The organism is Flavobacterium sp., assembly GCF_031381455.1.
Lineage (GTDB): Bacteria > Bacteroidota > Bacteroidia > Flavobacteriales > Flavobacteriaceae > Flavobacterium.
The window spans coordinates 1-105261 of the sequence record NZ_JANMXZ010000032.1 but is presented as its reverse complement, the minus strand read 5'-3'; the positions used below and the strand labels follow the sequence as shown (position 1 = coordinate 105261).

Sequence of the window (105261 nt, the reverse complement as noted above, 5' to 3'; positions counted from 1 at the left end):
ACTACCCCTCGACTTGCATGTGTTAAGCCTGCCGCTAGCGTTCATCCTGAGCCAGGATCAAACTCTTCATCGTATATTGTTATGCTGATTGAGTTCCTGAAATAAATTCAGGATAAATCTGCATCGTAATTTAGACAAAGGCTAGTCTTTTATTCAAAATCTTCCGATTCTCTTACTCTCTTTTTGTTGTCTCGTCTTGTGGACGAGACGGCTGTCAATTCAATATGTCTATGAACGTATTCTTCTTTTTTTTATGAACGACCTGAAGGCCATTCCTATTCAAAGCGGGTGCAAAAGTAACTATTCTTTTTTAACCAACAAGCAATTTTAAAATTATTTTTGAATTTATTTTAAATCCCTCATTTTTCCGGTTTTTCAAACAACAATATCCCTCTTGCGGGGTGCAAATATAAAAACTAAATCGCAATCATTCCAAATAAAACTTTACCTTTTTTTGCCTTTTTTTTAAGGTGTTGATAACTCGGGTTTTACAACACCATTTAAACGAGGCTACCCATATGGGCTACCTACGGCAGCACTCATTACTCCCTGATGAAAGCTGAAAGGCCTCTTTAGCCCCGATAGAAGCGGCATACTTTTTAGTTTGTACTTGGACAGGCTCAGCATGACAAACTAAAAGGGTAGAGCGGATAGCGGGACGACGCGTCCTGAAGATAGGAATTACTGTGCTCCTAAAATTTAAAAAGAAATGTTTACTTTTTGAGTTCTTTGGCTTTCTTCTCCCAGTAATCATAGAGTTCGTCTATATCTAATGGGTTTGCAGGTTTCTGATTGACCAATCTTCCTCTGACGAAAGCTTGATCTAGAATGGATTCTATTAAAAAATCTTCGTTCACCTGATATGGTGCATATTTTGTTTTGAGATTTATATCGAATAATCTGGCGGTGTTGTTTGACCAGAATGCTTTCCAGCCGCTTTTATAATCTTTAATGAGTTCGAAAGTGGTATAGCCCGTTTGGCGATGGATTAGCTTAACTAATATTTGACCTTGCTTTCTTGAGAGTTTTTTTAGTTGCCCTGTGAATTCGTTTTCCATATAATTCTCAACTATTTTGAAGTATTTCTTTTTCTCTCTATTGGTTTTCATTTTGTCCATATTCTTATTCATGACCGTCAATCTTTCGGCGGCAATTTTAGCAATTGGATATACTTTATAGACTCTGTTTTGAAGTAATTGGAATTCCTTTTTTTCTGCTGCGCTCCACTTATGTCTGTAGACTACAACTTCTTCAAGGGGTACTATAGTGTCGTTCGCTTCAATAATGGAGTCTCTTTTTGCCTGGGAATCGTTTGTGATTTGGGCGTTTGAAATAAAAGAGACGGAAAGAAATAAAAAGAAATAAATTAACTTTTGCATCGATACTATTTATTAGGGTAAAAATATGGAATATCTCTAACAACTGTAATGCCAAATTTATATTTTAGCAAAAAAAATATTTATGGCAGCAAAATCTATACTTACCAAATCATCACTTTCCTTTTTAGAAACCTATTTAAATAATGCCTCTCCAACAGGTTATGAATCAAATGGTCAAAAGCTATGGATGGACTATTTGAAACCTTATGTAGATACTTTTATAACGGATACTTATGGTTCGGCTGTGGGAGTAATAAATCCGGATGCTAAATATAAAGTGGTTATTGAAGGACATTCGGATGAAATTTCCTGGTATGTAAATTATATTACTGCTGAAGGATTGATATATGTTATACGAAATGGTGGCTCAGATCATCAAATCGCGCCTTCTAAAAGAGTTAACATTCACACTAAAAAAGGCATTGTAAAAGGTGTTTTTGGTTGGCCAGCAATTCACACTCGAAATCGCGGGAAAGAAGAATCAGCAACCTTACACAATATATTTATAGATTGTGGTTGTTCTACTAAAGACGAAGTTGAAAAACTAGGCGTTCATGTTGGTTGCGTTATAACCTATCCTGATGAATTTATGATTTTGAATGGCAATAAATTTGTTTGCCGTGCTATCGACAATAGAATGGGTGGTTTTATGATTGCCGAAGTCGCCCGCCTTTTGAAAGAAAATAAAAAGAAATTGCCTTTTGGATTATACGTTACCAATTCTGTTCAAGAGGAAATTGGACTTCGTGGTGCCGAAATGATTACCAATACTATAAAACCTAATGTTGCCATAGTAACCGATGTTTGCCATGACACGACAACTCCAATGATTGAAAAGAAAATCGAAGGCGATTTACAAATGGGTAAAGGTCCGGTAATTGCTTATGCTCCGGCTGTTCATAATACTTTGAGAGATTTGATTGTAAATACAGCGGAAACTAATAAAATTCCATTTCAGCGTCATGCTACTTCAAGAGCTACCGGAACTGATACTGATGCTTTTGCTTATAGTAACGGTGGCGTTGCTTCGGCTTTGATTTCTTTACCGTTGCGTTATATGCATACTACAGTTGAAATGGTTCATCGTGAAGACGTGGAAAACGTTATCAAACTGATTTATGAAAGTTTGCTGAAAATAGAAAACAATGATACTTTTTCTTATTTCAAATAATACAAAAACAAAAAGCATCCCGATAAATCGGAATGCTTTTATCTTTCGCATGGCTGCAAAAGTTATCAGCCTAAACTTATAATTTTAAATCTACTGTAATAGTAGGATTGTTATTGTACACTTTAACACATTGAATTTTACGATTTATTTTTTCAAAATCTAAAGGGAAAAATTCATTTGAAATTGTGCTTTCAATAATTTGATTGTCCTCAGAAATTCGGTCTTCAATAGTTGTTTCTATAGAAAGATGTTGAACAGTTTCATCTTGACTTTCTGTAATTAACTTGTTTTCTGCTATCACATCTTCGATTGTTTTTACATAAGTAGTTTCAACAACTGAAGCTGGATTAAAAATTGCTGTGTCAGTTTCATTTGATACTTCATTGTTGCTTGAAGTTTCTATAATTAATGTAGCTGATTCTTGTTGGTCTAAAACCTGAGTTTCAAACTCTGTAGTTGCATTTGCGTTAGTAAAGCTTAAAGCAACTAGTCCTAAAAAAATGATTGTTGATTTCATGATGATTGATTTTTTATGATGATTGATTTTATTTAGATTAATATCCTATGCAAATATATGGCTAAAAACAGATACCTTGTTTTGCATAGTACTTAAATTTAACAAATTTTTAACATTTAAACCCTTTTTACTGATTGTTTTAAATAAAAAAAACACCGCTTATAAATAAACGGTGCTTTGAGTTTTGATTTTAAGCTTGTTTTAAAAACTCCAAAGCTTCTTGTGCTTTTGAAAACTCAGCATATTTTAATGCTGTATTTCCTCTTTCGTCTTTGATTTTCTTGTCTGCTCCTTTTTCCAATAGATATTTAAGAATCTCTACTTTGTTGTAACGAGCAGCTAACATTAATGGTGTTATACCATTTGATAATTCATTTACATCGCTGCCATATTCAACGAATTTTTTAACTGTTGCTATATCTCCTTTAACAATAGCGCTACATAATGGAGTATTGGTGTAATCTACAATTTCTTTTGAAGTTGTAAAAGTTGAAGTTGAAACAGTACTTGCAATTGCAACATCTGTAAAAGCTACAAGAGCTAAACCTAGGATAATGATTGTTTTCTTCATGATTGATGATTTAAATGTTAATGATTAAAGGGTAAGACTATCGTGTTTGTAATTCGTTACAGAAAAAAAATAGTATAACATATTTTTAACAAATGAGTTAATTATTAGTTCATTACGTCTATACAAAGAAAAACCATCCGCAGTAGAGGATGGTTAGTTAATCTTTATTTCATTATTATTTTGTTAGTCGAGAAAACTCAAGACATTCTTTTCTATTCTTTCATTGATATTCGATATATCGGCTTTGATAAATTTTTCACCTAGTATATTTTCATACAATTCGATGTAGCGTTCAGAAACCGTTTCAATATATTCATCAGTCATATTTGGAATTTGCTGCCCTTCTTTTCCCTGAAAACCATTTTCTATCAACCAACGACGAACAAACTCTTTTGATAATTGTTTTTGCTCTTCACCTTTATCTTGTCTTTCCTGATAACCATCAGCATAAAAATAACGGGAGGAATCCGGCGTATGAATTTCATCAATTAAGACAATCTTTCCGTCTTTGGTTTTACCGAATTCATATTTAGTGTCTACCAAAATTAAACCTCTGCTTGCCGCAATTTCAGTTCCGCGTTGGTATAAAGCTCTAGTATACTTTTCTAAAACCAAATAATCTTCTTCAGAAACAATTCCGCTTGCCAAAATAGCTTCACGCGAAATGTCTTCGTCATGTGAACCATTATCTGCTTTTGTTGTTGGCGTAATAATAGGTGTCGGAAATTGGTCATTCTCTTTTAAACCTTCTGCCATAGTTACACCGCAGATTGTTCTTTTTCCAAGAGCATATTCACGAGCTGCATGACCAGAAAGATAACCACGTATTACCATTTCCACCTTAAAAGGCTCACATAAATGACCAACAGCTACGTTTGGATCGGGAGTTGCAATAAGCCAATTCGGAACAATATCTTGTGTCAAATGCATAAACTTAGTTGCGATTTGATTTAGAATTTGTCCTTTATAAGGAATTCCTTTAGGCATTACGACATCAAAGGCAGACAATCTATCAGTGGCAATCATCACCAACAAGTCATCGTTGATGTTATAGACTTCACGGACTTTGCCGCGGTAAACTGATTTTTGATTCGGAAAATTGAAATGGGTTGTAGTTATAGTGTTCATTATGTTGTGTTGTTGTGGATGCAAAAATAGGAATTTGAAGGAACTTTTTAGTCATCAATTTAAATTAAAAAAAACCCTGTCAAGTTAAAGATTGATAGGGTTTGTTTTTAAAATTACAACTATTGATTAATCGTTATTCTCAATACTCTTATACGCATCAATCACTTTTTTCACTAATCGGTGACGAACAATATCTTTGTCATCAAGATAGATGATTCCAATTCCTTCAACATCTTTTAAAACAAGTATCGCTTCTTTCAATCCCGAAATGGTTCTGCGTGGCAAATCAACTTGTCCCGGATCACCCGTGATGATAAACTTTGCACTTTTACCCATACGGGTTAAGAACATTTTCATTTGTGAATGCGTTGTATTCTGAGCTTCATCCAAAATTACGAAAGCATTATCCAAGGTTCTTCCACGCATAAAAGCCAATGGTGCAATTTGTATAATTCCTTTTAAGATGTAGTCTTCCAAAGTTTGTGGCGGCAACATATCGCGCAACGCATCATACAAAGGTTGCATGTACGGATCAAGTTTTTCTTTCATATCACCAGGCAGGAAACCAAGATTTTCACCAGCTTCAACCGCAGGACGTGTTAGAATAATTCTTTTTACTTGCTTTTCTTTTAATGCTTTCACGGCCAAGGCAACTCCAGTATACGTTTTACCCGTTCCGGCTGGACCAACAGCAAAAACCATATCGTTTTTGGCTACATAATCTACCAGCTTTTGTTGGTTAGGCGTCATTGCTTTAATAAGCTTTCCTCCTATACCGTGCACTAAAATTTTATCACTGTCAGGCATACGTTGCTCTTCCTGCGAATTACTATGTATGACTCGATCAATTACATTATCATCAATATTGTTATAACGCGTGAAATGCAACATCAGGCGATTGAAACGTTTTTCGAACTCATCGAGTTCTTCTTTTTCGCCAAATGCCTTGAGGGTTGTGCCACGAGCGACAATTTTGAGTTTAGGATAATACCTTTTGATGGTTTCAAGATGAGTATCTTGAGCGCCCCAAAATTCTTTCGGAGCAATGTCGTGTAATTCAATGATACGTTCGTTCAAAAGCAGGAGTATTAAATTAGAATAATTAGCTATATAATTGTTAGCTTTGTATCCAAATTTAATCAAATAAAAGAATAGGTTTTACTATTTTTGGAACCGATTTCAACCAAGTTATAAACAATTTATGTCAATAATCACCTTAACGACCGATTACGGATTAAAAGACCACTTTGTTGGTGCTTTAAAAGCTAAGTTGTTATCCGAATTTCGCGAAGCCACGATTATTGATATTTCCCACAATATTGACGCTTTCAACGTTGCCGAAGCTTCTTATATAGTCGGTGCGGCTTATAGCAGTTTTCCAAAAGGCACTGTACATTTAATTGGTGTTGACATCGAATTGAATGCCGAAAACCAACACATTGCGATGCAATGGAACGACCAGTATTTTGTTTGTGCCGATAATGGTATTTTGAGTATGTTGATTCAAAAAATTGTTCCGCAGAAATTGGTTGCTATTAATATCCACGACCGTTTGCCAAATGATGCCACCGACCTTGATGTGTTTGTAAAAGTAGCCTGTCATTTAGCCAAAGGCGGTTTGCTCAACGTAATTGGTAAAGAAATTAAAACCATCAAAGAAGTAACCGAATTACAAGCCGTTGTTCAGGAAAACCAAATTAAAGGCTATGTGATTTACAGCGATCATTTAGGAAATGCGGTGACCAATATTTCTAAAAAAATGTTTTTGGAAATGGGCAAAGCGAGACCTTATGAAATCCAGTTTAAGAATAAGACCATCAAAACCATTTTGCCAAAATACTCCGATATCGGTATTTCAGAAAAATATCCGTTAAAGTATTATGAAGGACAAAAACTGGCGATTTTTAACGAAGCTGGTTTTTTGGAAATTGCTATTTTTAGAAGTAATCCCGATACTGTTGGTTCGGCTTCAAGTTTATTAGGATTGAGTTATAGAGATGTGGTGACAATTGAGTTTAGGAATTAGTGTTCAGTATTCAGAAAATAGTTGGCAGAAAAAGATAATAGAACAAAGAATATAGAGAATAGACAAATGTTCAAATTGAAAAAAACAACATTTTACATTTTAGTAATACTTTCAATTTTAGGTGTTATTTTATTTGGATTTGGAATTTTAAATACGATGGTAAGTTTCAAATATGAAACAGAAAATGGAGAATGTATTTCAAATTGTGATGGAACCAATTTATGCTTTCAAATGAGCTATTATATAGCAATCGCCATTTTGAGTTTTGTATTGTTTATTCTTTTATTAATGTTTAGAAGAAAATTATGTTCATCAGAATAGTAAAAATGAGTTTTCACGAAGAGCATATTCAAAAATTTTTGGAAAACTTTGACGTGATGAAAGACAAGATACGCGGCGCAGAAGGCAATCGTTTTTTGGAGTTGTATCAGGATAAAAATAATCCGTGTGTTTTCTTTACCTATAGCTTTTGGGAAACTGAAGATGATTTGGAAAATTACCGTCAATCGGAATTGTTTTATGATGTTTGGACATTTACCAAAAAACTATTCAATGAAAAACCGGAAGCTTGGAGCGTGGATAAATTAGTAAGTTTAGAATAACATTTAAAAATGAGGATGAGATTGCCTTACGGCCTGTTCGCAAGCTCGGGTGCTTCGTTCCTCGCAATGACAATATGAAATCAATAGCGTTACGCGAAATAAAATCCTTCTTTGGTTCACCAATTGGTTACCTCGTGATTGGATTGTTTCTATTGCTCAACGGATTGTTCCTTTGGGTTTTTGATGGCGAATACAACATACTGCAAAGTGGTTTCGCCGATTTGAGTCCGTTTTTTACATTGGCACCATGGATTTTCATTTTCCTGATTCCGGCCGTGACAATGCGCAGCTTTTCGGATGAAAAAAAACAAGGCACAATTGAATTGTTATTGACCAAACCGTTATCGCTTTGGCAAATTGTAAACGGCAAATTTCTTGGTTCGTTTTTACTGATTGTCATTGCGCTGTTACCAACATTGGTTTACGTTTATGTTATCAATAGTTTAGGAATGCCCGAAGGCAATGTTGATATGGGAAGTACATTGGGTTCTTATTTCGGATTATTATTTCTAGTTGCTGCTTATACTTCTATCGGAATTTTTACATCTACACTTTCTGAAAATCAGATTGTGGCCTTTTTACTTTCGGTGTTTTTATGTTTCCTTTTTTACTTTGGTTTTGAAGGCATTTCAACGTATGCCATAGGTTTTGAAGATGCTGTTTCCCGAATCGGAATGGATTATCATTTCAAAAGTATGTCACGCGGTGTTTTGGACACCAGAGATATTTTATATTTTGTGAGTGTGTCGTTTCTGTTTTTATCGTTTACTGTTTTTAAACTTAAATCTTTGAAATCGTAATGAAAACAGCAAACAGTAACTTTAAAAAAATGGCGCTCACTATAGGTTTTATAGTGATATTGAACTTAGCTGGTCATTTTCTTTACAAACGTTTTGACTTAACTGCCGACAAACGCTATACACTTTCGCAAACGTCTTTAAACATTGTTGCCGAAGTTAAAGAACCTTTATATATAGACGTTTTTCTGGAAGGAGATTTTCCGGGAGAATTCAAAAAATTACAAACGGAAACCCAACAATTATTAGAAGAATTTAAATCGAATAATTCTAATATTATCTTCCAATTTGTAAATCCTTTAGAAAAAGAAGAAGAGAAAGACAGCATAATGCAATCTTTTATACAACGTGGTTTGACTCCCGTAAATGTTACTGTAAACGACAAATCACAACAAACCCAGGAAGTAGTTTTTCCATGGGCAGTTGCAACTTGTGGCAATCGTTCGGTAAAAGTGCCATTGCTAAAAAACATGATGGGCGCATCAACAGCCGAAAAAGTGGTGAGTTCGGTGCAACATTTAGAATATGCATTTGCTAATGCAATCAATACCGTTTCAAAAGCCAAACAGAAAAAAGTAGTGATAATTAATGGTAATGGTGAGCTTGAAGACCGATACATTGCGGATTTTATCAAATCAGTTAGGGACAATTATTTTATTGCACCATTTACTTTAGATTCGGTTGCTAAAACTCCGGTTCAGACTTTAGAACATTTAAAAAAGTACGATTTAGCAATTATTGCCAAACCAACTGAAGCCTTCACAGATGAAGAAAAACAAGTATTAGATCAATATATAATCAACGGCGGAAAAACGATTTGGTTAGTTGATCAGGTCAATATGGAAATAGACAGTTTGTATAATGAAACTGGAGCAAATCTGGCATTTCCAAGAGATTTGAATCTGAATGATATGTTCTTTAAGTATGGAATAAGACTGCATCCTGATTTGATAAAAGATTTATTGGCTACACCAATTATATTGGAAACAGGCCAACCGGGAAGTTCGACTCAAAAAGTTAAATTGCCTTGGTATCTTTCTCCGATGATTTATCCTTCGCAAGATGCAAATAATCCAATTGTAACTAATTTAGACGGAATCAAATTTCAATTTGCGAGCCCTATTGAACCATTGAAAAATGACATCAATAAAACAATTTTACTGCAATCGTCCCAATATTCAAAACTGATTGGCGCACCAACTGAAGTGAGTTTAAGAATGGCATCTGAAGAACTGGGACCAAAGGACTTTACCGGCTCAGGAAATTATCCGGTAGCAGTTCTTCTCGAAGGAAAGTTTCATTCCGTATACGAAAACAGGGTTTTACCGTTTAAAGATGCTAGTTTCAAAAACACCGGAAAAGAAAGCAAAATGATTGTTATTTCCGATGGTGATGTGATTAAAAACCAATTGGACAAAAATGGCAAAGAGGTTGAATTAGGATTGGATCAACGAACTGGAGTTCTTTACGCCAACAAAGATTTTATGATGAATTGCGTCAATTATTTATTGGACGACAACGGACTTATTAACATTAGAAGCAAGGAAGTGAATTTACCTATTTTGGATAAAGAAAAAGTCTATGCTTCCTATACCCAATCGCAAGTCATAACTGTAGCAGTGCCAATCGTTATTCTCTTGTTATTTGGAGTAGTGTTTACCTTTTTACGCAAGCGAAAATATAGCAAGTAATGTTAATAAAAAACTTTTTGAAATCTATTAGTTTAAGATATATTTGTAAAAAATAAATAAAATGAAGTTTATAGTATCGAGTTCATACTTATTAAAACAACTACAAGTTTAGGTAGTGTTATTAACAGTAGTAATACTTTGCCTATTCTAGATAATTTTCTTTTCGAATTAGACCATAAAAACTTAAGTGTTTCCGCTTCCGATTTAGAGACAACCATGTCGGCTACTTTAGAAATTGATTCCACCAGCAAAGGAAGCGTTGCTGTTCCGGCGAAATTGTTATTAGACATTCTAAAAACATTTCCGGAGCAACCATTGACTTTCACTGTAGAAGAAAACAGCACTATCGAAATCAGTTCAAATTCCGGAAAATATGCAATTGCTTATGCGCCTGGAGAAGAATTTCCAAAATCGGTAAGTTTAGACAATCCATCATCAACGGTGGTTCCTTCAGAAGTTTTAGCCACAGCAATTAGCAAAACTATTTTTGCTGCCGGAAACGATGATTTACGTCCGGTAATGAGCGGTGTATTTTTCCAATTCTCTCCTGAAGGTTTGATTTTTGTAGCAACTGATGCTCATAAATTAGTGAAATATGCACGTGCCGATGTGAAAGCTTCGCAAGTAGCCGATTTCATTATGCCAAAGAAACCTTTGAATATTCTGAAAAGCATACTTGGAACTTCTGATGCTGATGTAACTATTGAATACAATGATTCGAATGCCACTTTCTCTTTTGAAAGTTATGTGTTAACTTGTCGTTTAATTGATGGAAAATATCCAAACTATGAAGCGGTAATTCCAAAGGAAAATCCAAATAAATTAATGATTAACCGAGTTTTATTATTGAATTCTGTTCGTCGTGTTGCGATTTTCTCAAACAAAACTACTCACCAAATTCGTTTGAAAATTGCTGGTGCCGAATTGAACATTTCTGCTGAAGATATTGATTACTCAAACAAAGCAGAAGAAAGATTGACTTGTGATTATCAAGGCGACGATATGCAAATTGGATTTAATTCCCGTTTCTTATCTGAAATGTTGACCAATTTAACATCTGACGAAATCATGTTGGAAATGTCAATGCCAAATCGAGCCGGAATTCTAACACCAATTGATGGCTTAGATGAAGGCGAAACCGTTACCATGCTTGTAATGCCGGTAATGTTGAATAACTAAATATAAACTAACCTTTATACCGAGAAACCGTAATTTCGAAAGAGATTGCGGTTTTTTATTTTATAATACATCTGCAAAATTTAACAATTTAAAATTGATGTATTGTAGTCGGATATTGGATTCACAGCATGCAAAATTATCCATGATAATGTGAAACCCATGGTCAGTTAGAATCTTCAAAACTATAACGGAAATTTATAACAAATAAAAACATCGTTTCTCTAACTACATTTAAACTGAAAATCAAACAAAGCCATTAGTCAAAAAAAAAGACCCTCGATTTCTCGAAGGTCTTTTTGCTTTATTAAAATTGCTATTATCGTTTAATCACACGAAGTGTTTTCACTTCCTCTCCTTGTGTTACAACAACGTTGTAAACTCCGCTTGGATAATGATCTCCGATTTGTTGTTCAACAATATCGGTAGCTCTAACTTCTCTTCTTTCGATAAGTCTTCCCGTCATATCATAAACCACAATACCTACATATTCTTCACTTGCAGTATTCAAACTCAAGTTAAAATTCTCAGTATATGGGTTTGGATAAGCTTTCACTGTAAATGGTGCTCTAGTTGGAAGTAACGTAACTTCTGGTGTAGCTTGTTTTGATACTGGACAATCCATAATACCATCCCATGATAAAGTTATAGATTTTTCTGTACTAGATACTCCACATGCATTAAGTGCTTTAACTTTAATAATGTTTTTAGTTCCAGTAATTAATGGAGAAACCCCTGAAAAGTTAACAACAATTAAGGTTGTTGTTGAAGTTCCAGTTGCCCCGTTTTGTAATGTCCAAACATATGAAGTTGCAAACGGAACCGCAGGTACTGTAATAGTTTGTGTTGCACATTTTCCAAATAAAGTAGCATTTGCAATTAATGTACTAGGATTAACATATGAATTAGTGTTAGTGCCTATAGCTCCTAATGCAGTAGCTAAAGTTAAAACTTTATTTGTAGCACTATTTCCAACTCCATTTACAGAAGTAATCACAATTGATTTATTTGCAGTAAGAGTTGTAGTTCCAACTACAAAACCAGCAGGATAGGTAACACTGAATGTTAAATCACTTGTTGATAAAACATTTAAAGTATTACCAGTATTACTAGCAGAGGTAACAACAGCATTTGTTGGAGCAGTAATTACATATGAATTAGCTAATGCTGAAGCGGTCATGGTATATGAATATGTAGAATCACCACAAAGCGCTACTATTTGACCTGTAACTGTAGCAACAGCAGCAGGTAAAGAAGTAGTTACTTTTAACAATTTAGCAGTTGATCCTCCTGCAGAAGGAATTAAAGCTGAGTTATTAGTAACTGAATAACCAATACCATTCTTAGCTTTTGCACCTATATAGTATGAAGTAACTCCAGAAGGAATACCAGCAAAATTAACTGTAATAACTCTATCAGTAGAAGCATTTCCTGACACAACATTAACTCCAGCTGGTAATTCCCACTCATAGGAAGAAGCCAGTGCAGAAACTGCAGCAGTTAGTGTCAAAGGTGTGTTTGTACCAACATATTTACTAATTATTGTAATAGCTGTTGTTGGAGTTGCTGAAGAAGGATTTGTTAAAGTTACACTTGCAGGTGCAGTAGGTGCAACAGCTGTTAATGTTAACAATTTAGCAGTTGAATCAGTTGATGGATTTAGAAGAGCAGCATTGTTTGTAATTGAATCACCAACACCATTTCTAGACTTAACTCCTATTCTTAATACGTTAGTGGAAACTGCAGTCAAAGTATTTGAACTAGTAACTCCTAAGAAATTAACAGTAATTACATTGGTATTACCACCACTTAATTGAGTAACTCCTGTAGGCAATTCCCAAACATAGGAAGTTGCTGTTAAAGATACAGTAGCTGTTAAAGTTAAAACAGTGTTTGTTCCAATGTAAGGAGCAAAAGATGTAATAGCTGTAGTAGAGGAACCTAAGGTCATTTTTATTGCAGCAGGCGCAGTAGGTAAAACTTTACTAAGCGCTACAGATTTTGCAGCAGTTCTACAACCATTCGCATTTTCTGCCTGAACAGTGATACTTCCAACTGCTCCAACACCTCCAGGAACATTTAGGAAATTAACCGTTAAAGTATTAGCTGTTTGACTAACAACATTTACACCTGTTGGTGTAGTCCAATAGTAACTTAGAGTAGTATCAGCAAAAGCTGGTACTCTATAAGATACTTGTGTAGTAGTTCCAACATATTGTCCAACGGCAGTTGTTGCTGCAAGATAAGTTCCTGGGGTCGTAGTCTCTGTATTACTTGTAATTACGCCTATAACCTCAGTTGGCAATGCCAATACAGTAAGGGTGGCCGTATCTGAAGTAGCAAATGTAGATATACATGCACCACTGCTAACTAATACTCTGTACTGAGTACCTGCTGCCGGTAATGTGGAAGTTCTTGTTACTCCTAAAGTAGCCGAAGTATAATTCGTATATACCAATCCCGCATTAGTACTACTGATTGTTATCCAAGTCGGATTAGGAGCGGTTGAAGTAACCACTCTGTACTGCCAGATAAACGAAGTACCGCTGCTAACCACACTAAAACTAGTGGTTGAACCAGCAGTAGCACAAATAGTAGCAGATGATGGCTGAGTAGTTATGGATTGACCAATTGTCAAATTCAATATATTAGTATGTGTACAACTTGCAGCATTGGTGCTTGTCGAGGTATACGTACCAGTTGTTGAATACGTTTGCCCGTTTACTAGCCAAGTATAGCTACCACAAGCTGTCATTGACTCCGAACTTGAAGTACTGTTATTGATGGTCAAATCTAATTTCTGAGTAACACAATTCGCAGTAGTTCCAGTATATAAGCCTGAAGCATTGTATGTAGTTCCATTCCATGTATAACTATGACATGCACTAATAACGGTTACATTATCAGAACTTGGCGTGATGGTCAAATATATATTATGAGACACACAATTAGCAGTAGTTCCATTATATAATCAAGAAGCATTGTATGTACTTCAATTCAATGTATAACTATTCCATTCACTAATAACGGTTAAATTATCAGAACTTGGCGTGATGGTCAAATCTAATTTCTGAGTCACACAATTCGAAGTAGTTCCAGTATACAAGCCTGAAGCATTGTATGTAGTTCCATTCCATGTATAACTATCACAAACACTAACAACGGTTACATTATCAGAACTTGGCGTGATGATCAAATCTAATTTCTGAGTCACACAATTCGCAGTAGTTCCAGTATACAAGCCTGAAGCATTGTATGTAGTTCCATTCCATGTATAACTATCACATGCACTAATAACGGTTACATTATCAGAACTTGGCGTGATGGTCAAATCTAATTTCTGAGTCACACAATTCGCAGTAGTTCCAGTATACAAGCCTGAAGCATTGTATGTAGCGCCATTCCATGTATAACTATCACAAGCCGAGGCTGTAGTAGTGTTTGTTGAACTTGGTGTAATGGTTAAATGTAATATAGTTGTATTACAATTTACAGTACTGGTATAATCACCACTGGTAGTATATGTCTGACCATTAAATGACCAAGTATAGGTATCACAAGCTGAAATGGTAACATCAGGTGAAATTGAACTTGGTGTAATAGTTAAGTCTAACACTTCTGTATGACATCCTGTAACTACTGAACGTGTTCCTGATGTAGTATAGGTTTGTTCGTTTACTGACCATGTATAGGTATCACAAGCCGAAACCGTAGTAGTATTAGTTGTATTTGGAGTAACTGTAACTACTGTAGCTGCTGATGTTGCAGTACAACCATTAGCATTCGTTACCGCTACAGAATAACTTCCTGACACACTAACTGTGATAGCTTGCGTAGTAGCACCGTTTGACCATAAATAACTTGCTCCTGCGCTAGCTGTTAACGTTACACTACCTCCATCACAAAATGTAGTAGCTCCTCCAGCTGAAATACTAGGTGTTGGTAATGGATTTACTGTTAATGCTACTGTATTTGTAGTTGTACATGTATTGGCTGTAGCTGTAGCTATATAAGAAGTACTAGCTGATGGTTTAGCATAAACTGTAGCAGCTGCATTACCTAAAGTATAACCCGTATTTGTTCCAGAATCAGTATATAAATCAGCTGCTGGTGACCAAGAAATCGTTGCTGGTTTTGTAAAACTAAATTTAAAATTGTTACGAGTTGAATAAGTATATGATGGTGCAGCAGCATAGGCATCCATAGTGGCAGCTGCTATGTTGTCAGCCACATAAATAGCTGAACTCACAAAAGAAGTTGTACTATAATAAGCGGTATTGGTTGCTGTGGTGGTAGATCCTGTATTTGCATTAGTATAACTAATTTCAATTAACAAGTTAGTACCATTCCAAGTGAAATTACTACTAAATGGAATATTCGTATATCCAGCAGTTGGTGTATACGAAGCTGGAGAATAAACTGTTGACCAACCTGTAGTTACCATTGCAGTTGTAGAAACACTTGTAGCTGTTGTGTTTTGCAATTTAACTTTCAAGTTGCTTAACGCATAAGTATTGTCAGCAACGGCCATTTGCAACTGCAAAGCTGAAATTGTTGAACCGTTTGCTAATCCTAATGTGTTTAGTGTCGAAGCTAAAACTAACATCTGTTGTTTTACGCCACCATAATAGTTTTGGAATGGGTTTGGCCCAATTGCCGATGTAGTAACTGCTGCACTGGTTGTTGCTGTACCTGCTCCTAAACTGTTAATGGCAACATAAGTACTGCTAGCAGTAAGCTGTTGTATCGTTCCATTACAGAAAGTTGCAGATGAAGGAGTAATTGTTACCGCTGTTGGTGATTCGTTAACAGTAACAACAGCAGGATTAGAAGTTGTTAATGCACATCCTGTGCTTCCTGTAATAATTACATCATAACTCGCTGAATCAATTGAAGTTGCAGAAGCTATAGTATAGGTTGAAGAAGTAGCACCCGAAATAGGTGTACTGTTTTTTCTCCATTGATAGGCTGCAGCAGGACTAGCAGTAACACTTAAATTTATTGCATTCCCTGTACAAACTGATTGTGTTGCAGGTTGCGAAGATATAGAAGGCACAGTTCCTGAACATAAGGCCGCATAACCATTAATAGTAACATTATTAAATTTGAAGTTACCAGTACTTGTTGCTGCATATCCAAAAACTCTGAATTTAACAGTACCTAATAAATCCCCGGTCGGAAGAGTAGTTAATGTAAAAGTTGATATCCCACTTGTATTAGCATTACTTGCCCCTGAAAGTGCATTTACGTTTGAACTTACAAATCCATCTGTGCTATAATACACATCTATTTTTTGTGGCCCGGCAGTGGTTCTTCCTGCATCAAAAGTCACAGAGCTTAAATTCATAGTGTAACCGGAAGTTGGTGTTATTGAAAATTCCCAGTATTTACCAGCAGCAGAATATGTTGAAGATGTAGACCATGTAGTGGCAACTAAACTTGGACTTGAATAAGTGATTGAACCACTACTTACAGTAATAGCCGTATTTGTTACACCTGTGGCCGTAGTAGTTGCAGTTGTAGTGGTGCTTGTTAAAGCCCATTTACTTAACACAACAATAGCCTGCGTTACCGTTAATGTTTGTATTGCCGTAGCAGCATTATAATTAGTATTTCCTGCTTGAGAAGCAGTAATAGTAGAAGTACCAGCTCCAACAATGGTTACCGTACTGCCACTAATAGTAGCTACATTAGTATTAGAACTTGTGTAAGTAACTGTTCCTCCCGGAGCAGTAGCTGTTAAACTATAGTTTGCGGCACCAGTAGCTCTTGTATCATTAGAGGCCAAACCTGTAATAGTTTGATTTGCTTTACCTACTGTTAGAAACTGTGTAACAGAAGTAGCTGCATTATAGTTTGCATTTCCTGCTTGTGATGCAGTAATAGTTGCTGTTCCAGCTCCTATAACAGTAACTAAACCAGCCCCTGAAACGGTGGCTACTAAAGTATTATCACTTGAATAACTAACGGTTAACCCAGAACTTGCCGTTGAAGCAGCGCTGTATGCTGCATCTCCAAAAGTTTTCGATACCGTAGCCGTTATCGCTGACAAGGTTTGATTCGCTTTATTAACGGTTAAACTTTGTGTAACATCTGGTGCTGCATTAAAATTTGTATTACCTGCTTGAGACGCAGTAATAATTGTTGACCCCCCCCCTGCAATAGTTACAGTTCCATTGAGAGCAACTGAAGCAACACCGGAAACAGAATTGGAATAAGTAACCGTTAAACCAGAACTTGCAGTTGTAGCCACACTATAGGTTCCATCTCCAAAAGTTCTGGTTTCTGAACTAGAAATAGCAGCTATTGTTTGATTTGCTTTGCTGATTGTTGCTGTTAATGCTGGCTGTGATAAAGAATAATTACCGGCAGCCCCACCATTTAAAGTATATCCTAAAACAGTTATTGGTTTACTTACCCCTGCATTCGCATCAAGGAAACTGTAAGTAGGTGTTGAACCTATTAAATTCACATCATCCAAACCTACAATACCATCTAGGATAGCTGTTCCTGATACGGTTGCTATTGTCGTTCCGTCATAGACTCTATCAACACCTGTTAAACCAGATATTGTTAATCCTTTTTTAGCTACTGTACTACTATTAGTTGCTACAGTAGCATTAGTAGCCCCTGCACTGCTTAAAACAAAATCTCCTGTATAAGGAGATCCTGCAAACGAAGCAGCAGCTGAAAGTCTAACATAAACAGTAGTAGTTGAAACCACTCCACTGGTTTGTGTCAATACTTGAGAAGCACCAAAACCTGAAGTATTTGATGTAGTAGACACTTCAAAACCTGAAGGTGCCGTTATCGTAATATTATCGGTTAACGCAGCACCAGATACTGTAAAATTATCTGTGCTTGATGCTGTTCCATAAATTGTTGAAAAAGCAGTAACCGAACTTTTATTGGTTGTGATTGTTGCTGTCGATGCTGCTACTGGAGTTCCTTGTACAGTAGCCGATGGTGCTCCGTCTCCGGCAGCATTCACCGCTAACAATTGAACATCATAGGTTGTACCATTAGTCAAACCAGAAATCCCAATAGGGCTTGTTGTTGAACCAGCAGATATAAAAGATGATCCACCATTGATAGAATATTTATAATCCGTAATTGCCGCACCTCCATTAGAAGATGGAGCTGTAAAAGCCACACTCAATGAAGAGTCACCCGGAGTTATAGTTGTAATACTTGGTGCAGAAGCCGTAGTTCTTGGTGTAGCACTTACCGTTGATGACGCTGTTCCGTTACCGGCAGCATTTACCGCTTTTACTACAAAAGAATAACTTGTTCCGTTAGTTAACCCCGTCACTACAATAGGACTGGTCGTTGTCCCTGCTGACGTAAATGAACCTCCGTTTAAAGAATATACATAATCAGTGATGGCAGAACCTCCATTAGAACCCGCTGTAAAAGCTAAAGTAACTTGAGAATTACCAGCCGTAGCTGTAAGACCCGTTACTGCTGAAGGCGAAGTACGTGGTGTTCCTGCACTAGCTCCTGATGCGGTACCATCTCCGGCAACATTCACTGCCAAAAGTTGCACATTATAGGATGTCCCATTAGTTAAACCTGTAATAACTATAGGACTAGAAGTTGAACCGGCTGACACAAAACTTCCGCCGTTCAATGAATATTTATAATTAGTAATGGCAGAGCCACCATCTGATCCGGCTGTAAAAGCTACACTTAACTGACCAATACCAGGAGTAATAGTACCAATAGTTGGTGCCGAAGGCGTAGTTCTCGGAGTAGCCACAGTACTAACTGTAGCTGTTCCATCGCCAATAGCATTAACTGCTTTAATTTGTACATTATATGAAGTTCCGTTAGTTAATCCCGTGATTACAATTGGACTTGTAGTTTGAGTTGGAGAACAAGCTGTAAAATTTGTTCCTCCATCGGTTGAATATTTATAATTGGTAATCGCTGAACCACCGTTTCCACCTGCAGTAAAAGCCACACTTAACTGACCATTTCCAGGAGTAATTGCTGTAATAGTTGGAGCAAGTGGTGCGGTTGTAGTAGCCGTAACCGTACCGTTAAGAATAATGTTATCTAATCTTTCTGTACTTCCCGATGCTCCACCTGTCAAAGCTAGAGTTAAAGTTATATTACCAGTTAAATTTTGAGTAGTAGAAGCAAAATTTGTTGCTGCGGTAGTGGTAAAAGCTCCTGTACGTGATGGTGTAGGTGAACAACTTGTAGAACCTCCAGTTCCACTTATGGTTATTGTTAAAGCATTTGGTCCCGTACCTGAACCTCTGTTATCAAAACCAACACTTGTTGGGGTTAATTGAAAACCACTGGCTACTGTAAATGTACAGGTAACTGTATAAGTAGTTCCCGTTAATGATGCACTCATAGCACCAAGAGTATTACCCCCAAAATTTGCACTTGTCAAACTTTGAGTCCAAACAGGATTTGTTAAATTTGTGTTTTTTATCACACCACCGGTAGCATTGGTACCTGACGTATATGGCACAGCAACTGTTGCACTATTACCAAAATCCTCCTTGTAAGCCTGCCCATATCCCTTCCCAGAGATTAACAAAAATAACAAAGCAAAACCCCAAAACAAAAGCGAAGATGCTTTTCTGATAAGTAAAAAGTTTTTCATAAAATACAAATTAAATTAGGTTGTAAAAATATATATAAAAATTTCATTAACACTAAAAAGATATTAACTAATTGTTATACAACAGTTAATAAACGTTTAGTCGTATTTATTAACACTTCATCGATGGAATTGGTAATCTTAACGAATATAAAAACAAGCTTTTACTTACAATAATGGGAACGAAAACGATATCGCTAACGAACTTTAAAAATTATAGTTGTATAACTATGTTAGGATTTATTAATTAATCTGTATAGTTATTTCAGGACGAGTCAACTCCATAGATACTCCATAGATACTCCATAGATGAAGCATGGATAAAGCATACATAGTGCGTGGTAGTGCATTAGTAGTTGTGTTTTAGTATCTTTGCCACTCGAGACCGAAGGTCGAACTGTATGAAATAAAAAAAAATTAGTAATGATTTCACAAGAAACAATTGTTGCCTTAGCGTCGCCTTCGGGTGCGGGCGCCATTGCAATTATCCGCCTTTCCGGAACGGAAGCGGTACCTATTGCCGAACAGGTATTCCAATCGGTTTCCGGGAAATTATTATCAAATCAAAAAACACATACTATTTATCTTGGTCATATAGTGGATGAAGGAAAAGTGTATGATCAAGTACTAGTTTCAATATTCAAAAATCCGCATTCCTATACCGGCGAAGATGTTGTTGAGATTTCGTGTCACGGCTCGACTTATATCCAACAACAAATTATTCAATTGTTATTGCGAAAAGGTTGCCGTATGGCGCAAGCAGGAGAATTTACATTGCGAGCTTTCCTAAACGGCAAACTGGATCTATCACAGGCCGAGGCGGTTGCCGATTTAATTTCCTCCGATAATGCCGCCAGCCATCAAATTGCTATGCAGCAAATGCGTGGTGGTTTTTCAAACGAAATAGCCAAACTAAGAGAAGAACTTTTGAATTTTGCATCGCTTATCGAACTCGAATTAGACTTTGCCGAAGAAGATGTAGAATTTGCCGACAGAACTCAGTTTAATGATTTATTAAACAGAATTGAATTTGTTTTAAAACGCTTAATCGATTCATTTGCTGTTGGTAATGTCATTAAAAACGGAATTCCGGTAGCGATTGTTGGTGAACCAAATGTTGGAAAATCGACACTTTTGAATGCTTTATTAAACGAAGAAAGAGCCATCGTTTCTGAAATAGCAGGAACAACACGTGATACGATTGAAGACGAGTTAGTTATTGGCGGAATTGGTTTTCGATTTATTGATACAGCCGGAATTCGGGAAACAAAAGATATAGTGGAAAGTATTGGTATCAAAAAAACTTTTGAAAAGATTGAACAAGCACAGGTTGTTATTTATATAGTTGATAGTTCTCAGTTATCCGTTCTCAGTTTAAATACCGAATTGGAGAAAATTAAAAATAAATTTCCTTTAAAACCTTTGATTGTTGTTCTGAATAAAGTTGATAAATTATCTGAAGAAAAACTGAAAACCATTGTAAATCAACTCAAAACCGATAACAGACAACTGATAACCATATCGGCCAAAAACAATATCGGCATTGAAGATTTAAAAAACCAATTGCTTTCCTTTATAAATACAGGTGCTTTGCGCAATAACGAAACGATAGTAACCAATACGCGTCATTACGATTCGCTTTTGAAAGCACTGGAAGAAATCCAAAAAGTGAAGTTTGGCTTGCAATCCAATCTTTCTTCTGATTTAATGGCAATCGACATCAAACAAGCCTTGTATTACTTTGGCGAAATCACTGGCGAAGTTACTAATGATGAACTTTTGGGGAATATTTTTGCGAATTTTTGTATCGGAAAGTAACCTACCTCAACAATAGGAAGCCAAAAGAAACAATAAAAAAATATAACCCTTACCCACTCACGGCTCCCGTATCTTTATATTTTCCTTTCGTTTCCTATTGTATACCTTTTAATCCAAAAGTTGTATTGAGTATTTATTGATTTTATATTTATCCTGTTAAACTCAATAAAACTCAATAAAAATGACAGTCACAATTCGCAAAAGACAATTGAAAGAAAAAGGTAAATATGCACTTTATTTAGACCTTTATGCAAACGGTAAACAATCACAAGAAAATCTGAAAATGTATTTGGAAAATGACAAAGGCAATCCAGTCATAAAACAAATGAACAAACAAACTTTGGCTATCGCAGAAAAAATAAAAGTTGAAAGATTACACGAAATTCAAAATGAAGGTTTCGGATTTAAAAAACCTGAAAAAAAATACAATACTTATAATCAATTTTTTCTTGAATTATTAGAAGAAAGAAGACGAACAGGTATTAATCAATGCACTTGGGAAAGCATCTATAAACATCTTAATAATTATAATAAATCAATTCTATTTACCCAATTAAGTGAACGATATCTAGAGGAGTTTAAATCTTATCTTTCAACCAAACTAAGTATTAACTCTGCTTCTTCATATTTTAATATCATTAAACATACAATTCATGAAGCATATAGACGTAGGTTAATCAAAGACGATTATGCGCTGAGAGTAAAATGTATCAAAATGGTAGACACAAACAGAGAGTATTTAACTTTTGAAGAAGTTAAAGATTTAATAAAAACAGAGTGTAGATATGAGGTACTAAAAAGAGCATTTTTGTTTTCTTGTCTAACTGGTTTAAGGTGGAGCGACGTCCATAATCTGAAATGGAAAGACATTAGAGATAGAGACGGTGTTCCACACATTGTTTTTACTCAAAAGAAAACAAAAAACGCAGAAGTTTTACCTATATCATCAAACGCCATTGAGTTAATAGGAGATAAAGGAGATGATAATGACAGAGTTTTTATAGGACTACGCTATAGTGCATATTTCAATACTGCACTTTTAGTATGGGTAACTAATGCAGGAATTAAAAAACATATAACTTTTCATTGTGCAAGACATACCAATGCTGTTTTGCTTTTAAATAATGGAGTTGATATTTATGTTGTTTCAAAAATGTTAGGGCACAAGGAAATAAAAACAACAGCTATTTATGCAAAAGTGATGCACAAGACTAAAATTGATGCAGTAGAAAAGTTGCCTACATTTACTTTTTAGTTTTTGAATATATAACTCTCTATTAAAGTGCTTTCATAAAAAATGTTAGCACTTTTTTATTTATTTTTACTAAAATAGTTTTTATAAAAATGACGCCATATAATTTTTCAATTTCTGAAGAACAGTTAGAAATTCTTCTACAACAATATTCGAATGTTGGGAAAAACAGTCATGTTGGAAATTTAGCAGTTGAAATAGCAAAGTTATTTTTGCTATCTCTTAATCCAAATACAACATTTTTAACTACGAGAGGCATAGACCTAACCGCAAATATTGATGGAAATATTGAGAATTTTGAAATTAAAGGAACTAGTTCTAATGATATTTCATGGGACAAGCTTAAAGTTTCGAGTCAGTTTTGCCACGATAATTTAGTAAATGGAATGAAAATAATTAGGGTAACTAATATTGGACAAATAAATATGACAATATATTATTTAACCCATGATGAAGATTATACTTTAGCTCCCGAACTTCGTTGGACAATTCGTAAAGTCCGAAATAATTAATTTTTTTATTAATATATTTTTCCAATTCAAAAAATTTTACTACTTTAGTAATGAAGTATAAAAAGTCATTCCGTCCATAGTAGACATTCCCCGACAATAGTAGCATACTTTATTCAACTTCATTTTTGAAGTACCTTAGGATTAAATTCCAGATCGAAAAACTTTACTTTTAAGTAAAATGGAAAACATTTTAACTTCTATCGAAAAATTACTCGATAGTAAATTCTCCAATATTCAAAGCGAATATCTGGACATTCAAGGTGCGTGCTTTTTTTTAGGTCTTCGTAAAAGCACAGTACACAAATTAAACCACAGGAAAATAATACCTTATTTTAAACCACTAGGTTCAAAAAAGTGCTATTATCTAAAGTCAGACTTGGTCGAATACATGACTAAGAACAGGTTGAAATCCCGACAAGAAATCAATGATGAAGCGCAACGTTATCTATCTGAAAGAAAAGGAGGTAGTTATGTTCGATAATTTTTCTATAGTCATAAATGATTATAAAAAAGAGGAATTCAAAAATTTTCTTGATAATTATGTCAAAAAATCTCCAACAATAAGAGGAGGTTGGTTTCAAGTTGACTGGAGGAATTTTAGAATCAAATATTTTCCTAATCAGGAAAAGATAAAAGTTAGTAATTCTTTACACAAGTGGTACAATTCAGAGGTTATTGGAATAGGAGAAATCAATTATAATGATTTTACTCTATTACACGTAAAGGAAGCTATTTCTTATCTTGAAGTTTCATTGGGAAGAAATGCTTCTGAGATGAAATTATTGGGTCTATTCGAGTATGGAATTAATATTAATACCAACTCTATCAAACCTTATGACATTATCGATAGGTACACTTCAATTGTTACAACTTCTGTAAATCCATTCTATGCTTTTTACGAGAAGTATAACAAACCATCTTCTAAGTTTTGTTCTTTCTCTAATTATAAGATTAAAGCTTATGATAAAAGCAAAGAAGCTGGGCTTACAACCTCGAACATTTTCAGATTTGAAATTGTTCATCATAATTCTATTAAGACTAGGCAAATCTTTGGAAAGAAAGTTGTAACCCTTAAAGATTTGGGAGATGTGGAAATTTGGGATAAGTGCTTTAATTCTTTAATCAATTCGTACAATTCTATCAGGATGTTAGGATTTCCCCAAAGTGGTGTAAATGATTATGCCAAAATGCTTTGTTATAGTCACCCAATAATAAGGAAAGACTACAAGAGTGATTTAAGGAAAATCAAAAAAGACTTAAAAGACACACACGATTCTTTTAGGGATTCTGAGAATAGTCCTCATTTCCTTATTAAGAAAGGCTTGGTAGACAACTATCAAAAACTTATAACAAATTGAAACGAAAAAATCGAACTGTACTACTTGTAAAATAGTAGTGCAATTCGATTAAAATATTAACACTTAAAACAAACATAATGATGTTTAAAACAAATATTAATTACGCACATGATAAAAACGCTATAGAAGCTTTTAAAACTATCATGAATACAACAAGTTCTATTTTGTTAGCTGGAAAAGTGAGAACTGGAAAAACAACATTAATAAAGTCCTATTTAGATTTAACATCTAAAAACTTTATTGTTTTAGCTCCTAATCAATCGGAAGCTATTAAATCAAACGTAGCAAGTCTACAAGCTTTTTTTAAGTTGCCACAAAACATTTATGAGAGTGAGGACTTTGATTTTTTAGTTGATATTGAATACACTTCTGAACATATTAAGTTTATAAAATGTCTAGAGCTATTAGTAATCGATGATATAATATTATTAAGTTCCGCAATGTTAGACTGTATAAATATGTTACTTCAATATGTTAGAGGAAATTTAGAACCTTTTGGAGGAATTCAATTAATATTAATTGGTGATTTATTTGAGCCTATTCCATTTTTAAATGAAGAAGAAAAGAAAGCCATAAATAAGTATTGGAAAAGCGAATTCTTTTTTGATGCAAAATGCTATGATTCTCTTAGTCTAAAATGTTATGAACTACTTTACACTTATATAGATGATATATACTACGACTTTGAAATGCTTTATTATTTTCTTGGACAGGATAATATAAACGATAGGTACTTTGATTGGTTAAATCGCGCTTTCGCAGATTTTGAGGGAGCAAGAAAAGATAAATTAATTTTGACGATTGATAATAATTCAGCCAATTCAATTAATTCCGAACGATTGGAAGCAATTTCAAACATCGAAGAGTTTAAGTTTCAATGTGATTTTCATGGAAATATAGACACTAGTATTTTACCTGTTGAGCCATTAATAAGCCTTAAAAAAGGAGCAAAAGTTATCTTAATAAATAACGATAAAATAGGAGGCAATTATATAAATGGAACTATTGGAACTTTTGAAGATGTTTATAATGACGAAATAGTTATAAAACTTGAAGACAATTCTACTAAGTATATAAAAAAAGCTGAATGGATAGAATATGAATATTCATTTGATGTAGAGAGTGGTCAGTATACTGAAACTCCTAAAGGAATATTTATTCAATATCCAATAAAATTAGGTTGGGCAATATCAATGGAAGATAGTAAAGGCATGATATTTAAAAGAATGCATTTCGAAAATAGAAAAGTTAAATATTATGAAAATGGTCAGGTCTATGGTATTTATAGACGAAGTCACGCAGGAGAAGGCTTTTCGTTTACAATTCCTTTGAGAAGAGAGAATATTAGAGCAGATTCAAGAATAATTGAATTTTACATCGAAAACTTTGGACCACTAATTGAAGATGAAATAATTGAGGAAGAAATAAATCATTAAGTAAAAAACAGGCAAGGCTAATCCCCTTGCCTATTTTAATTAAAAACATTTTCTAGTACAAAGTATATGAATCATAAAAGCAATGCGCAAATCAACGCTAAATAATAAAAAACACAATGCTTTTAATTAAAACTTAGTCAAGCTAAAAGAAAACCATTATTTTTACCCTAAATATTAACGAATAGATATAAAAAAAGAAAAATTAAAAAATAAATAACTGCATTTCGCAAACTGATTTCTGTCCTTGAAAAGTCGAAAATTCAAAAGTGTAACAGATAAGTTTAGCAAAATGCTCAAGTCACGGCTTGGGCGTTGCTTTACTTTGTTACACAGGGCTTCGACTCCCTCAAGGACAGGTATGGTAACTAACCCAAGCTATTTTTTTGGGTAAAGTGAAGTGTTTAAAACTAAAAAAATGAAAACACTAAAAAAACTCGTATTAACCACTGCATTAATCTTATCATTCTCTTGTACATTTTCTCAATCAATAAAGCAATTCAACACTACAGAAATCATTTTACTATTTGAGAAAAACAAAGCTGAAGTACATAAATTTCTTGAATCTAAGAATTATGATTTTGAAGGGAAGGATAGTGGGCTTGATAAATTTACTAAAGTAACACCGATTGGAAAGTTTATTATTAATGTCAGTTTTAATAAAATGAACAAAGTAAACTCAATCTCTTTACAGGAACATATGTCAACTAGTAATTTAATATCAAGTGATTTATATAGTAATAATTTCAAAATAAGAAAATTATTAAATATGAATAATGGTCAAGACATGGAATTTGATGACCATATTATTCCTTTCTCGGGTTGCATATATTCATTAAACAATTATGAAAAAAAAATAATGGTTACTTTTATTATTTCTCCCTATAATCCTAATGTAATTTCTTTGAATTATGGAAGACTAACTGGAAAGGATTATGAAAATGAATCTAAATTAATAAATGCAAAATAGCATACTAAAAAAGTTGTTTAATTCCACAAGTGTTGTAAAAAAGTAAAATAGTGACTAGTCTTTTTAATCTTCCCAAATAATACTTAAAGCAGATTGTTTGTATGTCATGCAATGTTCATAGAATTTTTTATTTGAATCCTCTGTTTGAACATAGTTAAAACAATCTATTGCCCATATTTGTGAAGTTTTTGATATATCTGACATTGGATTGCCGAAATACTCACCCATAAGGAACGAATCAGAAATTTTTTTATTATTTAGTAAGTATTTATATGGAAAATCTTCACTGTAATATGTCCATTTAATAATCCCATTTTCAGCGTAAATTATCATTATAGGATGACTACCTATTTGAGCAAAACGGAATGCACAAGCAGTTATACTGACATTATACTCTTTGCTCAAAGAAACAATTAATTCGAAATTGAATTTTTTTCTAAAAATATCTTTTTTAAACCTTTCCTCGGGCATAAGCAAGCAGGAAGCAAAATAATCCGCTTCTCTTTCGATTTCATAAAACTGCTTTTGATTGGTCTTTGATGGATGTGGTTCAAGTAAACCTGACATTAAACCTATTCTATGGGAATCAATAAGATAATGTCCCAATTCATGTGCTAAGGTAAATCTACCTCTGGCTGAATCGATCCTATTTCCATTATCAATATTTATATGGATAAAAAAATTATCATCTTCATAAATTGTCATTCCATCAAAAGTTCCTTTCTCATAATTATCGAAAAAGACACGCAGACCCTCTTCTTTAATTATTTCTTCTAAAGGAGTAATCTTTTCATCATATTTTAAAGCGATGAATTCCGCAAGTTTCTTAATTTTTCTTTCTGAATTAATTTGTATCATCTGAATCTCGATGCTTCCCTCTCATTTTATCAATGATATGCTTAGGTAAATTATCCTGACCTTTTCTAGCCACCATTTTCAAATTCTGTATTTCATTGCTAACATCCGAACCTAAATCAAAAGAAATAACTTTTGTTTTATTACATAATGTTCCTTCTATTATTGATTTTATATCTATAATTGCATCCTTTAGCTTAAAATCATAGTCTTCGTGTAATTTATTAAACCTATCTAATTGCTTTTCATTAGTTGGGTATAAAAAACCTGTCGAATGTAACCAATCATCTAAATTATCATCGGTTATTTTACCAATATATTTTTTATCTATTGCCATTTAAACTTTTCAAATAATTCTTAATATGGTCTGTTGCTTCTTTTTTATAAACTTGAATTGAACTTTGTGTCAAATTTAATTTTTCTCTTAATTTTTTTCCAACAGGTCTTGGAATATTTTTACCATTATTTTCGTAGGCTTTATATGTTAGATAAATTATTTTGTGTTTTTCAGATAAGCCAAGCATAGCTCTTTCTATTATTTCCAACTTCACTTTTAAGTCTTTTTTCTTTTCTGAATCTCCATCAATAGTTAAAGTAACCAACTCATCAATATTTTCTACAATAGTCAAATCATCCTCATCAGGTTCCGCACAACTATTTTTAACGCCGTACTTCATCAGTTCATTGTAAACTATGGGATATAACCAAAGTTTTATTGCAGTATCAATATTTTTAGATTTTGCTTTTTCCTTATTAAAGGAGTGATATTTCCATACTCTTGCAAAAGTACAATTCGCTACATCAAGAGCAACAACCTCATTATGATTATACTTATTACAATATATTTCAGCTTTTTGAAGTATATCACGATGAAATCTATCACAAAAAATCACAAACGCTTTTTCTGCTTCAGCCGGAAATTCATCTTTAAAAGAAATGTACTCGATAAGTTCATCGCTTGGTAAGATACTAAAGTCAATTTCTTCTTTTTTAGATTCTACTTTCATTTATATACTAAAAGCGTTAGTAATGGAATTAGTATATGAGTGGGGAGCTTTTATACAAACACAAATTTAGTATAAATTTTACAAAAAGAGTAAAATATTCTTACTAACGGAATTAGTATATAAGTATAAGACGTTGATTAATAATGGTAAATCCTTTATACCATTAAGTTAAAGGAATAATGTATAACAATAAATTGTAATAAGATGGCAACAAACCCTCCCAATGACAATTCCAGAAAAGGTGCTGTTAAAGAACGTTCACAGACCTACAACCCAAAAAATGATTCTTGGGTAAAACGTGATACAAACACGGGTAGATTTATGGATGTTAAAACTTCTGACAATAAACCTTTCAAAGGAGTTCGAAAAGAAAAGTAGGCACTGCTTAAAAAAGTGTTTGGTTAAGTTTTCGACCATGAGTGAAAACATATAATTTAAATTTAAAATTTATTGCTTATGCAAAGATTTTTACAAAGTAAAGATAGTGTTAGTCTATGTTATAAAAACACTTGCATTAATGTTAAGGGTTCAAACGCTAATTTGTTAGTCGTTGGAACTTTCGTGATGTTATTGTTAGTTGGTATAGCAGCATTATCAAAAGAAAATTAAAAACGATTAGGGGTGAAACGCCCCTATTTTTAAGGTTAATTATTAATTCAAAAAAAGGAACACATGAGTGTAGTAAAAAGAAAAAGCCAAAAAATGGCTAGAAAAGAAAATTTAGATGATGGAATAAGCGTGAAAGATGCCTTAAGCCTTATTAAAAAATCGGAGTATTTCGATGAGATTTATAAAATTTTTAAAATTGGAGAGTTTGAAAACGATTTTATCAATATCAAAGGCGCAGAACATATTGTTGAACAACTTATAAAATCCGATGAGGAATGTCTAAAATTAGATATTGATTCCGAATTAAGTAATGTAAATATTGAAAAGTTTACGGAAGAAAATCAGATTATTTTTGAATTTGCCAATATTGATAATATTGAAATTTTAAAACAAACAAAATCTGATTTAATTTATGCCGAATCAACTTATTCAGTTAAATCAGAATATTTAAATGATATGTATCAAATTGAAAAATATTTAGATTATTGTTTAAAGAATAAATTTCAAGATATAGTTGACAAAAATCTTGAAATGTTGAAAGAGAAAAATGAACAGAACAAGAAGTCAAAGAAATTTAGACTGTTGAAAAGAGAGGATGATAAATACTTTGTCAGAGGAATAACATCTGTTGACTCTTATAGAGATTATAATCTGAGAATATCTTTATTTATTGCTCTAATCGAACTTCACAAATTGATAAAATTTAAATCTCATAGCTACTTTGTTTCAAGTTATTCTTTTACTGAATCGGATTTAAAAGTCACATTTAAAAGTTCTACTATAAAAAAAGTTACTAATGATATTGAAATTGGGTTTGCTTTAGAACTAGTAAATGATGAAATTAGAAGAGATGCGGTTAAATTTAACGGCATATTTACAATACTTATGGGGAATGCTGAAGTGTATGTGAAACCTGAAGAAACAAAATCAAACATTTTGTCATTTACTCATAGTGTGAACATAGACACGATAAAAGAAAAACTAAGTACTTTGAATGAAAGCATTAATATATTCATTGATGAAACAGTTGACGATGCAAAAAGTATAAAAATTCTTGAAAAACCTGATTTGTTTAGAGAACATTTAGTTCAAAAAATACACAATAGTAGAAATGTGGAGTTTAACAAATTATATAAAACCCAAGTAAAAACTCTACTCTCTAATAAAGTTAAAACGATTTTTGAATTGGCTGAAATATTTAATAATATAAATATTGTAATAGCTGATGAACACGTTTCTTCTTTAGATTTTTGGCGCTATAAATTGTATCAGGTGCTAATGGATGAAGTAAAATATAAACATTAATTTTCTGACTAAAACAGGGCATTGAGTCCTGTTTTTTTTTACATTTACAAGCATTGAAAATTTTTACAATCCTGAATACATATACCAATGACAAATAGCTTTAAACTATTAGCGATAAGACCTTTAATCGATTGTGAGGATAACATTGTAAAAAATCTAACTCCCGGGCAACTATATAAGTTTTATGACAACTATAAATTCTTAAATATAGATGGCATCCAAATAACAGGAATAGAAGACATTTACAATATTGAGTTTTCAAATGATAACCCAGTACCAAATAATCTTTATGAAATTATTTTAAATAGCGGAAAGAGAATTAACGTTAATATTTCCGCTATAGTAGGAAAAAATGGTTCAGGAAAAAGCAATTTACTTGAACTTCTTTATCTTATTTGCTATATACTGGCTTCTAAAAAATCTTTAATTGATGATTTAAATTATTTGGAGGAAAGAAAAAAAGATTCAGGTGATTCTCCTTTTTGGACAAATGAAATTGTCCAACTTGAAAAAGTTATCTATAAAACTAAGTTTGAAATTTACTATTCAATATCAAATGATATTTATCGGATTAAATATGACATTGATGATAAATCTAATCCATATTCAAGCGGTGTTTACTACTCTAAAATCAGTAATAATGGTTTTATTGAAATTGATAGTTTTAATCTAAAGGACTTTTTTTATTCTATTGCTATTAATTATTCAATTTATGGATTACAAAGTGACCTTTCTGGTCAATGGCTAAATTCTCTATTTCATAAAAATGATGGTTACCAAACACCTATTGTAATCAATCCGTTTAGAGACAATGGAACAATAAAGATTAATACTGAACATCATTTGGCTCAATCTAGATTGCTATTAAATGTTGTAGATTTTGATGAAAATGGTGAATCATACATAATAGATGATAAAGTTTTTGATAGAATTGAATTTATCATCAATCCAAATAAAATAGAAGAGTTTAATTCTTTCTCAACTAATTCATTATTTAAACTTTTGGAAGAAACTGCAAAACTAAATATAGTAGACTTTTTTAATGATTTGTTGAACAATATGGTAGGCTACAAACTACCAGACAGTAAGTTAAATTGGCTAAAAGAAATGCTAATTGCAGATTATGAGATAAAACTAACTGAAAAGTATTTATTTAACCCGTCAGAAAAGGAAATCAAATATAATTCTATACTATTATTAATCTTAAAGTACACTATTAGAAAAGTTTTTAAAATTTGTTATCAATACGATGATTATAGCCATTTTAGATTAAATTATTTAAAAGAAAAAATAGAAATTCCTTTAATAACAGATATTCCGCAACTAATAAAGCAATTAAAAAAAGATAAAAGCCATAGTACATTAAAGCTATATCAGATTTTGTATTCTGTAAAAGAAGAATATTTAAACACCGAATGGAAAATAATAAGGAACTTTGAGAATAGTACTAACAAAGCCTATCTTTTCGAACAAGATAAAAAATCATTTATAGAAATGATTAACGCTTCTAGGAGAAACAATAAAAAAGACAATATTAGCGATGAACAACAATTAATTCCTAACGCTTTTTTCATCCCAAGAATTTATATTCGAGATATAAATACAAACAAAAAACCATATGTTTTTAATTCTCTTAGTTCAGGTGAGCAACAACTTATCCATTCCATTCAATCTATACTGTATCATTTCAAAAACGTAAATTCAGTATTCGAAACTAACAGCCCAGGAAGAATAAAATACAAATACATAAATTTAATTTTAGATGAAATCGAACTTTATTATCACCCCGAATATCAAAGAAAATTTATCTATCATCTGTTAAAAGAATTAGAAAGAATGAAAGGTGATAATATTGATGGGATTAACATTTTGTTTTCAACTCATTCTCCATTTATACTTTCAGATATTCCAAATCAAAATATTCTAAAATTAAAAGCTGGAAATGTCGAATTGAACAATCCGTTTGAAAAGACATTTGGAGCAAATATTCATGAATTACTCGCTAATGACTTTTTTTTAAATAATGGATTTATGGGAGAGTTTTCAAAAATAAAAATATCAGATTTAGTCACTTACCTAAATTTTGACTCAAAAAAAGACATAGATGTCAATAATATAATGCATACTTTTAGTTGGGATGAAAACACTTCTAAAGAATTTATTTCAATTATTGGAGAACCTATCATTAAAGATAGATTGACTTCCCTCTATGAGAGAAAATTTCATTGGGATGACAGAGAATATTATGAAAATAAGATAAAAGAATTTCAAGCCAAGTTAAAGCAGATATAATGAGAAGAATTTTAATAGATTCAGCATTAGAAAAACATGCTGAGAACTTCAGCAACAATTTATTTAAGGGAAGAAGGGCAGATTTCTCAACGCCCGCTAATAATCTTCAAAAACTTTTTAATGATTTAAGCTCAAAAAAGCATCTAACTCATAGATTATATGTTGAGCATATCATCAATAATTATCATAGAATAGTAAAGGCAAACCCAGATGAAATTCAAATATTAATAAAAGAATTTAAAGCAATTAATATAGGGACAATTTTAAATCAAAATGTTCCAAACAAAAAAATAAAATTCCATCAAACTATAGTAAATGCAATGAGATATGATGCTCTTCGTGACTATGATTTCAATTCATATCTTAAAGCTTCGGGAATTAAATCATGTATCTATTGTAATTCTCAATCAACAGTTGTTATAGATTATAAATACTATAACAATAAGACAAAAAAAAAGGTAAGAGTTCAAAAAGCTAAATTAGAATTAGACCATTATTATCCTAAATCAAAATATCCTTTTTTGTGTACATCTTTTTATAATTTATATCCTGTATGTGGCAATTGTAATAGGTCAAAAAGTTCAAATAATATTAATTTCAATTTATATACAGATGACCCAAACAAGTTAGATATTTTTAGTTTTAAAATTGATGATAATTCTGTTCTCGATTATTGGTTATCTCTTAACAAAGAAGATTTAAAAGTATATTTCCAAGACATAAATGGAGATGTAAAATTTCTAAATGATTATAATAAAATGTTTGCAATACAAGGCATTTATGACACTCAAAAAGACATTGCTGAAGAATTAGTTCATAAAGCTAAAGTATATTCTTCAGCCTATAAAAGTGATTTAGTAGATAATTTTAAAGCTCTATTCCCTGACAAAGCAATTCTAAATAGATTAATTATTGGGAATTATGATAAGCCTGATGAAATACATAAAAGACCCATGGCAAAATATGTACAAGACATTGCTAGAGATTTAAAAATAATTTCATGATTTTAAAGATTTTTATTGAGCATTCATTGAGTCATCTCTGAATCCCCTTATAGACTGTGAGTGCATTACATTTTGTATCGGGAAATAACTATTCTACCACTATCTTCTTAGTCACAACTTTAGAATGAGCGGTTATTTTTGCCAAATAAATTCCGGAAGCAAGGTTTAGATTTATGCTTTTTTCACCAGTAAAATTTTGCTCAAAAACCTTTTGTCCAAGAGTAGAAAACACTTCGATTTTTGCATCAGAAGTAATCCCAAAAATGGTAATGTTATCTTTTGCAGGATTTGGATAAAGAACAACTTTAGCAGCATCAAAATCGGTTGTTGACAAAGGCGCAAACCAAGCCTGACCAACATTCGCTCCAAAAACATAGTCCGCCAAAGTCGGATAATCAATAAATGGATTTCTGTTTACTTGCCAAGTATAAATAAAATTGTTTCTATTCATTTCAAAATCATCTCTTGGATCGGTTTGGTTCCATTGTAAAAGCAACGCCAAATCACCAAGCTGCCCAACTGTAGTATTCGCTGGATTTCCATTCACTACACTTAATCCGTTATAACGACAAGCCATATAAAAAAGAGCTCTGGCAACATCTCCATGCCAACTTCCTTGTGTTCCTGATGGTCCTAAATATTCACCATAATCTTTATTTCCACGCAAACTGTTTTCTGGTCCATCTTCAGCACGAATGTGATGTGCATCAGCATGTCCGGCCATAATATCATTCGCATCGGTTGACAACCAAACATTTATTCCGTCCGGAATTGATGATGTCCCATCCGTATAACCGCCTCGAGATTGTGGATAAATGTGTTCTCTGTTCCATTTTCCTGTATTGATTCCAGTTTCTTGAATATCTAACTTAGAACGCGGTTGCTCTACATACATTAGCCAAACTTGATTACTATTCAATGGATTTTGATCAGATTTCTTTAAAATGGTTTCTATATCTCCATAATTGTGAGCGTGAACGACACTTGGGTTGGCAATAATGTCTTGAATAGCTTGTTTTAAAGCTGTACCCGATTTTCCTTCTAACGAACTGTAATAACCAGCCGGAGTTGTCGGTGTTACTATGCCATATGTGGGATTTAAAGGTGTTCCCCATGCAGAAACCACAAAATCATTATCGATAACTCTAATTTCAATAAGATCATTTATACGATTATATTGAGATGACAGCGTTCCAAATTTAATAATAATGGTTTCATCACCTTCATCTAAAACATCATCTACCAAGTTAATAGTAGCCGTAAAACTCGATGCTCCTATAGCCATAGAAACTGAAGTGCTTCCTGTATAATCAGCGTTACTAATAGTACCTGTATTAATTGAAAATGTAAAATTTAAAGGTGCAGTTATAGGTGTTTGTGTGGTAAAAATTACGTTTATAGCACTTCCTTCTGTAACCTGTCCCGCAACGGCTGTTGAAGTTGAAATTGTAATTCCATTAAAAACAAAACCGCTTCCATCATTATTTGCACCCGGAGTTGGCGCTTTGGTTTCATAGGTTCCGTCGTTTTTTCTTTGAATGGATTGTGTGGTTTGCGCTCCGTTGGCATTTTCATCAATTTGAGAAGTTACACCGAGCGCTGACATCAAAGCTGTAGCGTCAGCAAGATCGTTTGTCTCATAAACTAAAGCATCTATCAAATTGGTAGTTGTTGCCAGAGTATTGTTAGGAAAATCTGTCGCGTTTCCTAAATAAATCGCCACGCCATCTGGTCCATTTTGAAAAGTACTATCAGTTAAAAGTTTGTTTGGAACTGGAGAAACTAATTGGTTTCCAAGCACTACAATTCCGTTTACGTCTGTAGTTAATCCATCCAAATCAACAACATAATAACTCTTATTGGCTAAACTTCCTGTACCGTTGAAAAATACAAGCACATAACCATTTAGCGAAAAATTAGCTGCGGTAGATTTTAATTCGATAAACTGTTTATCGTTGGTACTCGGCGTATCCGAATCTAACTCATTGATAACAATTTGGGCACTACTTACCGAAAAAACAGTAAGCGCCATAAGGAGCAGTAATTTTTTAAACATTATTCTTAAATTGTGGTCTACAAATATATTTATAAGAAAAAGTAAAATCATAATTACCCCACTTAATTAACCATAAAAACACTCCAAATGGAATTTAATAAGGAAAAAACTTAAAAAAATAACAGCCGTAAAATTCGTGAAAAACTAAACCGTGAATTTTTAATACAATTACACTATTTTTACAACATCAATCTGTAGTAGTGTTAGAACTTTTAGGATATATCGGAGCTTTATTTATTGGGTTAGTACTGGGAATTACCGGTGGTGGTGGATCGATACTAACCGTTCCTGTATTGGTTTATATTCTAAATTATAATCCAATAATTGCTACGGCTTATTCCTTATTTATTGTTGGAACAACATCTGGTTTTGGTACAATCCAAAACTTCAAAAAAGGTCTTGTTGTTCCAAAAACTGCCATGCAATTTGCCATTCCTTCTTTGATTGGGGTTTATATAACCCGGAAGTTTATAGTTCCTAAAATACCAGAAACCATATTCTATTTTGGCTCCATCCAATTATCAAAAGAGACTTTTTTGATGTTGATTTTTGCAGTCGTTATGTTTATGGCTGCCTATTCGATGTTAAAAGACAAAAAAGAAAATGAGGTTGTTGATTTCAAAACTAAATCTTTGTTAGTTGTAATTATTCAACTGTTCTTTGTGGGGATTTTAATTGGATTGATTGGCGCCGGCGGTGGCTTTTTAATCATTCCTGCCCTATTGAAATTTGCCAAATTACCAATGAAGACAGCCATTGGAACTTCACTGTTTATAATTACCATTAATTCGCTGATTGGCTTTACGGGTGATGTTCAAAATATGGAAATCGATTGGCTGTTTCTGATTCCGTTTACAACTTTTTCTGTAATTGGAATTTTTATTGGTCTTTATATTCAACATTATATCAATGAAAAGCATTTGAAAAAAATATTTGGATTTTTTGTTTTGATAATGTCATTCTTTATTCTTTACAAAGAACTTTTATCATAAAATATTCTAAATTCATTGCTTACTTTTGTAGGTATACTTTAATTTTGCTCATTCGAGTCTCGTCCTGAAGACTTGACGAACTGTACGAAGTAAAACATTTTTCTTATGAAAATCGAACAAATATATACCGGATGCATCGCCCAAGCGGCTTATTATCTTGAAAGCAATGGTGAAGCAGCAATTTTCGACCCGCTGCGTGAAGTGCAACCTTATTTGGACAGAGCAAAAAAAGACAACGCCAAAATTAAATACATTTTTGAAACTCATTTTCATGCCGATTTTGTTTCCGGGCATTTAGACTTAGCAAGTAAAAGTGGCGGAGAAATTGTTTATGGTCCAACCGCAAATCCTGAATTTAAAGCTATAATCGCTGCCGACAACCAAGAATTTAAAGTAGGCAATTATACGATAAAAGCAATCCATACTCCGGGACATACTTTAGAAAGTACATGCTATATTCTTATGGATGAAAATGGGAAACATTACGGAATTATTACCGGCGATACTTTATTTATTGGCGATGTTGGTCGTCCCGATTTAGCTCAAACTTTAGTAGAAGATTTAACACAGGAAAAATTGGCTGGTTATCTTTTTGATTCGTTGCGAAATAAAATTATGCCATTGGCCGATGAATTGATTGTATATCCAAGTCATGGTGCCGGAAGTGCTTGCGGCAAAAATATGAGTAAAGAAACGACGGATACTTTGGGCAATCAAAAGAGAACGAATTATGCGTTGCGAGCTGATATGACTAAAGAAGAGTTTACTAAAGAATTGCTAGACGGCTTAGGACTTCCGCCAGCTTATTTTCCTCAAAACGTGATGCTAAACATCAAAGGATATGATAGTTTGGATAGCATTATTGAAAAGAGTAATATCGGACTTTCTCCAAGAAAATTTGAAGCCGTTGCCAATCAAGGTGATGTTGTGGTTTTGGATGTCAGACATGAAAATGATTTTGTAAAAGCACATATTCCCAACTCGATATTTATTGGTGTTCAGGGAAATTTTGCTCCTTGGGTTGGTTCTCTACTTCGCGATGTTAATCAAAAACTATTACTTGTCATTCCGGAAGGAAAAGAAGAAGAAACCATCACCAGATTGTCGCGAGTTGGTTTTGACCATGTTTTGGGTTATCTGAAAGATGGTATTGATGCATGGAAAACAGCAGGCTTCGAAACGGACAGCATTCATTCTATTTCACCTTCAACCTTTGCCACCGAAATAAATTCAAAAAGTATAGTGATTGACGCCAGAAAGCCTAGTGAATATGAAGCAGAACATGTAGAAAATGCAATCAATCTTCCTTTGGACAACATCAATGAAAACTTCCAAAGTATGCCAAAAGGCGACGATTTCTTCTTGCATTGTGCTGGTGGCTATCGTTCTGTGATTATGGCATCCATTTTAAAATCGCGTGGAATTCATAATCTTATCAATGTTGAAAAAGGAATGAACGGTATTAAACAAACAACTGTAAGTTGTACAAAATTCGAATGCCCATCAACAAAAAAATAAATCAAAAAAAAGTTAAATAACTAATTATAAATTAGGCAAATTAGATACATTTGCATTCGTAAAAAAATTTTAAAACAAAAAAATGAAAAAAATACTTCTTTTAGTAACTGTTGCCGTAGTTCTGTTTTCATGTAAGAACTTAGGTGAAGGTGAATATGAAATTACAGGAAATGTAAAAGGAATGAAAACTGGTTTAGTTTACCTTGAAAAACAAAACCCAATGGGAATGGGAGCGTTAGCAATTGATACTGTAAAAATTGTTGATGGAAAATTTGAAATCAAAGGAAAAACAGCTGAACCTGAAATTCATTTTATTCAAATTGATAAAGTAAACGGTAAAGTCCCTTTTATTCTTGAAGGTGGTGAAATTGCAATTACGGTTGATAAAGACAGCATATTCAAATCTAAATCCACAGGTACATATAGCAATGATGAGTTTACTAAATTCAATGAAGAATCGACTAAAATTCAAAAAAGAATGCAAAAGAGTGTTACGGATTTTCAAATGAAAAATATGACCGTAATGAATGAAGCTCAGCAAAACAAAGATACGGTAACAATGAACCGATTGAGAAAAGAGTATGATGTTATTCAAAAACCAATAACTGATTACACTTTTGGTTACCCAAAAACGCACCCAAAATCATTCATTAGTGTTTTGATTGTACAAATGATGGCTAACAATCCAAAATTTGCAAAAGAAATTGATGGGCTATACAATTCACTTGATGAGTCTTTGAAAAAAACAAAACCAGGGAAGGCAGTAAAGTCAACTCTAGACATAAAAAAAAAGCCAGCGTTAGCACCAGCACCGGCGGCTCAATAACTGTAGGTCAATTAGCTCCTGACTTTAAAGCACCAACGCCGGAAGGAAAGCTGGTTTCTTTAAAAGAAAGTTTGGGAAAAGTAACTTTGATTGATTTTTGGGCATCATGGTGTGGACCATGTAGACAAGAAAACCCAAATGTGGTAGCGCTTTACAACGAGTTTCACAACAAAGGATTGAATATCATAAGTGTCTCGCTAGATGAAGATGCCACCGAATGGAAAGAAGCAATTGCAAAGGATAAATTAACTTGGGTGCATGTTTCTAACCTGAAAGAAATGAAAGACCCAATTGCATTGCAATATGGAGTTACTCAAATTCCGACAACATTTTTGTTAGATGCTACAGGAAAAGTTGTTGCAATTGATTTAAGAGGCGAAGGTTTAAATGCAAAAATCAAAAGGCTTTTAAGCATAAAATAATACTAATTTAGTACTACATAGAAAAAATCTCCTTTGGGAGATTTTTTTATTTTACTTATAACCAAAACGTTAAGAAAAGGAGGGCGAATTAGTTATTTTTTTATTTGTTAAGCTGAAAAGTGTTTTTATATTTGCAACCGCAACAGGCAAATGGGGAGATACTCAAGCGGCCAACGAGGGCAGACTGTAAATCTGCTGTGTGAACTTCGCAGGTTCGAATCCTGCTCTCCCCACGAATAAATATATCAATAAAGAAAAACGCCAAGTTCGCTTGAGCGTTTTTTTGTTTGATTTATTTTCAGAGCGTAGCTCTGAAGGATGTTGCGAAGCAAAATCCTGCTCTCCCCACGAAGTAAAAAGCTCCGAACATGTTAAAAGTTTACTTTTATAAATGTTCTGGGCTTTTTGCTTTGAGCAAGGGCACCTTGCTCAGGATCACGAAGTAATCCTGCTCAATGAATTTTCAGTCCTGAAGCCTCAGAATTAGATCTATACAATCTTTCAAAGCAAATCTTCTCTACCAATTCGTTTTTCCCTTTAACTTTTTTTTAAATTTTAAAAACTTATATTTGAGTTCTTAAAAATCTGAAACTATGAAATCAAAATTAATTTTCTGTTCATTACTTGCACTCTCCATTACATTCATGTCGTGTAAAAAAGAAGAAAACAAAACCGAAACTGAAGCAGATACAACAAGCACAACACAACAGCCAATAATAGTCCCTAACGTACAACCTATTCCAAGTCAATCCTATGCACAACCAAATCAGCAGGTGATTACGCCTACTCAAAATACAACACAAACAGTGACTCAGACTCCAGTTGTAACTAAAGCCGGAATGAATCCACCTCATGGGCAAGCCGGACACAGATGCGATATTGCGGTAGGAGCTCCTTTAAATTCTCCGGTCGCTAAAGCGGTTACACCACCAACAACAACTCAAGGGAAGCCATCATTTACCACAACAACTACATCTACTCCAAATCCTACGTCAACAATTCCGCCAATCGGAACTCCAGAATTATTAAAAACAGATACGCCGGCCGCTACAGCACCAGGAATGAATCCGCCACACGGACAAGAAGGTCATAGTTGCGATATTGCTGTGGGTCAGCCATTACCTAAATCTTAAGCTTATTTTAAATCATAAAAAAACTCCTCAAAGAAATGAGGAGTTTCTGTTTTACTGTAATTGACTTTTTATTCTAATGCAAAAGTTACACTTACATTTGTATTTATTTCTAATTCACCAACAGCTAATGTTTCTCTTTGTGCGCCTCCATCAACTGCCATTGCCATCACATTTCCTTTATACATTGGTTGTGGAATATAACTTTGAGAGTTATCCGTAATCAGCAATGCTTTACCCACTTTCTGACCTAGAACCGAAACATAATCCTGTGCTTTTTGTTTGGCATTCTGAATTGCTTTTTTTCTCGCATCTCTCTCATAATCATCAATTTTAGATGATTTGAATTCGACTCCATTAATAGAGTTTACTCCTGCATCGTTTAATCCCATCATGATTTCATCATATTTTGATAAATCTTTAAGTGTAATAATCAATGTCTGACTGGCCTGAAAATTAGATTTCTTTTTCTCATAATCATAGCCTTTATATAAGCTTACATTGCTCGTTTTATAATCGGTAGCAGGAATGCCCGATTTCTTTAAAAACTTAATCACTTTATCTACTACTTCATCATTCAAAGTTTTTACCTCTTTGGCATCTTTACCTGAATTCTGAAAACCAACAGTTACAACCGCTTGGTCTGGAACTATTTTTACTTTTCCTTCACCCGTAACCGAAATTTGTGGCACTTGATTTTTTTGTTCTTGTGCTTGTACTGCTATAGCAAAAAAGGCTGCTATAATTAGAAATGTCTTCTTCATAATATTATTTTTTATTTGATTGTTACTTCGGTTTTTCAAAAGTTATGCCAATTATAGTTTCCCCATTTTTGCCATTATAAAAAGAATGATAATGGGTATGGCCAAAAGAATAACCATAAAAGTGCTTTGTTCAAAAAGTATTGGCTCTTTTAACAACGTAATAACATAACCGCCAATGGCACCACCAAAGTGTGCAGTATGTCCAATATTGTCTCTTCTTGACTTCATACCATATATAGAATATAACAAATAGCCAATTCCGAATATATAAGCAGGTAAAGGTATTATTCCGAAAATTCCAATGACCATGTCTGGATATAATAATATAGCCGAATAAATAATTCCTGTAACCGCACCCGAAGCTCCAACGGCACGATAATTATACTCATTGCCATGAAAAACCATCGTCAATAAACTTCCAAAAATTAAACTTCCTGCATAGATTAATAGAAAGGTAAGATTTCCTAATGTTTCTGTTACCACTGGAGCAAAAGAATACAAAGCAATCATGTTAAACGCCAAATGGACCACATCAGCATGTAGAAAGGCAGAGGAAATCATCCTTAATTGTTCTCCGGCACGAATGCTTCCGACATGGAATTGGTATTTTCTAAAAAAAGACTCGTCATTGAATCCCTTCATACTTATAAGAACATTAGCTGCTATTATGGCTAATAAAAAAATGTTGATCATTATTTGAAATGTTTTTTACGTCGTACTGTTCGTCTCGTCTTCAGGACGAGACTCGTGTGTAAAAATAATAATACTTATTCAGCAATTGTTAAATAGAATACGTTAAAATAACTTTAAACTTTATATTTGCATAAAAATACCATAGATGCAGTTACTTCTTTTCCTTATTGTCTATCCAATCATTTGGCTAATTTCGATACTTCCGTTTCCGTTACTATATCTGTTTTCTGATTTTGTCTGCTTTTTAGTCTATACTGTTTTTGGTTATCGCAAAAAAGTAGTACGAGAAAACATTGCTATGACATTACCGCATTTATCAGAAAAAGAAAGATTAAACATTGAGAAAAAATTCTATCACTATATGTGTGATATGTTTTTAGAAATGGTAAAAACAATGTCTATTTCGCAAAAAGAAATGGAAAAACGATTTGTGTTTACCAACTTAGATTTATACCTAGATTTAGAAAAAAAAGGAAAAAGCATCGCATTGATTTGTGCTCATTATGCCTCTTATGAATGGGCAGTTTCAATGAATTACCATATTACGTTTGAAGGTTATGGCATTTATAAAAAAATCAATAATAAACATTTTGACAAATTAGTAAAAGACATTCGTTCCAAGTTCAAGGCCACTTTGCTTAGTACAAGAGAAACCATTCCAACCATCGAAAAAAATTACAAAACTAACCACTTAGGAGTTTATGGTTTTGCCAGCGACCAATCGCCACAAGCTACTAAGGCAAATCATTGGTCAGAATTTATGGGAATAGAGGTTCCGGTTCATACCGGTGCCGAAATGCTCGCCAAGCGCTTTGACATGAATGTGATTTTTTTGAGAAACAAAAGAGTAAAACGTGGATACTATGAGGCTACGTTTGAACTTATGGCCGATAATCCTAAGGAAGTCCCAAATTTTGATATCTCAGATGACTTTTTGAAAAGAGTCGAAAAGCAAATATTAGAAGCACCAGAATTTTATTTGTGGACGCATAAACGTTGGAAACACAAGAAAAAAAGTGCTAAGTAGACAGTAGCAGTTGGCAGTATTTAAAACTTAAACCAACCTTTTACCATTTCTTTTTCCTGATTTAATGCTTTTATGTGTGCGAATTCGTTTGTTTTTGAATCGTATTGATATTCTTTTGCCCATTCTTGATGATGCTTTGCTAAAGCTTTAATGCTTTCACAAACCATTTGAATTTCTTCTGAAGTGGTTGTTGGGTGAATAGACATTCTGATCCATCCCGGTTTTTTAATTAAATCACCTGAAGTTATTTGACAAACCAAATCATGTGATGTTTTCTCGTCAACGTGTAATAGAAAATGCCCGTAAGTTCCTGCGCAACTACAACCTCCACGCGTTTGAATTCCGAATTTATCGTTTAATAATTTTACTCCAAGGTTAAAATGCAAATCATCAACATAAAAAGAAATCACTCCTAACCTTTCCTTATGCTGGTTGGCCAAAATGTGAATATTGTCACTATTATTCAATTCTGAAAAAACATAATCAACGATTTCATGTTCTCTGTCCAGAATATTTTTCACACCCATTTGCTCTTTCAACTGAATGGCTAAAGCCGTTTTTATCACCTGAAGAAAACCCGGAGTTCCGCCATCTTCCCTATCTTCAATATTGTCAATGTATTTATGTTCACCCCAAGGATTCGTCCAACTTACGGTTCCGCCACCAGGACAATCAGGGACATTATTATGGTATAGATTTTTATTAAAAACCAAAACTCCCGAAGTTCCTGGACCACCTAAAAATTTGTGGGGTGAAAAGAAAATAGCGTCTAAATAACTTTCATCATCGGGATGCATATCAATATCAACATAAGGTCCGGAGCAGGCAAAATCCACAAAGCAAACACCGTTGTTTTGATGCATGATTTTGGCCACTTCGTGATACGGAGTTCTAATTCCGGTAACGTTTGAACAAGAAGTAATTGAGGCAATTTTAAAACTTCGGTCCTTGTATTTTTGTAATGATTCCTTGAATTCTTCTAAACAAAACAATCCTTCTTCGTTTGCAGAAAGAATCACAACATCAGCTATGGTCTCTAACCATGAAGTTTGATTAGAATGATGTTCCATATGCGAAATGAATACGACTGGTTTTAATTCATTTGGAATAGCGATAAATTCTTTAAGATTTTCAGGCACTTTCAGTCCAAGAATACGTTGAAACTTATTGACAACACCTGTCATTCCTGTTCCTGTATTGATTAAAACATCATTCTCATTTGCGTTTACGTGTCGCTTTATAATGCGCTTTGCTTCATGATACGCCATCGTCATGGAAGTTCCTGAAACGGTAGTTTCCGTATGGGTGTTGGCCACAAAAGGACCAAATTCGTTCATTAGTTTTACTTCAATCGGACGGTACAATCTCCCACTGGCAGTCCAATCCGTATAGATAATTTTCTTTTTTCCAAAAGGTGTTTCAAACTCTTGGTCAATTCCAATAATATTTTGGCGAAATTGCTGAAAATAGTGTTCTAATTTTGTCTTGGTTTCTGTGGTAATCATTCTACAATAATTTGATTTCATTAGCTTCGCCTGTTCAGCTATAGCTTCGAGTCAAAGATACATTATTTTTAATTTTAGGTGAAAATTATTGAGCTTCTTTGTCAAATTCACAAATTATAATTGGTATTTAAACCTTTCTTATCTTTATTGTTCTTAATTCCAGAATAAATTTTAAAATCATCATGAACAAAAATATACTTTGGTCACTGCGATTAGGGTTTTCAGGAAAACAAAGCAAATCCATAGAGCAATTGGGACTATCAAAATTTCTAGACAAATCTTTTGCGTCGTCTTTTGATAAAAAAATACCAAGTTTACTGGATAACAGTCCAAAATCTATCAAAGAACTCAGAGCTAAACGTCAAGAAATTAAAAGTTCAAACCCTGATAATGTCAAAGAATTGCTGAAAGCTGAAATGGGAGTTTCGCAAGAAATGAAAGCTTGGTGGCTGCAAAAAATGATTGCTGATGAATTCCCGCTGCGCGAAAAAATGACTTGTTTCTGGCATAATCATTTTGTGTGTACGTTTCAAAAAGTAAAAGTGAATCATTGGGTTTACCAACACAATCAAGTTCTTAGAGAAAATGCTTTTGGTAACTTTAAAACGCTGACCAAAAAAATAATCCAGACCAATGCAATGGTTCGCTATTTAGACAATGTTGACAATCGAAGAGACAAAATTAATGAAAATCTGAGTCGGGAATTATTGGAACTTTTCACACTTGGTATTGGCAATTATACTGAAGACGATATTAAAAACGGAGCCAAAGGCCTTGCCGGACTAAACATAGGTGAAAACGAAGCGCAATACAGACCGTTTCTAGAGAACGATGACACGATTATCTATTTTGGAAAAACTGGGAAATTCAAAGCTGATGAAATGATTGATATCATTTTTGAGCAAAAAGCGATTCCCTATTTGATTACTCAAAAATTATTGAAATGGTTTATTTATGACAATCCTTCGGAAGAATTGGTTCGTTATTATGGCGATTATTTTAGAAAAGTGGATTTTGAAATCAAACCCTTATTAACTAAAATCTTTACCGAAGAATTTCCAAAAGAAACCGCCGGAAGCAAAATAAAAGACCCGTTAGTTTATATTTTACAACTGATGAATGAATTGAATGTAGAACAATTGAATCCTCGATTATTGGCTTTTTATTTAAAACAACAAGGTATGGATTTATTTAATCAGCCTAATGTTAAAGGATGGAATGGCGGAAAAGAATGGCTGAGTTCACAAGTGTATCTGCAACGAAATAATGCCGCCGATTTATTGTGCAATGGAAGAAACATTAGCCGTAAAGTTCAGATGTCAGATAATGATATGGTTAATGACAATATCAATCAACTGCTGAAAGTATCCTTAAAATGGAACAAATCGGGAACAAACAAAACCATTATTGCTGAGTTACAGGAAAGATTGCTATTCCATACTGATGAAAATCTGCAGAAAGATTGGGAAACGATTTTAAAATACGACTTCAATCCAAAAGCAGAAGGTTCCGATAACGCTGTGATGCGTTTGTTTAACAACATGATAAAAACACCTGAATTTCAAATAATATAGTCATGAACAGAAGAGACTTTCTAACGCTCACAGGAACATTCACTGGCGGAACCTTGCTTCTACCTGATTTCCTCCATGCTTTTGGTTCGCAGTCTAATTTGGTTGTTGGTGAACAATGTTTGGTGTTCATTCAGTTGAATGGTGGCAATGATGGTTTGAATACTTTTATTCCGATTGAAGATCCTTTGTATTATGATTACCGCATAAAAATAGCATTATCTAAAAATGATGTTCATAGTAGATATAAAGGCATGGCATTTCATCCGGCACTGAAAGATTTTGCGACCATGCAACAAAACGGCGATTTGACCATCATTCAAAACGTGGGTTATCCTGAACCAAATCGTTCGCATTTTCGCAGTCAGGAAATTTGGCAAACAGCATCTTCTTCTGAACAATATTTAACTAATGGTTGGCTTGGTCGCTATCTTGATTTGCAATGCAAGGAACATCAACCAACCGCAGGAGTTAACTTTGATAGTATTGATAATTTATCGCTCAAAGGGAATGAGCCGAATTCGATAACGGTAAAAGATCCAAATCGTTTTAAGATGCAAACTGACAATGATAATAAGGCAAAACTTTCGGATAATCCACAATTGGATTTTGTGCTTAAGATTGCGAATTCGGTTTCCGAAGGTTCAGACGATATTCAGAAAGCATTGGCTAAATCAACATCTGAAATTAGTTATCCAAAAACAGGCTTGGGCAAAAATTTAGAATGGATTGCCCGCTTAATCAAAGGAAATCTGAACTCAAAAGTGTATTATACTTCGCAAAACGGTTATGACACTCATGATAATCAAATCAATATTCAACAACGTAATTTAACCGAATTGAACGATGCCGTTTATAGTTTTTATCAGGAATTGAAAAAAGCGAAATTGCTTCAAAACGTAACTTTGGTTGTGTTTTCAGAATTTGGAAGACGCGTGAAAGATAACGGAAACGGAACCGATCACGGAACTGCGGCACCCATATTTATTATTGGTGGAAATAACAAAGGAAAAATCATTGGCAACAATCCAAACCTTACTGATTTAGATAATGGCGATTTGAAATTTGAAATCGATTTTAGAAGTGTTTATGCTTCATTATTGCAAAACAAAATGAATTTTGATTACACAAAAATTGGAATTACGAATAAAGTTTTAAACGAGTTATTTTAATGTAAATTTCCGGCTTGTAGTATTTATTACTCAAAAAAAAAACGAAAATCCCCACTAGTGGGGATTTTTTTTATAAATTAAACTCCGAATTTTGAAACTACTAACCTTAAACACAATACACATGAAAATCTATGATTCAACTGGAACCTTTAATGGAACAAATAAGGATTTTAATTTAGCTGTGCAACTCACAGACATTGCGCCTGACACATACAAGATAACAGCATGCTATGACATTAGCGATGTCAACAGATACGCTATTGTTGCCATTTTACAAACCGTTGATGGTAATAAAAACGATTTAAGTACATATCCTACAAATTTTACCTTTGTAGTTAACAATGTAAAATTCTCAACTTTAAATAAAAGTTATTTAAAGACAGGTGATAAAGACATTTATAAAGCAAAAGAAGGTGACACGATTAATGTTATTGTTCATCACGGAATAGGTTTTAACCCTATCACAAATCCAGACGATGATTTATACATCAAAAACTACAAAGCAAAAACGTATGTCCATCAGCCAAAAGGTTCTCCTCCAGGAGCAAGAGGTACAGGTGTATTAACCTAAGAATCATTAATGAATAAAGCTTTGAAATTAAAAATCATAACCAAGACAGTGATATTGCTTTTTATCACTGTCTTTGCTATGGCGCAAAATAAAAGTTTGAAAAGAGTTGAAACCACTTTTGAAGATTTAGACTTCAAAGAAAGAATAACTGGTTTGCAAAAAATAAACCTAAACCAATTATCTAATGATGATAAGGCTCTTTTTTATCTTTTATATGGTCATGCTTATTATAAAAATAGTAATGGAGCCAAGGCACTACCCTATTTTATGAAAGCCAAAGACATTTATAAAACACAAAAAAATTATGATAAGGTTATCGACATTAACCTTATCATAGTCGAAATGAAAGGGCTAACCGACTACAAATACAATGATTACAAATACCTGATTGATGAAGCTATTGATTATGCTACAAAAAGAAATAACATTCCTTTATTGTGCAAAACCTATAAAGAAATCGGCAATAATTTATTCGATTCTGATCCATTAAAAGCAATAGACTATTATCAAAAAGCTATACTTGAAAGTAAAAAAATTAAAGACTCTTTATTTGAAGCTAGGATAAACTCAAATATTGGCTTGGTTTACACTGAAAAAATTCATGACTTTAAATTAGCACGGAAATATAATGCTTTAGCTTATGAGTATCTTAAAAACCACAATTCGAGTTTTTATTTTTCCATATATTATATTAATCAAGCAGATATTTTTTTAAAGGAAAAAAAATATGATTCAGCCATGGTGATGTATCATAAAGCGGATGCTTTAAAGATAAAAGATAATAATACAAATACTCGAATCATGTTGTATGGTCTTATGTCCGACTTATATAAAGAGATGAAAGATTATAAAAAAGCTTTAGAATATACTGACAAGCTAAAGGTTTATCAAAGCATAAATGATGATAACCTGCAAGTAAAAGCCATAAGAGATATTGATGCTAAATACCAAACCAAAGAACACAAAGATGAAATAGCTTGGTTAAAAAGTCTTACTAAAAAAGGCGGAGCGGTAATTATTTTTTTGATAGTCCTTTTAATTTTAATCGTTTTGGGATACAAAAACCTTAGCAAAAAGAAAAAAATTGTAGAGCAGGAAAAACTAATCGAAACCCAAAAACTTGAAAATGTCCTTCAGGAACAAGAGCTTCACGAAATAGACAAATTACTTGAAGGGCAAGAAAAAGAACGCATCAAAATAGCCAATGACTTGCACGATAATTTGGGAAGTTTATTGGCCACACTCAAACTCAATTTTCAAAACCTAAAAAAACAAGATATAAACAACGATGATTCTGATAATTTGTTTAATAAAACCGACGAATTGATAGAAGAAGCTTATCAAAAAGTACGCACCATTGCCCATACCAAAAATGCAGGCGTAATTGCCAATCAAGGCTTGCTACCAGCTGTTAAAAATATTGCCAGAAAAATGAATATTCCGGGCAAACTTACCGTTGAAGTTATTCCGTTTGGACTTGAAGAACGTTTAGAAAACACGCTTGAGGTAACCATTTTTAGAATGATACAGGAATTACTTACCAATGCCATCAAACATGCTAATGCCACAGAAATCAGTATACATCTTACCCAACATGATGATAGCTTAAACATCATTATAGAAGATAATGGTGATGGATTTAATTCTAAAAAAGTAGATAAGAAAGATGGCATGGGATTAGCCAACATTGAAAAAAAAGTGGAACAAATGGGAGGCGTTTTTACTATTGATAGTAAAGAAAAAAGAGGTACTTCTATTTTAATTGATATACCCTTATGATAACACTAGCAATTGCCGAAGACCATCAAGCATTAATTGATGGCATGAAGTTATTTTTTAAAGACGAAGCAGATATCATGATTGTGGGCGAAGCCAATGATGGCGAAGAGCTTATTGAATTGGTAAAAAACAAAAGACCAAGCTTAGTCATTACTGATATACGCATGCCAAAATGCGATGGCATTACAGCAACCCGAATCATCAAAAACCAATTTCCAGAAACAAAAGTTATCGCTTTTAGCATGTTTGACCAGGAAGAAGCCATCGAACAAATGAAAACCGCTGGAGCTTCGGGTTATATTATGAAAAATTCCTCATTGCAAACCGTACTTGACGCAATTAGAACCGTTGCCCGAAATGAAACTTTTTTTGACGATGCCATTACTGCGAAAGATTCTCAGACTAAAGAAGCGATTATCTTAAGTTCGCGCGAAAAAGAAATTCTTCGATTGGTGGGTGAAGGTAAATCTTCTCAGGAAATAGCCGATGCCTTAAACATAGGAAAATCAACAGTTGACACCCATCGTAAGAACATTATAAAGAAGTTCAATATTACCGGAAAAAACGATTTTTTGCGATTTGCGGTAGAACGAAAATACGATTTCTAACTCCAAAAAGCACTTTTTAAAATAATTGAAAAATCCCCACTAGTGGGGATTTTTTTGTGCTTTTCAATTTCGAACTTTGAACTGTTATACAGTCATATACTATAACAAAGTGGGTTAAGTTAGAAATCCTGCCCTGAAAATCTCATAGTGGTATTTGAAATTTGAAAAAGGGCAGGTTTTTTTAAATTAATAAGGTCAAAAGAATGGAAAAATTATAGTATGAAACTTCCAAAAATAAACCTAACTGTTGATGAACAAAACGTGCTGATTAAATCCAAGAGAACAGTAATCATAATCATCAAAGTTCTTTTAGCTTGGTGTGTGATAGTCATATGTTATCAGCTTTACTTGATGATGAAAAATTAATTTTTAATTACAAAAACCATGAGAATTCTAAAAATTGATAACAAAAACATACTAACAACAACTGATAAAACATTAAACATTATTATCAGAATCCTTTTAATATGTAGCGTAATTTTGGTAGGATGCGAACTGTATATACTACTGAAATTATAAATAAAATTTCCTTTCAATCCTCTTGCTTTTAATTCGGGACGATTACTACTGTATGAGGGAATGTAAGGAAAAACTAAAAACACACAACTAAAAAACTAGAAATCATGAGTTGGAACAAAGTAGAATACAATTGTAGAGCCATATATGAATACCAATTCATTAATGGAACCAAACCAATGGAACGAAAAATTTTGATACAAGTCATAGCCGAAGAGTTTCCTGAATTACCTCGAGTGCGAATTGCTTATGCAGTTGACAGATGCATCAATACCGTGGCTGCTCCTATGAGTCCAAGTACCTTTTTGACTTTTGTACAAAGTTATTTGAGATAGTTCTCTAATATGTTAGTGGTGAACTCCCACTTCAACCACAATAACCTAGAACTATTTTGAGCCCAAAAAACATTCGAAAACTCGTAATTCATTCCGCTTTACGCTCAGGTCATATTTCGAAATTAATTATATTTGTTGAAAATATAATCAAATGCAACACATTATCGACCGCTTTGTAAGCTACGTCACTATCGATACCGAATCAGATCCAAATTCTGATACTACTCCAAGCACTAAAAAACAATTTGATCTTGCTAACAAACTGGCAAAAGAACTAAAAACCATCGGTCTAAAAGAAGTCACTATTGACAAACATGGTTATATCATGGCGACTTTACCTTCTAATGTTGACCATGAAGTTCCAACAATTGGTTTCATTTCCCACTTTGATACGACTCCTGATTTCACGGGTAAAGATGTAAAACCACAAATAATTCCCAACTATGATGGTGGCGATATTGTTTTAAACAAAGAACAAAACATTGTTTTATCTCCGAATTATTTCAAAGATTTATTACTATACAAAGGGCAAACGTTAATCACAACTAACGGTTTGACACTTCTTGGTGCCGATGACAAAGCCGGTATCACCGAGATTGTAACCGCTATGGAATATTTAGTCAACAATCCACAAATCAAACACGGAAAAATTCGTGTGGGCTTCACTCCTGATGAAGAAATTGGTCGTGGTGCTGATTTATTTGATGTGAAAAAATTTGGCGCCGATTGGGCTTACACTATGGATGGCAGTCAGATTGGCGAATTAGAGTATGAAAACTTTAATGCTGCTGGTGTCAAAATTATCTTCAAAGGGAAAAGCGTCCATCCGGGTTATGCCAAAGGAAAAATGATAAACTCAATGCTTATTGCGAACAATTTCATCAATGAATTGCCAAAGCATGAAACTCCACAGGAGACTAAAGGTTACGAAGGTTTCTTTCATGTAACCGGAATTTCGGGAAGCATCGAGGAAACCAAAGTGGATTTAATCATTCGTGACCACGACATGAAAAAATTCAAAAAACGCAAAGAGTTAGTTCATGATATTACCATGAAATTCAACAAAAAATTCGCAAAACAATTCGGTGAAGATATTGTAATCACGACTATCAAAGATCAATATTACAACATGAAGGAAAAGGTTGAACCGGTAATGTTTATTGTTGATTTAGCTGAAAAAGCCATGAAATCATTAGACATCAAACCGTTAATCAAACCTATTCGTGGCGGAACTGATGGTTGCCGATTATCGTATATGGGTTTACCGTGCCCAAATATCTTTGCTGGTGGACACAACTTCCACGGAAAATATGAATATGTTCCGGTAGAAAGCATGCAAAAAGCAATTGATATCATTATCAAAATCGCTGAACTTACTGCTACTACTGATTTTTCTATAAAAAAAGAGAAAAAAGGAAAAAAGAAGAAATAGTGATTAGTAACTAGTAATAAGTGATTAGCCATGACAGAAAAAAAAACTTGGGATAAAGTCAATCAATGGGGCGAAGAACTTACTCTATTGCGCGAAATCATTCAAAAAACCGAGTTGATAGAAACCAATAAATGGGGCGGAGAAATCTACACTATCAACAACAAAAACGTGATAGGTATTGGCGGTTTCAAAAACTATTTTACTATTTGGTTTTGGAATGGTGTATTTCTGAAAGACGAAGCTAAAGTTTTAGTTAATGCCAACGAAGGTGTAACCAAAGGATTGCGCCAATGGCGTTTTATTTCGGCGGCTGATATTAATGAGAAATTGGTTTTACACTATATCAACGAGGCAATTGCCAACGAAAAAGCTGGTCTTTCTATAAAACCCGAAAAGAAAGAAGCAATGCAATGTAATTTCTTTGAAAATGAACTCAATAAAGATTCAAAGTTGAAGGCTGCTTTTGAAAAATTCAGTCCATATAAACAAAAGGAGTTTTGGGAATTTATGGCAACATCCAAACAAGAAAAAACCAAAGTCACCCGACTTGAAAAAATCAGATCTATGATTATGGAAGGTATGGGTTTGAATGAAAAATACAGAAAATAATACCTTCAATTCATGAAAAATAGCTTTTTTATTGTGCGCAAAAACAAGATGAAAACTATTTTCTTTTTGCTCGCAATCTGCTATTTGATTTTTTGTCAATCGTGTATGAAGATGCGAATGACACCTAAGGAAACCGAAACCTTTTTTACTCAATCTAAAACAAATTATGTTGATTCTTCTAAAGAAATAGAGGGGTACACTATTCACTATATCGAAACCGGAAATAAAAATGCCAGTACTTTATTCTTTGTACATGGTTCGCCCGGAAGTTGGGATGCTTACAAGGACTATCTAAAAGACAGCTTGCTACTATCCAAATTTCGAATGATTGCTGTTGACCGAATTGGATTTGGATACAGCAATTTTGGCAAAGCAGAAAACTTAAAAACACAAAGCAATATTATTGAGAAATTCACAAAACAAATAGCCAACGGTAAACCAATTTATCTAATCGGACATTCATTAGGCGGACCAACAATTGTTGAAATGGCTGCCGAAAAACCAAATGATTATGCAACCTTGATTATTATTGCTGGCTCTATTGACCCAAAAGCCGAAACTCCTGAAAACTGGCGTGCTATAATCAAAGTAAAACCCATTCGATATATAATTCCGGGTGCGCTTCGTCCTGCCAATGATGAATTGTGGTGGCTGAAAAGTGATTTGTATGATTTGAAACCAAAACTTCAAAATATCACTTCGAAGGTGATTATCATTCATGGCACCAAAGACCAACTGGTTCCATATAGTAACGTTGCGTTTATGAGTCGTGAATTTGTTAATACGAAATCGCTTGATATCATTTCTATCAAAGATGCCAATCATTTTATTCCGTGGACACATTTCAAAGAAATACGGGATATTCTTTATAAATTGGAATAAAAATAGAATACTTTCGCAATCTTTTCGTGATAACTTCAAACGAGATTTGCTTCATAATAAATATTAACATTTTAAAAAAACATTATTATGAAAAAATCAAATCTCTTTTTAACAGGATTAACATTGTGTTTATTTACTTTAAATGGATGTCAAGAAGACTCAACAACAGACAACACTATTGCTAGTAAAGCACAAAATAATACTGGTGCTGTTTATGTAATGGATAATGCAACCAGCGGAAACAATATCCTGGTTTACAATCGAAGCTCAGATGGTCAACTTACCGCAGCTGGAGTATTCCCAACAGGAGGGCTAGGTTCGGGTGGAGGACTAGGTTCTCAAGGTTCATTGATTATAGACGAAGATTATCTTTATGCTTGCAATGCTGGAAGCAATGAAATTTCAGTCTTACATATTTCAAAATCTGGATTAACTTTAGTTGATAAAATTTCGTCAAACGGAATTAGACCTGTGAGTGTTACTACACATGATAACTTACTATATGTATTAAACGCTGGAGGAACCGGAAACATTAGTGGTTTTACAATTTCAGACACCCATCATTTGTACCAAATCCAAAATGCTATAAAACCATTGAGCAGTTCAAGTTCCGGTGCTGCACAGATTCAATTTAATGAGTCGGGAAGCCAGTTGGTAGTTACGGAAAAAGCAACTAATAGTATTTTAACTTATACCGTTTCCATTTCTGGTTTACCTAGTGATGCTGTAGTATATCCTTCAGTAGGAGCAACTCCTTTTGGTTTCGAATTTGGAAAAAACAATACGCTTATTGTTTCCGATGCATTTGGTGGTGCAGCTGGTCTTAGCGCGCTGACTTCCTACTCGTTAAACGACAATGGAAATTTAAATCTTATAACTGGTCCCGTTGGAAATGGTCAAGCTGCTGCATGTTGGGTTGTTGTCACCAATAATGGACGTTTTTGTTACACAACAAATACGGCAAGTGGAAATATTTCTGGTTATAGTATTACCAATTCAGGCGCATTAGAATTAATTGATAATAATGGAATAAATGCTCTAACTGATGCGGGACCAATTGATATGTACTTGAGTCGTGATTCAAAATATCTTTATACATTGAATACAAACGGACATTCAATTAGTATGTTTCGTATAAATAATAACGGAGGGCTTACATCACTTGGAAATATTTCAGGATTATTGGCTGGTGCAGTAGGAATGGCAGCTGAATAGTTGGACCGTTTCAACAAAAAATGAGAAAGAATAAAAGGCAGTTTCAAAATATTGTACTGCCTTTTTAAATAACTTTAGTTTTAATATGTAGATTTGAATTATACTTATTTCAGCAACTATAAAGATGAAAAATATTTTAATAATTGAAGATGATTTGTCTATTATTGAATTAGTTACCATTCACCTAAAAGATATTCATTGCCAAACAACCAAAGCCAATACTGGATTTGAGGGATTGCTTTTGGCAGTTAAAAATAAGTATGATTTGATTATTCTTGATATAATGTTACCCGATATTGATGGAATTGAAATTTGCAAACGAATAAGAGCTGATAAAAATTTCACACCAATTATGATGTTAACAGCACGAAGTGAAGAAATTGATAAAATAATAGGTCTAGAAACTGGTGCTGACGATTATTTGACAAAACCATTTAGCATTCGAGAATTTATTGCACGAGTAAAAGCAATTATCCGGCGGTCAGAAATTGACAGTAATGAAAAGAATATTTCAAATGAAATACTTATCCATGACCAATTATCTATTGACCCACAAAAAAGAAAAGTAATACTCGATAAAACTAAAGTAGAACTTACTCCCAAAGAATTTGATTTACTCTATTTATTCATGTCAAATCCCGGAAAAAATTATTCCCGGGAAAATTTATTAAATCAAGTTTGGGGTTATGAATTTTCTGGATACGAACATACTGTCAATTCACACATTAACAGATTAAGAACTAAAATTGAAACCAATTTAGCTGAACCAAAATATATTATAACAACTTGGGGTGTTGGCTATCGATTTACAGATGAAATGAAATAACTATGAATAAAAAAAACTTTAATAGTTTGTTTTGGAAAATTTCTGCAGTATTTTTTATACTACTGGCAGTTGTTGGTTGCATGTACATTTATATTAGTATTGATTACTCAAATAAATATTTAGACCAAGTAAATCAGCGATTAAATCACGATACTGCCAAAAACATCGTAGAAAATTCCACTCCTTTCTATAATGGTGAAGTAATCAAACCTGCATTGGAGGAAATGTTTCACCACGTAAGAGCAATAAATCCAAGCTTAGAAGTATATTTAGTTGATCCAAAAGGGAAAATAATTGCTTGGTATCCGCCAGAAAGAAAAATTTCTTTGAGTGCTATTAATTTAAAACCAGTTCTTGAATTTATCAATGATAGTACAAATAAATTAATCAAAGGTGATGATCCACTGTATACAAATACAAAAAAGGTGTTTTCTGCTTCACCACTTACAATGAACAATATGCTGTATGCATACATCTATGTAGTTTTAACAAGTGAGAAACATCAAGCTGCCTCTGACTCTCTTTTTAGTAATTATATGATGGAGATAAGTTCGCGAACAATGCTCATTACTCTACTGGCGACTTTTTTTATAGGTTTATTAATCATCCGAGTAATCACAAATAATTATTCTAAAATAATTACGGTAATGCAAAAATTCCGGCAAGGAGATTTAACTGCTCGTGTACAATTACAATCAACTGGCGATGAAAAACAACTAGGAGAAATGTTCAACGAAATGGCCGATATATTAACTACAAATATTGACAAACTCAAACAAGTAGAAAACTTAAGGCGTGAACTTATTGCCAATGTTTCTCATGATTTACGAACTCCAATTGCAATTATAAGAGGTTATGTGGAAACATTGCAAATGAAAGAAGAAACAATTACGGCTGAAGAACGGAAAAGTTATATAAATACTGTTCGCGAAAGTGCCGAAAAATTAGAAAAATTAGTAAATGAGCTTTTTGAATTATCAAAATTAGAGGCCAATCAAGTTCATGCAAAAAAAGAACCCTTTATAATTAGTGAATTAGTTAGTGACATTATCAACAAATATCAACTAATTGCAAAAACAAAAAACATATCCATTAGCACCGACTTGTCAAAGGAATTACCACCAGTGTATGCCGATGTTTCTTTAATTGAACGTGTGATGCAAAATCTAATTGATAATGCTATGAAATTTACCCCAGAAGGTGGAAAAATTATTATAAAAACAGTGAAAAGTGGTGAGGACAATGCAGAAATAATCGTTTCGGACAACGGAATTGGAATTCCCGAAAACCAACGTGAACAAATATTTGCGAGATATTACAAAGCAAATAATTTCACAGATTTAAAAAATAGTACAGGGCTTGGATTAGCTATTGCAAAAAAAATTCTTGACCTTCATAATTCTACTCTTGATTTGGTAAGTGTAGAAAATTCGGGAAGCTCTTTTAATTTTAAACTCAAATTTTATAACATGAATTAATAAAAATAAAACATAAAAAATCCCAAGCTCTTTAGATTTGGGATTTTTTTTAGACTGTCTTAATACTTAATTCTTGATACTTAATACTTCTAAGCTTTCTTATTCAACGCTGCTGTTAACTCTAACGAAATAGCAGAACGCTCAATTTTAAGTTTTCCTGACATGGTTTCAATTACTGCTGAAGTATCTGTCAACTCAGCAATTTTTCCGTGAAAACCACTTTTAGTAATGATTTTATCACCTACTTTTAAACCGGCTTCGAATTGTTTTTCTTGTTTTATTTTCTTTTGTTGTGGTCTAATCATAAAGAAATACATAACCACAATGATTAATAAAAAGAACGGTAATTGACCTAATTGTCCCATAATAATAAATTTAATTTTGAATTAATCCTCTTCCTGTTTTTTGAATTTTATTTTCGCTTTGAAATTCTTTGACCAAATTGTCTAAAATTCCGTTGATAAAAATACTGCTTTTTGGTGTTGAATATTCTTTTGCTAATTCCAAATATTCGTTGATAGTCACTTTGACCGGAATTGATGGGAATTTTAAAAACTCACAGATTGCCATTTTCAAAATGATAGTATCAATTTCTGCAATTCTATCGGCATCCCAATTTGGTGTTTTGTCGATGTATTCTTTTGCCAATTCTACTTCGTTAAGAACCGTTTTTCTGAACAACAAACTCACAAATTCCTGATCTTCCTGATCTTTGTACAATTTGGTTACTCTAAATTCAGTGGCTTCTGAAATTTGCTTCAACTGTTTCTGAATTTGAGTATTCACTAGCGGAATATCATCAACCCATGTCAATTTATTGTCTTCCAGATATTCGTATAATTTCTCATTTGGAGCAATCAGTTCGGTAAACATATCCACTACAAATTCTTTATCTTCTTCAAAAGAACTTTTCTTAGTGCTCATGTAGTTGCGATACAATGCGCTTTGTTTGATTTCGTTGAGTAAAATCAAAATATAATCATCGTTCATCGACCAATTATTGATTTTTCTTTTTTCTAAAGCAATACTCAACGAGTTGTTTTCCTCCAATAATTGAAGAACTGCATTGTTGACAAATTTTCTGTTGGGATTTTTTTCCTCCGGTGTAGCTAAATGTTTTTTGCTAGAAGCTTCTAAAAAGACAACTTCTTTTTTTCTGATTTCAATCAGTGAAGACATCATGATTAAATACAAATCCTGAATACTATCGATACTGTGAAGCAAAAATTTCTCTTCTTTTTCAATATCATCAGAACTTTTTTGATGTAATGCATAAATGGATTGCATTACTTTTACTCGAATATGTCTTCTGTTTAACACCTGTAAGAACTTTTTAAAATTAACAAAGCGAAAGAAAATCTTTCGCTTTGCAAAAATAGTAATTATTTTATTTTGAAACGGCTTTATTTAGCAGCGTTTTCTTTTTTTCTTTCGGCAATTCTGTTTTCAGCAATTTGCATCGCTGCTTGTTGCGTTGTCAAATTATTATTATCCGCAAAACTGAAAATCTCAAGCGTTGTATTATAGATGTTTTCTGTTTTTCTGATTGCTTCACCTTCGGCGTACTTAACCAATTCGCCATAAACATTGATGATTCCACCAGCATTTATCAGGAAATCCGGTGCATAAGTAATGCCTCTTTCTCTTAAAATTGGTCCGTGAATAGCTTCAACTGCTAACTGATTATTGGCTGCACCCGCAATTACTTTGGCTTTAATTTTATAAATCGTATCGTCATTGATTGTTGCACCTAAAGCACAAGGCGAATAAATATCAACATCCGCAGCATATAAATCAGCTCCGGTGAAAATTTTGGCACCATATTTCGCTGCCATATTTTCCATTTTGTCTTGGTGAATATCCGATACAAAAACAATTGCTCCTTCTTTTGTCAAATGGCTAATCAATGTTTCTCCAACATGACCGTTTCCTTGTACCAAGACTTTTTTTCCGGCCAAGTTATCTGAACCAAACTGATATTTGGCTGCAGCTTTCATTCCCATATAAACGCCATAAGCCGTTACCGGAGAAGGATTACCTGAACCTCCTTTTTCTATAGAAATTCCAGTAACAAATTTCGTTACTTCGTGAATTCTGTCCATATCTTCTGTAGTCGTTCCAACATCTTCTGCAGTGATATATTTTCCGCTTAGTGAATTTACAAACTGACCAAAACGCGTAATCATCTCTGGAGTTTTATCGGTATTAGCATCGCCAATAATTACGGCTTTTCCACCACCAAGATTCAAACCTGTTATGGCAGATTTATAAGTCATTCCGCGTGAAAGACGCAAAACATCATTCAAAGCTTCCCATTCATTTGCATAATTCCACATTCTTGTACCGCCAAGTGCTGGTCCCATAACTGTATTATGGATTCCAATAATTGCTTTTAATCCTGTATCTTTGTCATTACAAAAAACAATTTGTTCGTGATTATCAAAAGATAGCTGACCAAAAACAGGATCCATTTTTTTAAGCTCTGCCGGTGTAGTGATTTCTGATGTCATTTTGTAAATGTATTAATTAAGGATTTTTAAAAAAGTCTGTGCAAAATTAACGCATTATTCAATAAAATTCATTAAAATCAGAAATAATTGGTGATTTGTTAATAAAATTGATTTAAATCAAGAATATAATAATTTAAGTATTTTTAGCATTTTAACAAAAAATAGATTTCAAAATCCAGATTTGCTTATTTTCAATGAAAGAACTTCAGTATTTAAACAAATATTTTGTCAAATATAAATTCCATTTTTTATTAGGAATTATTATCACAATTGTAGCACAAATTTTTTCACTCTTCACGCCAAAGCTCATTAGCAAATCTTTTAAAGTCATTGAAGATTTTCACAAAAACAATTTGAGTAATGAAGTCGTTAAAACAGAATTAATTCATAATATTCTTTGGATTATTGGCACCACTTTGATTGCTGGCGTTTTAACATTCCTGATGCGACAGACGCTGATTGTAATGTCGCGGCATGTTGAGTATGATTTGAAGAATGAAGTGTTTAAACATTATGAAGTTCTGGACCAGAATTTTTATAAACGCAACCGAACCGGCGATTTGATGAACCGCATCAGTGAAGACGTTGGAAAAGTCCGAATGTATGTTGGTCCAGCTGTAATGTATACTATCAATACATTTATCCGGTTTACAGTTGTCATTATATATATGTATAACGTCTCGCCTCGACTGACATTATATACTATTTTGCCGTTGCCAATACTTTCATTTATTATTTTCAGATTAAGCAAGGAAATCAATAAACGAAGTACTATTTTCCAACAATATTTATCGAAAGTTTCGAGTTTTACACAGGAAATATTTTCCGGAATTCGTGTGGTAAAAGCCTATGCTTTGGAAAATCAATATCAAAACAACTTGGAAGATTTGGCCAAAGAAAGCAAATCCAAAAGCATGAGTTTAGCCGGAGTTCAATCGCTTTTTGGACCATTAATGTTGGCTTTAATTGGAGTTAGCAATTTGGTTGTGATTTATTTTGGCGGAATGATGTACATCGACGGAACCATAAAAAGCATTGGAACTATTGCCGAATTTATTTTGTATGTCAATATGTTAATTTGGCCCGTGGCTTCTATTGGCTGGGTTTCTTCATTGGTTCAGGAAGCTGAAGCTTCGCAAAAAAGGATTAATGAATTTCTGAAAATTGAACCCGAAATTAAAAACAAAACCATAGAAAAAACAAATATTCATGGTACTATCGAATTCCGAAATGTGACTTTCACTTATGAAGATACAGAAATTACTGCGTTGCAAAACATTTCATTTACCGTAAAAAAGGGAGAAACTTTAGCTATTTTAGGAAAAACAGGTTCCGGAAAATCGAGCATTTTATCATTGATTACCCGAATGTATGATATCAAACAAGGAACAATTACTATCGATGGCAAAAAGATAGATGAAGTCAATTTAAATGACTTGCGAAACAGTATTGGCATTGTACCGCAAGATGCTTTTCTTTTTTCGGACACTATTAAAAACAACATCAAATTCGGAAAAGAAAATGCCACAGACGAAGAAGTAATTGATGCTGCAAAAAAAGCGGTAGTTCATGACAATATTGTTCATTTCAAAAATCAATACGAAACCATTTTGGGAGAACGCGGTATTACACTTTCCGGCGGTCAAAAACAACGTGTTTCTATTGCGCGAGCGATTATCAAAAATCCTGAAATACTATTGTTTGATGATTGTCTTTCGGCTGTTGACACCGAAACCGAAGAACAAATTTTGAATAATTTATTAGAAATTTCCAAAGACAAAACTACCATTATTGTCAGCCACAGAGTTTCTTCCGCTAAAAACGCAGACAAGATTATCATTATTGACGAAGGACAAATCATTCAAGAAGGCACTCATAATCAATTAGTAAACCAAGACGGCTATTATTCCGAACTATATGCGAAACAACTTTCAGAAAAAGAATTAAACTAAATGTTGTTTGGTAACAAAAAATTTACCATTTTTGAACTGTATAGAAACACTACTAATTGACCGAAAGAATATGAGAGAAAATGATATGTTAGAAAAAGATGAGATTTTTTCTAAAGTTTTAAGAGCTGGTAGAAGAACTTATTTCTTCGATGTGAGAGCAACAAAAGCTGATGATTACTACATAACCATTACAGAAAGTAAAAAGTTTACAGAAGAAGATGGTTCTTTTCACTTCAAAAAACACAAAATTTATTTATACAAAGAAGACTTCGCAGCTTTCTCTGAAATTTTAGAAGAAATGACCGCTTATGTTTTGAACCACAAAGGCGAAGAAGTAATCTCTGAAAGACATCAAAAAGATTTCAAAAGAGAATACCAACAGGAAACTGAAACTGTGGAAGAAAAACCAGCTTCGGAAAAAAGTTTCACTGATGTCGATTTTGATGATATTTAAAAAAAGTATTTAGGCATTAGCCAAAAGGGATAAGTCCAAAGCTGAAAAGTTTTGGACTTCTTTTTATCCAATCCTCAAACCATTCTCCACTTTCAAATCCGAACTCAGCAAAACAATATCATCTTCGTTTACCGAACCCAAAACCAAACATTCACTCATGAAATTGCCGATTTGTTTCTTCGGGAAATTCACAACAGCAACAATTTGCTTTCCAACTAAATCTTCTTTTGCGTAACGTTTTGTAATTTGTGCAGAAGATTTTTTAATTCCGATTTCGGTTCCAAAATCTATCGTCAATTGATAGGCTGGTTTTCTGGCTTGTGGAAAATCATTGGCTTCTAAAATGGTACCAATTCGTATTTCTACTTTTTCAAAATCGCTCCAAGAAAGGGTTTGTTCCATAAAAATTGGGTTTGCATCGTTTTTATATAGTTTAAATGTAGTAAAAACATTTTATTTTATTAATTTTAAGAAATTATAAACTACATAACCTAATAAACCTCGTTTTCTTTATGAAAATAGCACTTTTTACTAATGAATTTCCACCTAACATTTATGGCGGTGCTGGAGTTCATATTGATTTTCTAAGTCAGGAATTAGCCAAATTGGGCACTGTTGAAGTACGCTGTTTTGGAAATCAAGAGGAACATCTAACATCAATGAACGTTTTAGGCATTCAATCTTCATTAACCAAAATGGAAGATGAAACCAATCCGCATATCAAAATGTTTCATAATTCGAGTAAAAATGTAGAAATGTCGCAACATACTCTGCAAGCTGATGTTGTTCATTGCCACACTTGGTACACGCATTTGGCCGGAATATTTTCACGCGAATTGTTGCAATCGCCTTTAATTCTGACTACACATAGTTTAGAAACGCATCGCCCATGGAAAGTAGAACAATTAGGCAATGGCTATTTTCTTTCCCGGTGGATAGAAAATCACGCTTACAATACTGCAGATGGTGTAATTGCTGTTAGCCAACAAATGAAAACAGATGTTGTTGAAGCTTATGGCATAAATCCTGAAAAAGTAACCGTCATTCACAATGGCATTGATCCTGAATTTTACAAACCAACTTTTGATAATCAGTTATTAGAAGAACACGGGATAAATCCAGCGATTCCATTTGTGCTTTTTGTGGGTAGAATTACGCGTCAGAAAGGAATCTCACAATTGATTTCGGCGGCGAAATATTTTAATAAAGATTGTCAAATTGTATTGTGTGCAGGAGCACCTGATACACCGGAAATAGCTAAAGAAACAGAAGAACTTATTGCTGATTTAAAATCGCAACGCGACGGAATAATTTTAATCTCAGAAATGCTCCCGCGCGAAAAGGTCAAAGTCCTATACAGTCATGCCCGGGTTTTTGCCTGTCCATCGCTTTATGAACCTTTTGGCATTATCAATTTGGAAGCATTATCATGCGAAACTCCCGTTGTTGGAAGTGCCGTTGGCGGAATTCCTGAAATAATTCAAGAAGGAAAAACTGGTTACTTAATCGAACTGGAAAGTGTTTCGAGAACCGATTTTAATCCAAAAAATCATGAAGCATTTCAAAAGAGTTTTGCAGCAAAAGTCAATCTTTTATTAGATGATGAAAATCTGGCAAACCAAATGGGAAAAGCAGGAAGAGAAAGCGTTTTAGAAAAATTCAGTTGGGAATCGATTGCAAAAACTACTTTCAACTATTATCAGGAAGTCATTGCCCGATTTGAAAAAGAAAAAGCATAAATAATAAAATCAATAATTTTATACAAAAATGAACAACAACACTTTAGCTATCATTTTGGGAGGTGGACAAGGCTCCAGATTAGCACCATTGACAGAAAGTCGCTCAAAACCAGCCGTTCCAATTGCCGGAAAATATCGTTTAGTTGATATTCCGATTTCCAATTGTATTAATTCTGACATTAAAAGAATGTTTGTTTTGACCCAATTTAATTCGGCTTCATTAAACCAACACATCAAAAATACGTATCATTTTAGTCATTTCAGCATGGCTTTTGTTGATATTTTAGCGGCAGAACAAACACCGGATAATCCAACATGGTTTCAAGGAACAGCCGATGCGGTTAGACAATGTATGACACATTTTATGAACCATGATTTTGATTATGCTTTAATTTTATCCGGCGATCAATTGTATCAAATGGATTTTAATGCCATGATAAAAGCGCATCATGATAGTGGTGCCGCCATATCGATCGCAACTTTGCCAGTAGATTCAAAAGACGCACCCGAATTTGGAATTCTGAAAACAGATTCAAATAATTTCATTACTTCCTTTATTGAGAAACCAAATGTTAGTTTATTACCCGAATGGACATCAGAAGTGAGTGAAGAGTCAAAAGCTGAAGGAAAACTTTATTTAGCTTCGATGGGAATTTATATTTTCAATAGGGAATTGTTAATTGAATTAATGAAAAATCCTGACACCAAAGATTTTGGAAAAGAAATCATTCCACAAGCCATTGGGAAACAAAAAATATTAAGTTATCAATATGAAGGATATTGGACCGATATTGGGAATATCGATTCCTTTTTTGAAGCTAATTTAGGCTTGACCGATGACATTCCAAAATTCAATTTATTCGACAATTCGAGTAAAATTTACACCCGTGCCAGAGTTTTGCCACCATCAAAAATTACGGGTGCCTCTACAGTCGATAAATCTGTTATCGCTGAAGGTTGCATTATAAATGGTACTACTATTGAGCATTCTGTAGTTGGAATTAGAAGCAGAATTGATTTTGGTTCATCCATTATAAACTCTTATTTAATGGGTAATGATTATTACCAAAATATAGAAGAGATTAGGACGAACAAAATGCATGGAATTATCAATATTGGTATCGGCGAACGTTGCTTTATCAATAACACAATTGTAGATAAAAATTGCAGAATCGGAAATGATGTTCGGCTCAATGGCGGTAAACATTTAGAAGATGGAAATACCGATTTGTATACTGTTAAAGACGGAATTATAGTAGTAAAAAAAGGGGCCATTATACCCGATGGCTTTACAATATAAAGATAAAAAAATCCCGATTCCTCGGGATTTTCTTTTTTAATTCATCGTTATGTAATTGTATATTTTTTGTCCGGCTAAATCATCTAAATGTGCTTTCTTTTGCATTCTGGAAACTATTGGTTTCCATTCTTCAGCAGAAAAATCTTTAGCATCATATAACTTATGGCATTTGGCACAGTTGTTTTCATAAAGCGATTTACCTTCTGCTAATTCCGCAGTCATTACTGTTGGTGCTGGTTTAGTAGAAGCAGTTGGCTCAGTATTTTTAACTTCTGTTGTTGGAACGCTCGATTTAGATGCACAAGAATAAATGATTACGGCTAGAACGGATAAGACTAGTACTTTATATTTCATGTTTTTTGTTTTTTTGGTTCAGGTAAATATAAAAAAAATCCCAACAGTGAGCTATTGGGATTTTAAATTTAAGTAAATATTAAATAAATTATCCTTTGACATCCATCAATTCTACGTCAAAAACTAAAGTTGCGTTTGGTGGAATTACACCGCCAGCACCACTTGAGCCATATCCTAAATAAGATGGAATAACAAAACGCGCTTTATCACCAACTTGTAACAAGGCAATTCCTTCGTCCCAACCTTCAATAACCTGACCTTGACCAAGCCTGAATTCAATTGGTTTTTTTCTTGGATAAGAAGAATCAAATACTTTTCCATTTTCTAATGAACCTTCATAGTGAACTGAAACTGTTTTACCGCTTTCAGCTTGTTTTCCTGAACCTTTTTGTATCATTTTGTAACGCAAACCGCTGTCTGTTTTATCAAAACCCGCTGCTAATTTTTCCATTGACTCTTCGGCAAGTTTTTTAGCTTCTTCAATTTTTTTTAAACGTGAACCTTCAAATGTCCTGAAAGCTTCAATAGCATTCCACTTTTGAGCTTCGTCTCCTACTCTAACGATTTCTAAACTGTCAATCAAATCGCCTTGCGCAATAGCATCAACAACATCCTGACCTTCTACAACGTTTCCAAAAACAGTGTGTTTTCCGTCTAACCAATTCGTTGGTGTATGTGTTATAAAGAACTGCGAACCATTGCTTCCCGGTCCAGAATTTGCCATAGACAAAACACCTGGTTTATCGTGTTTTAATGTTGGATGAAACTCATCTTCAAAGTTATAACCCGGACCACCAGTTCCAATTCCTTGTGGACAACCACCTTGAACCATAAAGTCTGGAATTACTCTGTGGAATTTTAATCCGTCGTAATAGGGTTTTCCCATTGGTTTTGCTGAATTTTCTAACTGCCCTTCGGCTAACCCAACAAAATTCCCAACTGTTCCCGGTGTTAAATCGTGTGTTAGTTTTACTAAAATCGAACCTTTAGTCGTGTTGAATTTAGCGTATATTCCATTTTCCATAGTGTGAATTTTTATTTTGTGGTGCAAAGATAATATTTAAAATTGTAATTTTGGATACCAATAAAAACGAAACTATGAGTTCTATTTACAATAAAGCAGACAACGAAATTATCATTTCCAGAATCAATAAGCTTTCTCCTGAAGCAAAAGCACATTGGGGGAAAATGACTGTAGATCAAATGCTTTCGCATTGCCAGGCACCAATGGATTTTGCTTTTGGAAAAACTCCGATGAAAGCCAATTTTGTAATGCAACTTTTGGGAAAAATGGTGAAAGGTAAAATGCTTAAATCAAAAGAGTTCAAGAAAAATAGCCCAACTGCTCCCGCTTTTATTAGAACCGGAGCTTATGATTTTGAACAAACCAAAAACGAATTAATCGAAAGAATAGTAGTGTTTTCAGATTTGGGACAAAAGGCAATTAAAACTACCAAGCATCCTTTCTTTGGAGAAATGACTTATGACGAATGGAGTCAACTGCAAACGATGCATTTGGATCATCATTTGAGACAGTTTGGTGTTTAAAAAACTCAAAGCCCTAGCCCCGATAGTAGTGGAAATCCTTTTATAACTTGCCACGGGTTTAAACCCGTGGCAAGTTATAAAAGATTGAAACGGATAGCGGGAAACAGCTCCTCACTTCGACCCTTCGACTTCGCTCAGGACAGGCTTGCTCAGTGTGACATTCTATTTTATATCTTTGCAGCATGCGAATAGATATCATCACCATTTTACCCGATTTATTGCGAAGTCCTTTTGAAGGCTCAATCATGAAACGCGCCATCGAAAAAGGATTGGTGGAAGTTCATTTTCATAATTTAAGAGATTACACTACCAATAAACAAAAAAGTGTTGACGATTATCCTTTTGGTGGTGGCGCTGGAATGGTAATGATGGTTCAGCCGATTGACGCTTGTATTACGCATTTGAAAAGTGAAAGACACTACGACGAAATAATTTATATGTCGCCTGACGGTGAAACTTTGAACCAGAAAATGGCCAATACCGCTTCGATGTACGAGAATATCATCATCCTTTGTGGCCATTATAAAGGCGTTGACCAACGCGTTCGCGATCATTTTATTACCAAAGAAATATCGATTGGTGATTATGTTCTTTCAGGTGGCGAAATTGGTGCTATTGTCTTTTGTGATGCCATCATCCGATTAATTCCTGGTGTTTTATCAGATGAAACTTCCGCCTTGACTGATAGTTTTCAGGATAATTTATTGTCGGGACCAATTTATACACGTCCGGCTGATTACAAAGGCTGGAAAGTTCCCGATGTTTTGACCAGCGGTCATTTTGCTAAAATTGACAAATGGCGGGAAGATATGGCGTTTGAACATACCAAAAATCGTCGTCCTGATTTACTAGAAGAATAAAATATGGAAAAACCTATAGTTTCTGCAATGCTTGCCTACGGAATGTCGGGGAAAGTTTTTCATGCACCTTTTTTGGAAACAAATAAAGGATTCGATTTATATGCTGTTTTGGAAAGAAATGAAAAAAAAGCAATAAAAGATTATCAAAATATCAAAAGCTACGATTCCATTTCAGATTTAGTAGCAGATGATAAAATCGAATTGGTGGTTGTAAATACTCCAAATGATACTCATTTTGAGTATACCAAGTTAGCTTTAGAAGCCAATAAACATGTACTGATTGAAAAACCAGCAACTACAACTCCGGAAGAATTTACAGCCTTATTGGCACTGGCAAAAAAAGTAAACCGTAAAGTATTTGTTTACCACAACAGAAGATGGAGCAGTGATATCATGGCTGCAAAACAAATCATCAAATCCAAAAAATTGGGCGATGTTGTTGAAATGCATCTTCGTTTTGACCGATACAGACCAGCAATTGGCGTAAAATATTTTAAAGAAACTCCAATTCCAAGTAGCGGAATCTGGTATGATTTGGGTTCGCACTTAATTGATCAGGCAATCTCAATTTTTGGAAAACCCATAAGTCATTTTGGAACCAAAAACAGCTATCGAGAAAATTCTCAGGTTGATGATTTTGGATTTATGTACCTATTATTTCCAAACAAAGTCAACGTATTTATAACAACAAGTCTGCTAATTTCTGACCCTCAACCCGGAATTATACTACATGGAACGAAAGGAAGTTTCATTAAAGAATTTTGCGACGAACAGGAAAACCAACTTATTGATGGTATGTCACCTTTGCATCCTGAATTTGGTCTCGAAAAACCAAACAAAGAGGGAAAACTAACTTATTATAACGAAAACCAAGAGCAGATTATTGAAAACATTCCGTCACTCAAAGGGAATTTCAATGCACTGTTCGATGAAGTTTATCAAAGTATTCGCAACAACAAAGAGTTTTCAGTTGATAATCAAGACATTATAGCGCAATTAAAATTACTTGTTTGATTAAAAAATAATTCGTAATTCATAATTCGTAATTAGTAATTCTTTTATATCTTTGCCCCCACATTTGACCAACCTCTGGCGAAAACCGTGAATGTTGCTCCGATTTAAAACCATAATAATAAAAAAAATGGCAAATTTAGTAGATTTCGTTAATAACGAATTATCAACAAAAAAAGATTTCCCTACTTTCGGTGCTGGTGATACTATCACAGTTTACTACGAAATTAAAGAGGGTGAAAAAACAAGAACTCAGTTTTTCAAAGGAGTTGTAATCCAAAGAAAAGGTGCAGGAATGACTGAAACTTTTACAATCCGTAAAATGTCTGGTGCAGTTGGTGTAGAGCGTATCTTCCCAGTTAACATGCCAGCTTTGCAAAAAGTAGAAGTTAACCAAAGAGGTAAAGTTAGAAGAGCTCGTATCTACTACTTTAGAGAGCTTACTGGTAAAAAAGCTAAAATCAAAGAAAGAAGAAGATAATTCTAAACTTTCTGTTCATAAAAAAAGTCTCGTCTAGTTCCAAAACCAGACGAGACTTTTTTTATTCTGTCAATTTAAATGTGTAATTTTATCAAATCAACAGTTTTTCAAAGGTAAAATAACAATTTCATAATTCAATCGATTTCGCGATTGTTGTCAACCGAATTTCTATCTTATTATATATATTTGCTATCGCAAAAAATTAAAACATTTGATATTAAGAGGAGAATGTCCAGTGGACATTCGGCATCTGATTCAAACAAAACAAAAAACCTAAAGTATATGGCAAAAATTAAAGTAGCCAATCCAGTAGTAGAATTGGATGGCGATGAAATGACACGAATTATTTGGAGTTTTATTAAAGAACAGCTAATCCTTCCTTATCTAGATTTAGATATCAAATACTACGACTTAGGCATAGAGCATAGAGATGCTACTAAAGACCAAGTTACAATTGACTCCGCAGAAGCCATCAAAAAATATAACGTAGGTATTAAATGTGCCACTATAACTCCAGACGAAGAAAGAGTAAAAGAATTTAATCTTTCTGAAATGTGGAAATCACCTAACGGAACCATTCGTAATATTGTTGGCGGAACTGTTTTTCGTGAGCCAATTATCATGAAAAACGTTCCTCGTTATGTTCAAGGTTGGACAAAACCTATTGTTATTGGACGTCACGCTTTTGGTGATCAATACAAAGCTACTGATAAAGTGATCAAAGGAAAAGGAACGTTAACGATGGCATTTACCAATGAAGCTGGTGAAACAACTACTTGGAATGTTTACGACTTTAAAGGTGACGGAGTTGCAATGTCGATGTATAACACTGACGAAAGCATCTATGGTTTTGCTCATTCGTCTTTTCAAATGGCGTTGACTAAAAAATGGCCATTGTATCTTTCTACAAAAAATACAATTCTAAAAGCGTATGACGGAAGATTTAAAGACATCTTTGAAGAAGTGTACCAACAACATTACAAAGCTGAATTTGATGCTAACGAAATCACATACGAACACCGATTAATTGATGACATGGTTGCTTCGGCAATGAAATGGAGTGGTGGATTTGTTTGGGCGTGTAAAAACTATGATGGCGATGTGCAGTCGGATACTGTTGCTCAAGGATTTGGTTCGTTAGGATTAATGACCTCCGTATTGGTAACTCCGGACGGAAAAACAGTTGAAGCGGAAGCAGCACACGGAACTGTAACGCGTCACTTCAGAGAACACCAAAAAGGTCGTGCGACTTCTACCAATCCAATCGCATCAATCTTTGCTTGGACACGTGGATTAGAGCACAGAGGTAAATTAGACGGAAACCAGGCTTTAATAGATTTCTGTTTAAAACTGGAACAAGTTTGTGTGGAAACTGTAGAAAGCGGAAAGATGACTAAAGACCTAGCCATGTTGGTGAAACCAGAAGGTTTAACTGCTGCTGATTATTTAACTACTGAAGGATTCCTAGCGGCAATTAAAGAAAACTTAGATGCTAAATTGGGATAAAAATTTATCTCTGAAATATATTTAAAAAGGCGGTCTCGTTATAAAACAAGATCGCTTTTTTTATTGTCCTAAAATGTCAACTTTATTAATGATAATCGTGGCTTTAACATTGGTTAATAAGCCCGAAAGATTATTTCCTATAATTTCGCCTTTATCATTAAAGATAGAAAACTGAGCTGTGTTTGGCGAAACCATACCTTCATTTAGTGCTTCAATTACCAGTTGGTTTTGACCGTTTCTAAGATTCAATTTAATTTCTCTGTAACCACTTTCTAAAGTAATTGCGTCAATTACAATTTCATCATTCAGCCAAATACGAACCACATCTCCATCAGGATCACCATAATCCTTAAGTGTAAATTTTGCAGTAGCTGTTGAACATTTATACGTTGCTAACAGATAATCTTTTTTATAATAATCATAAATTTTACCATCAGTAATTTGCTTGTTCATTTTATCAGTATACACTTTAGCCGGACTGGCAAATTGTTCTTTTTCAAAGATGCTTTTTTCTTCTTCGGGTTTTTTCTTTAGTAACGAAACACTTTCTCCTAATTTGTCTTTTTTATCAAAAATACTTGGATAGGTAATGGCTTTTGAAGATGTTGGTGAAACTGCACCTTTTGGATTTGAAATAGGAGCAATCGAAATTGTTTTCTTAGGCAACTCAAATTGAGCGAAACCCTTGAAGGGAATAATTACTAAAAATAAAAAAGCAAAAGCTGCTTTCATATAGGAGATTTATTTAAGTCGTAAAAGTATTCAAAAACTTGTCAAAAATTGTTCCAAATTAACCATAGATTAACAAATTAGAGTACGAGGTACAAAGTATAAGGTGGGAAGTCAATAAAGTTTGACCTCGTACTTCCAACTTCGTACCTCGTACTTTTTCATTACTTTTACACTTCAATCTTCCAACTTCTAACTTCGTACTTTAAAATGTCATCACATCATATCGTTCGCGACGACCAGGAACCAGCTTTAATCATTGCCAATGGCGAAGCCTGTAGTTCCGAATTATTAGGACAATTGCTAGAATGGTCGCCAATAGTGATTGTTTTAGATTCGGCTATAGAACGAGTTTTAGAATTGGGAATAAAAGTCGATGTGTTATTAGGTGATTTTGATAGAGGCTTTGATGCCAATCATTACAAGGAAAAACAATATCCAATCGAAATAGTGTATGCTCCAAATCAGGACAAGACCGATTTAGAAAAAGCATTTGATTATTTAATCGAAAAAGGCCACAAAGCAGCCAATGTTATTTGGGCAACCGGAAGACGCGCTGATCATACCATTACTAATTTAACGAATATTGTTGCCTACAGAAACCTATTAAAAGTCGTGATTCTCGATGATCATTCTAAAGTTTATCTTTTGCAAAACAACTTTGAAAAATGGTATACCGCCAATACAATTTTGTCCTTGATTCCGATTGGAAAAGTAACCGGTATAACCACTAAAAATCTTTTTTATTCACTGATTAATGAAGACTTAACTATTGGTTACCGTACCGGAAGCAGTAATCATGTTGCCGAAGATGGAATTGTTTCGATAACTCACAAAGAAGGCGATTTATTATTAATGGAATGTTGGGACTAAAACCACTAACTATAAAAATTTAGACCGCTAATTACTACGTCAGTTCGACCTTTGGTCTCGAGTCACAAATTAAAAAAACACATACATAAAATAATTTGCGAATTTGCGGTCATTTAAAAACCAAATAACAAGTTGAAAACTCAAAATACAACAGAAAAAACAAGTTTACATCCCAGAAATCCGCATCGGTTTCGATATGATTTTGATGCCTTGATAACCGTTTGTCCTGAATTGCAACTTTTCGTTTCTGTCAATGAACATCAGATTGGCTCGAGCGATAGCGAACAGGCGAAGCAAACAATTGATTTCAGTAATCCCGAAGCAGTAAAAGCACTTAACAAAGCATTATTGATATCGAATTATGACATTCAAAACTGGGATATTCCGGCTGGCTATCTTTGTCCACCAATTCCTGGACGCGCTGATTATATTCATTACATCGCTGATTTATTGGCAACAAACAATAACGAAAATATTCCAGAAGGTGAAACTGTTGTTGGTTTGGATATTGGTATTGGTGCCAATTGTATTTATCCGATTATTGGAAATTCGGCTTATGGCTGGAGTTTTGTCGGGACAGATATTGATGAAAAGACACTTCAGAACTGCAAAAAAATCATTACTAACAATCCGAAACTAATTGATGTAATTAGCTTGCAATCACAAATAGAACCAAGATTTATTTTTAAAAACATTATACTTCCTGAAGATCGATTTGCTTTTACAATTTGTAATCCGCCGTTTCACGCATCGCCCGAAGAAGCTGCGAAAAGTGCCTTGCGTAAAGTCAATACATTAGAAAATAAGAAATTCGAAAAGCCTGTATTAAACTTTGGCGGTCAGAATGCCGAATTGTGGTGCAAAGGTGGCGAATTGGGTTTTATTACTCAAATGATTTATGAAAGCGCCAAATATCCAATGCAGTGTTTTTGGTTTACGACTTTGGTATCCAAAAAAGACAATCTGAAGAGCATTTATAAAATATTGAATAAAGTTGGTGCTGTTGAAATCAAGACTATCGATATGGCTCAAGGCCAAAAGATAAGCCGTATTGTAGCTTGGACATTTCTATCTGAAGCACAACAAAAAAACTGGAAGTTTTAATTCACTTATGAAAAATCCTAAAATCTAAATCTTAAAAATGAAATCCTTTCGAATAATTGGTGTGCACTGCGCCATGATTGCATCAGGACAAATCAAGGAGGTCAAGGTAATTATGATGCTGCAACATACTAAAATTAACAAACTAGTAGAATAGTTTTTTGTAACTTCGTGAAAAGTTTGATTATTAATTTTTTTAAATCCACTTCTTATGAGCACAATCGAATTAAAAAATATTATAAAGTCAAGAATCGACAGTATTACTGACAATGATTTTTTAAATGCTTTGAATATAATTTTAATTTCAAAGACTCGAGATGTAATTATACTTTCTGAAGAACAAAAACTTGCCATAAAGAAATCTCAGAAAGAATATGCAGAGGGTAAGCTTTACACAAATGATGCTGTCAATGAAGAAATGGAAAAATGGTTGCGAGAAGAATAATTTGGACAGCAACTGCAAAATTACAACTACAAGAAATTTTCGAGTATTTTAATTTCAGAAATAAGAGAAAAACCTATTCTTTAAAATTGAACAGGATTATTCAATCTGAAATAAAATCATTACTTCTTCAATCAAATATTGGTAAAAAAACCGACGCCATAAATGTTCGTGGTTTATTGATTGAAAACTATTATGTTTTTTATCAAATAAATCAAAAAGACATAATAATTCTCTCTGTTTGGGACACAAGACAAAATCCTAATAAACTTAAAATCTAATGAAATTCCAAGTCGTATCCGATTACAAACCTACCGGCGATCAACCGCAAGCTATTGAAAAACTCTCTGCTGGCATTTTCAATGGTGATAAATACCAAACGCTGTTGGGTGTTACCGGTTCTGGTAAAACATTTACCGTTGCTAATGTGATACAAAACATTGATAAACCAACTTTAGTTTTGGCACACAACAAAACATTAGCCGCCCAATTATACTCAGAGTTCAAGCAATTTTTCCCAAACAATTCGGTGCAATATTTTGTTTCTTACTATGATTACTATCAACCTGAAGCCTTTATTCCGGTAACGGGAACGTATATCGAAAAAGATTTATCCATCAATGAAGAATTAGAAAAGCTACGTCTGAGTACCACTTCTGCCCTTCTTTCAGGTCGTCGTGATATTATTGTAGTTTCTTCGGTTTCATGTTTGTACGGAATTGGAAATCCGGTGGAATTTCAGAAAAATGTAGTTTCCATTGCTAAGAATGAAATTATATCACGCACCAAATTATTACACCGTTTGGTACAAAGTTTATACTCTAGAACTGAAGCCGATTTTACGCCGGGAACTTTCCGAATTAAAGGTGATACTGTTGACATCTTTCCGAGTTATGCTGACGAACCATATCGTGTCCATTTCTTTGGCGATGAAATTGAAGAAATCGAAGCTTTTGATGCCAAAAGTTCCAAAGTTTTAGAGCGTTACGAAAAACTGAATATTTATCCCGCCAATATGTTTGTGACATCGCCTGATGTATTGCAAGCAGCGATTTGGGATATCCAACAGGATTTAGTAAAACAAGTCGATTATTTCAAAGAAATTGGGAAACATCTGGAAGCAAAACGCTTGGAAGAACGTACTAATTTTGATTTGGAAATGATACGCGAATTAGGTTACTGCTCCGGAATTGAGAATTATTCCCGCTATTTGGACAGACGTCTTCCGGGAACGCGCCCTTTCTGTTTGCTGGATTATTTTCCCAATGATTATTTGATGGTTGTGGATGAAAGCCACGTGACAATTTCCCAAGTGCATGCCATGTATGGCGGCGATAGAAGTCGGAAGGAAAACTTGGTCGAATATGGTTTTAGATTACCTGCTGCAATGGACAATCGTCCGTTGAAGTTTGAGGAATTTGAAAGCATGCAAAACCAAGTCATTTATGTTTCGGCAACGCCAGCCGATTATGAGTTACAAAAGAGCGAAGGAATTTATGTTGAGCAAGTTATTCGTCCAACAGGATTACTTGACCCAATTATAGAAGTGCGACCAAGTCTGAATCAGATTGATGATTTGATTGAAGAAATCCAGGTAAGATGTGAAGCCGATGAACGAGTTTTGGTAACGACTTTAACCAAAAGAATGGCGGAAGAACTGACTAAATATTTAACTAAAGTCTCTATCAGATGCCGATATATTCATTCGGATGTAGATACTTTAGAACGTGTTGAAATCATGCAGGATTTGCGTAAAGGTTTGTTTGATGTTTTGATTGGAGTTAACTTATTGCGTGAAGGTTTGGACTTACCCGAAGTTTCGCTGGTGGCAATTTTAGATGCCGATAAAGAAGGTTTTCTGCGAAGCCATCGTTCATTGACACAAACCGTTGGTCGTGCCGCTCGGAACGTAAACGGAAAAGCGATTATGTATGCTGATAAGATTACCAACAGTATGCAAAAAACGATGGACGACACCAATTACCGTCGCGAAAAACAAATAGGCTACAATACTTTACATGGTTTGGAACCAAAAGCCTTGAACAAAAGTTTAGGAAGCGCACTTGGAAACAACTCCGTTTCCACACAATATTTTGAAGATAAAATTGCCAAAGCTGCCGAACCCGAAAGTTTGTATTTATCCAAACCCGAAATCGAAAAGAAAATCCGTGACGCCAGAAAAGCAATGGAAAAAGCAGCAAAAGAATTAGACTTCATGCAGGCCGCCAAACTGCGTGATGAAATTAAAAGTTTGCAGGAAAGGATTTAATTTAAGATTAAAATGAACTACAGTTTCAGAAAAGCTACAACATTAGAAATCCCTCAAATATGGGGAATAATTCAGCAAGCCATAGTCCGTAGAAAAAATGACGGAAGTCAGCAATGGCAAGATGGTTATCCAAATGAAACCGTTATTCGGCATGATATTGAAAACGGCATTGGCTATGTATTAACTGATAATGATACTATCGTAGGTTATGCTGCTATACTTTTCAATGATGAACCAGCTTATGAACAGCTAAAAGGAACTTGGCTGACTAATGGTGATTTTGCAGTAGTGCATAGAGTTGCCATTTCAGATGACTATTTAGGTAAAGGTTTGGCTCAGAAAGTTTTTCTTTTTACCGAAGATTTAGCAATACTTAATAACATCTTTAGCATCAAAGTAGATACCAATTTTGATAACATCCCAATGCTGAAAATTCTTGAAAAACTAGGATATACCTATTGTGGAGAAGTCACCTTTAGAGGTGGAATCAGAAAAGCTTTTGAGAAAAAATTGACTATTCTTTAGTTCAACTGCTCCTGGAAAACTTCCAATAAAAATTCAGCAGAAATCATTTTGTTTGGTGAACTTTCCATTGCCTTTAGAACCCGCTTAATAGCATGTGGATTTAATCCCATATTGATACCTATTTCATGGATTTTAATGTGTTCTCGTTCGTGTAAAACGCCGTCGCAATGCATAAGTAAAGCCAAACGGTAGAATTGTTTAATGCGCTCAAACTCTGATTTAATGACAATCGGATATTCTTCCTGATGAAAAAGACTTTTGAAGTCGCTTTTGGCTACCTGAAGTTCTTCGGCAATCATGGTCAAAAAAAGATATTCTCTTTCATGCAATCTCCCGTCAATGACAGAAAACGCAATCATTTCAGATAAAAGTGCCAATCTTTCTTTGTAATCGTTCATGTCAATTTTATAATTTTTTAGCTAAAATATAATTTTTTGCTTAATAGTAAAACTTTATTGTTTTGAAATACATTTTTTATGTTTCATCATTCGTTTTAAAAATGAAGAAAGAATTATTTTTTGTTACTTTTACTTCTTTAAACATCTGAGCTCATGAATATTTTTAAAATGGCGATTTTTGGTTTGTTGCTTACTTCCGCAACTGCATTTTCGCAATACAACGATTATTACAATTATAATAGATTAGGTCGCTCTAATAGAGATATTTCCAGAGATTACTCGTCCTCCTCATCACAACCTTCAGCTGAACAAATTGAAAAAGCTAAAGCAAAAAAAATTGATGAAATTATTGCCAACTTAAAAACTGAGTTAACATTAGATGAACTTCAGGCTATTGCTATAAAAAATGAAATTGCTTCAAGCATTAAGAACATAGATATTGTTAGCAAAAAAGAAACTTCAGAGGAAGAAAAATCAAAAGAAATAAAAGCACTTACAGACAGAACAGAAATCACAATTAACTCCTATTTAAACGTAGCACAAAAAGAAAAATATAAAGCTTTGATATCCGAAAGTAAAAGAGGTAAAAAAGACAAAAAAGATAAAAAGACTCGAGGTAATCCCAAAGCTTCGGGAGAACAGAGCGAAGCTAAAGAGAAAACGGTCGAAGAATAAATCTAATAATTAGCATTTTGAAACAGTTTTTATCATCCCTCTTTTTATTTGTTCTTTGCTCTACAAATGCCCAACAAAGTACTGCCAGTAACCAAGTTTCAACCTTTACCATTGATGCACCACAATTGAAAATTTCTAAAAGGATTTGGGTGTATTTGCCAAAAAACTACAGCACTTCTACCAAAAAATATCCTGTCATTTACATGCATGATGCACAAAATTTATTTGATGCAAAAACTGCTGCTTATGGCGAATGGAATATCGACGAAACCTTAGACAGCATCAATGCTCAGGTAGTTGTCATCGGGATTGAACATAGAGGAGACAAACGAATAGAGGAATTGACTCCGTATAAAAATGCCAAATATGGGGGTGGCAAAGCCGATGATTATTTGGATTTTATTGTCAAAACCCTGAAACCAAAAGTGGATGCAACATACAGAACTAAGACTAATGCTAAAAACACTTCCATTATGGGCAGTTCACTTGGTGGGTTAGTTTCGTTTTATGCTGCCATAAAATACCCTGAAGTATTCGGAAAAGTGGGATGTTTCTCGCCTTCTTTTTGGTTTGGAAGAAATGAAATGAATGATTTATTGGCACAAACCAAAGACTTTAATACTAAAGTTTATTTCCTCTGCGGCGATAACGAAGGCGATGATGACGTTATTCGCGACATGAAAAACGTAGAACATTGGGTAAACACCAAGCGTTGTGAATGCAAAAAACTAAACAAAGAAGTAATCGTCAAAGGCGGACAGCACAACGAAAAATTGTGGCGTGAGAGTTTTAAAAAGGCGTATATTTGGCTTTTCTGAGTGACTGAGTGACTGAGTAGCTGAGTAACTTAGAAAAAGAAAAAAACTAAAAATAACTCAGGCACTCAGCAACTCAGTGTCTCAGCAACTTTAAAAAAATGAACAACAACGACATCTTTAAAAAACTTCGTGTGGCCTTGCAGCTTCGTGATGATCAGATTGTGGAGATTTTGGAATTAGTAGATTTCAGAATGTCTAAAGGCGAAATAGGAAATATTTTCCGCAATGCAGATCACGCTGATTTTATGGAATGTGGCGACCAAGTGTTGCGCAATTTCCTAAACGGATTGGTGATTCATCTTCGTGGCACTAAAGAAAATCCTAAAAATGCTATGGATGTTATTAGACAGAATCAGGAAGTTGTAAAGAAAAATGTTGCTGAAAAGTCCAAAGCATCATTTAAGCCTGATACAGAATTTAAGCCTAAACCGAAAACAGATTCCAAAAAAAAGCCTTTTAATCCAAAAGACAACAAAAAATCCTCACAAAAAATCCAAGTGGTTGAAAAAGTGCAGTATAAAAACGGCAAAAACAAGAAATAATTTTTTTGTATTAGGGTAAATTATATATTTACTTGTTCTTATATAAATTAACCAAACCAAAACCAAATGAACTTATTTAGTAAAATTGTAATTGCAAGTTTTGCGATTGTAACGTTTTCTTGTGATAATGAAAATGACACAAAAGCTTCTAACAAAGGGAATTCAACAGCTGCAATCACCACAGCTACTCCAAAGAAATTTTTATTTGATGCTACCAAAGCTGAAACTGCAGGAAATGCGGATTGGGTTTTAGATGCCGATTCATCTCCACAACGTTTCCCAACACCAGCACAATCTAATGTTACAGCTACAACTACTGAAAGTTTTTGGCGTGGCGGATTATCTGCTTGGGGAATTGCTTTAGCCAAATTAGGTCATACTGTTGAAACACTACCATCGGGAACAGCCATTACTTTTGGTGGAACTGGTGCACAAGATTTGAAAAACTATGATGTTTTTGTTATAGATGAACCGAATACAAGATTTACGGCTGTAGAGAAAACGGCAATTTTAAACTTTGTAAAAAACGGCGGTGGTTTATTTATGATTTCAGATCATACCGTTTCCGATAGAAATAATGATGGTTGGGATTCACCAGCAATATGGAATGACCTGATGTCTACTAATACTGTAAAAACAAATCCGTTTGGAATTACTATTACTTTGAATAATTTTTCAGAAACTACTTCCAATAGATTAAGTGCAACTACTAATCCTATTTTGAATGGTTCACAAGGAACAGTAACCCAACTGAAATATTCTGCTGGAGCTTCCATGTCAATAAATACAACGGCAAATGCAACGGCACAAGGATTAATTTGGAGAGGAAGTTCTTCACAAGGGAGTTCTAATATCATGTGTGCCACAGCAACATTTGGAACAGGAAGAGTTGTTGTAATTGGTGATAGTTCGCCAGCCGATGACGGAACCGGAGCAAGCGGAGATACACTTTATCCGGGTTGGACAGAATTGGCTTCTCATGCAAGATTGCATATGAATGCTTCGCTTTGGCTGGCTAAGTTGTAAAACTTAATTATATAAAATGAAAATCCTTAGCTTTCACTCAGGATTTTTTTATGCTAGTCTTTGTCTTTTCTGTTCTCGTGCCAACAAGGTGTTTTTCAAAAGCATGGCAATCGTCATTGGCCCAACGCCACCAGGAACAGGTGTTATATAAGATGCTTTTTTGGAAACCGCATCAAAATCTACGTCACCGGTAATTCGGTAACCTCTTGGATCAGTTTCATCTGCAACACGTGTAATTCCAACGTCGATTACGACTGCATCATCTTTAATCATTTCGGCTTTCAGATAATTAGGAACGCCTAATGCTGTGATAATAATATCAGCTTGTGTTGTGATTTGGGCTATGTTTTTAGTATAACTGTGCGTAAGCGTTACAGTGGAATTTCCAGGGAAACCTTTTCTTCCCATCAAAATACTCATTGGTCTTCCGACAATGTGACTTCTTCCAATGACAACCGTGTGTTTTCCTTTAGTTTCAACATTATATCGCTCTAGTAATTCTAAAATTCCAAATGGTGTTGCCGGAATAAAAGTAGTCATATCTAACGCCATTTTTCCGAAATTTTCAGGATGAAATCCATCAACATCCTTGCTTGGATCAATAGCCATAATTATTTTTTGCGTATCAATTTGGTCAGGCAAAGGCAACTGCACAATAAAACCATCAATATCATCATTTGCATTGAGTTCGGCAATTTTTTTCAGCAATTCTGTTTCCGATGTAGTACTTGGCATTTTAACCAAAGTCGATTCAAATCCGACTAATTCACACGCTTTGACTTTGCTCCCAACATAGGTTAAACTGGCGCCGTCATTCCCAACAATTACTGCTGCCAAATGAGGAACTTTCTCCTTGTTAGCTTTCATTTTGTTGACTTCCGCCGTGATTTCGGTTTTGATGTCGTTAGAGATTTTTTTTCCGTCTAATAATTTCATTTGTGTATTGTTATTATTTATACAAAAAAAGACGCGATAAATCGCGCCTCTACTTATTTCATTCCACCCATCATCTTCATCAGATTCTTTCCACCGCCGCCTTGCATCATTTTCATCATTTTGCTCATTTGGTCGAATTGTTTCATCAGCTGATTTACTTCTTCTATTTTTCTACCGGAACCTTTTGCGATTCTGGTTTTTCTTTTCATATCGATTAATGTAGGTTTGCTTCTTTCTTTAGGTGTCATCGAATGGATAATAGCTTCTATATGTTTGAAAGCATCGTCTTCTATCTCCACATCTTTCAGCGCTTTTCCGGCACCTGGAATCATTCCGACCAGGTCTTTCATGTTACCCATTTTTTTCACTTGTTGAATTTGAGCTAAGAAATCGTCAAAACCAAATTCGTTTTTGGCAATTTTCTTTTGGATTTTTCTTGCTTCTTCTTCATCATATTGCTCTTGCGCTCTTTCTACCAAAGAAACTACATCACCCATACCTAGAATTCTTTCCGCCATACGCGATGGATAGAACACATCGATAGCTTCCATTTTTTCTCCCGTTCCAATAAACTTAATTGGTTTATCTACAACCGATTTAATTGAAATTGCAGCTCCACCACGAGTATCACCATCTAATTTGGTTAAAATTACTCCGTCGAAATTTAATCTATCGTTAAAAGCTTTTGCTGTATTCACCGCATCCTGTCCAGTCATTGCATCCACAACGAACAACGTTTCCTGCGGTTTTACAGCAGCGTGAACATTGGCAATTTCGTTCATCATTTGTTCGTCAATAGCCAAACGACCGGCAGTATCAATAATTACTACATTAAAGCCATTTGACTTTGCATATGCAATCGCTTTAAGCGAAATATCAACAGGGTTTTTATTTTCCGGTTCAGCATATACTTCAACTCCAACCTGACCTCCAACAACCTGTAACTGATTAATAGCGGCAGGACGATAGATATCACATGCTACTAAAAGTGGTTTTTTATTCTTTTTTGTTTTAAGATAATTGGCTAGTTTTCCTGAGAAAGTCGTTTTACCCGAACCTTGTAAACCCGACATTAAAATTACTGTTGGATTTCCAGAAAGATTAATTCCGGTAGCATCGCCACCCATTAATTCGGTTAATTCGTCTTTAACGATTTTAACCAATAATTGCCCCGGTTGCAATGTTGTTAATACATTTTCACCGATTGCTTTTTCTTTAACTTTTGTGGTAAAATCTTTTGCGATTTTAAAATTAACATCGGCGTCAAGCAAGGCACGACGGACTTCTTTCAAAGTTTCGGCTACGTTGACTTCGGTAATTTTTCCATGTCCTTTTAGGATATGGAATGCTTTGTCTAGTTTATCGCTTAAATTATTGAACATATGCTGACTTTGCTTTTAATGAAGTGCAAATTTAAGGATTTGATTTAGAAGTATGAAAGTATTATAAATAAAAAACCAGCATCTCTGCTGGTCTTTAATAATTTTCTATTTAAGTAATTATTTTATTGCTTAATCTCCATCATTGTGGTCTGCGTCATCTTCATTATCATTTTCATCATCTGAATCATGATTTCCACACTCGGAAGTTGCTTCAACGATGTCTTCTTCAAGTTGTTGATTATTTTGTACAACTATAATTTGCCCGTTGGCATCAACAATCGAAATAGGATAATTAATGGTTACATAATTACTTCCTTCAACCGTTTCAAGCAAAACATACAAATCATGATCATTATTTATAGTGACGTCTTCAAGAACTGAATTATTAGTTGTAGAAATTACAAACGGATACGTTAATGAAATGCAATTGATTGCGTTGTCGTCATCGTCATTGTCCTCATCGTCGTCATTATCAACATCATCATTATGACAATTTTCCATTATATCGTGCAATTGTTCATTAGTGGTAACAACTTGCTGTGTGAAATCGGCAAAAATTATGGTTATTGGAAAAACAAACTCTAAGTGATCATCGTCATCATCATGCTCTTCAAAAAGATTGGCAACAGTTTGATAATCTGCCGGAGTTGAGATAACGGTTGAAATATTATTAACGATAACTGTAAACGGAAGTTGAACCGTAAAACAGCTCGTATTGTCGATAACATTATCCGATGATGTTCGTTTTTGGGAAACTCTTGACAACAGTTTTTTCAAAGTAGAATTTGCCGTAATCTTGTTTGAAGAACCTGAACTGTCATTTTCACATGAGCTCAAAGAAATTAACCCAATTAGGCTAATTAACATTATTAATTTTGATACTTTTTTCATTTTTTTTTGATTTGGTTAACAATTTAAAAAATTTATATTCAGAGATATATATTTAGAAACGTAAAATTAACGAATATATTGTTTCAAATTGATATTATGTTACATTCTTTCGGGAACTTCAATCCCTAACAGTTTGAAAGCCGATTTTATTATTTCAGCTACTTTTTTGGACAACTGCACGCGAAACACCTTCTTAGTAAGATTTTCTTCTCCTAAAATCGAAACTGATTGATAAAACGAGTTGTATTCTTTTACCAATTCATAAGTATAATTGGCAACTAAAGCCGGCGAATGATTGTTGGCCGCGTTTTGAATTATTTCGGGATAAAGTTCAATTTGCTTCAGCAGTTCTTTTTCTTTTGGGTGAAGCATCTCTCCAGAAGCTTCGGGATGGCTCGGTTGGACAATATCGAAATCTGCTTTTCTCAAAATGGACTGAATTCGGGCATACGTATATTGAATAAACGGACCAGTATTTCCTGCAAAATCAACTGATTCTTCTGGATTAAAAAGGATTTGTTTCTTTGGATCCACTTTCAAGATGTAATATTTCAAAGCACCAAGACCAATTGTTTTGAAAAGTTTTGCTTTTTCTTCTATTGAATAGCCTTCTAATTTTCCTAATTCAGTTGAAATCCTTCCGGCAGTTTCTGTCATTTCTATCATCAAATCATCGGCATCAACAACAGTTCCTTCACGAGATTTCATTTTCCCGGAAGGCAACTCCACCATTCCGTATGACAAGTGAAATAAGCTTTCAGCCCAATCAAATCCGAGTTTTTTCAGAATTAGAAACAACACTTTAAAGTGATAATCCTGCTCGTTTCCAACGGTGTACACCATTCCGCCAACATCAGGAAAATCTTTGACACGTTGAATTGCTGTTCCAATATCCTGAGTCATATAAACTGCAGTTCCATCGGAACGTAACACAATTTTTCTATCTAAACCATCAGGTGTCAAATCAATCCAAACTGAACCATCAGCATCCTTTTCAAAAATACCTTTTTCCAAACCGAATTGAACGACTTCTTTCCCTAGTAGATAGGTATTGCTTTCATAATAATAACTATCGAAATCAACTCCGAGGCTTTTATAAGTCTGGGCAAAACCGTCATAAACCCATTGGTTCATAGTTTTCCAAAGTTGGATAACTTCTGGTTTGCCTGCTTCCCAATTGAGTAGCATTTGTTGCGCTTCCTTAATAATCGGAGCTTGTTTTTTTGCTTCGTCTTCTGTTTTTCCTTGAGAAATTAGTTCCGCAATTTGGATTTTATATTCTTGGTCAAATTTTACATAAAAATTTCCAACCAGCTTGTCTCCTTTCAGACCTGCACTTTCCGGTGTTTGTCCGTTTCCAAATTTTTGCCAAGCCAACATCGATTTGCAGATATGAATTCCACGGTCGTTGATGATTTGGGTTTTATAAACTTTTTTACCTGAAGCTTTGATGATTTCAGCAACGGAATATCCTAAAAGATTATTTCGAACATGCCCAAGATGTAAAGGTTTATTGGTGTTTGGCGAGGAATATTCGACCATTATTGCCTTCTCATTTGGCGAAACTGAAGCAAAACCATAGCTTTCATTATCTTTTATTTTGTTAAAAAAATTAAGATAATAATCGTCTGAAATCACAATGTTCAAGAATCCGGACACTACATTAAAGCGTATAACTTCATCAACATTTTCAACTAAATAGTTTCCGATTTTAGTTCCGATTTCTATTGGATTTCCTTTGATAACCTTTAATAGCGGAAAAATAACCATAGTAATATCGCCTTCAAATTCTTTACGGGTGATTTGAAATTCAACTTTGTCAATAGAAATATCAAATAATTGTTGTACTGCTTTTTGAATCGGTAAAGTAAGAATTTGAGAAAGCGTCATGGTAATTTCATTTAAGTTGGCAAAGATAAACATTACAAGATAATTTTAATAGTTAGAGCAATTTATAAAACAAGTGTGATTAAATGTATAAGAAAAATATTTTTTGTAAGTATTTTATGTTTTAAAATAAAAATATTATGCTTTTTATCGATATTATTTGCATTTTAACGATGTTTCTGTCAATATTTGTTGTGTCAAAATCCCCAGATTATGAAAAAGTTATTACTCTTAACCTCAATCATGCTCACTGCGCTTGGTTTTTCCCAACCAATCACGGTTAGTACAACCAGTTACACAGTACCTCAATTGGTAAACAATGTATTAATTAATTCCCCTTGCGTCAATGCAACTAATGTAACATGGAGCACGGGAACTAATTTTGGTTCTTCGAATGGAATTGGTTTTTTCCAAAACACAAATCCAAACTTTCCAATGCAAAGTGGTGTAGTATTAAGTACCGGAAACGCATTAAATGCTGTCGGACCAAATACTACTATACTAAATGATGGCTCAACATCTTGGCCAGGTGATTCAAGTTTAGAAGCAACATTGGCAGCTGCTGGAATTCCTATGACATCTAAAAATGCTTCTGTTTTAGAATTTGATTTTACACCAATTTCTCCAAATTTCAGTTTCGATTTTATTTTTGGTTCTGAAGAATATGGAAATTTTCAATGTTTATATTCTGATGCTTTTGCCTTTTTGTTGACTAATATGACAACTGGAGTAACAACAAATTTGGCTGTTGTTCCTAGTACAACTTCACCTATCTCGGTTGTAACTATTAGAGATTTTTTATATAATTCTTCTTGCCCATCAGTAAATGCCAGTTATTTTGGAAGTTTTAATGGTGGTTCAGGTGCTGCTAATTCAGCTACTAATTTTAATGGTCAAACTAAAGTTTTAACCGCAGCTTCTTCATTAACTGCTGGTGTTCCTTATCATATTAAATTAGTAATTGCAGATAGATCAGATCCACAGTCAGATTCGTCAATATTTATTTCTTCTGACAGTTTTAATATTGGTCAAGACGTATTAGGTTTAGATTTAACAATTGCTGGTGGAAATGCATTATGTTTTGGTACAAATCATAATTTAGACACTGGCTTAAGCACTACTAATCATACATTTGCTTGGAAAAAAAATGGTGTAGTTTTGCCAAGTGAAACTGGTTCAACTTTAACTGTTAGTCAAGCTGGTACTTATGAGGTAACTTATACTAATATTTTCAGTACATGTCTTCCTGTTACAGATTCAGTTATTATAGAATATTACCCTCAAATAACATCTCCAAATCCGAATACCATTTATAAATGTGATTCTGGTGCTTCTTCCTATACTTACAATTTAGATTTAAATACATCAAGAGTAAAACAAGGTTTAGATACATCAACTATTGTTTCTTATTTTATATCTCAAAATGATGCTGATAATAATATAAATCCACTTCCCTTACTTTATAATAGTGCAAGTGGACAATCAATATATGTTAGAATTCAATTGCCAAATAGTAGTTGTTATATTGTTAAATCTTTTCAATTACTTGTGTCACCTGGCCCTGTTGCTTATTCTGCTCCAGATTTAATATCATGTGCTATCAATCAAGTTCAACTTAGGGCTCGTTTTAATCTTAGTTCACAACAAGCCCAGATTTTAAATGGTCAATCCTCAACTATTAATAATGTTACTTATTACACTTCTCTAAATAATGCAAACAACGCAATTAGCCCTATAACTGCTACAACCTCTTTCAGTTCCTTTGGTCAAACCATATATGTAAGAGTGCAAAATGTTAGTGATTCCTCATGTTTTAGTATTACAAGTTTTAATCTTATTGTTAGTCCGCTCCCAGTTGTTGATGATTTGGAAGACGTGATTGTATGTACAAGCTATATATTGCAACCTTTAACTAATGGGAATTATTTTACTAGCTCTAATGGGAATGGATTACCTTTATTTGCTGGCACTGCAATTACACAAACTTTAACTGTATACATATTTAATCAGCCAGGAGGGCCAGGTACTTGTGGGGCTAATAGTTCTTTTAAAGTAACGATTGTTGATGATACTTCATTAACACCTCCAAATGTAACAAGTTGTGGAAGTTATAACTTGCCTCCTTTAGTCTATGGGAAATACTACACTGGACCAGGTGCAACGGGCACAGAAATCCCCTCGGGTACAGTAATCTCAGCGTCGCAAACTATTTATTATTATTTTACAACCACAATTCCTCCTTTATGTGTAGTAGATTCTAGTTACACTGTCACAATTGTTCCAAATATTGAAGTCGGAACTAGACCTGATGTGTTGGAGTGTACTTCTTATACTTTGCCAGCATTACCACTAGGAAATTATTTTACCGGAGGTGGTGGAACCGGAACGCAATTAGCAGCAGGAACTACAATATCAACAAGCCAAACTATATATGTTTACGCTACTACAAGTGGGACAACACCATGTAGTGATGAAGATATTTTTGATGTTTATATTGGAATGCCACAACCCGTAGACATTTCACAATGTAATGGCTATACTTTACCCGCACTTCCTATAGGAAACTATTATACTGGGCCTACCGGAACCGGTACATTAATTCCATCAGGAACAATAATAAATGATAATTCAACCATTTACATATATGCACAAACAACAAGTGGATCAAACAATTGTACTGATGATTTACATTTCACATTAACTTTTGCTCAACCGCAAATTGATACTTTATCAGATGTTTCTGTTTGTGAAACTTATACTCTACCGTCATTAACAAATGGAGAATACTTTACAGATATTGAAGGAACAGGGACAATGCTTTATCCTGGTGATGTTATTCTTTCAACCCAAACAATCTATATCTTTAAAAGACTAAATGCAACTTGTTTTAATCAAAATAGTTTTACTGTTACGATTAATCCAATACCAGCTATTGATTCTCGATCTGATATTGATATTTGCGACCAATATGTCTTGACTCCTTTAACTGTTGGAGATTATTACACTGGACCGAATGCAACTGGAACATTAATTGCACCGAATACTGTTATAACTTCTTCTCAATTAATTTATATTTATGCTATTTCAAACACTACTCCAGCATGTAGTATTCAAAATACTTTTCAAATAAACATCTTTTCAACAACAGCAGATTCGATACCAAATGTTACTGCTTGTGATAGTTATAATTTACCTGCCTTAACAGCTAATAATCGCTATTATACGGCAACAGGCGGACCAACTGGCACTGGAACAGAGATTCCTGTTAACACACTAATTAATTCAAATCAGACAATATATATATTCAAAGAGTCTTTAATTAGAACCTCTTTTTCCTGTCTTGATGAAAGCTCATTTACAGTAACTATTAATAGCACTCCAGTAATTCCTCCTATTGCCAATGTCCAAGTTTGTAATTCCTATACATTGCCTCCACTCGCTATTGGGGATTATTATACTGATATAAATGCATCTGGAACTTTATTACACGCAGGTGATGTTTTGACTTCTTCACAGACACTATATATTTATGCACATACTGCAACTTCACCTGATTGTTCAAGTGAAAGACGTCTTACAGTTACTATTTTTAATGTTGATACTTTACCAAATGTTACTACATGCGAAAGTTATACTTTACCAACTTTGGCTGTCGGTAGATATTTTACAGGTCCGAATGGTATAGGAACAAATTTAGCTTCAGGTACTGTTATTAATACTTCTATGACATTTTACATATATGGTTCATCACCGTTTAATCCTAAATGCAGTGATGAAACCTCATTTACAGTTACTATTATTGATACACCTGTTGCGAATTCAGTTCCTGTAAGTTTGAGAACTACATGTGATTTAGATGGCACTAATGACGGAATAACAAATTTTAACTTGTCAACTTTATCAGCCACAATTCTTGGAACTCAAACAGGTAGTGAATTTAGTGTCACTTATTATGAAAGTTTGGCAAACGCAACGACTGCATTAAACCCGGTAGAGTCCTCTATCCAAACGCTTGTTTACACTCGAGTGAGTAATTCATTGGCGCCAAATTGTTATGATATAAAACCGATAACTATTATTGTAAATAAACTTCCCGAACCAACACCTATTGATGGAATAATTTGTATAGATAGTGAAACCGGAACATTACTAAATGCCTATACTATGTATAGTGGATTGCCAACCGCTACACATAGATTTGTTTGGACAAATGAAACCGGAAACACAGTTGGTACAGCAACCACTTATCAGGCAATTGTACCTGGGGTATTTACTTTAGTTGCTACAATTAACGCTACAGGTTGTGCTTCAGAACCGGTAAATGTTACTGTTTCTCCATCTGAACCAGCCATAGTAACCTACGAGGTTAGTGAAGATTTTGCAGATAACCAATCTATTACAGTAACGGCAACTGGTCAAGGAAATAATTTTGAATTCCAATTAGATAATGGTACGTTTCAAGACAGTAATGTTTTTGAACATGTTCCATCAGGAATTCATACCATAACCGTCAGAGACAAAAATGGTTGTGGAAGCACGTCTATTCAAGCTTTGGTTGTAAACTATCCTAAATACTTTACTCCAAATGGTGACGGCTACAACGACTCTTGGAATATCGAAGATCTATCTGGTCAATCAAGTGCTAGCATTATAATTTATGATCGTTATGGCAAAATACTTACTCAAATAAAACCGAATAATAGCGGTTGGGACGGAACCTATAATGGTCACTTAATGCCGTCTGACGATTATTGGTTTAGTGTTTCCTATATCGATGAAAATCAAGTAGCTCAGGAATTTAGAGCCCATTTCGCCATGAAGCGATAATCTACATAAAACCTACTCTATGAAAACTCCTAATCTACTCAGGAGTTTTTTTTATTAAAATTTGTAACAAATTAAAGCTTTTAAAGTCTACTTAGGCATCAAATAAATAATCATCAATACAAAATGAAGTTTAAAATTTTACTACTTAGCCTATTAAGTACCATTTCTTTTATGCAAGCTCAAAACTCAAATCAAGGAACATTTGCATTGGGAAGTATTTCAGGAAAAGTAATCGACAAAAATTCAAAACAACCCATTTCTTATGTTAATGTTAGTGTTAAATTAGACGGAAAAGTTATCACCGGAGGAATTACACAAGACAATGGAAGTTTTTCAATAAAGAACCTTGAACTAAAAGAATATGTTGTCGAGTTCCAGTTTATGGGTTACAAAACACAAACTGTCTCTGTAGATTTGACAACCAATAAAACTATAAATTTAAATACGATTTCACTCCAAGAAGATGCAATTCAATTGGAAGGAGTAGAAATTGTAAAAGAAAAATCAACCTACGAACAAAAAATAGATAGAAAAATCATCAACGTGGGTAAAGATTTGATATCTGCGGGCGCAACTGCAGGTGAAATCATGAATAATATACCATCTGTAAGTGTAGATCCACAAACCAATGCCATCAGCTTAAGAGGAAATGAAAATGTTCGAATTTTAATTGATGGAAAACCTACAAACATTGACCCATCACAATTATTGAAGCAAATTCCTTCTTCTTCAATCAAACAAATTGAGTTAATCACTAATCCATCGGCAAAATATAACCCAGAAGGAATGAGTGGAATTATTAATATTGTGTTACACAGAAATGCTAATCAAGGTTTTAATGCCAGTATTAATAATGGGGTAACTTTTGGAATAACTCCAAAAGCGAATGCTTCCTTTGATATGAATTATAAAGTTGGAAAATTTAATTTTTACACCAACTATGGTTTTAATCACGGTATCCAAACTAATCATGGAAACATACACAGTTTTCAACCCAATGCTGAAAAATTTATTGCAATGGATTTTGTAAACAAAAATACTTCTCACTTGTATAAGATTGGTGTTGATTATTATTTGAATGACTATAATACTTTATCTATTTATACGAATCAAAATTTATTTATTTCAAGTGGTAATAGCTTGGTAGCTGTAGATTATGTCCCAACATCAATTCCGGATATTTATCAAACTAATTCTAGTCACAATAAAAATACGACCGGAACTTATAATCTAGATTTTAAACATAAATTTAAAAAAGAAGGCGAAAATATTGAATTAGAATACAATTTCAATAGAAACAAAGCCAATGAAAATTCTCTTTTTAGTATCGTTTCCAATTCAGCAGAAACACTTAATCCAAATGATATTAACAACATCAATAACAACACTAAAATCAATTTAGATTATACAAATCCATTGCCAGAAAATTCAAAACTAGAAATAGGGTTAGAAACACGCATAGAAAACACGAATAACACTTTTAATAGAGATTTGGCTTATAATTCAGACTTTCACTATGAAAGAAAAATTAATTCCGCATACACAACCTTTGGCAAACAATGGACAAAATGGGGTTTTCAAGTTGGCGGTCGTTTTGAAAACTATACCGCTGATGCCAATTTCAATGCTGTAGATAGCAATGATGAAAATGGAAATGGAAATACAACAGAAATTATCACAAAAAAATTCAACGACAAAATAAATACTGTATACCCAAGTGGTTATATCTCTTATAAACTATCTGATAATAATTCCTTTAATTTTAATTACTCAAGACGAGTTGATAGACCAAGTATTGGACAAGTAAACCCTATCAGAGAATGGAGTACACCGACAGTTATTTCTGTTGGAAATCCATATCTTAGACCACAGTTTACCAATTCTTTTGAGTTAAATTACACTCGAAAAACAAAAATTGGTTCAATATCTACTGTAGTTTTTTATAGAGTAATAAACAGTGAAATTACTCGTTTGGTAGAAATTGATCCTACTAATAGTAACCGAAATATTTTATCGTATGCTAATTTTAAAGACAACCGTTCCTATGGTGCAGAAATTTCGGGAAATTTAGATTTTACCAAATGGTGGAGTGCCAATCTTGGGACAGATATCTATTTTAGAAAAATTAGAGGTACCGTTACTTCCCAGTTTATTGAAAAAGATATTTCTGTTTTCAATGCAAGAATGAACAACACTTTCAAAGCTACAAAAAATCTCCGCTTTCAACTTTTTGAAATGTATCGCGGACAAGAACAAGGATTACAATTCTTGAGAAAAAGAAGTTATAAAACTGATATTGGTGCTAGTTATAACATCCTAAAAGGTCAAGGAACTGTAAGTGCTAGAGCAAGTGATATCTTCAAAACTATAAATTTCAGTTTTGATGGAGATTTACCTTATAAGCAAGTTGGAGGTTTCACCTGGGAGAGTAGAACAGTCTATTTAGGGTTTAACTATCGATTTGGTGGCGGAAAAAATATGGCATTACAAAGAAAACAAAGAGATAAAAATGAAACCCAAAATAATGGTGGGATGATGTAAAAAATAGAAAACCGAAGTTAGAAGCTTCGGTTTTTATTTTAATAAGAACTAAGATTACCACTTAATAATAGCACTTGCCCAGGTAAATCCACTGCCAAAAGCAGCTAAGACAACTGTATCACCTTTCTTTATCTTTCCTTGTTCCCAAGCTTCGGTTAAAGCAATCGGAATAGAAGCTGCTGTAGTATTTCCGTATTTTTGAATATTGTTAAAAACCTTATCATCACTCAACCCAAATTTCTTTTGGATAAACTGTGAAATTCTCAAATTGGCTTGATGTGGAATCAACATATCAATATCGGAAATCTCTAAATTATTGGCTTGCAATCCTTCGTTAATCACTTCACTAAAACGAACTACAGCATGTTTGAAAACAAATTGCCCATTCATGTAGGGAAAATAACTCTCATCATCCGGGTTGTTTTCTGCCAAAATATCAGTAATCCATCTTCCTCCCATACCCGGAGCTAAAACCGCTAATTCTTTGGCATGTTCTCCTTCTGAATGCAAATGTGTAGAAAGAATTCCGCTATCGTCATCGCTCCTACTCAAAACCGCTGCTCCAGCTCCATCTCCAAAAATAACTGAAACACTACGACCGCGATCAGTCATATCCAATCCTAGTGACTGTACTTCGGAAGCAACCACCAAAATGTTTTTATACATTCCGGTTTTGATAAATTGATCCGCAACAGACAATGCGTAAACAAAACCCGAACATTGATTACGAATATCCAAAGCTCCAATGGTTTTCAAACCCAATTCCTTTTGCAAAGCAACGCCTGGACCAGGAAAATAATAATCTGGAGAAATGGTGGCAAAAACTATAAAGTCAATATCATCATTTGAAATTCCGGAGCGTTCAATAGCAATTTTTGAGGCTTTTACACCCATTGAGGTTGTCGTATCTTGGCCGCGAACAATGTGCCTTCTTTCCTTAATTCCTGTTCTCTCCTGAATCCATTCATCATTCGTATCCATTATTTTGGATAAATCATCATTGGTAACTACATTATCGGGAACATAAAATCCTAAACCTGATATTTTTGAATGAAACATAATTTTTATTTAATTGTTAAAAACGTTATGCTAAATTAAACATTTTTAAGGCTTCTTTTTCAAGTAAATTTCACTGCCTATTGAAACTTCAACCTCACTTTCGAAAAATATGTTTTTATTGTTATGAATCGTTTCAATAAGATAATGATTTCCCAGAAAATAAGTATTAGTTACTAAAACTTTAAGCTTTGATTTTTCGACAATCATCAATTGATTTGGATAAATAAGTTCTGTTTTCCCGTCAAATTCTATTTCGTTTACATCGCCAAAAAGTGACCCTATGTATTTATTTTTTGGATTGTCATAGATGCTTTTTGGATTTCCTTCTTCTATGAGTTTTCCCTCTTTCAAAACCAAAACATCATCTGCAAAAGAAAGTACATCCGAACTATCATGAGTAGCAAAAATAGTGGTGATTTGTTTTTCTTTTAAATACCCAAAGAGTTTTCGACGCAAGCTGTATTTCCTGAAATTATCAATATGACTAAAAGGCTCATCCAACAATAAAACCTCAGGCTCAAGTGCCAAAACCCTAGCTAATGCTACACGCTGCATCTGTCCGCCGCTTAAATTTTTTGCTTTTATATTGGCATAATCCGTCATTTCGACGATTTCTAATAGTTCAGCAATACGTTCACTTTTTTGTTCAGGATAAAAGTTCGAAAGGTATTTTCCAACATTTTCGGCTACGGTAATAAATGGCATTAAGTCAAAATCTTGTGCCAGATATTTCATGAAATCCATTCCGGGAATTAAATTGTATTTTGGTCCTAAAACTTCGGTATCATTCCAAAATAATTGCCCTTCATCTAAGTCATACAAACCATAAATAAGTTTAAGCAAAGTGCTCTTCCCGCAACCACTTTCTCCAATAATTGCCAAGTTTTTTCCTTTTTTTAATTCAAAAGAAATGGCGTTGATGGTTGGCTTTTCTTGGTAAGAAAATGAAATGTTTCTAACTTTTAGCATAGCTTTAATTAATTTACAAAATTGAGTAATCTTAAATGAAATAAAAAATATATTTGATAAACTAAATATGATTCTCAACGTCATTTCAATACTGCTGGTATATTTTATCAGATTTTGTTATGCATTTTATGAAATTAGATTTACTTTTACCTGCCCGTTGTCGGTTAATTTAGAGTGCTTTATGAAATTGAAAATCTACATAACATCCTTTTTACTTATAGTAATAACTTCGTTGCATGCCCAAGTTGGTATTGGAACTACATCTCCCAATGCCTCTTCTATGTTGGATATTACCTCAACTAATAGTGGTCTATTAATACCAAGAATCCCTTTAGTTAGCGCTACTGATTTGTCAATAATCACTTCTCCGATAACTTCATTATTAGTTTACAATTCTGGTTTTGCACCAAATGGCTATTATTATTGGAATGGTTCTATTTGGGTTCAATTAGCTGTTGGCTCCAATACAGATTGGTCACTAACCGGAAACACAGGAACAAGCAGTGCTACAAATTTCTTTGGAACAACGGATGATGTGGATATTGTTTTTAAAAGATTTAATGTAAGTGCTGGATACATAGGAAATCCTATCGGAGCAACTCCAAGCACATTAAATGTAAAAAACACAATTTTTGGAGCAAACTCATTACTTAACTCTACAACTGGATATAGAAATACTGCTATTGGCTCAAATGTAATGACAGGAAATACGAGTGGAAGTATAAATGTTGCTATAGGGGATGCAGCATTAGCATCAAACACAAGCGGGATAGAAAATACTGCTGTAGGTGTCGGTGCATTATTTTCTAATGCTTCAAATAATTCTAATACCGCAATAGGAAGAAATGCACTGACAACTAGTACTGCAGATTTTAATACTGCGGTAGGAGACAGAGCCCTTACTGCAAATACACTTGGCACTCAAAATACCGCTATTGGGGTAAGTTCCTTACGCCTAAATACACAGGGGAATAATAATACTGCTTCGGGAGTTTTTGCATTACGATCCAACACAATAGGAAATAACAATACTGCTCTAGGATACCAAAGTTTTTACTCTAATTCAACTGGTGGATCAAATGTTGGTTTGGGTTATCAGGCAGGTTATAACGAAACAGGAAGTAATAAATTATATATTGCAAATACAAATGCTGATGCTTCAAATGCACTAATTTATGGTGAATTTGACAATAAAATTGTCAGAGTTAATGGAACATTGCAAATTAACAATCCTGCATCTGCGCCAGGTTATTCATTACCAATTGTTAGAGGAACAAATGGTCAAGTATTACAAACTAATGGTGCTGGCGCAACAAGTTGGGCTTCAGCCTCATCTGACTGGTCAATAACAGGAAATTCAGGATTGTCTGGTACCACAAATTTTTTAGGAACAACAGATGCAGTTGATGTAGCTTTTAGAAGAAGTAATTTAGCCGCGGGGAAATTGAGTGCTACAAGTACATCCTTTGGAGTCGGAGCGCTTTCTGCAGGAGCTACTACAAATAACGCTGCTTTTGGTAATAATGCTTTAACGCTTAGTACTGGAACCGATAATGTGGCTGTAGGGCTTAGTGCTTTAGCAGCAAATACAACAGGAACGGCAAATACAGCTCTTGGAAAAAGTGCTTTAGCTGCAAATTCAACTGGCGCTCAGAATACAGCTATTGGATCAAATGCGTTGGCTTTGAATACTACAACTGGTAATACGGCAATGGGCTATAATGCTTTGACTGCCAATGTTGCGGCTACAGGAAACACAGCTGTAGGTTTTATTGCATTAACAGCAAATAACACTGGGGGAGACAACACAGCAGTAGGCTACCAAGCTCTAAAAGCAAACACAGGTGGATTTCAAAATACGTCAGTTGGAGTCAATGCCCTGGAAAGAAAAACGACAGGTTCAGCAAATACGGCAATTGGTCATAGTGCCTTAAATGCTGTTGGAACTTTTAATAATGCCACTGCGGTAGGCTATCAGGCTTTACTCAATAATACCTCAAGTAATATAACCGCTGTTGGATTTCAAGCTTTGATGAATAATAGTATTGGTACAGAAAATACTGCCATAGGCTATCAGGCGGGTACTGCAAACACAACGGGAACTGGTAATACCGCACTTGGCTACACCGCGTTGACTGCCAATAATTCAACTTTCAATACTGCCATAGGAGATAATGCTCTTGGTAGAAATACAGGATCCAGCAATACAGCTGTAGGTTACCAAGCGGAGTTTGGTTCTGGTGCTGCTTTTGCCAATACAACTGCCGTTGGCTTTTCTGCCTTATTCAACAACCAAGCTAGTAATAATACGGCCGTTGGTTACCGAGCCTCCAACAATAATACTAGTGGCGCAAGCAACACTGCTATTGGCTATACCGCTTTAAATAATAACTTTACGGGTGGTTCCAACACTGCCCTTGGACATCAAGCTGGATTTAATGTTTCAACATCAAACAATACGCTTATTGGTTTTAATGCTGGACAACAAGCAGGAGCAAATAATACCGCAGTCGGGGCTAATGCTTTAAGTGCTACCACCGGTGCTTCCAATAGTGTTGCTATTGGTTTTAACGCACTTGTAGCAAGTACTGCAGCGAATAACACATCGGTAGGATACAGTTCATTGAGCGGAATTACCACCGGAGCCAGAAATGTAGCTTTGGGTTATCAAGCGGGGTCATTGGAAACAACGGCTAACGATAAATTATATATCTCCAACAGTGCTACGACGCCAGCCACTTCGTTAATTTATGGAGAGTTTAGTCCAGCGAGGATTTTAAGAACTAATAGTACATTCCAAATTGGAGATCCGGCAGCAAGCGGTTATTTTTTTCCAACTGTAACAGGATCAATCAATCAGGTTCTTCAACTAAGTGATAACGCTGGAACATTAAATTGGGTAAATCCTTCCGCTTTAAGTATTACCGAAACGGATCCACAAGTTACTTCAACAACAACAAACTATGTTCCAAGATGGAATGGAACAACTCTTATTGACGGTGTTATTGCCGATGACGGAACAAATGTTGGTATAGGTATTGCACCTTCGGTTGGAAACAAATTAGCTGTTTCGGGAAAAACAAGAACTACAAACTTTCAAATGACAAATGGCGCGACTGCTAATTATGTTTTACAAAGTGATGCTACTGGAAATGCCTCTTGGGTAAATCCAACAACATTGTCTATAACAGAAACTGACCCTCAAGTTTCATCTACTACTTCAAGTGTAGTACCAAAATGGAATGGAACTACTTTGGTTGATGGTATAATGGTTGACGACGGAACTAATGTTGGTGTTGGAATAATACCTTCGGCTGGAAATAAATTAGAAGTAAATGGCAAAACAAAAACTACTGATTTCCAAATGACTACTGGCGCTACTGCTAATTACGTTCTACAAAGTGATGCTACAGGAAATGCTTCTTGGGCATTGCCAAACAACACGCTTTCTGTTGTTAGAACAAATTTAAGTGCTGGACAATCTCTTGGTACAAGTGGTTGGGAAAAATTAAATTTTGATACTGTAGTTTTCGATATAAACACAGAATATAATACGGGTACAAATAGATTTGTAGCAACCAAAGCTGGATATTATGAAGTAAATGCCGGCTATCACACAGACAATCAAGGGAACACACAATTCTACTCGATAGGTGTATATAAAAATGGTGCTTTATACCAACAAACTACGGGAAATCATTATAATGTAGGATATGTTTCCAGAAATATAAATTGTATTGTTTATCTAAATGCTGGACAATACATAGAAATATTTGCTGAAAACTACCAATCTGGAGTTACTATTGATTCTTTTCCAGGAAAAACTTTTTTTGAAGTAAAACAAATTAGATAAAAAATAAGAGCGAAACTTATATACAAAGAATCGCTCTTATCAACCTAACCAATAACAAATTTATTATTATGCAATATATTTTTCGAATGACTTGGTGTCAATTCGTGCTTTTAAATCGTGCAATAAATTATAGAGTCCAAAAAAGGTTCTATTGATGTATAAAAAATGTTTTGAACCTCTATTACCATTCATTTTTCGCAATTGCGAATCTTTTGCAAACTCTTCTCCCATTACAGCAATTTTTCCAAAAAAGTCTTCGTCAGAAAAATCAAAATAATTATCATGAAATGGTTTGGTAAACAAACTAAGTAACTCATGAAATATTTTGGTAAAATAGGCTAATTCTTTTTCAGAATCATCTGCTCTCAAGATTTCTAATTCGTATAATTTTTCGACAAACAATTCTGGATTATCAATAATTTGAGGTTTTGCCAATTCGAAGTAAGGAACATAAAATTCCTCTGGAACATGTTTCATACATCCAAAATCAATAGCTACCAAATTGCTATCGGAATCAATCAAAAAATTTCCGGGATGCGGATCGGCGTGCACTTGCTTTAATTGATGCATTTGATACATATAAAAATCCCAAAGCGCCTGCCCTATTTTATCGCTTTTTACTCTATCTTCATTGTGTGCAGTAAATTCAGAAAGGTGCTCGCCCTCTATCCATTCCATGGTTAAAATCTTTTCAGATGATAATTCAGGATAATATTTTGGGAAACGCAATTGCTCAATTTTTCCACACAAAGCTGAGACTTCTAAACTTTGTTTTAGTTCTAAAACATAGTCGGTTTCTTCTAGTAGTTTGTCTTCTACTTCTTTGAAATATTTCTCAGAATCTTTGCCTTTCAGATTAAACATTCTTGTTGCAAAAGGCTTTACCAAAGCTAAATCAGAACTTATACTATCCGACACTCCCGGATATTGGATTTTCACAGCAAAATTTTTCCCATCCTTGGTTGCTTTGTGTACCTGACCGATACTCGCAGCATTCGTGGCATCCGGAGTGAAGGTGTCGAATATAGCTTCAGGATATTTCCCTAAATATTTTTTAAATGTTTTTCGAACCAATGGCGCTGACAATGGTGGCACTGAAAATTGCGACAACGAAAATTTATCGACATACGCTTGTGGCATAATGCTTTTATCCATGCTAAGCATTTGAGCTACTTTTAAAGCACTTCCCTTGAGGTTTTTTAAACCATCGTAGATATCTTCGGCATTGTTTTCGTTTAATTTGTCTCGATTCAGATTAGGGTTGACCATTTTTTCGCCATAATAGGCAACATAGTTTCCACCTACTTTAATTCCGGTTTTGACTAATTGCCCAGCGCGTTCTAATTTTCCTGTTGGAATTTTATCTAATGTTTTCATTATTTCATTTTTTCTTTCCAAAGGAATTTTCCCAAATCGAATAAACTCTCTAAAGGCTTTGTATCTAATAAATCAACTACAGTATTCACTGATTTCTCAATCAAAACATCCGTTTTTTCAAAACCTTTTGATGTATCATCCATCCAAAATTTCAATAAAAATAAGAACTGAAGCCAAGCACCTTCAGAGAAAACGGGTTCGGTTACTTTCGCTACTTTCCCGAATGGCTCTGAGGGTTTTGACTTTATTTTAGTTACGATATACTCTTTAAAATGGTTTCGAAAAGTGGACAAACTTTTTAAATTCTTTAGCCCTTCCTTATTTTCTTTTAAAGAAAACAGGATATAACTTCTATTAAGCGTGAGTATTTCAAACAACGTAAAATATAGAGTGAGTAATTTATTTTTATCAGAATAGGTATCAAAAGTTGGTTCCTTTTCAATAGTCGCTACTGCATTTTCAAAAAACTTCAACCATATATCTTTCTTTAGTGCATCAAGCGAACCAAAAAAAGAGTAGAAATCACTTTCTTCTATAGTGTGCTTCTTGCAAAAAATAAAAACGTTTTTGGGCGCTTCATTCATTTCTAAAACATCATTCATATACAACGAAATAATCTGAAGATCATCTAAGTGTTTTTTCTTTGCTTGTGTTGTTTTTGGTGTTGCCATACTATCTTTATTTATTGGACTGTAAAGTTACAAATTGTTTAATCATTATTGTAAAAGTTTAAACAAAAAGTTTTGTTAAAGTTTGTGCAAAAAAAAACGTCCATTATAAATGGACGCTTTTTGAATATTTTAAAACCAGAATTATTTCCCAGCTTCTTTTTGAGCATCCTGAACCATTTTTTCATTGGCAGTGATAGCAAATTCGACACGACGGTTTTGACTTCTTCCTTCCACAGTTTCATTACTCGCAACTGGATCAGCAATTCCTAAACCAGTTGTAGTGAAACGAGAAGAACTAATTCCTTTTCCTGCTAAATAATTTTTAACTGAAGCAGCTCTTTGTCCTGACAATGTTAGATTATACTCAGGTGTTCCAGTGCTATCAGTATAGCCATAAATTTGAATGTTGGTGTCTGGATATTGATCAAAAACCGCAACCAATTTATCCAAATTAGCTTTAGCTGTTGAAGTCAAAGTTGATTTATTCGTATCAAAACGAACTGAATTCTCACCTAATACTAATTTAATTCCTTCTCCTACTCTTTCCACTTGTGCACCAGGCAAAGCCGTTTCAATTTCACGAGCTTGTTTGTCCATTTTGTTCCCAATTACACCACCGGCAACTCCACCAATTACACCACCAAGAACAGCACCAAGTGCGCCATTTCCTCCTTTACCAATATTATTACCTAAAACTCCACCTAGAACTGCTCCTCCAACGGCACCAATCGCCACACCACGTTGTGTTTTATTTGTATTCTTTACAGCTTCACAACCCGTGAAGAAACTTCCTAAAAGGAAAAGACTTGCTAAAGCAACTATTTTTATATTTTTCATAATGATTTTAAATTTAATTTCTACTGAATTGGTAAACTACATCTGTTGCTTTTCCAAGAACATCAATCTGGTCAATAAGCTGGAAAGAATTGTCTGTTAGATTGGCTACTTTTAAAACATAGCCATCTTTTACTTTTCTTGCTTTTGATTCATCTAAAATTTTGAGAACAAATTGCCCATCTTTATTGACAAACCAAGTAATTGGTGTACTATAAGAAGTACATTTTGGGCTGTTAAGTGAGAAGTTCCCCTTGTTGTTGTTTGAAACAAATTTCCATTTACTTCCTACAAAACATTGCGAGTCAGCCAACTCAAAAGAGTTTACTTTCATCATATTTGAATTAGGATAAGTAACAGAAGTAACGGTCCAGTTTCCTTTCATCGCAACCTGTGTTTTAGAATCCAGTTTGGTGTCAGTAGCGGATTTTGATTTACATGATAAAATCAAAAGTGATAATGCACTTATTAAAATAATTTTTTTCATTCCTATTAAAATTTACAATTAGTTATTACAAATATACGCCGATTTTTAATTTGGATTTTACAATATATTGTAGAATTGTTACAGAATTACAGTAGAATTGTTATTACGCCAATTTGTCATAAAGCCTACGATTGGTATTAGTTTTGAATAGTCAAGCTTCAAAATCGTTTAACATAAAAAACATAAATATGACAACAGGAAAAATCAATGTATCCGTAGAAAACATCTTTCCACTGATAAAGAAGTTTTTATACAATGACCACGAAATTTTCTTGCGTGAATTAGTATCAAATGCAACCGACGCTACATTAAAATTAAAGCATTTAGCAAGCATTGGTGAAGCCAAAGTCGAATATGGCAATCCAATTATTGAAGTCAAGATTGACAAAGAAGGCAAAAAACTCCACCTCATCGACCAAGGTTTAGGAATGACTGCCGAAGAAGTTGAGAAATACATCAATCAAATTGCTTTCTCCGGTGCCGAAGAATTCCTTGAAAAATATAAAGACTCTGCCAAAGATTCAGGAATCATTGGTCACTTCGGACTTGGATTTTATTCCGCATTTATGGTAGCTTCCAAAGTGGAAATTATCACCAAATCATACAAAGACGAACCAGCTGCTCATTGGACATGCGACGGAAGTCCAGAGTTTACTTTAGTTCCATCTGACAAAACCGAAAGAGGAACCGAAATCATCCTTCACATTGCAGAAGATTCTCTAGAGTTTTTAGAAGATTTCAAAATACGTGAATTGTTGACCAAATACAACAAGTTCATGCCGATTCCAATCAAATTCGGAACAAGAACAGAAAAAATTGAGCAGAAAAAAGGAGAATCTGTTGCCGAAGAAGACAAAGACAATATTTTCACTGAAGTGCAAGTGGATAACATCATCAACAATCCAAATCCGGCCTGGACAAAACAACCGGTTGATTTGACTGATGAAGATTATAAGGAATTCTATCGCGAATTGTATCCTATGCAATTTGAAGATCCGTTATTCAATATTCATTTGAATGTGGATTATCCGTTCAACCTGACAGGAATTTTATATTTCCCAAAAATGTCTTCCGATTTGCAGCTACAAAAAGACAAAATCCAAATGTACCAAAATCAGGTTTTTGTTACTGATAACGTAGAAGGAATTGTTCCCGAGTTTTTAGGCATGCTAAAAGGGGTAATTGATTCACCTGATATTCCACTAAATGTTTCGCGATCTGGATTACAGGCTGATAGTAATGTGAAAAAAATCTCGAATTACATTACTAGAAAAGTGGCTGATAAATTGAAATCATTATTCACTGAAAACCGTGAAGACTTCGAGCAAAAATGGAACGACATTAAAATTGTATTGGAATACGGCATGCTATCCGAACCAAAATTCTATGAAAAATCAGGAGATTTTATTTTGTATCCAACTGTTGATGACAAGTATTACACTTTAGCAGAATTGAAAGAAGCCATTACTGAAAACCAAACCGACAAAAACGGAAAACTAGTAGTGTTATATGCTTCCAATAAAGATGCACAGCACGGTTATGTTGAAATTGCTAAAGAAAAAGGATATGAAGTGTTGTTATTGGATTCACCAATTGTATCACATTTGATTCAAAAACTGGAAAGCGATAATGAGAACGTGACTTTTGTTCGTGTAGATTCTGACCATATTGACAAACTAATTCAGAAAGAGGAAACTCAGATTTCTAAATTATCGGAAGATGAATCAACGCAACTGAAAACTGTTTTAGAAGAGATTGTACCAAAAGCAAATTACTCGGTTCAATTAGAACCTATGGACAGTACCGCAGCGCCATTTATCATCACGCAACCGGAATTTATGCGAAGAATGAAGGAAATGAGTCAATCTGGCGGTGGCGGAATGTTCGGAATGGGTAATTTTCCCGAAATGTATAATTTGGTTGTTAACACCAATTCAGAATTGGCAACAACAATCCTAAACACTTCCGACAAATCAGCTCAGGAAGGTTTGGTAAAACAAGCTTTAGATTTAGCGAAAATCTCTCAAGGATTATTGAAAGGTGAAGAGTTGACTGCTTTTGTGAAGAGAAGTTTTGAGCTAATTAAGTAAAAAGAGATTAGAGATAAGTAAAACCTGTGAGTGCAAACTTGCAGGGTTTTTTGTTTACTATTTTAAATTAATTAGTAAGTAAAACATATATTGTTTTATATTTAAGCAAAAATAACTTTTTAGTTAAAAAATATGTTTGACAAATTTAAAAAATCAGAATTATTTATTTTGGCAGTTGTAATTATTCTTATTTTCATTTCAGAATATATTTATCTTGTTGAAGAAAATTTTGAAAAAGCTGTTTTTATTGGTTTGTGGCCACCGACAATCGTTGGATTGTTGATATTTTTTAATCTTAAACTAAAAAAATAGATGAAAAATTTAGAT

Annotated in this window: 89 protein-coding genes, 1 tRNA gene, 1 rRNA gene and 1 pseudogene; 59 read left to right on the top strand and 33 right to left on the bottom strand. The window is 34.0% G+C overall.

Annotation, left to right across the window (positions count from 1 at the left end; all coding sequences use genetic code 11):
• Together RMN97_RS08060 and RMN97_RS08055 are read right to left on the bottom strand one after the other, a co-directional pair.
• Positions 1–73, bottom strand: a 16S ribosomal RNA gene (locus RMN97_RS08060); the annotation flags it as partial.
• Positions 74–713: 640 nt separating this feature from the next.
• On the bottom strand, positions 714–1379 hold the full coding sequence (locus RMN97_RS08055) for a DUF4294 domain-containing protein (protein ID WP_309614006.1): 666 nt from the start codon (positions 1377–1379) through the stop codon (positions 714–716).
• Positions 1380–1461: 82 nt separating this feature from the next.
• On the opposite strand from RMN97_RS08055, the gene RMN97_RS08050 reads away from it, so the two are divergent.
• Complete coding sequence (locus RMN97_RS08050) at positions 1462–2550, top strand: M42 family metallopeptidase (protein WP_309614005.1); 1089 nt, start codon at positions 1462–1464, stop codon at positions 2548–2550.
• A gap of 76 nt (positions 2551–2626) precedes the next feature.
• On the opposite strand, the gene RMN97_RS08045 is transcribed toward RMN97_RS08050, so the two are convergent.
• The 4 genes from RMN97_RS08045 to RMN97_RS08030 all read right to left on the bottom strand — a co-directional run bounded on the left by RMN97_RS08045 (position 2627) and on the right by RMN97_RS08030 (position 5843).
• The gene (locus RMN97_RS08045) at positions 2627–3067 is read right to left on the bottom strand and encodes a hypothetical protein (protein WP_309614004.1); all 441 of its coding nucleotides are present in this window, start codon (positions 3065–3067) and stop codon (positions 2627–2629) included.
• A 190-nt stretch (positions 3068–3257) separates the two neighbouring features.
• Complete coding sequence (locus RMN97_RS08040) at positions 3258–3638, bottom strand: ankyrin repeat domain-containing protein (protein ID WP_309614003.1); 381 nt, start codon at positions 3636–3638, stop codon at positions 3258–3260.
• Positions 3639–3821: 183 nt separating this feature from the next.
• Entirely contained in the window at positions 3822–4766 is a 945-nt protein-coding gene (locus tag RMN97_RS08035) for a phosphoribosylaminoimidazolesuccinocarboxamide synthase (protein ID WP_309614002.1), read from the bottom strand.
• Between the two features lie 126 nt (positions 4767–4892).
• Entirely contained in the window at positions 4893–5843 is a 951-nt protein-coding gene (locus tag RMN97_RS08030) for a PhoH family protein (RefSeq protein ID WP_309614001.1), read from the bottom strand.
• Positions 5844–5967: 124 nt separating this feature from the next.
• Here RMN97_RS08030 and RMN97_RS08025 point away from each other — a divergent pair, with 124 nt between their 5' ends.
• From RMN97_RS08025 to dnaN, 5 genes and pseudogenes are all read left to right on the top strand, one after another.
• Positions 5968–6792, top strand: coding sequence for an SAM-dependent chlorinase/fluorinase (locus RMN97_RS08025; protein ID WP_309614000.1), 825 nt, complete (start codon positions 5968–5970; stop codon positions 6790–6792).
• 305 nt (positions 6793–7097) lie between these two features.
• Positions 7098–7394: an antibiotic biosynthesis monooxygenase family protein gene (locus tag RMN97_RS08020; RefSeq protein ID WP_309613999.1), complete on the top strand. Its 297-nt coding sequence runs from the start codon at positions 7098–7100 to the stop codon at positions 7392–7394.
• 74 nt (positions 7395–7468) lie between these two features.
• Positions 7469–8194 (top strand): gliding motility-associated ABC transporter permease subunit GldF, encoded by a 726-nt coding sequence (gldF, locus tag RMN97_RS08015; RefSeq protein ID WP_309613998.1) that lies wholly within the window; start codon positions 7469–7471, stop codon positions 8192–8194.
• A gap of 29 nt (positions 8195–8223) precedes the next feature.
• Positions 8224–9882: a gliding motility-associated ABC transporter substrate-binding protein GldG gene (gene gldG / locus RMN97_RS08010; protein WP_309613997.1), complete on the top strand. Its 1659-nt coding sequence runs from the start codon at positions 8224–8226 to the stop codon at positions 9880–9882.
• A gap of 61 nt (positions 9883–9943) precedes the next feature.
• Positions 9944–11061 (top strand): annotated as a pseudogene (gene dnaN, locus RMN97_RS08005) (DNA polymerase III subunit beta).
• A gap of 316 nt (positions 11062–11377) precedes the next feature.
• Here dnaN and RMN97_RS08000 read toward each other — a convergent pair.
• Both RMN97_RS08000 and RMN97_RS07995 read right to left on the bottom strand, forming a co-directional pair.
• On the bottom strand, positions 11378–14002 hold the full coding sequence (locus RMN97_RS08000; protein ID WP_309613996.1) for a T9SS type A sorting domain-containing protein: 2625 nt from the start codon (positions 14000–14002) through the stop codon (positions 11378–11380).
• Between the two features lie 48 nt (positions 14003–14050).
• The gene (locus RMN97_RS07995) at positions 14051–19678 is read right to left on the bottom strand and encodes a fibronectin type III domain-containing protein (protein WP_309613995.1); all 5628 of its coding nucleotides are present in this window, start codon (positions 19676–19678) and stop codon (positions 14051–14053) included.
• Between the two features lie 420 nt (positions 19679–20098).
• Between RMN97_RS07995 and mnmE the strand changes: the two genes are divergently transcribed.
• The 7 genes from mnmE to RMN97_RS07960 all read left to right on the top strand — a co-directional run bounded on the left by mnmE (position 20099) and on the right by RMN97_RS07960 (position 27018).
• On the top strand, positions 20099–21493 hold the full coding sequence (mnmE, locus tag RMN97_RS07990; protein ID WP_309613994.1) for a tRNA uridine-5-carboxymethylaminomethyl(34) synthesis GTPase MnmE: 1395 nt from the start codon (positions 20099–20101) through the stop codon (positions 21491–21493).
• Between the two features lie 181 nt (positions 21494–21674).
• Positions 21675–22748 (top strand): site-specific integrase, encoded by a 1074-nt coding sequence (locus RMN97_RS07985; protein ID WP_309613993.1) that lies wholly within the window; start codon positions 21675–21677, stop codon positions 22746–22748.
• An 89-nt stretch (positions 22749–22837) separates the two neighbouring features.
• On the top strand, positions 22838–23257 hold the full coding sequence (locus RMN97_RS07980) for a hypothetical protein (protein ID WP_309613992.1): 420 nt from the start codon (positions 22838–22840) through the stop codon (positions 23255–23257).
• 178 nt (positions 23258–23435) lie between these two features.
• A complete protein-coding gene (locus RMN97_RS07975) occupies positions 23436–23738 on the top strand; it encodes a helix-turn-helix domain-containing protein (RefSeq protein ID WP_309613991.1) in 303 nt (100 codons plus the stop codon).
• Positions 23686–24615, top strand: a complete 930-nt coding sequence (locus RMN97_RS07970; protein ID WP_309613990.1) for a hypothetical protein — start codon at positions 23686–23688, stop codon at positions 24613–24615. The genes RMN97_RS07975 and RMN97_RS07970 overlap by 53 nt, the downstream gene beginning before the upstream one ends.
• Before the next feature lie 77 nt (positions 24616–24692).
• A complete protein-coding gene (locus RMN97_RS07965; RefSeq protein ID WP_309613989.1) occupies positions 24693–26051 on the top strand; it encodes an AAA family ATPase in 1359 nt (452 codons plus the stop codon).
• Positions 26052–26466: 415 nt separating this feature from the next.
• Positions 26467–27018 (top strand): hypothetical protein, encoded by a 552-nt coding sequence (locus RMN97_RS07960; RefSeq protein ID WP_309613988.1) that lies wholly within the window; start codon positions 26467–26469, stop codon positions 27016–27018.
• A gap of 63 nt (positions 27019–27081) precedes the next feature.
• Here the strand turns inward: RMN97_RS07960 and RMN97_RS07955 are convergent, their stop codons facing one another.
• From RMN97_RS07955 to RMN97_RS07945, 3 genes are read right to left on the bottom strand one after another with little or no spacing between them, the layout of a single operon-like run.
• Complete coding sequence (locus tag RMN97_RS07955; RefSeq protein WP_309613987.1) at positions 27082–27876, bottom strand: ImmA/IrrE family metallo-endopeptidase; 795 nt, start codon at positions 27874–27876, stop codon at positions 27082–27084.
• Positions 27863–28210 carry a hypothetical protein gene (locus RMN97_RS07950; protein WP_309613986.1) on the bottom strand — a complete coding sequence of 116 codons (348 nt, stop codon included), beginning with the start codon at positions 28208–28210 and terminating at the stop codon, positions 27863–27865. Before RMN97_RS07950 ends, RMN97_RS07955 begins: the two co-directional genes overlap by 14 nt.
• Positions 28197–28880, bottom strand: coding sequence for an RNA polymerase subunit sigma (locus RMN97_RS07945; RefSeq protein WP_309613985.1), 684 nt, complete (start codon positions 28878–28880; stop codon positions 28197–28199). The genes RMN97_RS07950 and RMN97_RS07945 overlap by 14 nt, the downstream gene beginning before the upstream one ends.
• Positions 28881–29084: 204 nt before the next feature.
• Between RMN97_RS07945 and RMN97_RS07940 the strand changes: the two genes are divergently transcribed.
• The 4 genes from RMN97_RS07940 (at position 29085) to RMN97_RS07925 (ending at position 34090) form a co-directional block, all read left to right on the top strand.
• The gene (locus tag RMN97_RS07940; protein ID WP_309613984.1) at positions 29085–29258 is read left to right on the top strand and encodes a hypothetical protein; all 174 of its coding nucleotides are present in this window, start codon (positions 29085–29087) and stop codon (positions 29256–29258) included.
• 294 nt (positions 29259–29552) lie between these two features.
• Positions 29553–30794, top strand: a complete 1242-nt coding sequence (locus tag RMN97_RS07935) for a hypothetical protein (protein ID WP_309613983.1) — start codon at positions 29553–29555, stop codon at positions 30792–30794.
• An 87-nt stretch (positions 30795–30881) separates the two neighbouring features.
• Positions 30882–33086, top strand: a complete 2205-nt coding sequence (locus RMN97_RS07930) for an AAA family ATPase (RefSeq protein WP_309613982.1) — start codon at positions 30882–30884, stop codon at positions 33084–33086.
• Positions 33086–34090: a hypothetical protein gene (locus RMN97_RS07925; protein ID WP_309613981.1), complete on the top strand. Its 1005-nt coding sequence runs from the start codon at positions 33086–33088 to the stop codon at positions 34088–34090. Before RMN97_RS07930 ends, RMN97_RS07925 begins: the two co-directional genes overlap by 1 nt.
• Before the next feature lie 88 nt (positions 34091–34178).
• Here the strand turns inward: RMN97_RS07925 and RMN97_RS07920 are convergent, their stop codons facing one another.
• Positions 34179–36122 (bottom strand): endonuclease, encoded by a 1944-nt coding sequence (locus tag RMN97_RS07920; RefSeq protein WP_309613980.1) that lies wholly within the window; start codon positions 36120–36122, stop codon positions 34179–34181.
• A gap of 224 nt (positions 36123–36346) precedes the next feature.
• Here RMN97_RS07920 and RMN97_RS07915 point away from each other — a divergent pair, with 224 nt between their 5' ends.
• From RMN97_RS07915 to RMN97_RS07890, 6 genes are all read left to right on the top strand, one after another.
• Positions 36347–37138, top strand: a complete 792-nt coding sequence (locus RMN97_RS07915) for a sulfite exporter TauE/SafE family protein (RefSeq protein WP_309613979.1) — start codon at positions 36347–36349, stop codon at positions 37136–37138.
• 105 nt (positions 37139–37243) lie between these two features.
• Positions 37244–38656 carry an MBL fold metallo-hydrolase gene (locus RMN97_RS07910; RefSeq protein ID WP_309613978.1) on the top strand — a complete coding sequence of 471 codons (1413 nt, stop codon included), beginning with the start codon at positions 37244–37246 and terminating at the stop codon, positions 38654–38656.
• Positions 38657–38738: 82 nt separating this feature from the next.
• Positions 38739–39482, top strand: a complete 744-nt coding sequence (locus tag RMN97_RS07905; protein ID WP_309613977.1) for a DUF4369 domain-containing protein — start codon at positions 38739–38741, stop codon at positions 39480–39482.
• A complete protein-coding gene (locus RMN97_RS07900) occupies positions 39479–39904 on the top strand; it encodes a TlpA disulfide reductase family protein (RefSeq protein WP_309614010.1) in 426 nt (141 codons plus the stop codon). The genes RMN97_RS07905 and RMN97_RS07900 overlap by 4 nt, the downstream gene beginning before the upstream one ends.
• A gap of 152 nt (positions 39905–40056) precedes the next feature.
• A tRNA-Tyr gene (locus tag RMN97_RS07895) sits at positions 40057–40137 on the top strand.
• A 360-nt stretch (positions 40138–40497) separates the two neighbouring features.
• A complete protein-coding gene (locus tag RMN97_RS07890) occupies positions 40498–41037 on the top strand; it encodes a hypothetical protein (RefSeq protein ID WP_309613976.1) in 540 nt (179 codons plus the stop codon).
• Positions 41038–41105: 68 nt separating this feature from the next.
• Here the strand turns inward: RMN97_RS07890 and RMN97_RS07885 are convergent, their stop codons facing one another.
• Both RMN97_RS07885 and RMN97_RS07880 read right to left on the bottom strand, forming a co-directional pair.
• Complete coding sequence (locus RMN97_RS07885; protein WP_309613975.1) at positions 41106–41798, bottom strand: SIMPL domain-containing protein; 693 nt, start codon at positions 41796–41798, stop codon at positions 41106–41108.
• Between the two features lie 51 nt (positions 41799–41849).
• Entirely contained in the window at positions 41850–42491 is a 642-nt protein-coding gene (locus tag RMN97_RS07880) for a rhomboid family intramembrane serine protease (RefSeq protein ID WP_409024883.1), read from the bottom strand.
• Positions 42492–42636: 145 nt separating this feature from the next.
• On the opposite strand from RMN97_RS07880, the gene RMN97_RS07875 reads away from it, so the two are divergent.
• On the top strand, positions 42637–43518 hold the full coding sequence (locus RMN97_RS07875) for a lysophospholipid acyltransferase family protein (protein ID WP_309613974.1): 882 nt from the start codon (positions 42637–42639) through the stop codon (positions 43516–43518).
• Positions 43519–43538: 20 nt separating this feature from the next.
• On the opposite strand, the gene RMN97_RS07870 is transcribed toward RMN97_RS07875, so the two are convergent.
• Positions 43539–45023 carry an aminotransferase class V-fold PLP-dependent enzyme gene (locus RMN97_RS07870; RefSeq protein ID WP_309613973.1) on the bottom strand — a complete coding sequence of 495 codons (1485 nt, stop codon included), beginning with the start codon at positions 45021–45023 and terminating at the stop codon, positions 43539–43541.
• 182 nt (positions 45024–45205) lie between these two features.
• Between RMN97_RS07870 and RMN97_RS07865 the strand changes: the two genes are divergently transcribed.
• The 12 genes from RMN97_RS07865 to RMN97_RS07810 all read left to right on the top strand — a co-directional run bounded on the left by RMN97_RS07865 (position 45206) and on the right by RMN97_RS07810 (position 58017).
• Positions 45206–46597, top strand: coding sequence for a DUF1800 domain-containing protein (locus tag RMN97_RS07865; protein WP_309613972.1), 1392 nt, complete (start codon positions 45206–45208; stop codon positions 46595–46597).
• 2 nt (positions 46598–46599) lie between these two features.
• Positions 46600–47766, top strand: a complete 1167-nt coding sequence (locus RMN97_RS07860) for a DUF1501 domain-containing protein (RefSeq protein WP_309613971.1) — start codon at positions 46600–46602, stop codon at positions 47764–47766.
• A gap of 121 nt (positions 47767–47887) precedes the next feature.
• On the top strand, positions 47888–48337 hold the full coding sequence (locus RMN97_RS07855; protein ID WP_309613970.1) for a hypothetical protein: 450 nt from the start codon (positions 47888–47890) through the stop codon (positions 48335–48337).
• A gap of 78 nt (positions 48338–48415) precedes the next feature.
• The gene (locus RMN97_RS07850) at positions 48416–50116 is read left to right on the top strand and encodes a sensor histidine kinase (protein ID WP_309613969.1); all 1701 of its coding nucleotides are present in this window, start codon (positions 48416–48418) and stop codon (positions 50114–50116) included.
• On the top strand, positions 50113–50724 hold the full coding sequence (locus tag RMN97_RS07845) for a response regulator transcription factor (protein WP_309613968.1): 612 nt from the start codon (positions 50113–50115) through the stop codon (positions 50722–50724). Before RMN97_RS07850 ends, RMN97_RS07845 begins: the two co-directional genes overlap by 4 nt.
• A gap of 623 nt (positions 50725–51347) precedes the next feature.
• The gene (locus RMN97_RS07840) at positions 51348–51575 is read left to right on the top strand and encodes a hypothetical protein (protein WP_309613967.1); all 228 of its coding nucleotides are present in this window, start codon (positions 51348–51350) and stop codon (positions 51573–51575) included.
• 151 nt (positions 51576–51726) lie between these two features.
• On the top strand, positions 51727–53007 hold the full coding sequence (gene pepT / locus RMN97_RS07835) for a peptidase T (protein WP_309613966.1): 1281 nt from the start codon (positions 51727–51729) through the stop codon (positions 53005–53007).
• A gap of 30 nt (positions 53008–53037) precedes the next feature.
• On the top strand, positions 53038–53616 hold the full coding sequence (locus RMN97_RS07830) for a DUF1801 domain-containing protein (protein ID WP_309613965.1): 579 nt from the start codon (positions 53038–53040) through the stop codon (positions 53614–53616).
• 111 nt (positions 53617–53727) lie between these two features.
• The gene (locus tag RMN97_RS07825; protein WP_309613964.1) at positions 53728–54498 is read left to right on the top strand and encodes an alpha/beta hydrolase; all 771 of its coding nucleotides are present in this window, start codon (positions 53728–53730) and stop codon (positions 54496–54498) included.
• A gap of 87 nt (positions 54499–54585) precedes the next feature.
• Positions 54586–55713, top strand: a complete 1128-nt coding sequence (locus tag RMN97_RS07820) for a beta-propeller fold lactonase family protein (protein WP_309613963.1) — start codon at positions 54586–54588, stop codon at positions 55711–55713.
• A gap of 124 nt (positions 55714–55837) precedes the next feature.
• The gene (locus RMN97_RS07815) at positions 55838–56539 is read left to right on the top strand and encodes a response regulator transcription factor (protein WP_309613962.1); all 702 of its coding nucleotides are present in this window, start codon (positions 55838–55840) and stop codon (positions 56537–56539) included.
• Positions 56540–56541: 2 nt separating this feature from the next.
• Entirely contained in the window at positions 56542–58017 is a 1476-nt protein-coding gene (locus RMN97_RS07810; protein WP_309613961.1) for a HAMP domain-containing sensor histidine kinase, read from the top strand.
• Positions 58018–58106: 89 nt separating this feature from the next.
• On the opposite strand, the gene yajC is transcribed toward RMN97_RS07810, so the two are convergent.
• The 3 genes from yajC to RMN97_RS07795 all read right to left on the bottom strand — a co-directional run bounded on the left by yajC (position 58107) and on the right by RMN97_RS07795 (position 60527).
• The gene (gene yajC / locus RMN97_RS07805) at positions 58107–58382 is read right to left on the bottom strand and encodes a preprotein translocase subunit YajC (RefSeq protein WP_309613960.1); all 276 of its coding nucleotides are present in this window, start codon (positions 58380–58382) and stop codon (positions 58107–58109) included.
• Between the two features lie 10 nt (positions 58383–58392).
• Positions 58393–59304: a transcription antitermination factor NusB gene (nusB, locus tag RMN97_RS07800; protein ID WP_309613959.1), complete on the bottom strand. Its 912-nt coding sequence runs from the start codon at positions 59302–59304 to the stop codon at positions 58393–58395.
• Between the two features lie 116 nt (positions 59305–59420).
• The gene (locus tag RMN97_RS07795; RefSeq protein ID WP_309613958.1) at positions 59421–60527 is read right to left on the bottom strand and encodes a Glu/Leu/Phe/Val dehydrogenase; all 1107 of its coding nucleotides are present in this window, start codon (positions 60525–60527) and stop codon (positions 59421–59423) included.
• Positions 60528–60721: 194 nt separating this feature from the next.
• On the opposite strand from RMN97_RS07795, the gene RMN97_RS07790 reads away from it, so the two are divergent.
• Both RMN97_RS07790 and RMN97_RS07785 read left to right on the top strand, forming a co-directional pair.
• Positions 60722–62479 carry an ABC transporter ATP-binding protein gene (locus RMN97_RS07790; protein ID WP_309613957.1) on the top strand — a complete coding sequence of 586 codons (1758 nt, stop codon included), beginning with the start codon at positions 60722–60724 and terminating at the stop codon, positions 62477–62479.
• Between the two features lie 70 nt (positions 62480–62549).
• On the top strand, positions 62550–62933 hold the full coding sequence (locus RMN97_RS07785) for a PUR family DNA/RNA-binding protein (RefSeq protein ID WP_309614008.1): 384 nt from the start codon (positions 62550–62552) through the stop codon (positions 62931–62933).
• A gap of 63 nt (positions 62934–62996) precedes the next feature.
• Here RMN97_RS07785 and RMN97_RS07780 read toward each other — a convergent pair whose 3' ends face one another.
• Positions 62997–63335 carry a tRNA-binding protein gene (locus RMN97_RS07780; protein ID WP_309613956.1) on the bottom strand — a complete coding sequence of 113 codons (339 nt, stop codon included), beginning with the start codon at positions 63333–63335 and terminating at the stop codon, positions 62997–62999.
• Positions 63336–63445: 110 nt separating this feature from the next.
• On the opposite strand from RMN97_RS07780, the gene glgA reads away from it, so the two are divergent.
• Entirely contained in the window at positions 63446–64672 is a 1227-nt protein-coding gene (glgA, locus tag RMN97_RS07775; protein ID WP_309613955.1) for a glycogen synthase, read from the top strand.
• A 28-nt stretch (positions 64673–64700) separates the two neighbouring features.
• Complete coding sequence (locus RMN97_RS07770; protein WP_309613954.1) at positions 64701–65972, top strand: glucose-1-phosphate adenylyltransferase; 1272 nt, start codon at positions 64701–64703, stop codon at positions 65970–65972.
• Between the two features lie 36 nt (positions 65973–66008).
• Here the strand turns inward: RMN97_RS07770 and RMN97_RS07765 are convergent, their stop codons facing one another.
• Both RMN97_RS07765 and RMN97_RS07760 read right to left on the bottom strand, forming a co-directional pair.
• A complete protein-coding gene (locus RMN97_RS07765) occupies positions 66009–66326 on the bottom strand; it encodes a cytochrome c (protein ID WP_309613953.1) in 318 nt (105 codons plus the stop codon).
• An 88-nt stretch (positions 66327–66414) separates the two neighbouring features.
• The gene (locus tag RMN97_RS07760) at positions 66415–67350 is read right to left on the bottom strand and encodes a peptidylprolyl isomerase (protein WP_309613952.1); all 936 of its coding nucleotides are present in this window, start codon (positions 67348–67350) and stop codon (positions 66415–66417) included.
• 74 nt (positions 67351–67424) lie between these two features.
• Here RMN97_RS07760 and RMN97_RS07755 point away from each other — a divergent pair, with 74 nt between their 5' ends.
• The 5 genes from RMN97_RS07755 to RMN97_RS07735 all read left to right on the top strand — a co-directional run bounded on the left by RMN97_RS07755 (position 67425) and on the right by RMN97_RS07735 (position 71732).
• Positions 67425–67874, top strand: coding sequence for a DUF1569 domain-containing protein (locus RMN97_RS07755; RefSeq protein WP_309613951.1), 450 nt, complete (start codon positions 67425–67427; stop codon positions 67872–67874).
• Positions 67875–68056: 182 nt separating this feature from the next.
• Positions 68057–68734, top strand: coding sequence for a tRNA (guanosine(37)-N1)-methyltransferase TrmD (gene trmD, locus RMN97_RS07750; RefSeq protein ID WP_309613950.1), 678 nt, complete (start codon positions 68057–68059; stop codon positions 68732–68734).
• 3 nt (positions 68735–68737) lie between these two features.
• Positions 68738–69748, top strand: coding sequence for a Gfo/Idh/MocA family oxidoreductase (locus RMN97_RS07745; protein ID WP_309613949.1), 1011 nt, complete (start codon positions 68738–68740; stop codon positions 69746–69748).
• 127 nt (positions 69749–69875) lie between these two features.
• Positions 69876–70226 (top strand): 50S ribosomal protein L19, encoded by a 351-nt coding sequence (rplS, locus tag RMN97_RS07740; protein WP_309613948.1) that lies wholly within the window; start codon positions 69876–69878, stop codon positions 70224–70226.
• 282 nt (positions 70227–70508) lie between these two features.
• Entirely contained in the window at positions 70509–71732 is a 1224-nt protein-coding gene (locus tag RMN97_RS07735) for an NADP-dependent isocitrate dehydrogenase (protein ID WP_309613947.1), read from the top strand.
• A gap of 60 nt (positions 71733–71792) precedes the next feature.
• On the opposite strand, the gene RMN97_RS07730 is transcribed toward RMN97_RS07735, so the two are convergent.
• Positions 71793–72464 (bottom strand): hypothetical protein, encoded by a 672-nt coding sequence (locus tag RMN97_RS07730; RefSeq protein ID WP_309613946.1) that lies wholly within the window; start codon positions 72462–72464, stop codon positions 71793–71795.
• A gap of 207 nt (positions 72465–72671) precedes the next feature.
• On the opposite strand from RMN97_RS07730, the gene RMN97_RS07725 reads away from it, so the two are divergent.
• From RMN97_RS07725 to RMN97_RS07700, 6 genes are all read left to right on the top strand, one after another.
• Positions 72672–73334 (top strand): thiamine diphosphokinase, encoded by a 663-nt coding sequence (locus RMN97_RS07725; RefSeq protein WP_309613945.1) that lies wholly within the window; start codon positions 72672–72674, stop codon positions 73332–73334.
• Positions 73335–73466: 132 nt separating this feature from the next.
• Positions 73467–74438 (top strand): 23S rRNA (adenine(1618)-N(6))-methyltransferase RlmF, encoded by a 972-nt coding sequence (gene rlmF / locus RMN97_RS07720; protein WP_309613944.1) that lies wholly within the window; start codon positions 73467–73469, stop codon positions 74436–74438.
• Positions 74439–74646: 208 nt separating this feature from the next.
• Complete coding sequence (locus tag RMN97_RS07715) at positions 74647–74880, top strand: hypothetical protein (protein ID WP_309613943.1); 234 nt, start codon at positions 74647–74649, stop codon at positions 74878–74880.
• Entirely contained in the window at positions 74862–75158 is a 297-nt protein-coding gene (locus RMN97_RS07710; RefSeq protein WP_309613942.1) for a type II toxin-antitoxin system RelE/ParE family toxin, read from the top strand. Before RMN97_RS07715 ends, RMN97_RS07710 begins: the two co-directional genes overlap by 19 nt.
• Complete coding sequence (uvrB, locus tag RMN97_RS07705; RefSeq protein WP_309613941.1) at positions 75158–77146, top strand: excinuclease ABC subunit UvrB; 1989 nt, start codon at positions 75158–75160, stop codon at positions 77144–77146. The genes RMN97_RS07710 and uvrB overlap by 1 nt, the downstream gene beginning before the upstream one ends.
• Positions 77147–77158: 12 nt before the next feature.
• Positions 77159–77671 carry a GNAT family N-acetyltransferase gene (locus RMN97_RS07700; protein ID WP_309613940.1) on the top strand — a complete coding sequence of 171 codons (513 nt, stop codon included), beginning with the start codon at positions 77159–77161 and terminating at the stop codon, positions 77669–77671.
• Here the strand turns inward: RMN97_RS07700 and RMN97_RS07695 are convergent.
• Positions 77668–78069 carry an excinuclease ABC subunit B gene (locus tag RMN97_RS07695; RefSeq protein WP_309613939.1) on the bottom strand — a complete coding sequence of 134 codons (402 nt, stop codon included), beginning with the start codon at positions 78067–78069 and terminating at the stop codon, positions 77668–77670. The two genes, RMN97_RS07700 and RMN97_RS07695, sit on opposite strands and share 4 nt — an antisense overlap.
• A 153-nt stretch (positions 78070–78222) precedes the next feature.
• Here RMN97_RS07695 and RMN97_RS07690 point away from each other — a divergent pair, with 153 nt between their 5' ends.
• From RMN97_RS07690 to RMN97_RS07675, 4 genes are all read left to right on the top strand, one after another.
• Entirely contained in the window at positions 78223–78744 is a 522-nt protein-coding gene (locus RMN97_RS07690) for a hypothetical protein (RefSeq protein WP_309613938.1), read from the top strand.
• A 17-nt stretch (positions 78745–78761) separates the two neighbouring features.
• A complete protein-coding gene (locus RMN97_RS07685) occupies positions 78762–79562 on the top strand; it encodes an alpha/beta hydrolase-fold protein (protein ID WP_309613937.1) in 801 nt (266 codons plus the stop codon).
• Positions 79563–79660: 98 nt separating this feature from the next.
• Entirely contained in the window at positions 79661–80104 is a 444-nt protein-coding gene (locus RMN97_RS07680; RefSeq protein WP_309613936.1) for a DUF1456 family protein, read from the top strand.
• 66 nt (positions 80105–80170) lie between these two features.
• Positions 80171–81130 carry a hypothetical protein gene (locus RMN97_RS07675; RefSeq protein WP_309613935.1) on the top strand — a complete coding sequence of 320 codons (960 nt, stop codon included), beginning with the start codon at positions 80171–80173 and terminating at the stop codon, positions 81128–81130.
• A 48-nt stretch (positions 81131–81178) separates the two neighbouring features.
• On the opposite strand, the gene RMN97_RS07670 is transcribed toward RMN97_RS07675, so the two are convergent.
• From RMN97_RS07670 to argS, 4 genes are all read right to left on the bottom strand, one after another.
• Complete coding sequence (locus RMN97_RS07670; protein WP_309613934.1) at positions 81179–82066, bottom strand: tetrahydrofolate dehydrogenase/cyclohydrolase catalytic domain-containing protein; 888 nt, start codon at positions 82064–82066, stop codon at positions 81179–81181.
• Positions 82067–82119: 53 nt separating this feature from the next.
• The gene (ffh, locus tag RMN97_RS07665; protein ID WP_309613933.1) at positions 82120–83448 is read right to left on the bottom strand and encodes a signal recognition particle protein; all 1329 of its coding nucleotides are present in this window, start codon (positions 83446–83448) and stop codon (positions 82120–82122) included.
• A gap of 129 nt (positions 83449–83577) precedes the next feature.
• Positions 83578–84339, bottom strand: coding sequence for a hypothetical protein (locus tag RMN97_RS07660; protein ID WP_309613932.1), 762 nt, complete (start codon positions 84337–84339; stop codon positions 83578–83580).
• Positions 84340–84438: 99 nt separating this feature from the next.
• Complete coding sequence (gene argS, locus RMN97_RS07655) at positions 84439–86229, bottom strand: arginine--tRNA ligase (RefSeq protein WP_309614007.1); 1791 nt, start codon at positions 86227–86229, stop codon at positions 84439–84441.
• Positions 86230–86439: 210 nt separating this feature from the next.
• Here argS and RMN97_RS07650 point away from each other — a divergent pair, with 210 nt between their 5' ends.
• Both RMN97_RS07650 and RMN97_RS07645 read left to right on the top strand, forming a co-directional pair.
• Positions 86440–91053 carry a choice-of-anchor L domain-containing protein gene (locus RMN97_RS07650; protein ID WP_309613931.1) on the top strand — a complete coding sequence of 1538 codons (4614 nt, stop codon included), beginning with the start codon at positions 86440–86442 and terminating at the stop codon, positions 91051–91053.
• A gap of 123 nt (positions 91054–91176) precedes the next feature.
• The gene (locus RMN97_RS07645) at positions 91177–93594 is read left to right on the top strand and encodes an outer membrane beta-barrel family protein (RefSeq protein ID WP_309613930.1); all 2418 of its coding nucleotides are present in this window, start codon (positions 91177–91179) and stop codon (positions 93592–93594) included.
• Positions 93595–93648: 54 nt separating this feature from the next.
• On the opposite strand, the gene RMN97_RS07640 is transcribed toward RMN97_RS07645, so the two are convergent.
• Positions 93649–94653 (bottom strand): beta-ketoacyl-ACP synthase III, encoded by a 1005-nt coding sequence (locus tag RMN97_RS07640; protein WP_309613929.1) that lies wholly within the window; start codon positions 94651–94653, stop codon positions 93649–93651.
• Between the two features lie 45 nt (positions 94654–94698).
• On the bottom strand, positions 94699–95622 hold the full coding sequence (locus RMN97_RS07635) for an ABC transporter ATP-binding protein (RefSeq protein ID WP_309613928.1): 924 nt from the start codon (positions 95620–95622) through the stop codon (positions 94699–94701).
• A gap of 181 nt (positions 95623–95803) precedes the next feature.
• Between RMN97_RS07635 and RMN97_RS07630 the strand changes: the two genes are divergently transcribed.
• On the top strand, positions 95804–99475 hold the full coding sequence (locus RMN97_RS07630; protein ID WP_309613927.1) for a hypothetical protein: 3672 nt from the start codon (positions 95804–95806) through the stop codon (positions 99473–99475).
• Between the two features lie 66 nt (positions 99476–99541).
• Here RMN97_RS07630 and RMN97_RS07625 read toward each other — a convergent pair whose 3' ends face one another.
• The 4 genes from RMN97_RS07625 to RMN97_RS07610 all read right to left on the bottom strand — a co-directional run bounded on the left by RMN97_RS07625 (position 99542) and on the right by RMN97_RS07610 (position 102844).
• Entirely contained in the window at positions 99542–100852 is a 1311-nt protein-coding gene (locus tag RMN97_RS07625; protein ID WP_309613926.1) for an AarF/ABC1/UbiB kinase family protein, read from the bottom strand.
• Positions 100852–101523, bottom strand: a complete 672-nt coding sequence (locus RMN97_RS07620) for a TetR family transcriptional regulator C-terminal domain-containing protein (protein WP_309613925.1) — start codon at positions 101521–101523, stop codon at positions 100852–100854. Before RMN97_RS07620 ends, RMN97_RS07625 begins: the two co-directional genes overlap by 1 nt.
• 141 nt (positions 101524–101664) lie before the next feature.
• Positions 101665–102360, bottom strand: a complete 696-nt coding sequence (locus RMN97_RS07615) for an OmpA family protein (RefSeq protein ID WP_309613924.1) — start codon at positions 102358–102360, stop codon at positions 101665–101667.
• Between the two features lie 13 nt (positions 102361–102373).
• Entirely contained in the window at positions 102374–102844 is a 471-nt protein-coding gene (locus RMN97_RS07610) for a lipocalin family protein (protein ID WP_309613923.1), read from the bottom strand.
• 188 nt (positions 102845–103032) lie between these two features.
• On the opposite strand from RMN97_RS07610, the gene htpG reads away from it, so the two are divergent.
• Positions 103033–104934, top strand: a complete 1902-nt coding sequence (gene htpG, locus RMN97_RS07605) for a molecular chaperone HtpG (protein WP_309613922.1) — start codon at positions 103033–103035, stop codon at positions 104932–104934.
• Positions 104935–105261 lie beyond the last annotated feature (327 nt).

Excerpts from the sequence above, each read along its gene's own strand:
- RMN97_RS07670 (WP_309613934.1), bottom strand. The coding sequence starts at position 82,066 with ATGAAATTATTAGACGGAAAAAAAATCTCTAACGACATCAAAACCGAA.
- nusB (WP_309613959.1), bottom strand. The coding sequence starts at position 59,304 with ATGCAATCCATTTATGCATTACATCAAAAAAGTTCTGATGATATTGAA.
- RMN97_RS07770 (WP_309613954.1), top strand. The coding sequence starts at position 64,701 with ATGAACAACAACACTTTAGCTATCATTTTGGGAGGTGGACAAGGCTCC.
- RMN97_RS07660 (WP_309613932.1), bottom strand. The coding sequence starts at position 84,339 with ATGAAAAAAGTATCAAAATTAATAATGTTAATTAGCCTAATTGGGTTA.
- RMN97_RS07780 (WP_309613956.1), bottom strand. The coding sequence starts at position 63,335 with ATGGAACAAACCCTTTCTTGGAGCGATTTTGAAAAAGTAGAAATACGA.
- RMN97_RS08020 (WP_309613999.1), top strand. The coding sequence starts at position 7,098 with ATGTTCATCAGAATAGTAAAAATGAGTTTTCACGAAGAGCATATTCAA.
- RMN97_RS07695 (WP_309613939.1), bottom strand. The coding sequence starts at position 78,069 with ATGAACGATTACAAAGAAAGATTGGCACTTTTATCTGAAATGATTGCG.
- RMN97_RS07690 (WP_309613938.1), top strand. The coding sequence starts at position 78,223 with ATGAATATTTTTAAAATGGCGATTTTTGGTTTGTTGCTTACTTCCGCA.
- RMN97_RS07680 (WP_309613936.1), top strand. The coding sequence starts at position 79,661 with ATGAACAACAACGACATCTTTAAAAAACTTCGTGTGGCCTTGCAGCTT.
- RMN97_RS07810 (WP_309613961.1), top strand. The coding sequence starts at position 56,542 with ATGAATAAAAAAAACTTTAATAGTTTGTTTTGGAAAATTTCTGCAGTA.
- RMN97_RS07995 (WP_309613995.1), bottom strand. The coding sequence starts at position 19,678 with ATGAAAAACTTTTTACTTATCAGAAAAGCATCTTCGCTTTTGTTTTGG.
- RMN97_RS07865 (WP_309613972.1), top strand. The coding sequence starts at position 45,206 with ATGAACAAAAATATACTTTGGTCACTGCGATTAGGGTTTTCAGGAAAA.
- RMN97_RS07815 (WP_309613962.1), top strand. The coding sequence starts at position 55,838 with ATGAAAAATATTTTAATAATTGAAGATGATTTGTCTATTATTGAATTA.
- RMN97_RS07845 (WP_309613968.1), top strand. The coding sequence starts at position 50,113 with ATGATAACACTAGCAATTGCCGAAGACCATCAAGCATTAATTGATGGC.
- RMN97_RS07965 (WP_309613989.1), top strand. The coding sequence starts at position 24,693 with ATGATGTTTAAAACAAATATTAATTACGCACATGATAAAAACGCTATA.
- RMN97_RS07645 (WP_309613930.1), top strand. The coding sequence starts at position 91,177 with ATGAAGTTTAAAATTTTACTACTTAGCCTATTAAGTACCATTTCTTTT.
- RMN97_RS08055 (WP_309614006.1), bottom strand. The coding sequence starts at position 1,379 with ATGCAAAAGTTAATTTATTTCTTTTTATTTCTTTCCGTCTCTTTTATT.
- RMN97_RS07930 (WP_309613982.1), top strand. The coding sequence starts at position 30,882 with ATGACAAATAGCTTTAAACTATTAGCGATAAGACCTTTAATCGATTGT.
- RMN97_RS07885 (WP_309613975.1), bottom strand. The coding sequence starts at position 41,798 with ATGAAGAAGACATTTCTAATTATAGCAGCCTTTTTTGCTATAGCAGTA.
- RMN97_RS07795 (WP_309613958.1), bottom strand. The coding sequence starts at position 60,527 with ATGACATCAGAAATCACTACACCGGCAGAGCTTAAAAAAATGGATCCT.
- RMN97_RS08035 (WP_309614002.1), bottom strand. The coding sequence starts at position 4,766 with ATGAACACTATAACTACAACCCATTTCAATTTTCCGAATCAAAAATCA.
- RMN97_RS07985 (WP_309613993.1), top strand. The coding sequence starts at position 21,675 with ATGACAGTCACAATTCGCAAAAGACAATTGAAAGAAAAAGGTAAATAT.
- RMN97_RS07855 (WP_309613970.1), top strand. The coding sequence starts at position 47,888 with ATGAAAATCTATGATTCAACTGGAACCTTTAATGGAACAAATAAGGAT.
- RMN97_RS07975 (WP_309613991.1), top strand. The coding sequence starts at position 23,436 with ATGGAAAACATTTTAACTTCTATCGAAAAATTACTCGATAGTAAATTC.
- RMN97_RS07735 (WP_309613947.1), top strand. The coding sequence starts at position 70,509 with ATGGCAAAAATTAAAGTAGCCAATCCAGTAGTAGAATTGGATGGCGAT.
- RMN97_RS07955 (WP_309613987.1), bottom strand. The coding sequence starts at position 27,876 with ATGATACAAATTAATTCAGAAAGAAAAATTAAGAAACTTGCGGAATTC.
- RMN97_RS08025 (WP_309614000.1), top strand. The coding sequence starts at position 5,968 with ATGTCAATAATCACCTTAACGACCGATTACGGATTAAAAGACCACTTT.
- RMN97_RS07765 (WP_309613953.1), bottom strand. The coding sequence starts at position 66,326 with ATGAAATATAAAGTACTAGTCTTATCCGTTCTAGCCGTAATCATTTAT.
- uvrB (WP_309613941.1), top strand. The coding sequence starts at position 75,158 with ATGAAATTCCAAGTCGTATCCGATTACAAACCTACCGGCGATCAACCG.
- RMN97_RS08050 (WP_309614005.1), top strand. The coding sequence starts at position 1,462 with ATGGCAGCAAAATCTATACTTACCAAATCATCACTTTCCTTTTTAGAA.
- RMN97_RS07710 (WP_309613942.1), top strand. The coding sequence starts at position 74,862 with ATGGTTGCGAGAAGAATAATTTGGACAGCAACTGCAAAATTACAACTA.
- RMN97_RS07890 (WP_309613976.1), top strand. The coding sequence starts at position 40,498 with ATGAAATCAAAATTAATTTTCTGTTCATTACTTGCACTCTCCATTACA.
- RMN97_RS07615 (WP_309613924.1), bottom strand. The coding sequence starts at position 102,360 with ATGAAAAATATAAAAATAGTTGCTTTAGCAAGTCTTTTCCTTTTAGGA.
- RMN97_RS07630 (WP_309613927.1), top strand. The coding sequence starts at position 95,804 with ATGAAATTGAAAATCTACATAACATCCTTTTTACTTATAGTAATAACT.
- RMN97_RS07745 (WP_309613949.1), top strand. The coding sequence starts at position 68,738 with ATGGAAAAACCTATAGTTTCTGCAATGCTTGCCTACGGAATGTCGGGG.
- RMN97_RS07840 (WP_309613967.1), top strand. The coding sequence starts at position 51,348 with ATGAGTTGGAACAAAGTAGAATACAATTGTAGAGCCATATATGAATAC.
- htpG (WP_309613922.1), top strand. The coding sequence starts at position 103,033 with ATGACAACAGGAAAAATCAATGTATCCGTAGAAAACATCTTTCCACTG.
- RMN97_RS07925 (WP_309613981.1), top strand. The coding sequence starts at position 33,086 with ATGAGAAGAATTTTAATAGATTCAGCATTAGAAAAACATGCTGAGAAC.
- argS (WP_309614007.1), bottom strand. The coding sequence starts at position 86,229 with ATGACGCTTTCTCAAATTCTTACTTTACCGATTCAAAAAGCAGTACAA.
- RMN97_RS07880 (WP_409024883.1), bottom strand. The coding sequence starts at position 42,491 with ATGATCAACATTTTTTTATTAGCCATAATAGCAGCTAATGTTCTTATA.
- RMN97_RS07950 (WP_309613986.1), bottom strand. The coding sequence starts at position 28,210 with ATGGCAATAGATAAAAAATATATTGGTAAAATAACCGATGATAATTTA.
- RMN97_RS07640 (WP_309613929.1), bottom strand. The coding sequence starts at position 94,653 with ATGTTTCATTCAAAAATATCAGGTTTAGGATTTTATGTTCCCGATAAT.
- RMN97_RS07960 (WP_309613988.1), top strand. The coding sequence starts at position 26,467 with ATGAAAACACTAAAAAAACTCGTATTAACCACTGCATTAATCTTATCA.
- RMN97_RS07755 (WP_309613951.1), top strand. The coding sequence starts at position 67,425 with ATGAGTTCTATTTACAATAAAGCAGACAACGAAATTATCATTTCCAGA.
- ffh (WP_309613933.1), bottom strand. The coding sequence starts at position 83,448 with ATGTTCAATAATTTAAGCGATAAACTAGACAAAGCATTCCATATCCTA.
- RMN97_RS07635 (WP_309613928.1), bottom strand. The coding sequence starts at position 95,622 with ATGCTAAAAGTTAGAAACATTTCATTTTCTTACCAAGAAAAGCCAACC.
- RMN97_RS07825 (WP_309613964.1), top strand. The coding sequence starts at position 53,728 with ATGCGAATGACACCTAAGGAAACCGAAACCTTTTTTACTCAATCTAAA.
- glgA (WP_309613955.1), top strand. The coding sequence starts at position 63,446 with ATGAAAATAGCACTTTTTACTAATGAATTTCCACCTAACATTTATGGC.
- RMN97_RS07875 (WP_309613974.1), top strand. The coding sequence starts at position 42,637 with ATGCAGTTACTTCTTTTCCTTATTGTCTATCCAATCATTTGGCTAATT.
- RMN97_RS07980 (WP_309613992.1), top strand. The coding sequence starts at position 22,838 with ATGACGCCATATAATTTTTCAATTTCTGAAGAACAGTTAGAAATTCTT.
- RMN97_RS07610 (WP_309613923.1), bottom strand. The coding sequence starts at position 102,844 with ATGAAAAAAATTATTTTAATAAGTGCATTATCACTTTTGATTTTATCA.
- RMN97_RS07700 (WP_309613940.1), top strand. The coding sequence starts at position 77,159 with ATGAACTACAGTTTCAGAAAAGCTACAACATTAGAAATCCCTCAAATA.
- RMN97_RS07940 (WP_309613984.1), top strand. The coding sequence starts at position 29,085 with ATGGCAACAAACCCTCCCAATGACAATTCCAGAAAAGGTGCTGTTAAA.
- yajC (WP_309613960.1), bottom strand. The coding sequence starts at position 58,382 with ATGGGACAATTAGGTCAATTACCGTTCTTTTTATTAATCATTGTGGTT.
- RMN97_RS07850 (WP_309613969.1), top strand. The coding sequence starts at position 48,416 with ATGGCGCAAAATAAAAGTTTGAAAAGAGTTGAAACCACTTTTGAAGAT.
- RMN97_RS07725 (WP_309613945.1), top strand. The coding sequence starts at position 72,672 with ATGTCATCACATCATATCGTTCGCGACGACCAGGAACCAGCTTTAATC.
- RMN97_RS07945 (WP_309613985.1), bottom strand. The coding sequence starts at position 28,880 with ATGAAAGTAGAATCTAAAAAAGAAGAAATTGACTTTAGTATCTTACCA.
- RMN97_RS07935 (WP_309613983.1), top strand. The coding sequence starts at position 29,553 with ATGAGTGTAGTAAAAAGAAAAAGCCAAAAAATGGCTAGAAAAGAAAAT.
- RMN97_RS07970 (WP_309613990.1), top strand. The coding sequence starts at position 23,686 with ATGAAGCGCAACGTTATCTATCTGAAAGAAAAGGAGGTAGTTATGTTC.
- pepT (WP_309613966.1), top strand. The coding sequence starts at position 51,727 with ATGCAACACATTATCGACCGCTTTGTAAGCTACGTCACTATCGATACC.
- RMN97_RS07860 (WP_309613971.1), top strand. The coding sequence starts at position 46,600 with ATGAACAGAAGAGACTTTCTAACGCTCACAGGAACATTCACTGGCGGA.
- RMN97_RS08045 (WP_309614004.1), bottom strand. The coding sequence starts at position 3,067 with ATGAAATCAACAATCATTTTTTTAGGACTAGTTGCTTTAAGCTTTACT.
- RMN97_RS07785 (WP_309614008.1), top strand. The coding sequence starts at position 62,550 with ATGAGAGAAAATGATATGTTAGAAAAAGATGAGATTTTTTCTAAAGTT.
- RMN97_RS07830 (WP_309613965.1), top strand. The coding sequence starts at position 53,038 with ATGACAGAAAAAAAAACTTGGGATAAAGTCAATCAATGGGGCGAAGAA.
- gldF (WP_309613998.1), top strand. The coding sequence starts at position 7,469 with ATGAAATCAATAGCGTTACGCGAAATAAAATCCTTCTTTGGTTCACCA.
- RMN97_RS07820 (WP_309613963.1), top strand. The coding sequence starts at position 54,586 with ATGAAAAAATCAAATCTCTTTTTAACAGGATTAACATTGTGTTTATTT.
- RMN97_RS07620 (WP_309613925.1), bottom strand. The coding sequence starts at position 101,523 with ATGGCAACACCAAAAACAACACAAGCAAAGAAAAAACACTTAGATGAT.
- RMN97_RS07920 (WP_309613980.1), bottom strand. The coding sequence starts at position 36,122 with ATGGCGCTTACTGTTTTTTCGGTAAGTAGTGCCCAAATTGTTATCAAT.
- RMN97_RS07790 (WP_309613957.1), top strand. The coding sequence starts at position 60,722 with ATGAAAGAACTTCAGTATTTAAACAAATATTTTGTCAAATATAAATTC.
- trmD (WP_309613950.1), top strand. The coding sequence starts at position 68,057 with ATGCGAATAGATATCATCACCATTTTACCCGATTTATTGCGAAGTCCT.
- RMN97_RS07675 (WP_309613935.1), top strand. The coding sequence starts at position 80,171 with ATGAACTTATTTAGTAAAATTGTAATTGCAAGTTTTGCGATTGTAACG.
- gldG (WP_309613997.1), top strand. The coding sequence starts at position 8,224 with ATGGCGCTCACTATAGGTTTTATAGTGATATTGAACTTAGCTGGTCAT.
- RMN97_RS07715 (WP_309613943.1), top strand. The coding sequence starts at position 74,647 with ATGAGCACAATCGAATTAAAAAATATTATAAAGTCAAGAATCGACAGT.
- RMN97_RS07760 (WP_309613952.1), bottom strand. The coding sequence starts at position 67,350 with ATGGAAAATGGAATATACGCTAAATTCAACACGACTAAAGGTTCGATT.
- rplS (WP_309613948.1), top strand. The coding sequence starts at position 69,876 with ATGGCAAATTTAGTAGATTTCGTTAATAACGAATTATCAACAAAAAAA.
- RMN97_RS07910 (WP_309613978.1), top strand. The coding sequence starts at position 37,244 with ATGAAAATCGAACAAATATATACCGGATGCATCGCCCAAGCGGCTTAT.
- RMN97_RS07870 (WP_309613973.1), bottom strand. The coding sequence starts at position 45,023 with ATGATTACCACAGAAACCAAGACAAAATTAGAACACTATTTTCAGCAA.
- RMN97_RS08040 (WP_309614003.1), bottom strand. The coding sequence starts at position 3,638 with ATGAAGAAAACAATCATTATCCTAGGTTTAGCTCTTGTAGCTTTTACA.
- mnmE (WP_309613994.1), top strand. The coding sequence starts at position 20,099 with ATGATTTCACAAGAAACAATTGTTGCCTTAGCGTCGCCTTCGGGTGCG.
- RMN97_RS07625 (WP_309613926.1), bottom strand. The coding sequence starts at position 100,852 with ATGAAAACATTAGATAAAATTCCAACAGGAAAATTAGAACGCGCTGGG.
- RMN97_RS07730 (WP_309613946.1), bottom strand. The coding sequence starts at position 72,464 with ATGAAAGCAGCTTTTGCTTTTTTATTTTTAGTAATTATTCCCTTCAAG.
- RMN97_RS07650 (WP_309613931.1), top strand. The coding sequence starts at position 86,440 with ATGAAAAAGTTATTACTCTTAACCTCAATCATGCTCACTGCGCTTGGT.
- RMN97_RS07905 (WP_309613977.1), top strand. The coding sequence starts at position 38,739 with ATGAAAAAAATACTTCTTTTAGTAACTGTTGCCGTAGTTCTGTTTTCA.